We start from the raw sequence: 114,670 nt of genomic DNA on the forward strand, positions 1-114,670 counted from the left end.
CCGCCGCCTGAGCGACGGCCCCGGTCTGCGTCGGGCCGTTTCGGTTCAGGCCGCAGCCGACTGGAACGTCGTCATCGCATAAAGCATCGGGATCGACAGCAGAGTGTTAACCCGGCTGGTCAGCATCGCGGTGCGGGCCGACTTGGCCTTCGATGCATCGTCGGCGTCCACCAGCCCGAGCGCGCGTTTCTGATTGGGCCAGATGATGAACCACACGTTGAACGCCATGATCAGGCCGAGCCACATGCCAATGCCGATCAGGCGGAAGCCGGGCTGGAACGAGAAGGCTTCGTGCATATAGCCCATTGCCCAGGCCAGCAGCAGTCCGGCGAGCACGGTGAAGGCAGCGCCCCAGCGAAAGAAGAACAAAGCCTCAGGCGCGATGAACTTCGATACGCCGCCTTTCAGATCGGCGGGGATTTTGGGCATCGTCGGAATCTGCACGAAATTGAAATAATAGAGGAGGCCGATCCACACGATCCCGAAAAAGACGTGAACCCAGCGGATGATCAGCGCGAAGGTCGCCACTTCCGCATGGAAGGTCGCGCTCAGGATGATCGCGGCAAGCAGGCCGAGGCCGAGCGTGACGTAGAGATTTTCGAGCAATTTGCCCATGTGAGCCCCCTTGGCGTTGTGCGCCGTCCCCGGCGCTTCGACTGCTCGTTACGGCCTCGTCACGGCGCAAGGCAAGCTTTTGTCGGTAGGGCGACGCATCCCATGTCGGAGTTGATCGTTGACCGCGGACATTGCCCCTTCGTGACGAGGACCAGACGATGCCCTTTACCCTTCCCGAACTCCCCTATGCCAAGGACGCCCTCGTGCCGCACATGTCGGCCGAAACCTTCGATTATCATCATGGCAAGCATCACAAGGCCTATGTCGACAAGACCAACGGCATGCTGGGCGAGAAGGGGCTCGAGGGGGCGTCGCTAGTCGAAGTGATCAAGGCGGCGTCTGACAAGGGCGACAAGGGGCTGTTCAACAATTCGGCCCAGATCTGGAACCATAGTTTCTTCTGGCAATGCCTTGCGCCGGCCGCATCGACCAAGCCGTCGGGCAGGCTGGCCGAGATGATCGCCAGCGATTTCGGCGACCACGCCACGCTGCTCGAGAAATTGGCGACCGAGGCGACCAATCATTTCGCGAGCGGTTGGGGCTGGCTGGTGCTTAATAACGGCAGGCTCGAAGTGACGTCATTGCACGATGCCGACACACCCGTCGCGCATGACATGACCCCGCTGCTGACGCTCGATGTGTGGGAACATGCCTATTATATCGACTATCGCAACGAGCGTCCGCGGTTTTTGAAGACCGTGCTCGACAATATCATCAACTGGGATTTCGTCGCGCAGAACCTCGACGGGCAGGGCGCGGGCAGGGCCGACCAGAAAAGCTGACGCGCCTATTTCTTCAGGCGGAAACCGGTCCGGAAGATCCAGCTCGTCGCGATCAGGCTGAAGCCGATGATCGCGGCGAGCATGGCGATGCTCGACCAGACGGGCACGTCGGCGTGGCTGTAGAAGGTCCAGCGAAAGCCGCTGACGAGATAGACGACGGGGTTGAACAGGGTAACCGTGCGCCACGGCTCGGCCAGCGTGGTGACCGAGTAGAAGGCGCCGCCGAGAAATGTCAGCGGGGTGATGATCAGCATCGGCACGATCTGCAGCTGTTCGAAGCTTTGCGCCCATATGCCGATGAGGAAGCCCAATAGGCAGAAGGCGGTACATATGGCGACGAGGAAGCCCAGCATCGCGATCGGGTGATCGACATGGACGGGGACGAAGATCGTCGCGGTGGCAAGGGTGACGAGAGCGAGGACAAGGCTCTTGGTCGCCGCCGCGCCGACGTAGGCGAGGACGGTCTCAAGGCTGGAGATGGGAGCTGAGAGCAGTTCGTAGATCGTGCCGCTAAACTTCGGAAAATAAATGCCGAAGCTGGCATTGAAGATCGACTGCATGAACACCGACAGCAAGGTCAGGCCGGGGACGATGAAGCTGCCAAAACCGACCCCCTGCATCGCCGACATCCGCCCGCCGAGCGCCGATCCGAACACCACGAAATAAAGCGCGGTGGTGATGACCGGGGCGACAAGGCTTTGCCACAGAGTGCGCTGCGCGCGGGCCATTTCGAAGCGATAGATGGCGGCGACGCCGTGCCAATTCATGCCGTTGCTCCGGTGTTTTTGGCAGCGCTGGCGCCGTCATGGACGAGGTTCACGAAAATTTCCTCGAGGCTCGACTGATGGGTCGAGAGGTCCTTGTAGCCGATACCCAGCTCGCCCAGCCGGCGCATGAGGCCGGCAATTCCGGTTCGTTCGGCGTGGCGGTCGAACGAGTAGGCGAGGGTGCGGCCATCGTCGGCGAGGGTTGGCGACCATTCGGCGAGCTCGGCAGGGACGGCGGCGAGGGGCTCGGCGAGCGTCACCTTCAGCGTCTTCTTGCCGAGGCGGGCCATCAGCGCCGCCTTGTCCTCGACCGCGATCAGCTCACCGCGCGCGATGACACCGACACGATCGGCCATTTCCTCGGCCTCCTCGATGTAGTGCGTCGTGAGGATGATCGTAGTGCCATCGTCGCGCAGGTGGCGGACAAGGTCCCACATGTCGCGGCGAAGCTCGACGTCGACCCCGGCCGAGGGTTCGTCGAGAAACAGGATGCGGGGTTCGTGGCTCAGCGCCTTGGCGATCATTACCCGGCGTTTCATGCCGCCGGACAATTCCATCATCTTGGTGCCGCGCTTGTCCCATAAGGTCAGGCGCTTGAGCAGCGCTTCGATCTTGGCGTCATCGCGCGGCTTGCCATAGAGTCCTCGGCTGAAGCTGACCGTCGACCAGACGGTTTCAAAGGCGTCGGTGGTCAGTTCCTGGGGGACGAGGCCAATCATCGTGCGGGCGTGGCGATAGTCGCGGGCATGGTCACGGCCGTCGACCAGCACGGTGCCGCCGGTCGCGGTGACAATCCCGCAGACGATCGAGATGAGCGTGGTCTTGCCCGCGCCATTGGGGCCAAGCAGGGCGAGGATCTCGCCACGGCGAATGTCGAGGTCGACCGACTTCAGCGCCTCGGTGCCGCTGGCATAGGCTTTGCGAAGCCCGCGGATCGATAGGATCGGGTCAGCGGTCATTCGACGGGCGGCGGGGCGGGGGTTCCGGCCTCGACCTCAAGGCCGTGTTTCAGCAGCATCGGCATGTTAGCGATTCCGAACAGGAGGGAGAGACCGGTAACGCCCCACACTTTGACGGTCAGCCAGGTGTCGAAGCTCAAGTTGCGGCGGAGCAGTTCGTTGGCGATGGCGAGGGCGAGGAAATAAAGTCCCCAGTTACGCGAGAGGAGGAGCCAGCCCGGGGTCTGGAGCCCAGGAAAGGCATAGCCGAGCAAGGGGCGCAGCAGCGGCTTGCCGAGCAGGACGCCGCCGAGCAGCAGCCCGCCGAGTGCGGTGTAGATGACGGTCGGCTTGATCTGGATGAACTTGGGGTCGTGGAGGTAGAGCGTCACCGCGCCAAAGCCGAGGATGAGGATCGCCGACAGCCACAGCATTGGCGAGACGCGGCGGAAGAGAATCAGCCCGACGATGATCGCGACGACGATCGCGACCATGAAGACGGCAGTGCCGGTGAACACGCCGGCAACCTTGTAAGCGATGAAAAAGGCCAGCAGCGGTCCAAAGTCGATCGCGAAATTAGCCCAGCCGGGGGCCTTTGGCTTGGTCTGGAGCTTCACATCGGTCATTCGGATAATCCGGCAATGGCGCGCGCAACGGCGCGAGGGTCGAACGGGCGAAGATCCTCGATGCCCTCGCCGACGCCGATGGCATGGATCGGCAGCCCAAACTTTTCAGCCGCGGCGACGAGGATCCCGCCGCGCGCGGTGCCGTCAAGCTTGGTCATGACGAGCCCGGTAACCCCGGCGAGGTCGCGGAACACCTCAATCTGGTTGAGCGCATTCTGCCCGGTGGTCGCGTCGAGGACCAGGATGACGTCGTGCGGTGCCTCAGGGTTGAGGCGGCCGAGGACGCGGCGGATCTTGGACAGCTCCTCCATCAGATGGGTCTTGTTCTGGAGCCGGCCGGCGGTGTCGACGATCAGCGCGTCGATCCCCGTCGCGGTCGCCTGCTTGACCCCGTCATAGACGATGCCCGCCGCGTCGCCGCCCTCCTTGCCCAAGATGACGGGAGCGCCGATGCGGTCACCCCAGATCTTGAGCTGCTCGATCGCGGCGGCGCGGAACGTGTCCCCGGCGGCGAGCATCACGCCATAATCCTGCTCCTTGAGCAGGTGACCAAGCTTGCCGATGGTGGTGGTCTTGCCCGATCCGTTGACGCCGATAACGAGGATGACATGGGGGCGGGGGAAGCCCCACACGTCAAGCGGCTTGGCGACGGGAGCGAGGATGGCCTCGATTTCCTCGGCAAGGATTGTGCGCAGTCCGCGCTCGTCGAGCTGCTCGAAACGCCGCGCGCCGATGGCTTCGCGGATCCGCTTCGATGCGGCGGGGCCGAGGTCGGAGGCGATCAGCGCTTCTTCGATATCGTCGAGCGTCGCGGTGTCGAGCGCGGACTTCGACGCGAGGCCGGTCAGGTTTTCGCCGAGGCGATCGGCAGTTTTCTTGAAGCCGCCGGTCAGGCGGTCGAGCCAGCTCATGCAAAAATCCCGATCAGATGGTCCGGCGTCCGGCCGGTGATGTGAGCCGGCCCGGCGTCGCCGCGGGCCGATCCCGCTATATAGACAGGGGCGAACTGGTCGCTATGCCCGCGCTCGCGATTTTCGATGAGCACGGGGAGGGCGGTTCCGACGAGGCTGTCGAGCCACGCCGAGCGGCGCGTGGCGGCATGGTTGCGAAGCCGGGCGGCACGGGCCTTGATCGTCTCGCTCTCGCATTGCGGCATTCGCGCGGCCGGGGTGTCGGGGCGCGGCGAGAATGGAAAGACATGCGCGGCGATGATGTCGCAATCATCGAGCAGGCGGAGCGAATTGAGCGCCATTTCCTCGGTCTCGGTCGGAAATCCGGCGATGAGGTCGGCGCCGATCGTGGCGTCGGGGCGAGCAGTCTTGATCGCGTTGACGGTCCGGGTTGCGTCGGCGCGGCTGTGACGGCGGAGCATTCGCTTGAGGATGAGGTCGTCGCCGGCCTGGAGCGACAAGTGGAAGTGCGGCATCAATCGGGGCTCCCCAGCAATCAGCTCCATCAGCGCGCCGTCAATCTCGATGCTGTCGAGCGAGGAGAGGCGCAGGCGGGGCAGGGCGGGGAGGTCGGCGAGAAGACGCTGGCACAGGGCGCCGAAACTGGGCTCGTAACTGGTAAGGTCGACCCCGGTGAGGACGATTTCGCGGGCGCCGGCATCGAGTTCGCGGGTGACGGCGTCACGGACGGCTTCATAGGGGAGGGACCGGCTCGGGCCCCGCGCGCGCCAGATGGTGCAAAAGGTGCAGCGATGGTCGCACCCGGTCTGGACCGCGACGAAGCTGCGCACGCGGCCACGATAGCCTGCAGCGACGGTCGGCGGGGCGGTGAAGTCACGGATCTCGACCGCATCAACCTCGGGCATGGCGCGGTAGGCGTCGGGGGAAAGTTGTGCCGCGCAGCCGGTGACGACGATCCGCGCATCGGGCCGGTCGCGGCGGGCGCGGCGGATCGCCTGGCGGGTCTGGCGCTCGGCTTCGGCGGTCACGGCGCAGCTGTTGATGATGGTGACGTTTCCGGTCGTGGTTCGCTTGAGCAATTCGCTTTCGGCAAAGTTCAGGCGGCAGCCGAGCGTGATCGTCTCGACCGTCATGCCCCCGATCCGGAAAGGCTCGATCCGGAAAGGAGCGCGTCGAGGTCGATCTCGCCCGAGAAGACATGGGCCGCGGGGCCGGTCATGCGGATCTTTTCGCCCGGGGCCCAGGCGATGACGAGGTCGCCACCCTTCATGTGGACGGTGACGGGAGATCGCGCACGCCGCGCCATGATCGCCGCGACGGCGGTGGCGCAGGCGCCGGTGCCGCATGCCTCGGTCAGGCCTGCGCCGCGCTCGAAGGTGCGCAGGGCTATGCTTCCATCTGCCTGCACCACAGCAAGGTTGACGTTGATGCGCTCGGGAAAGGCCGGGTCATGCTCGATGACCGGGCCGAGGATCGCCAGCCGCTCCTCGTCGATCACGTCGACGAAGAAGACGAGGTGGGGATTGCCGATATTGACTGCGGCGGGGGAACCAAGCTCGTCCCAGCCCATCGGCAAGGCGGCAGTATCCATTGGATAAGCGAGCGGAATGTCGGCCCAGTCGGTTCTTGGTGGCTCGAGGGTCACTTCGACGCTGGTTCCATCGACCATGCCGTGAAGGATGCCGCCATCTGTCTCGATCGTCTCGGCCCCGGTCAGCGCGACGATGCAGCGCGTGGCATTGCCGCACGCCTCGGCCGGGGAACCGTCGGCGTTGGCGATCTCCAGCCGCAGGTCGGCCACGTTCGAGGCACGGAGCAGGATCAATTGGTCATAGCCGATGCCGCGGTGACGATCGGCCAGCGCGCGGGCGAGCGGCGCGGTCATGACGACCGGTTGTTCCCTCGCGTCGATGACGAGGAAATCATTGCCGAGCCCATGCATCTTGTCGAACCGGTGGAGCACAGCTTGGCGCTTAGGCACCGGGCGTGCGGCTGTCCACCGCGGGGAGATTCTGGTGCTTTACGATGTCCCTTCGCCACTGACCCACTGTGTGTCTTGGGCGCCACAGTTTCTGAAAAGCTTGGTGGGACGTCGCTTTTTGGAGAACCTTCTCGTCTCCCGTGGGTTCGGGGGGCACCAGTAGCGCAATAAAAGGAACTCACATGCGCAAATATCTTCTCGCGGCCGTAGCGGTTGCGGCTGTCGCCAGTCCGGCGATGGCTCGCGATGGCGCCGGCTATATTGGCGTCGAAGGGGGCATCCTCTTCCCGCGCCATTCGAACTACAACACCACCGCCTCGCGTTCGACGGTCGCCACGACCAGCAGTGTGACGACGCCCTACACTTTGGGCGTCGCCGGCACCCCCGGTGCGCCGGTGATCACCACCGCGACGACCACGGGTTCGACAACGTACAACTCGGGCTTCAATGCCGATTACAAGCGTGGCGTCGATCTCGATGCCATCGCCGGTTACGACTTCGGCATGTTCCGCCTCGAAGGTGAGCTTGGCTACAAGCGCACTCGCGCTCGTGACTATGCTGCCAACAGCGTTGTCCTGAGCTCGATCAACAACCCGCTCGGCCTGCCGACCTACACGTCGACGACGCCGTACACGAACGGCAGCACGCAGTTCAATTTCCGCGACCGCACCACGGTGATGTCGGGAATGGTCAACGGCCTGCTTGACTTCGGTATTGACCCGTCGGTCCGTGCCTATCTTGGCGGCGGTGTCGGCCGTGCTCGCGTCAAGACCTTTGGCGACCGTGACAGCGCCTGGGCGTGGCAGTTCATCGCCGGTCTCGCGACCGCGATCTCGCCCAACGTCGATCTCGGCCTGAAGTATCGTTACTTCCAGACCGGCAAGCTGCACTTTAACAATGGCAATGTTGGTCCGTTCACCGGTTCGACGACTCCGGTCACCACGACCACAAACAATGGCGCGAACCCGCCGGTGACGACGAGTTCGACCACGTCGAACACGACCTACAGCAGCAACTACGGCTTCAGCGACAGCGGCAAGTTCCGTTCGCATTCGCTGCTGGCGAGCCTGATCTTCAACTTCGGCGCCCCTGCGGTTGCCGAGGTTGTGGCTCCGCCGCCGCCGCCGCCGCCGCCCCCGCCGCCGCCGCCGCCCGCGACGCAGACTTGCGCCGACGGTTCGGTGATCGACGCGATGGCGTCGTGCCCGCTGCCGCCGCCCCCGCCGCCGCCGCCGGAGCCTGCTCCGTCGAAGGGTGAGCGTGGCTAAGGTTCGGGTTTCTGACCTGAGCTTTCGGTAACGACAAAGACTCCCGGGCAAGGCAACTTGTCCGGGAGTTTTTCGTCGGACGCCCGCGTTGATTGACCTGCGCGCGCCTGCCCGCTAGGGGGACAACGTCGTTTTCGACAGGATATGAGAGCAGCATCCGTGGATGCACGCTGGCCGGCGAGGTTTCGCCCGCCGGCGTTTTGCGCTTTTCGCGCATTTGACCTCGGTCCTGGCGGATTGGAGAGTTTTTTAGAATGTTCGACAGTCTCAGCGATCGCCTTGGCGGCGTGTTCGACAAGCTTCGCGGTCGCGGTGCCTTGTCGGAAGCCGACGTGCGTTCGGCGATGCGCGAGGTTCGCGTGGCGTTGCTCGAGGCTGACGTTGCACTTCCGGTAGCGCGCGACTTTGTTGATCGCGCCACCGAGAAGGCCATTGGCGCCGACGTCGTGCGCTCGGTCACCCCGGGCCAGATGGTCGTCAAGATCGTCCATGACGCGCTGATCGAAATGCTCGGGGCGGATGCCTCGGCGCTCAATCTCGACGTGTCGCCGCCCGCGGTCGTGATGATGGTCGGGCTCCAGGGCTCGGGCAAGACGACGACAACGGCCAAGCTTGCCCGGCGCCTCAAGGACCGCGAGCGCAAGAAGGTGCTGATGGCCAGCCTCGACGTCGCGCGGCCCGCGGCGCAGGAACAACTCGCAGTGCTCGGGCGCCAGGCCGGGGTCGACACGCTGCCGATCGTGGCGGGCCAGTCCCCGGTCCAGATCGCGACGCGTGCGCTGCAATCGGCCAAGCTTCAGGGCTATGACGTCCTGCTGCTCGACACCGCCGGGCGGCTGCACGTCGACGATGCGCTGATGGCCGAAATGAAGGCGGTCGCGACCGCCTCGCGTCCGGTCGAGACGCTGCTCGTGGTCGACAGCCTGACCGGGCAGGACGCGGTCAACGTCGCGCAGGGCTTTGCCGGGCAAGTCGATATTTCGGGCGTGATCCTGACCCGGATGGATGGCGATGCGCGCGGCGGCGCGGCGCTGTCGATGCGCGCGGTGACCGGCAAGCCGATCAAGTTCGCCGGAACGGGCGAGGGGCTCGACGCACTCGAGGCATTCCACCCCGACCGTGTCGCCGGGCGGATCCTGGGGATGGGCGACGTCGTGTCGCTGGTCGAGCGCGCCGCTGAAACCATCAAGCAGGAGGACGCCGAGAAGCTTGCCGCCAAGATGGAGAAGGGCAAGTTCGATCTGGATGACCTGCGCATGCAGATCCAGCAGATGCAGCGGATGGGCGGATTGGGTGCGCTGGCGGCGATGATGCCGGGGATGAAGGCGCTGGCCCCGGGCAAGGCCGACGACAAGGCGCTCGGACGGCTGGAGGCGATGATGTCGTCGATGACCGCCAAGGAGCGTTCGAAGCCCGAGATCATCAACGCCAAGCGCAAGATCCGCGTCGCCAAGGGCAGCGGGACGACGGTGCAGGACGTCAACAAGCTGCTCAAGATGCACCAGGATATGGCAACCGCGATGAAGCGGCTGCGCAAGATGGGCGGGCTGGGCAAGCTTGCCGCGATGTTCGGAAAGGGTGGGCTCGAGGGCGCGCTCGGCGGATTGGCCCCGGGTGGGCAAATGCCGGGCGGATTGCCGGGATTGCCCGGCGGCGGCGGCTTCGGCAACCTGCCCCCCGGCTTCAATAAATTTGGCAAGAAGTAATTTTAATTCTCTGATTTAACTTAAGGAAATTAACATGGCAGTTGCAATCCGTCTGGCCCGTGGTGGCTCCAAGAAGCGTCCCTATTATCGCGTCGTCGTTGCCGACAGCCGCAACGCCCGCGATGGCCGCTTCATCGAGAAAGTCGGCACCTACAATCCGCTGCTGGCAAAGGATTCGCCCGAGCGGGTGAAGCTCGACGCCGACCGCATCAACCACTGGCTGTCGGTTGGCGCCCAGCCGTCGGACCGCGTGCTTCGCTTCCTCGATGCCGCCGGGATCAAGGAGCGCCCCGCGCGCAACAATCCGAACAAGGCCAAGCCGGGCGAGAAGGCGACCGAGCGCGCCGAGGAGCGTGCAACCAAGGCAACTGCTGCTGCCGAGGCTGCTGCTGAAGCCGCCGCCGCGCCGGCGCCCGAACCTGTCGTCGAGGAAGCTGCCGTCGAGGAGGCGCCCGCCGCCGAGGCCGCTGCAGTCGAGGAGGCCACCGCAGTCGAGGAGGCGCCCGCCGCCGAGGCCGTCAACGAAGCAACCCCGGACAGTGACGCCGGCGACACGGCCGCCGACGTGACCGGCGAGAGCGCCCAGGCCCCGGCCGAAGGCGCTGTGGAAGAGGCGCCGGTCGCTGAAGCCCCCGCCGCTGAAGCCGCTCCCGAGGAAGCCGCTCCGGAAGAGGCTTCGGCCGAGACGAGCGACGCCGAAGTCGTCGCCGACGAAGCTGCTGTCGAAGACGCTTCGGCCGACAATGCTTAAGGCGAGACCATGACGTCACCCGCACCGGACGGTCAGCGCACGATCGCGCTTGCCGCCGTTGCGGGGGCGCATGGCATTACCGGGGAGCTTCGGCTCAAGCTGTTCGCCAATGACCTCGGCAGCCTGACCAAGGGCGCGACGATGCTGGTCGGAGGCGCGCCGATGAAGCTGCTCGGGATCAAGGGTACGCTGAAGGCGCCGATCGCACGGTTCGAGGGGATCCCCGACCGCACCGCCGCCGAAAAATATCGCGGCAGCCTGGTCGAGATTGAGCGCACTGCGCTGCCGGGGCTCGACGAAGGGGAATATTATCTCGCAGACCTGATCGGCCTGCCGTGCGTGGACGCTGACGGCAATGTCATCGGCAACGTGTCGGCAGTCGAGAATTTCGGCGCGAGCGACTTGCTCGAGATCGAACGCGAGGGCGGCGTCCGCAGCCTCATCCCGTTCGCCGAACCGATGGCAGTGCTGGAGGAAGGCCGCTTCATCCTCGACCCCGACTTCCTCGCTTAATCGCCCTCCTGCGCGGCTTCCTGCTGGGCGGCGTTGAGCGGTGCGCGGCGAAGCGGCGAGCGTTCGGCGAGGTCATTGCGGATCGTCACCGCCGCCTGTCCGCCTTCGCCCATTGCATGGCTGATCTGGTCGAGCCCGTGGACGACATCGCCCGCGGCATAGAGCCCCTCGACACTGGTGCGCATCTTGAGGTCGCACAGGAAGCAGCCGTCGTCGGCAATCTCGGCCCCAACCATCTTGCCAAGCCCGGTGTGCGTGTCGGAGCCGAGCGCAGGATAGACGCTGTCGAACGTCATGAGCCCGTCGGCGGTGTTGACCGTAATGCACGCTTCGGTCACGCCGATTGCTTCGGCCGGGCCGTCGACCAGAACGACCTGTGCTTGCTCTAGCTGATGGCGTTCTTCATCGCTTAGTTCCAAGGCTTTATCCGGCGCAATTAAAGTCACATCGCAAGTATAGCTGCGAAGGAAAATCGCCTCGCCGACACCGTTGGTACCCGATCCGATTACGCCGACGCGCTTGTCGGTGACCTCATAGCCGTCGCAGATCGGGCAATAGCGGATCAGTCCGCGCGCCATCGCCTCGTCGTGAAGTTCGGGATCCATCGGCGGACGGCGGTTGGTCAGCCCGGTGGCGAGCAGCACCGTCAGCGCGGCTTGGGCGCCGCAGCCCCAGTCGGCGCTGAACACTCCATTCTCGCCGCGATCGAGCCGCGTGACACGCCCGGTCTCGATCGTCGTGCCATATTTGATCGCCTGCTCGCGCATCAGGCGAAGCAGTTCCTTGCCGTTGATCCCGTCGGGGTAGCCGGCGTGATTGTGGCTGGTCGGGATCCAGCTCGCGCGGCTGTCGCCGGCGTCGATCACGGTAATGTCGAGCAGGAAGCGCGACAGATAGATTGCGGCGGTGAGGCCGGCGGGGCCGCCACCAATGATGAGGCAGTCGAGGGGCTTGTTCATGGCGGCATAATCCCCGGTCTTCGGCGTATGTTCCTTTCCTGCGCGAGTGGCGTGGGATAGGGCGCACAAATGACCTTCGTCGCGACCGTCCTTACCCTTTACCCCGAAATGTTTCCGGGGCCGCTCCGCACGTCGCTCGCCGGGCGGGCGCTGGGGCAGTTATGGTCCCTCGACACGCGCAACATCCGCGACTTTGCGACCGACAGGCATCGCTCGGTCGACGACACGCCGGCGGGAGGCGGGGCAGGGATGGTTCTAAAGGCCGACGTGCTGGCCGCCGCGCTCGACAGTGTCAGCGATGCCGATGAGCCGCGGCGTCCTATGCTGGCAATGACCCCGCGCGGCGCGCCGCTGACCCAGGCCCGGGTCCGCGACCTTGCCGCCGGGCCGGGGGCGATCATCCTGTGCGGTCGGTTCGAAGGCTTTGACGAGCGGATTTTCGAGGCGCGTGCCCTCGAGCCCGTATCGATCGGCGACTATGTCCTGTCGGGCGGCGAACTTGGCGCAATGGTCCTGCTCGACGCTTGCGTTCGGCTGCTCCCCGGGGTAATGGGCGCGGCCTCCAGCGGTGAGGAAGAGAGCTTCGATGCGGGGCTTCTCGAATATCCGCACTACACCCGACCCGTCACATGGGAAGGACGCACGATCCCCGAAGTACTGCGATCGGGGGATCATGCGCGGATCGCGGCGTGGCGACACGAAGCGTCGATCCGGGACACACGGCTACGGCGGCCCGACCTGACCTTGCGCCATGGGGGCGTGAAGCAGGCACCGCCCTCTGGTGCGCAGCGCGACGAATAGGGCTTAACATCATGAATCTTATCCAGACCCTCGAGGCCGAGCAGATCGCCAGCCTCGTTGAAATCCGCGCCATTCCTGAGTTTCGCCCTGGGGATACGCTCAAGGTCGGCGTCAAGGTCGTCGAAGGCGAACGCGCCCGCGTCCAGAATTTCGAAGGCGTGTGCATCGCGCGTTCGAACAAGGGCATCGGGTCGAATTTCACCGTCCGCAAGATCAGTTTTGGCGAGGGCGTCGAGCGCGTTTTCCCACTTTATTCGCCCTCGCTCGATTCGATCGAGGTCGTGCGTCGCGGTGCCGTGCGCCGCGCCAAGCTTTATTATCTGCGCGGTCGCCGCGGCAAGTCGGCGCGCATCGCCGAGCGCCGCGATACGCGTCCCGCGAAGGGCTCGACCGAGTCCTGAGCCACAAAAACGTGGGCTCGACCGAGTCCTGAGCCACAAAGACGTGGGCTCGACCGAGTGCTGAGCCACAAAGGCGCGGGCATCCGGAAGCCTAGATTTGGCGACTTGCACCGTGGAATTGGGCCGGTTCTCGTTCGAGAGCTGGCCCCTTTCTTGTCAGCGATTCATGCCGGTGCCCGAGGCCTTGGCATCTAGCCAACGGCCATAATATGGCTGGACGACGAAGGCGATGGCGCTAGGCTAAGCCCATGATAGAAAACATCTCGCTGCTCGCCGCCTTGCTCCTTACAACCACTCCATCAGCTAGCCAGAGCGTGGCCCCGCAACGCCTCACGCTCGAACGGATCTTTGCCAGCCCGGCGCTGACCGGCAAGGTGCCGCGCGGCGTCAAATTGTCGCCCGACGGCAAGTTGGTGACGCTGCTTCGCAACCGGCCCGACGACATTGAGCGGTATGACTTATGGGCGATCGACCCGGCGACGGGGGCGTCGCGGATGCTGGTCGACAGCAAGAAAGTCGGATCCGGCGCCGAGCTCAGCGAAGCCGAGAAGATGCAGCGCGAGCGCGCGCGATTGTCCGGACTGACAGGAATTGTCGCTTATGACTGGGCGCCCGATGGCCAGCATCTGTTGGTCCCGATCGACGGCGACCTTTATCTTGCCGACCTTGCAGGCAATGTGCGCCGGCTGACAAACAGCAAGGCATCGGAGCTCGACGGGCGCGTCAGCGAGAAGGGGCGGTTCGTCTCGTTCATTCGCGACAATCGCCTCCATGTGCTCGATCTTTCGACCAACGTCGACCGCACGGTGACGCCCGATGGCCCCGCGACGACCAGCTGGGGCGTGGCGGAGTTTATCGCGCAGGAGGAGCTTGGCCGTTTCCGCGGGGCATGGTGGGCGCCCGACGACAGCCGTATTGCTGTCACCCGGGTCGACGAAAGCGGGGTCGAGGTCGCCACCCGCGCCTCGATCGGAGCGGACAAGACGACCACGTTCGAGCAACGCTATCCCCGCGCCGGGACCGCCAATGCCAAGGTCGATCTTTACCTGATGAACCCCGACGGCAGCGGGCTGGTCAAGGCCGACCTTGGGTCGAACCCCGACGTCTATCTCGCGCGGGTCGACTGGCTGCCCGACGCCAGCGGGCTGATCGTCCAGCGCGAAAGTCGCGACCAGAAGACGCTCGACCTGATCCGCATCGACGCGCGCACCGGCGCCGCGACCCCGTTGCTGAGCGACCGCTCCGAGGCGTGGATCAACCTCAACGACGATCTTCACCCGCTGAAGGACGGCAGCTTTCTCTTCTCGTCCGAACGATCGGGCTATCGCCATCTCTACCGCTGGACCAAGGGGCGCATCACGCCGCTGACAAGCGGACCGTGGGTGGTGTCGAAGCTCGACGGCGTCGACGAGGCTGGCGGGCAGCTGTTTTTCACCGCCAATCGCGAGCGGAGCATCGACAACGGCTTTTATTGCCTCGATTATCGCCGGCGCGGCGCCAAGCCCGCGCTGCTGACCCGGCCCGAAACGACCAATTCGGCGGTGGTCGACAAGACCGGCCACTTAGCGATCGTCACCACGAGCTTTGCCGCCCAGCCGCCGCAGTCATGGCTTGCCGACGGAAGTGGCAAACGGCTCGCGTGGATCGAGGAAAATAAGGTCGACGCCGCGCACCCGTGGGCACCATATGCTGCCGCTGCCGTCACCCCGAGATTCGGGCGACTGACCGCTGCCGACGGGACGACCCAACTCGACTATAAGCTCCTTCGCCCAACGCTTGCCCCCGGCCAGCGCGCACCGGTGATCGTGCGCGTCTACGGCGGGCCCCAGGCGCAGGACGTTACCAACGGCTTTGTCTCGCCGCTCGACCAATATCTGGTCAGCCAGGGCTATGCGATTTTCGCCATCGGCAATCGTGGACAGGAGGGCAGGGGGACCGCTTTCCAGAAACCCGCTTACCATGCGCTCGGCGGGGTTGAAGTTGCCGATCAACTCGCCGGCCTGGCGTGGCTCAAGCAGCAGAAGTTCGTCGACCCGGCCAAGGTCGCCGTGTTTGGCTGGTCCTATGGCGGCTATATGACGCTCAAGCTGCTCGAGGCCGCGCCGCATGCCTTCGCTGCGGGCATCGCGGTTGCGCCGGTGGTTCGCTGGGACCTCTACGACACCCATTACAGCGAGCATTACATGGGCGACCCGCGCGCCGGCCGCGCCGACTATGACAAGGCCGATGTCCTCCACGACACATCGAAGATCGCCGACCCTCTGCTGCTGATGCACGGCATGGCCGACGACAATGTCCTGTTTCAGAATTCGACCGAGTTCATGGCCAAGATGCAAGAAGAGAAGGTCCCCTTCGAAACCATGGTCTATCCGGGCAAGACCCACGCCATTTCGGGGCCCAATGTGTCGGTGTTCCTGTACCGCACGATCGAGCGTTTCCTGGCTCGCAACGGGGTGGCTCCAACAGCGCGCTAGACATCGGCGATTGTGTCCCATATCGGCGGCGGCATATCGGAGAATATATCATGGGCTATCGCGTCGTCGTCGTCGGCGCGACCGGCAATGTCGGTCGCGAAATCCTCAACATCCTCGCTGAGCGCGAATTCCCGGCCGACGAAGTCGCGGCGGTCGCCAGCTCGCGCTCGCATGGGACGATGATCGACTTCGGCGATAGCGGCAAGGAGCTCAAGGTCCAGAGCATCGAGCATTTCGATTTCACGGGCTGGGACATGGCGTTGTTCGCCGCCGGCTCTGACGTCAGCCGAATCTATGCCCCGATCAGCGCGGCGGCGGGCTGTGTCGTCATCGACAACAGCTCGCTCTACCGGATGGATCCCGATGTTCCGCTGATCGTGCCCGAGGTCAATCCGCAGGCGATTTCGGGTTATACGCGCAAGAATATCATCGCCAACCCCAACTGCTCGACCGCGCAGATGGTCGTCGCCTTGAAGCCGCTTCACGATGCCGCCGGGATCAAGCGCGTCGTCGTGTCGACCTACCAGTCGGTCTCCGGCGCGGGCAAGCAGGGCATGGACGAGCTGTTCGAGCAATCGCGCAACATTTTCGTCGGCGACAGCAACACGCCGGTGAAATTCACCAAGCAGATCGCGTTCAACGTCATCCCGCATATCGACGACTTCCTCGACGACGGTTCGACCAAGGAAGAGTGGAAGATGGTCGTCGAGACCAAGAAAATCCTCGATCCCAAGATCAAGGTCACCGCGACCTGTGTTCGCGTGCCGGTGTTCGTCGGGCATAGCGAGAGCATCAACATCGAGTTCGAGCGCGAGATGTCGGCCGAGGAAGCGCAGAAGATCCTGCGCGAAAGCCCCGGGATCATGCTCGTCGACAAGCGCGAGGACGGTGGATACGTCACCCCGGTCGAGTGCGTCGGCGACTATGCGACCTTCGTCAGCCGGGTACGCGACGACCCGACGGTCGATTACGGAATCAACCTGTGGTGTGTCAGCGACAACCTCCGCAAGGGCGCCGCGCTCAACGCCGTCCAGATCGCCGAACTCCTCGGCCGCCGCCATTTGAAGAAGGACGTCTGACCCGCTAGCCTGCCCGCAATTCGAGCAGGAGAGTGGACATGCGGACGATGATGGGGGCGGTGATCGTAGTGGCGGTGGTGGCCGGGTGCGCCAAGGCGCCGAGCGGGCAGGCCCCGGTGACCGAGGCGCAGGCCGAACAGATTGCCGTGGCGGCCGAAGCCACCTTCACCAGCGGCGACCTTGGCAAGGTGATGGACCAATATGCCGACAACGCCGTGATGATCGACGCCGCCAAGCCCGACCCGAGCGCCGACCGCAAGGTCGCGACCGACAGCGCGCGGGGCTTCATCAGCATGAAGCCGGGCGATTATCATGTCATCGGCCGCCGCATCCAGCTGCTCGGCCCCGACGCCTTCATCAGCTCGGGGATCGAGCAGTTCACCGTTGCCGCCGGAACGGCCCGACCGACCGTCAGCGCGCGCTTCAACGACGTCTTCCAGCGGCAGAGGGACGGCAAGTGGAAGATCGTCAACGAGCATGTCTCCATGCCGCCGTCACCCGCTGCCAAACCATGACGCCTGCGTGACCTTACCCACGATCCACCATTGGACTGCGTCTGACGGCATCGACCTTGCGTGGCGCGAGCTGGGGGAGGGCGCGCCGGTGATCCTGATCCACGGACTGTTCTCCGACGCCGTGGTCAACTGGATCAAGTTCGGCCACGCCGCCAAGGTCGCGGCGACCGGCAAGCGGGTCATCATGCCCGACCTTCGCGCCCATGGCTTGTCGGGCAAGCCCCACGATCCGGCGCAATACCCGCCCGGGATCCTCGGTCGAGACCTGATCGAGTTCGTCGCCCATCTTGGGATCACTGACTATGACCTTGCCGGCTTTTCGCTCGGCGCGCGGACGACGGTGCAGGGGGTGGGACAGGGGCTGATCCCGAAGCGTGCGGTGCTCGGCGGGATGGGGCTCGAGGGCCTCGAGAAATGGACGGGGCGCAGCCAATTCTTCATCGACGCCATCGCCATGGTCGAAACCGCCAGCCGCGGCGATCCGCACTGGCTCGCGATCCAGTTCATGAAGACGATGAAGATTGATCGCGTCGCTGCCATCCCGCTCCTTGAAAGCTTCGAGCCTGCGCCTGAAGGATGGCGAGCCGCCTTCGCCATGCCGACGATGGTCCTGTGCGGGGCAGACGACCGCGACAATGGCTCGGGCCCCGATCTCGCCTCGGCGCTGCCCAACGCAACCTATGCCGAATGTCCGGGAACCCACATGAGTTCGGTCACCCAGGCGGCATTCGGGGATGCACTCGCTGCCTTCCTCGCCTGATACAAAAAGGGACGCCGAAGCGCCCCTTTCCGCTAGGTTATGAGGCCGCCGATCAATAGCTGACGGATCCGATTTTGCTCTGCTCGTCGATCATCGGGTCGACGCTCTGCTTGAGTGACAGCGCTTCCTCGGCGTACTCTTGCTGGCTCTTGGCGGCCGTCCCGGTTGCGGCGGCGTATTTTTCGCTGACTTTTTCGCCGAGCGCCGATGCCTGCTCGCTCAGCTTTTCGCCAACCGCGCTTGCTCGCTCGCCGATCTTGCCACCAAGGTCACTCGCCTTCTCGCCGAGCGCGCCAGCCTGTTCGGCGATCTGGCTGCGGTTGGCCCAGATGAGCGCGCCGGCCCCAGCGACGCCTGCGGCGATCACGGCACTGGCGATCGGGCTTTTCTTGACGGTGTCGATGAAGCTGTCCGCACTCTTGGTGACCGCATCACTCGCCTTCTCGACGGTCGATTTCGGCGCCGAACGGCTGCTCGTGTTGCTTTTGGTTGCAGCGGGGGTGCGCGGGGCGCTGGTACGCGTGGTGGCCATGACTGATACTCCTTGGCTGATGGATTGCGGGTTAAACGCCCCACCGGCCAAGGAGTTCACTCATTCCCTAGAGCTGCTCGAGCATATGCTCGGCGCTGGATGTCTCGTATGCACCCGGTGCTTCGACATTGAGTTGCTCGACGACGCCGTCATTGACGACCATCGAATAGCGCTGGCTGCGCGTGCCCATGCCGAATTTCGACCCGTCCATGGTCAGGCCGACGGCCTCGGCGAACTGGCCATTGCCGTCAGCGAGCATCTTGATGTCCTCGCTCCCCTGGGCCGAGTTCCACGCGCCCATGACGAACGCATCGTTCACCGAGGTCCCGACGATCTCGTCGATCCCCTTGGCCTTCAGATCGGCGGCCTTGTCGACATAGGACGGCAGGTGACGAGCCGAGCAGGTCGGGGTGAAGGCGCCAGGAACTGCGAACAACGCAACCTTCTTGCCCTTGAAGAACTCGTCGCTGGTGGTCGGCTGGGGACCATCGGCGGTGGCGATGGTGAGGGGAACGGAAGGAAGGCGGTCGCCGACATTGATGGCCATTGGTCATTCTCCACGAAAAGGGTGTGGAGCGGGAGATAGGCGCACGCGTGGCTCCGCTCAAGGCCACTGGTCGGGCCACTGCTCGGGGCTTGCCACCTTCCGCCGACCCGAACATTGTCCTTATCGTGATTGAACAACCGCCCTATCTCGCCGGATCGCTCCTGCTCGCAATGCCGGGAATGGCCGACCCACGTTTCGACAAGGCGGTGATCGCGCTGGCGGTCCATGACGAGCATGGCGCGGTCGGAATTGGCATCGGCCATATCCGCCCCGGCATCCGCTTTCGCGATTTGCTCAGGCAGGTTGATATCGATCCTCGCGGCGCGCCCGATGCGCCGGTGCTTCACGGCGGCCCAGTCGAGCCCGGCCGCGGGTTTGTGCTCCATTCGGACGATTGGGGCGGTCAGGACACCATCCAGGTGGTAGGCTTCGGCGCAATGACAGGCACGATCGACGTCCTCCGCGCGATCGCCGAGGGCAGGGGCCCATCGAAGTGGAAGGTGTCGCTCGGCTATGCCGGCTGGGGGCCGGGCCAGCTGGACGAGGAAATGACCCGCCACGGCTGGCTGACCGCGCCGGGATCTCCGGCGCTGCTGTTCGACAGTCCGACCGACGGCCGGTGGGAAGCCGCGTTCAAGACCGTCGGCATCGACCCGCGGCTGCTGGTCGGGGAAACTGGCGCAGCGTGACGCATGGACATCAAGAATGTGGCCAAATTAACACTCTGAAGATCAGATTCGAACCGCTCTGATCTCCCGTGTTTCTTCAGTCTTGCCTTTGGTTTACCCTGTGGAAAATACGGTAATCGAGGAGTTTGAACATGCGCCCCATTGCTTCTGTTTCATTGATTGCATTAGCGACTGGGATGACGTTCACGTCTCCGGCCCTTGGCCAAACTACGCCGGCAAGCAATTCGTCCCCGGTCGAGCCGACGTCGACTCCCTCGGCCGTTGCTAACGCGCCGCAGCCGACCGTGCTTGCGGCGGAGCCCGCTGCCAGTGGCGCCGAAATCGTCGTCACCGGGTCGCGCATCCGCCGTCCAGATTTCTCATCGCCAAATCCTGTGATCTCGATCGGGGCGCAGCAAATCGAGGAGTCGGGCACCACCAATCTGACCGATTTCCTGACCGGCTATCCCGCCCTTCAGGGTTCTTCGGGGTCAGACCAGAACAGCGGCAGCGGCGCCGGGATCGGCTACACCGGCCTTAATCTTCTGAATCTGCGAAATCTCGGGACTGATCGGACACTGGTTCTCGTTGATGGCCGCCGCCATGTCTCGGGAGTACCGGGCAGCCAAGCGGTCGACATCAACACCATCCCGACCGATCTCGTCGAGCGAGTCGACATCCTGACCGGTGGTGCGTCGGCCATCTACGGCGCCGACGGCGTGACCGGTGTGGTCAACTTCGTTCTCAAGAAGAATTTTCAGGGCCTGACTGCCCGCGCCCAAGCGGGCATTAGCCAATATGGTGATGCCGGGCAGCGCCTGTTCTCAGTTACGGCAGGTCATAATTTTGCGGGCAATCGCGGCAATATCGCAATCGCGTTCGAGCATGGCGAAGAGGACCGTTTAGACTCGCGGTCACGCAAGCGGCTGAGCGGGACCGAGCGCGTCGGCTTCTATCTCAACCCTGACGATCCCGAGAATCAACCGGGCTATACCGGCCCGGCGAACAACGGCATTCCCGACTATGTGCCGCTCAACAATGTCCGCTATTTCGACACCAATCGCGAAGGCGGAATTGATACGGACTTCGACGGCTTTCCCAACTTCTTCGTGGGAAATGGCGGGCAGCTGGTGCCATTCGATTCTGGCCGCTTCGTTCCCGACTTCTACCAGCAGGGCGGCAACGCCACGCTCGTGTCCGACTATTCAAATGACCTTCTTCCCAAGATCCGCCGCAATGTCGTCAACGTCATCACCCACTTCGACGTATCGCCAGCGCTGACGCTGTTCGCCGAGGGCAAATATGCCCGTAACAAGTCCTTCTCGCTTGGGCAGCCGACGTTTGACTATTATCTATTGATCCCGGGCGACAATGCCTATCTCCCGACGGCGCTTGCGGGCAATGACGTCCTCGTCAATCGCGACAATTTCGATTTCGGCCAGCGCGGCGAAAGCATCAAGCGCGAGACGATGCGCGGCGTGATCGGTGCCCGCGGCGACCTTGGTGCCCACGCCAACTACGAAGTCAGCTACGTCTATGGCCAGACCAAGGTCACCAATCATTACGTGAACGACGTGCTGACCGACCGCTACTACGCTGCGATCGACGCGGTTACCGGGCCCAATGGCCAGATCACCTGCCGCATCAATCTGGACCCGACGGCAACACCCTATCAGCCTTACAACTATACGCGCGGCGGAGGGGTCGAGGGGAAATTCGCACCCGTGACTTTTACCCCGGGCAGCTGCGTGCCGCTCAACCTGTTCGGCGAGGGCGCTCCAAGCGCTGCGGCGCTGGACTTCGTCACCGCTGATACGACTGACCGGTCGAAAATCACCCAGCAGGTGCTGTCAGGCAGCCTTGCTGGAGACTTCGGCCAATATTTCAGCTTTCCCGGCGGGGGTAAGCTAGGCTTCGCGCTCGGCGCCGAATATCGCAAGGAAAAGAGCAGCTTCGTGCCTGACCCGCTGGCTGCGAAGGGCTACACCTTTGGCAATGCGCTTTCAGCCGACGGCGGCAAGTTCGACGTCAAGGAGGCTTTTGCAGAGCTTCGCGCCCCGCTCCTCAAGGACCTGCCGTTCGCGCATAATCTTGAATTCGGCGCCGCTCTTCGGCTGTCTGATTATTCGACAATCGGACACACCAAGGCCTACAAGTTCGATGGCAGCTGGTCACCCGTGCGTGATATCACCTTCAATGGAACATATTCGACCGCGGTTCGCGCGCCCAACATCGGCGAGCTGTTTTCGGGTCTGTCGCAAACCTTCAACTTCATAACCGATCCGTGCAATCTCAACCAGTTGCAGAACGGCACTTCCTATCGCGCCGCCAACTGCACGGCCTTGCTCAACTCGCTTGGAGCGACCCCGGCGACTTATCGCGATCCGCGATCGACGAACTTGCCCGGCTTTGTCGGCGGCAATCCCGGTCTCAAGGCCGAGACCGCCAAGACCTGGACTGCCGGCATCGTGCTTCAGCCGCGCTTCTTTTCGGGCTTCACGGCACGCGTCGATTATTACGACATCCGCCTGAAGCAGGCGATCAACACCGTCTCGGCCCAGCAGGTTGCCGACCTGTGCGTCGACCAGCCAACGCTGAACAATGCGTTCTGCAATGCTATTGTCCGTCAAAGCGGCACGACGGGAACTGCCGATCCCGGCAATATTGTCAGTTTCACCGTTGCGCCGCAAAATGTTGCCCAGTTCCGGACCGCGGGCGTCGATCTCAACCTCAACTATCGCCTGCGCACGGCGCGGGCGGGGACCTTCTCGCTCAACATGATCGGCAACTACCTCAAGCGGCTCGAATTCGTCGGTACCCCCGGGGCCGACGCAACGAACACCCGCGGCGAGGCTTATGCACCGAAGTACACCCTGAACTCCGACCTCACCTGGAATATTGGCCGCTTCACATTCAACTACGGACTGTTGTATTTCTCGAAAACGTCGCGCTTCTCGAACCAGACCACAGCCGCCAACCCGGACGTCGTCGCGCCCGAATATCTATTTTACAAGGAGCATTGGCAACACGACCTCTATGCCAAAGTCGATGTAGCCAAGAAGTTCGAATTTTATGGTGGTGTGAACAATGTGCTGAACCAAAAGCCCGACATCGGCACCAGTACCTATCCGGTCAATTCGCTAGGCCGGTTCTTCTACACCGGTGTGCGCCTCAAGCTTGGCGGCAAAAGCTAGGCGCGTCGAAGAGATTGGCAGAAATTCGGGCGGGGGCTTTGGCTTCCGCCCTTTTGCTTTGGCCGGGGCCGCCCTATGACTCGGCCATGAAGCGTGGGGCCACCGCCAGATGAACGATTCCGGGGGCACCACCACAATCCTCGTCCTGATGTCGTTCGCGTGGCTGGCGATTGCGATCGCGCTGACCCTGTTTGCCGGTCGCCGCATTGCCCGCGCCAATGCCGTCATCGCCGCTGCGCGGACCAGTTCGGCGCTGCTGGCCCGTACCCCGGCGCGGCCGTTGCTGGTCCATGCCGACCGGCGCATCGAGCTGGATCCCCAGCTGATGCGCGACTTTGGCTTCGACCGCGAGCCGGCCCGGTTCGACGATCTGGGTGGCGATGCGTCGGGCATCCACCCCGCCGATCTCGCCGAACTCGACCAGTCATTGCGAAGCAGCGGGCTCGCCGCCCAGCCGCTCCACGCCCGCGTTCGCGCCGCCGGGTCGGACCGCGTGTTCGACGTTCGCGGCGGGCCGGCACCGGCGCCGCTGCCTCCTGGCGCCACCCTGCTGTGGCTGAGTGACGCCACTGCCGATTTCACCCAGCGCGCCGGGCTTGCTCGCCGCCTCGCGCAGACCGAAAGCGCGCTCGATGCGTTAACCCACCTCATCGAAAGCGCACCCTTTCCGATGTGGTATCGCGGCCCCGACCATCGCCTCGGCTTGGTCAACACCGCCTATGTCCACGCGGTCGAGGGCCAGGACGCCGCCGACGTCATTGCCCGGGGGACCGAGCTGATTGAACCCGCTGCCGCAGTCGAGGGTGCGAAACTCGCCGTCAGCGAGGGCAAGCCCTCGTCGCGCAACATGCCCGCGATTATCGGCGGCGAGCGGCGCATGCTCCGCCTCGTCGACGTGCCGCTCGCTACGGGCGCGGTGGCGGGGTTCGCGGTCGACATTCAGGAGCTTGAGGACGCGCAGTTCGAACTTGCCCGCAACATCCAGTCACAGCGCGACCTCGCCGACCGGATGACCGCCGGGACCGCTCAGTTCGATGCCGACCGCCATTTGAGTTTCTTCAACCAGCCCTTCTCGATCATGACCCAGATCGACGCCGACTGGCTTGGCGACGCCCCCGAATTCGACCGCCTGCTCGAACGGATGCGCGAGAAGAACCGCACCCCAGAAGTGCGCGACTTCCCGCAGTGGAAGGAGGAGCGCCGCGGCTGGTTCACCTCGCCCGACGAGATGATCGAGGAGGACTGGATCCTCACCAACGGTGACCATTTACGCGTCGTCGGACAGCCCTTGCCCGACGGCGGGCTGCGCCTGATCCTGGAAGATCGCACAGAACAGGTCCGCCTCGCTTCAGCCCGCGACACGCTGCTGCGCGTCCGCTCGGCGACGTTCGACAATCTGTTCGAGGCGATCAGCGTCTTCGCCGGTGATGGCCGCCTTTACCTGTGGAACCGCCGCTTTTGCTCGTTGTGGGAACTCGACGAGACTTGGCTCGGCGAGCATCCCCGAGTCGACGATCTCGTCCCCGCGCTGGCCAAGAAGCTGACCAACCCGACGCTTGCCGCGACCATCCGCGAACTGGTCCGCGCGGCGACATCGGGGCGGCGGCAGGGCGGCGGGCGGGTGTCGCTGACCGACGGCCGCCACTTCGAAATGGCCGCCGTCCCGCTGCCCGACGGCAATGCCCTCTTCACCATGGTCGACGTCACCGATTCGACCCGCATCGAGGAAGCTTTGCGCGAACGCACCACTGCGCTCGAGGAGGCCGACCGGGTGAAGACCGATTTCGTCGCCAACATGAGCTATGAACTGCGCACCCCGCTGACCTCGATCGGTGGGTTCGCCGAAATGCTGGCGGCGGGTTATGCTGGCAAGCTCGCGCCGGCCGCATCGGATTATGTCGCCGCCATCCTCCAGTCGGTCGAGCGATTGTCGAAACTCATCAACGACGTTCTCGACCTGACCCAGGGCGACACCAGCGGAGTCGCGATCGAGACCGAGCGGGTCGACCTTGCCGGGCTGTGCCGCGCCGCGATCGAAACGATCCAGTCGCGCGTCGCCGACAATGGCCAGACCATCGACGTCTCGATCGAGCCCTCGACCGGAATCGTCGTCGGCGATGCACGGCGACTTCGCGAAAGCCTGGAGCATGTCCTGCGCAACGCCGTCGTCTATACCGAGCGCGGCGGCCACATCAGCTTCCGCGCTGGTGGCAATGAGCATGACGCGATCGTCACCATCGCCGACAATGGCCCGGGGATCGATGCGGAGGACCAGGCGCGGGTCTTCTCGCGCTTCCACCGCATCGGCGGGGGCGCGCGGGGCGAGGCGGCGCTCGGGCTCGGCCTGCCGCTGACCCGCCAGTTCATCGAGGCGCATGGCGGATCGGTCGAGCTAGTCTCCGAACCGGGGCAGGGGACCGCGGTCACCCTGACCATCCCGCGCAAGCCTCAGCCGCGTGAGGCCGCCCCCGGCCCCGCTAAATGATGCCCGCCAAATGATCCTGCCCGATGAAGCCGCGACCCAGTCATTCGGCGCCGCGCTCGCCGCCGCGCTTCGTCCGGGTGACGTCGTGACGCTGACCGGCCCGCTCGGCGCCGGCAAGACCACGCTGGCCCGCGCCCTGCTGCTCGCGCTCGGGGAAAGCCGTGACGTGCCGAGCCCCAGTTTCGCGCTGGTCGTGCCCTACGACGACCTGTCGCTGCCGGTGTGGCACGCCGATCTTTATCGCATCGAAGATCCGTCCGAACTCCCCGAACTCGGCCTAGACGAAATCCTCGACCATGGCGCGCTGCTGGTCGAATGGCCCGAGCGCGCGCCCGGCGCATGGCCCCACGCGCTCGGCCTGTCGCTTGAACCGATCGATAACGCCGCGCGGCGCTTGACAGCCAAGGTCCCGCCGTCATGGGAAGGGCGATGGCCGCTGCCCCAGTCTCACCCATGATTCCGCCCCCGGGTGCCCCTGCTTTCCTCGCCGCAAACGGCTGGGGCGGGGCGCGCATCCTGCCGCTCGCCGGGGACGCCTCGTTCCGCCGTTACTTCCGCATCGTCGACGAAGGCCGCACCGCGGTGCTGATGGACGCGCCCCCGCCGCATGAGGATCCGCGCCCGTTCGCGGCAGTTGCCGACTGGCTGGGCGAGGCCGGGCTGACCCCTCCGCCGATCCTCGCCCGCGACCTCGACGCCGGACTCCTCCTGCTCGGCGATTTCGGGGACTCCAGGCTGCGCGAGACGCTCGACGCGGCGCCCCATCGCGAGGGCGCACTCTATGCCCTCGCGACCGACGTCCTCGTTCATCTGCATGACCGTGCGCCAATGCCCGGCCTCAAGCCCCACGGGCTCGACCAGTGGCTCGACGAGCTCATGCTGTTCCCCGACTGGTACGCCCTTGCAACCGGCCTCAACATCGATCGCGAGGAGTTCCGCCAGCTGTGGCACGACGCGCTCGCCCCCATCGCCGCGGACGGCCTCGGCCCCGTCACCGTGCTTCGCGATTACCATGCCGAGAACATCATGCTGCTCGATGGGCGCGAAGGCATCGCCCATTTCGGCCTGCTCGATTTCCAGGACGCGCTGGCCGGTCACCCTGCCTATGACCTGTGCTCGGTACTCGAAGACGCCCGCCGCGACGTTTCGCCCCAAATCGAGCGCCAGATGATCGACCGCTATACCGCCGCTACTGGCGCCGATGATCGGTTCGAAGCCGCCTACTGGGCGCTCGCCGCACAGCGAAACACCCGTATCATCGGGGTCTTCACCCGCCTGTGGAAGCGCGACGGAAAGCCGCATTACATGGAGTTTCAGACACGCATGTGGGGCCTGCTCGAACGCGACCTGTCGCACCCCGGCCTTGCCGCCTTGCGCGCCTGGTTCGACACGAACGTTCCGCCCGAGAAGCGTCGTCCCGAGGCGTGGGCATGACTCGCGCACTCTCGGTCCGCGCAAAGATCGCGACCGACGTTCCGCGCACCGCAATGGTCATGGCCGCTGGCCTGGGCAAGCGAATGCGCCCGCTGACCGCGACCCGGCCCAAGCCTCTGGTCGAAGTCGCCGGCAAGCCATTGCTCGACCATGTCCTTGACCGCCTCCGCGCGGCCGGGGTTGAGCGCGCCGTCGTCAACGTCCACTATCTGCCCGACGCGCTCGAAGCCCATCTGCGCGGCCGCACCGATCTCGACATCGCGATTTCCGACGAGCGCGCGCAACTGCTCGAGACCGGCGGCGGGCTGGTCAAGGCGGCGCCGCTGATCGACTGCGATCCCTTTTTCGCGGTCAACAGCGACAATTTGTGGGTCGACGGCCCGGCCGACACGCTGCGCCTGCTCGCCTCGCAGTGGGATGCGAGCAAGATGGACGCGCTGCTGCTGCTCGTGCCCCACGCCCGCGCCGGCAATCATGGCGGGCTGGGCGATTTCCACATGGACCCAGCGGGCCGCCTTCGCCGCCGCGGCAAGGCGCGCATCGCCCCGTTTGTCTTTACCGGCATCCAGATCATGGCGAAATGCCTGCTCGAAGGCGCGCCAGAGGGGCCCTTTTCGACCAACATCCTGTGGGATCGCGCCATCGCCGCAGGTCGCCTTTATGGTGCCGTCCACCAGGGCCTGTGGTTCGACGTCGGTTCGCCGCCCGCCATTCGCGCGACCGAGGATGCGCTTGCCCAAGTCTGAAACCCGGCTCGAGGCCTGGCCCGAACGCAGGGTTCCGGGGGATCCGCTGGTCTTTACCATCCCGGCGCATCGCAGCTTTGCCGATGCGCTCGCCGCCGGGCTGATTGCGCGGTTCGGCGACGAGCCGCTGGCGCTCGCGCGTGGCCGCATCCTGCTCCCCACCAACCGCGCCGTCCGTACCGTGACCGAGGCGTTCGTTCGCGCCAGCGGCAACGGCCTCGTCTTGCCCCGCCTGATCCCGATCGGCGATCCCGAGCTGGCCGATCGTATCGGCGCCGCGCTCGACCCGCTCGAGACGTCGCTTCCGCCCGCCGTCGACCCACTCGACAGGCTGCTGACCTTGGCAAATCTCGTCCGCGAGCTCGGCGAGAGCGCTGCAGAAAGCCTCCGCCTCGCCGCCGACCTCGCCCGAACCCTCGATCAGCTGATCATCGCCGAGGTCGAACCGGCGCGTCTTGTCGAAGCAGCCAATGACGCCCCCGAACTGGCCAACCACTGGCAGGACTCGCTGAGCCGCCTTCGCGCGATCCTCGACCGCTGGCCTGCCATCCTCGCGGCACGCGGCGCAATCGACCTCGCCACGCGCCGCAACTTGATGCTTCGCGCGACTGCCGACCGCTGGAGCGTCTCGCCACCGCCCGGCTTCACCATCGCCGCCGGAATCGCCACCACCGCCCCCGCCGTCGCGGCGCTGCTCGCCCGGGTCGCACGCCTACCCGAGGGCGCCCTGGTCCTGCCCGCACTCGCGCTCGCCGACGCCATGCCCGACGAGGAATGGGATGCGCTCGGCCCGCACGACGACCGCGCCGGTGACGTCACTCACCCGCAATATCATCTCAAAGCGCTGCTCGATCTCGTCGGGGTCGCGCGATCCGAAGTCCAGCGCTGGCGCAGCGCCGGTCGCGCCGCATCCTCTGCCGTTCGGAGCCGTGCGGTGATGCATGCCATGACCGCGGCTGATTTCTCCGAAAAATGGTCGGCCTTACCCCCGCGCGAGCGGCGCCTGACCGGGATCCGCGCCGCCGAACTCGCCGACCCCGCCAGCGAGGCGATGACCATTGCCGTCGCCCTCCGCGAGGCGCTCGAGATCCCCGGCCAGACGGCTGCTCTCGTCACCCCTGACCGCGCGCTGGCCTCGCGCGTCTCGTCGATCCTGCTTCGCTGGGGCATCGCCGCCGACGACAGCGCAGGCACGCCCTTGTCGCAGGCTGCACCCGGCACGCTGCTCCTTGGCCTCACCGCCGCCGCCGCCGAGCAGCTCGCCCCGGTCGCCTTGCTTGCCTTGCTCAAACACCCATTGGTCGGCGGGGAGGGGGCAGAGCGCGCCGCTTGGCTCGACCAGGTCCGCACCCTCGACCTCGCGCTTCGCGGGCCCCGTCCCGCCGCTGGCCTACCCGGACTCGACGATCATCTCGCTCAACCGCGCAAGACCCCGCCAATCGCTCAGGTCGAGGCGGCATGGAGCGCGCTTCGCCCGCGCGTCGCTCCGCTCACCGCCCTGTTCGACGGCGCCACGACCCTCGCAATCCTCGCCGCGCGGCTTCGTGAGTGCGCGTCGTCGCTCGCCGGCGATGCCGCGTGGCGTGGCCCCGCTGGCCGCCTCGCCGCCGAACTCCTTGCCGAGATCGAGGCCGCTCCCGGCGCCGCCTTCACCCCGATCACGCCTTCCGACGCCGTCCCGCTGCTTCGCCAGCTGCTCGACGATCGCCCCGTCCGACCACCCTTCGGCGGTCATCCCCGGATCCAGATCCTCGGCCTGCTCGAAGCCCGGCTCCAGCAGTCCGACCTGATGATCCTTGCCGGGCTTAACGAGGGCAGCTGGCCCGCCGATTCCAGCCCCGACCCGTGGCTCGCCCCACGCATCCGCGCCAATCTCGGGCTGCCGACGCTCGACGTCGTCACCGGGCTTGCCGCGCATGACTTCGCCAGCGCGCTCGGCGCCCCGCGCGTGCTGATCACCCGCGCCCGCCGCGATGGCCGTTCGCCGACGGTCCCGTCACGGCTGTGGCTCAGGCTCCAGGCGATGACCGGGGGCATCGCCCGCGATCACCGGCTGGAGCGGCTCGCCGCCGCGATCGATCGCCCCACGGGCCCGCCGACCCCGGTCGACCAGCCAGCGCCGCGTCCGCCGCTCGCTGCGCGCCCGACGCGGATCGCGGTGACCGATCTCGACCGGCTCCAGGCCGATCCCTTCGCCTTCTACGCCAAGGCGATCCTCCGCCTCCGCCCGCTCGACCCACTCGACGCCGACCATAGCGCGGCGTGGAAGGGGACGGCGGTCCACAACATCCTCGAGGAGTGGCAGAAGCAAGATGACTGCAACCCCTCGACCCTCCTCGCCAGGGCGCAGGCGCTGGTCGAGGGCGACGCGATCCACCCGATGCTGCGCGCGCTGTGGCAACCCCGGCTGATCGAGGCGATCAAATGGATTGCGGAGGAGGAGGAGAAGCTCCAGGCCGCCGGCCGCCGCCCCAAAGCCGCCGAGATCTGGGGCGAGACCGACATCGCCGGGGTCAGATTGTTCGGCAAGGTCGACCGCATCGACCTGCTCCCTGACGGCGGGCTGGCGATCATCGACTACAAGACCGGCAAGGCACCACCGCGCAAGGCCGTCGATGCAGGCTTCGCGCTGCAACTCGGCCTGCTCGGCCTGATTGCCCGCGCAGGGGGCTTCGACAAGATCGCCGGTGAACCCCGCGCCCATGAATATTGGTCGCTCGCCAAGAATAAGGACACATTCGGCCGGCGCAGCACGCCCGATGACAAGCTTGGTGCCGAAGCCTTCCTCGAACGCGCCGAACGCCAGTTCACTATTGCTGCTGCACGATGGCTGACCGGTAACGAGCCCTTCACCGCCAAGCTCAACCCCGCCTATGCGCCGTACGAGGATTACGACCAGCTGATGCGGCTCGAGGAATGGTACGGCCGCAACTAGCCGCTCAATCGGTCGGCGGCGGCGATCCCTTGGCCTTCTTCGCTTTTTTGGCGCGTGTGACATAGAGCAGCGCTGCAGCAATCGCCGCCGACCCGATCCCGGCGGCAAATCCCGCCTTCAACAGGGTCGAATTGCGCTCGCTCTCATTGTCGTCCTTGACGGCCATAACTGCTCCTGAAACGATTTTGCGATACTCTAAGGCTATCCGCCGGGCAGGGGAAGTTGCTAGTCTCATTCCCATGCCGCGTCGTTTTACCCCTTTTCCGCGCCTTGAGGGCGATCAGGCGGCGGCGGCCGACCCCGTCGCCCATGCCGCGCTGTCGGCCTCGGCCGGAACCGGCAAGACCCAGGTCCTCACCGCGCGCGTGCTTCGCCTGCTGCTCCAGGGCGTCGGCCCGGGAGCGATCCTGTGCCTGACCTTCACCAAGGCCGGCGCAGCCGAGATGGCCAACCGCATCGGTGACCGGCTCGCCGCGTGGGTCCGGCTACCCGACAATCGACTGAGCCATGAATTGTTCGCGCTGGGCGAGGCCAACGATCCGCCCGCCTTGCAGCGCGCTCGCCGCCTGTTCGCGCGCGTCCTCGAAACGCCGGGCGGGCTGCGAATCCAAACCATCCACGCCTTCGCCCAGACCCTGCTCGCCAGCTTCCCTGCCGAGGCCGGGATCAGCCCCGGCTTCCAGCCAATCGAGGGTCGCGCGGAAAGTGAGCTTGCCACCCGCACGCTGGCCGATCTCCTGACCGCTGCCGAACACGATCCGACGAGCACGCTGGGCGCCGACATCGCCCGGCTGTCGATGCGCCTGGGCGAAGAAGATACCGTCAAATATCTGATGCGCTGCGCCCACGCCCCGGCGATCACGGCGCGCGATCCTGCGGCGGCCGAGCCCATGCTTCGCGCTGCCGTCGGCTTGCCCGAAGGGGATATCGAGCAGCTAATCGTCGAGCGTTGTGGCGATGACTTCATCGACACCGGCCTGTTCGACCGGCTGATCGCCGCGAACCGCGCTTGGGGTCTCGCCAAAGCCAATGAGATTGTCGCTAATCTCACCAACTGGCTCGCAAGCGAGATGAATGATAGGGCACAAACACTTGACAAGCTGAACAAAAATATCGTTACTCAAAAGGGTGAGCCGTGCAAGGTCTCGCCCAAGCAGATTGCTGCCGAACCCGACTACGAGACTCTCGTCGTTGAATTTCACGAGTGGCACAGCGAACTGCTCGGCTTCCGCCGCGCTGCCGAACTTGTCGCGGTCCAGGCCGCCGGTCTTCGTGCCGGGGCCGCCTTCGCCACCGCCTACACCGCCGCCAAGCGCGCTGCCGGGGTCGCCGATTTCGATGACCTCATCCGCTGGACCCGCACCCTGTTCGAACGCGAAGGGATGGGCGAATGGGTGCGCTACAAGCTTGATCGCCGGACCGACCATATTCTCGTCGACGAAGCGCAGGATTCCAATCGGGACCAGTGGCAGATCGTCGATGCGTTGGCGGGTGAGTTTTTTTCCGGCGCCAGCGAGGCCGAACAGCGCTGGCGGACCTTGTTCATGGTCGGCGATTTCAAGCAGGCCATCTATGGTTTCCAGGGCACCGACCCCGCCGAATTCGGCCGAATGCGCGACAGCGTCCGGTACCGCGCATCGCTGCTGATCGAGGCGGAAGATCAGGCTGACAGCGGCGGCCCGCGCTTGGCGCGCGAATTTCGCGACCTGTCGATCGACGCCAGCTTCCGTTCGGCCCCCGCGATCCTCGAACTGGTCGATGCCGTCATCCGTGAAGTGGGCCACGACCAGATGGGGCTCGACGACCGGCCCAACCTCCATCGCGCGGCCCACGACCGCTGGCCGGGCCAGGTCGACCATTGGCCGGCCTTCGAAGTCGGCGAGTCCGATGACGATGCCGACGGCGAGGAAGGCTGGATCAGCGATGCGGACCGGGCCTATGCCACCCACCTTGCCGGGGAAGTGAAGGCGCTGCTCGACGAGGCGCCGCTAATGTCGTCGACCAAGCGGCCATTGTGCGCCGGCGACATTATGATCCTCGTCCGCAGCCGCAAGGATTTGACGTCATTGCTGGTCGCCCGGCTGTTCAGCGCCGGCGTGCCGGTGGCGGGGATCGATCGGCTTCACCTCCACAAGCCGCTGGCTGTGCAGGATCTCGTTGCCGCAGTGCGCTTCGCGGTCCAGCCGCTCGACGACCTCAACCTTGCCGGGCTGCTCGTGTCGCCGCTGATGGGGTGGGACCAGCAGAGGCTGTATGACCTCGCCCAGCCGCGTGGCGAGCGCCAGTCCCTGTGGAGCGCGTTGCAGGACGCAGGGCGCGACGACCCAACCGCCGCCACGACCGTGGCCGCGCTTGCCGATCTCCTCCGAATGGCCGATTTCGTCACCCCGGCGCGCTATCTTGAGACGATCCTGTCGGGGCCGCTCGATGGCCGCCGGTCCTTGCTGGCACGGCTCGGCGAAGCGGCGCGTGACCCGATCGACGAGCTGGTCGCCGCCGCGCTCGAATTTGAACGGACCGAAATCGCTTCGCTCGACCGCTTCCTCGCCTGGTTCGAAGCGGGCGACATCGAGGTCAAGCGCGACGCCTCGGCGCCAACCAACGCCGTTCGCGTCATGACCGTCCACGGCGCCAAGGGGCTTGAGGCACCGGTGGTGATCCTGGCCGACGCGACCGCCGACCCCGCCAACATGGGCCGCTCTCGATTCATCGACCTGCCCCTTGATGACGGCGCGGTTCCGGTTGTCCGCCCCACCGCCGCCGAAATGCTCGATCCCTTCACGGCGATCGCCGCAGAGTCGAAGGCGCGAGACCTTCAGGAGCATTGGCGCCTGCTCTACGTCGCGCTGACCCGCGCTGCGGAGCGGCTGATCATTTCCGGCGCGATGCCAAGGAAACTTGCCGACGACAGCTGGCACGTCCGCGTCGGTCGCGCCCTGATCGGGCTGGGGGTCGAACCCGACGATCGCGGCCGGCTGATCCACCGCACCAATCGCGCGATCGGGCTAGCGAGCAAGTCGCGATCCGCCCCAGTCATCCCACCGGTTCCCGAGCCTGACTGGCTCCGCGCCGAAGCCCCCCCCGAACCGCGTCCGGTCCGTCCGCTCGCGCCGTCGTCGCTGGGCGAGGACCGCGACGTCGCCCCGCCGCCAAGCCCGGCCCAGATTGCCGCTGCTCGCCGTGGCACTCTGCTCCACGGCCTGTTCGAACGTCTGCCCCAAACCCCCTCGGCCGACCGCCGAACGGCCGCGCTAGCCTGGCTCACCCGCTCAGGAATCGATGACAGTTTAGCGCGCGAAGAAATGGTACATTCTGCGCTCGAAATCATCGACGATCCGCGCTTCGAAAACCTGTTCGGCCCGACCTCGCTCGCCGAAGCCCCGATCGCCGCAACCCTCTCTGATGGCAGGGTAATTTCCGGAACCGTCGATCGCTTGCTGGTTTCCGAAGGCCTCGTCCGAGTGATTGATTTCAAGACCGGGGCACCGTCTCCAAGCGCGTCGCTTCAACTCGCCGCCTACCGCGATGCACTGGCCGTCATTTTCCCCAACCACCGCATCGAAGCCGCCCTGCTCTACACCGCGATCCCTAGCCTCGTGCCGCTTGCCGGTTGAGTGGCGGGGCAATGATCCCCATATGCGGGCCCAACCCCAGATTTGGAGTGTATTAGCCATGGCTACCAAAGCCGTCACCGACCAGAGCTTCGCGACCGACGTGCTTCAATCATCGACCCCCGTGCTGGTCGACTTCTGGGCCGAATGGTGCGGCCCGTGCAAAATGATCGCTCCTGCACTCGAGGAAATTTCGAGTGCGCTCGGTGACAAGCTGCAGATCGTCAAGGTCAACATCGACGAGAACCCCGAGACCCCGGGCAAATATGGCGTCCGCGGAATTCCCACGATGCTGCTGTTCAAGAATGGCGAGCCGGTCGCGACCAAGGTCGGCGCAGCGCCGCGCAGCCAGATCCAGCAGTGGATCGAAGCCCAACTTTAAGCCACGGCGGCCCCCGCCCGAATTGACTAAGGCGGGGGCCAACCCTACATCCCCGGCTCTTGCGTTTCGCCTTGATTGGGCGAGCGATTTGTCACGCCCGACCGCGACCGAGCACCCGCGTCTCCCAGAGGAAGTCTATGTTTTCCGCCCTTGCCAAGAATATCTTTGGATCGTCGAACGACCGCTACGTCCGCGGGATGGGCAAGACCGTCGACGCGATCAACGGCTTCGAGCCGACGATATCGGCGATGAGCGACGAGCAGTTGCGGAACCAGACGCTGCGCTTTCGCGAACGGCTGGCCAATGGCGAGACGCTCGACGACCTCCTGGCCGAAGCCTTTGCCACGGTGCGGGAGGCCGCCAAGCGCGCGCTCGGCCAGCGCCACTATGACGTGCAGATGATTGGCGGCATCACGCTTCACCGCGGCGAGATCGCCGAAATGCGCACCGGCGAAGGCAAGACGCTCGTCGCGACGCTCGCATCCTACTTGAACGCGCTCCCCGGCAAAGGCTCCCATGTCGTTACGGTCAACGACTATCTCGCCAAGCGCGATTCAGAATGGATGGGCCAGGTCCATCGCTTCCTTGGCCTGACCGTGGGCGTGATCATCCCCAACCTGTCGGATGAAGAGCGCAAGGCCGCTTACGACAGCGACATCACCTATGGCACCAACAACGAACTTGGCTTCGATTACCTGCGCGACAATATGAAATATAGCCGCGAGCAGATGGTCCAGCGGCCGTTCAATTTCGCGATCGTCGACGAGGTCGATTCAATCCTGATCGACGAAGCCCGCACCCCGCTGATCATTTCCGGACCGACCGACGACAAGTCCGAGCTCTACATGAGCACTGATGCAATCGTGAAGACTTTCGTCGAGGCCGATTACGAACTCGACGAGAAGCAAAAGTCGATCGTGCTGACCGAGGAAGGCACCGAAAAGGCCGAGCGGATGCTTGAGGGAGGCGGGCACATCGAGGGGCAGAACCTCTATGATGTGATGAACACGCAGGTGGTCCATCACCTTAACCAGGCGCTCAAGGCCAACAAGATGTTCAAGCGCGACATCGACTATATCGTCAAGGACGAGAAGGTCATCATCATCGACGAGTTCACTGGCCGAATGATGGACGGACGACGCTGGTCGGACGGGCTTCACCAGGCGGTCGAGGCCAAGGAAGGCGTGGCGATCGAGCCCGAGAACCAGACGCTCGCATCGATCACCTTCCAGAATTTCTTCCGCATGTATCCCAAGCTGTCGGGGATGACCGGAACCGCGCTGACCGAAGCACCCGAATTTTTCGATATCTACAAGATGAACGTCGTGTCCATTCCGACCAATGTCGATGTCCAGCGGGTCGACGAGGACGACGAATTCTACAAGAATATCACCGACAAGTTCGCCGCCATCGCCGACGAGATCGCCAAGCGCAAGGAAAAGGGACAACCCGTCCTGGTCGGCACCGTGTCGATCGAGAAGTCGGAAATGCTGTCTGAATTTTTGAATGAACGCGGTATACAGCATGAAGTGCTCAACGCCCGCTTCCACGAGAGCGAGGCGCATATTGTGGCGCAGGCCGGATCGATGGGCGCGGTGACCATCGCGACCAACATGGCCGGACGCGGGACCGACATCCAGCTTGGCGGCAATGTCGAATTCCGCACCGAAGACGAGCTCAAGGAGATGGCCGAAGGCCCCGAGCGCGACGCCGCGATCACCCGCATCAAGGCCGAAGTTGCCGAGCAGAAGGCGCGCGTACTGGCGGTCGGTGGACTGTTCGTGCTCGGCACCGAGCGCCACGAGAGCCGCCGCATCGATAACCAGCTCCGCGGTCGTTCGGGGCGCCAAGGCGATCCCGGCCTGTCGCGCTTTTACCTCAGCCTCGATGACGACCTTTTGCGCATCTTCGGCCCGCAGACGATGTTCGCACGGCTGATGAACAAAAATCTCGAGGACGGCGAGGCAATCGTTTCGCCGTGGATTTCCAAGGCCATCGAAACTGCGCAGAAAAAGGTCGAGGCGCGCAATTACGACATCCGTAAGCAGGTCGTCGAATTCGATGACGTCATGAATGATCAGCGCAAGGTGATCTACGAGCAGCGCGCCGACATCATGGATTCGGATCACGTCAGCGACGTTGTCACCGACATGCGCGCCGAGACAATATCGTCGATCGTCGCCGCCCATTGCCCGCCGGGAAGTTATCCCGAGCAATGGGACCTTGGCGGCCTCAAGGATAGTGTCGAGGCAGTTCTTGGTCTCACCCCGCCGATCGACGCCTGGCTCCAGGAAGAATCAGTCGAGCCCGACATGATCGCCGAGCGGATTCAGGCCGGTGCCGACCAGATCATGGAGACCAAGGTCGGCGCGGTCGAGAGCGACCACTGGATTCAGGTCGAAAAGAGCATCCTGATCCAGACGCTCGATCATTTCTGGAAGGAGCATTTGGCGACGCTCGATGCGCTTCGCCAGGTCATCCACCTGCGCAGCTATGCCCAGAAGAAGCCGATCGACGAATATAAGCAGGAGGCGTTCCTGTTGTTCGAACGGCTGCTGATTGCGATCCGCGAGGACGTCACCCGCGTCCTGATGCGCGCCCAGATCAATGTCGAGCCCGCGCCGATGGAGCTGCCCGACTTCATCACCAGTCATATCGACCCCTTGTCGGGCGACGATAACAGCTATGACATCGATGCCGGGACGGGGACGCTTATGTCGAGCCTGCCGCCACTCCAATCACCGTTGCCGACGATGCCAGACGGGCCGCTCAACGCGGATGGAGCCTCGGCGCCCTTTGCCGAGCCGGAAAGTCGCAATTCGCCCTGCCCGTGCGGGTCGGGGCGCAAGTATAAGCATTGCCACGGCGCGCTCGTCTAGGCGGGCGCCGATGATCGATCGAAGCAAAATTCGGGCAGCGTATCGGCCTGACGAAGAACGGCTGATCGCCGAGCGGATCGAGCAGGCGCGATTGCCCGTCTCGGCCGCGCCCGTGGCGACCGCGATTGCACGGACGCTGGTCGAGCGGGTGCGGGCGCACAAGCCGGCCGGGCTGGATGCCTTTATGCATGCCTATGACCTGGGCAGCGACGAGGGGGTGGCGCTGATGTGCCTCGCCGAGGCGCTGCTGAGGATCCCCGACGCCGGCACTGCCGACGACCTGATTCACGACAAATTGTCTGGGCCGGACTGGGCGGAGAAGCTAGGCGGGACCCGTTCGACCTTCGTCAACGCCGCGACGATTTCATTGCTACTGACGGGCAAGGTGCTCGACGGCGCGAATGACCGCAGCGAGGGGTGGCGTGCGTCGCTGGGACGCGCAGTCGGGCGGCTGGGCGAACCGGTCATTCGCACGGCGGTGGCGCAGGGCATGAAGATCCTTGGCGGCCAATTTGTGTTCGGGCGCACGATCGACGAGGCGCTAGCCAATGCCCGGCCCGAGCAGGTCAGAGGGATCAGCCACAGCTTCGACATGCTCGGCGAGGCGGCGCGGACGCACGAGGATGCCGCGCGCTACGCCCAGTCTTATCGCGGTGCGCTGGCCCGGATCGCGGCGGCCGCGGAGGGCGAATTTCGCAAGTCGCCCGGGATTTCTGTCAAGCTGTCGGCGCTCCACCCGCGTTATGAGTATACCCATGCCGAGGACGCCAAGGCAGCAATCCTGCCGGTTCTCCGCGAACTTGCCGCAGTTGCCAGCGCTGCCGATGTGCACCTCACGATCGATGCCGAGGAGGCCGATCGGCTCGAGCTGTCGCTTGACCTGATCGAGGCGATTGCGGCCGATGACGCGCTGTTCACCAATGGCTGGGGCGGGTTCGGGCTCGCACTTCAAGCCTATAGCAAACGCGCCGTTCCGCTGGTCGACTGGGTTGCCGAACTCGGCCGCAAGCATCGCCGGCGTCTTATGGTCCGCCTCGTCAAGGGCGCCTATTGGGACAGCGAGATCAAGGCGGCGCAGGTTGCGGGCTTCAGCGATTATCCGGTGTTCACGCGCAAGGTCGCGACCGATGTGTCCTACCTCGCCTGCGCCAAGGCGATGCTTGCGGCGGATGACGTAATCTATTCGGCCTTCGCGACCCACAACGCCAATACGATCGGCGCGGTAAAGGCGCTGGCCGAAGGAACGCCGATCGAGTTCCAGCGGCTCCATGGCATGGGCGAGGGGCTGTACGAGGAACTCGCCCGGCTCGAGCGCGAGCGTGGCGAGCCACAGACCCCGGTGCGCATCTATGCGCCGGTCGGGAGCCACAAGGAGCTGCTCGCCTATCTCGTCCGACGGCTGCTCGAGAACGGCGCCAATTCCAGCTTCGTCAATCGTATCGCCGACGAGCAGGTGCCGCTCGACGCGCTGGTCCGTGACCCGGTGGCCGAGCTGTCGGCGCTGGCGATCCGGCGCAACCCGGCGATCCCCTTGCCCGACGCCATCTTCGGGCCCGGACGGCGCAATAGTGCCGGCTGCGACCTGTCGGATCCGCTGGTCATGGCAACACGCTCGGACACGGTCAATTTCCTCGGCAAACGGCACTGGTCCGGTGCACCGACGGTGGGGCAGGGGACAGCACCCCGCACGGTCGTTGCGCCGTTCGATCCAAGGCATGTCGTGGGTGAGATCAGGGACGCCACATTGGCCGATGTCGATGCTGCTGCCAAGGCCGCTCACGGGGCGCAGCGGCGGTGGGATGCGCTTGGCGGACCGGCCCGGGCGCGGTTGCTCGATCGCGCGGCCGACCAGTTCGAGGAGCATCGCGAAGAGCTGTTCTCGCTGTGCACCCGAGAGGCCGGCAAGACCTTGCCAGATGCTATCCTGGAAGTGCGGGAAGCGGTTGATTTTCTGCGCTTTTATGCCGCAGAAGCGCGCAGTAAATTTGGCCAGGCGACGGTGCTTCCCGGGCCGACGGGGGAGCTTAACGAGCTCCGGCTTCATGGTCGCGGGGTATTCGCCTGCATCAGTCCGTGGAATTTCCCGCTGGCGATCTTCATCGGCCCGGTCGCCGCAGCACTCGCCGCGGGCAATGCCGCGCTGGCCAAGCCGGCCGAGCAGACCCCGCTGATCGGGGCGCTGGCGATCGAACTGATGCACAAGGCGGGGATTCCGCAAGATATCGTCCAACTGGTCCCGGGGGACGGCAGCATCGGGGCGGCGCTGACCAGCCATCCGCTGGTCGCTGGGGTCGCCTTTACCGGATCGACCGACACGGCGCGCGCGATCAATCGCGGGCTGTCCGAGCGGCCCGGGGCGATCATTCCGCTGATTGCCGAGACCGGTGGCCAGAATGTCATGATCGTCGATTCGTCTGCGCTTCCCGAGCAGGTTACGCGTGACGTCATTGCGTCATCGTTCCAGAGTGCTGGCCAGCGCTGTTCGGCGTTGCGCGTGCTGTTCGTGCAGGAGGATGTCGCCGACACGATGCTGGCGATGATTGCCGGGGCGATGCGGGCGCTCACCATCGGCGATCCGCGCGACCTCAAGACCGATGTCGGGCCGGTGATCGATGCCGAGGCCAAGGCGGCGCTCGAGGCCCATGCTACCGAGCTCGACGCCAAGGCCAAGCTGCTGGCGAAGTTGGCGCTGCCCGACCTGCCGGGCTACTTCGTTGCCCCGGCAATGTACGAGATCGACAGCCTCGCCGATCTCGATCGGGAGCATTTCGGGCCGATCCTTCACGTTATCCGGTGGAAGTCGGGCGAACTCGACAAGGTGGTCGAGGCGATCAATGCCACCGGCTTTGGCCTGACGCTGGGGTTGCAGAGCCGGATCGACACGACCCGCGCCTATGTCGAGGCCAATGCCAGGGTCGGCAATTTCTACGTCAACCGCAACCAGATCGGCGCGGTGGTCGAAAGCCAGCCGTTCGGCGGCGAGGGATTGTCGGGAACCGGGCCCAAGGCTGGGGGCCCACATTATGTGGCGCGCTTCGCGACCGAGCGGGTGACCTGCATCGACACGACGGCGGCGGGCGGCAATGCCAGCCTGATGGCGGCGACGGGGGATTGAAAGCGGGGCGCCGTCACGGAGTAAATCCGTGACGTCGATCCGGTCGCTCCGCGCCGGTCGGCCGGCACGCGCCATCTCTCAAGCAGGAACGCTCCCCCGGATTAGGTCCGGGGTCCGCTTTTCCTGCTTTCGGTGGCTTGTGAAAAAAATGGCTCCCCGAGTTGGATTCGAACCAACGACCAAGTGATTAACAGTCACCTACTCTACCGCTGAGCTATCGGGGAACGATGCTTGCGAAGTAACCCCCCCTTAGCGTCGGTAGTTTCCAGCGCAACCCTCAATGCGCAAACTGCTCCATCGCGATGCGCTCGTCGAGGGCGTGTTCGGGATCGAACAACAAGGTCAGCTTGGGGCCTTTCGACAGGCACACGTCGACCGTCGCGACGTCGCGCACTTCAAACTGGTCGGCGACGGCAGACACCGGGCGATTGACCGGATCGAGCACGCGGAAGCGGATCATGACATCATCCTGGAGGATGGCGCCGGCCCAGCGGCGCGGGCGAAACGGGCTGATCGGGGTGAGCGCGAGCAGTTTTGCCGCGAGCGGCAGGATTGGGCCATGAGCGGAGAGGTTATAGGCGGTGGACCCCGCAGGCGTCGCCACCAGGACGCCATCGCAGACCAGTTCGGGAAGCACGACGCGGCCATTGACCGAGACTTCGATCTTCGCGGTCTGGCGGGTTTCGCGAAGCAGGGAGACTTCGTTGATTGCGGGGCGGGCGATGATCTTGCCGTTGGTGGTCGTCGCGGTCATCGTCAGCGGGGTGACCTCGATTGCCTTGGCGAGCGCGATCCGCTGCGCGAGCCGGTCGAGCCGCCACTCGTTCATCAGGAAACCGACCGTGCCGCGGTTCATTCCGAACACCGGGCGCGGGGTGCCGGCCTCAAGCATGGCGTGGAGCGTGTGGAGCATGAAGCCGTCCCCGCCCAGCGCAACGAGCGTGGCGGCCTCATCGGCGTCGCCCCAGCGATAACGCGCGCGGAGCAGTTCGGCGGCGGCCTGCGCGGCCTCGGTCGGGGACGCGAGCAGGCCGATCCCGGCGAGCAGGCGGGGTGGACGGGACGGCGGACTGGTCTCGCGGTTCATCTGGCCTCGCGCTGCATAGGACGCCAGCATAGGGCAAAGTTTCGTTGGCGCCACTGCCCGACGCACTGTCCCGCCTTGGGTCGGTGGCGAACGCTGCCTATCGCGCGAACTTCGCTCGGCGCATGGGGGAGCCATGAATGTCGAAGCCCTGTCCCCGCCCGCCAATCGCGCGTCCGATCACCGCCTCGCCCCGCGGGTGGTGCAGGGGCGCGATGAGGAGCTGGAGCGGGCCATTGCGCGTGACGAGCTGACGGTGCTGTTCCAGCCGCAGATCGAGCCGCTGACGGGCAGGGTCGTCGGGATTGAGGCGCTGGCCCGCTGGATCGGCGAGCCCGATACCGAGGCATTGTTCGCCCGCGCTTGCCGTCATGGCCTCGCCGAGCGATTGTCGCGGGTGGTCCAGCGCAAGGCATTGCGGCTGGCCGGAGCGTGGCGCGGCGAGCGGGCGCGGCTGCGGCTGTCGATCAACGTCATTGCCGCTGACCTGATGCGCGATGGTTATACCGGCTGGCTGCTCGACGAAGCGGCCGAGGTCGGGTTCAATCCGCGCCGCTTGACCGTTGAAATTACTGAATCGAGCCTGATCGCCGACCAGAAGCTGGCGGCCGAGCGGCTTGGCCGATTGCGCGACGTCGGGGTGCAGGTTGCGATCGACGACTTCGGGACGGGCTATTCGAGCCTGGCCTACCTGGCGTCACTGCCGCTCGATGCGATCAAGATCGACCGGGCGATGATCGCCGACCTTGTCGGGGGATCGCGCGACCGTATCGTGGTCCAGGCGATGATCCGCCTGGCGCGCGAACTTGGTCTCAAGGTGATCGTCGAAGGGGTTGAATCGCGGGCGCAATTGGCGCTGGTCGCCGAGTGGGGCTGCGATCTGTACCAGGGGTTTTTGAGTGCCGGGGCACTCGATGAGGAAGAGCTCGACCGGTTTGTTGCGGCGACTCTGGCGGTTGCGGCCTAAACCGTTTCGAGTGACTTTTTCGCGTCAGATTTGCCCGCTGCAAGGACGTTGGCGAGGCCGCGCGAGAGTTGGACCGCGGCGCTGAGGCGTTTGCTGTCGCTGTCGAGATCGCGTGAGAGAACCAGCTTGCTGTCGGGGCGGAGGCGGGCTGCGCCCTTCAGTCGTTCGACATAGGCGAACAGCCCGGCGAGGTCGGGGAAGCCCTCGGGAACGAAGGTCACGACGGCGCCCTTGGCACCAATATCGAGCTTTGCGATGCACGCCTTGCGGCAATTGATCTTGGTTTCGACGATCTGCAGCAAATTGGCGGTTTCCTGGGGCAGCGTGCCGAAGCGGTCGATCATTTCGGCGGCGAAGGCCTCGACCTCCTGGCGGTCGTCGAGGTCGGCGAGGCGGCGGTACAGGCCCATCCGCAGGTCGAGGTCGAGGACGTAAGTTTCGGGAATAAGGATGGGGGCCTCGACGCTGATTTGCGGAGCATATTCCTCGCGCCGCTCGCCCCCACCAGCCTTCATCTCGAGGATCGCTTCCTCGAGCATCGACTGGTAAAGTTCGAAGCCGACCTCCTTGATATGGCCCGACTGCTCGTCGCCGAGCAGATTGCCCGCGCCGCGAATGTCGAGGTCGTGGCTGGCAAGCTGGAAACCGGCGCCAAGACTGTCGAGATTGGCGAGCACTTGCAGGCGCTTGTCGGCGCCTTCGCTGATCGAGCGGTCGGGGGTGGTGGTGAGATAGGCGTAGGCGCGGGTCTTCGATCGGCCGACGCGCCCGCGCAGCTGGTAGAGCTGGGCAAGGCCGAAGCGATCGGCGCGGTGGACGATGAGGGTATTGGCCGAGGGAATGTCGAGCCCGCTTTCGACGATCGTGGTCGACAGCAGCACGTCATATTTGCGGTCGTAGAAGGCGCTCATCCGCTCCTCGACCTCGGTCGGGGACATCTGGCCATGGGCGGTGATGGCGCGGACCTCGGGGACTTCCTCGCGCAGCCATTCCTCGATGTCTGCAAGATCGGCAATGCGGGGCACGACGTAGAAACTCTGCCCGCCGCGATAATGTTCGCGCAGCAGCGCCTCGCGGATCACGATCGGGTCGCGCGGGGTGACATAGGTGCGGATCGCGAGGCGGTCGACCGGGGGGGTTTGGATGACCGACAGTTCGCGCAGGCCCGACATCGCCATCTGCAAGGTGCGCGGGATCGGGGTGGCGGTCAAGGTGAGGACGTGGACATCCGCGCGGAGCGACTTCAGCCGTTCCTTGTGGGTTACCCCGAAATGCTGCTCCTCGTCGACAATGACGAGCCCCAACTTCTTGAACTTGATGGTTTTCGAAAGGAGGGCGTGCGTGCCGATGACGATGTCGACCGTGCCCTTCTCAAGGCCCTCGCGGGTCTTTTTCGCCTCGGCTGCCGGGACGAGCCGCGAGAGGCGGCCGATCTCGATCGGGAAGCCTTTGAAGCGCTCGGAGAAATTATTGAAATGCTGGCGGGCGAGGAGGGTTGTCGGTCCGATGAGTGCAACCTGGTAACCGGCCATGGCGGCGGTAAAGGCGGCGCGGAGGGCGACCTCGGTCTTGCCGAAACCGACGTCGCCGCAGATCAGCCGGTCCATCGGCGACCCCTTGGCAAGGTCGTCGAGGACGTCACCGATCGCGCGGTCCTGGTCCTCGGTCTCCTCATAGGGGAAGCGATCGACGAAGGAGGCGTAGGCGCCGTCAATTTCGATCAGTGCGCCGGGGCGGGTGGCACGGACCGCGGCGGTCTTGATGAGGTCGCCGGCAATTTCGCGGATGCGATCCTTCATCCGGCTCTTGCGACGCTGCCACGCCTCGCCGCCCAATCGGTCGAGCGGGGCCTTTTCGCTGTCGGAGCTGCCGTAGCGGGTGAGGACGTCGATATTCTCGACCGGCACGTAGAGCTTGTCGCCTCCGGCATATTCGAGCGCGACGCAGTCATGGGGCGCCTTGCCGACCTTGATCGAGGTCAGTCCTTCGTAGCGGGCGACGCCATGATCGGCATGGACGACAAGGTCGCCGGGGCTGAGGGTGGCGAGTTCGGAGAGGAAGGCATCGGCCGACTTGCGGCGTTTCTTGCGGCGAACAAGGCGGTCGCCGAGCATGTCCTGCTCGGTCAGGACGGCGACGTCGGGAGTGGTGAAGCCATGGTCGAGGGGGAGCACCAGCAGCGCCGCCTCAGCCTTGGTGCCGAGCGCCTCCTGCCACGTGTCGACCTGCTTGAGCCGGTCGAGGCCATGGTCGGCGAGGAGGCCGGCGAGCCGTTCGCGAGCGCCGCGCGAGTAGCTGGCAAGGATCAGTTTATGTTTTGACTTGCGTAGTTTGGTGGCGTGATCGACGACGGCTTCGTAGACGTTGATATTCTGCGCCCGCTCGGGGGCAAAGTCGCGTGCGCCCTCTACCGCAAAGTCGAGGACAATGTCGCTGGCCGGTTCGGGGAAGATTGAGGCGCGGTGGATCGGGCGCCCTTCGACTGCGCCGCGCCACTCCTTTTCGTTGAGGTACAGCGCGGCAGGCGGGAGTGGGCGGTAGCTGCCGGGTTCGGCGACCATCGCCCGCTCGCGGTTGAGGAAATAATCCTGGATCGCCTCGCTGCGCTGTTCGTGCGAGCCGTCGGCACCGGGATCGCGAAGGATGACGTCGTCGTCGCCAAGATGATCGAACAGCGTGCCGAGCTTGTCCTCGAACAGCGGCAGCCAATGCTCCATGCCGGCGAGGCGGCGGCCGTCCGAGATAGCCTGATAAAGCGGATCGCCGGTGGCATTGGCGCCGAACGTCTCGCGGTAACGCGCGCGGAACCGCTTGATGCTCTCCTCGTCGAGCAAAGCTTCGGAGGCGGGCATCAGGGTGAAGGTCCCAGCCGGTCCGGTGGTGCGCTGGTCGGCGGGGTCGAAGCGGCGCATCGTCTCGATCTCGTCACCGAAGAAATCGAGCCGGATCGCGCTGCTTTCCCCCGCCGGGTAGAGGTCGACGAGCGAGCCACGCACCGCGAAATCGCCCGCATCATGGACTGCGTCGGTGCGCTGATAGCCATTGGCGCTGAGCAGGGTGACGAGCGCGTCGCGGTCGATCCGTTCGCCCTCGGCCAGGCGCCGGGTCAGCTGGCGGATGCGGAACGGGGTCAGCATCCGCTGGGCGGCGGCATTAGCTGTCGTCACAAGCAGTTGCGGGCCGTTCCGCTTGACCTGGAGCAACTGCAGTGTCGCCAGCCGTTCAGCCATGACGCGCAAGGCGGGCGAGGCACGGTCGTAGGGGAGGCAATCCCACGCCGGGAGGGTCAGTACCTCGACCTCGGGCGCGAACACCGGGACGGTGTCGGCGAGCGCACGCATGGCGGCCTCGTCGGCGGCAAGGATGACCGCGCGGCCGCCCTTGGACGAACCATCGGCGGCGCGCGCAAGGTCGGCAGCGAGCCACGGCAAATAGCCCGTCGGCACCGCTGCCAGCGTCAGCGGTTCGCCTGCTCGCAAGATCCGGGACAGCGCGTCGCTCACTTGTAGACCTTGATGAAGTCGAGGCGCGTGAGGGCGTCCATCATTGGCCCCTGAAACCGATCGGGCACGGGCAGGGTGCCAATGCCCCACGCCATGATGTCGACATCCTGTTCGTTGAGCAGCTCGTCGAACAGGGCACGTTCCTCGGCGGTCCAGGTCGCGTGGTGAGCCTCAAAGAAACCGCCGATCATCATGTCGGCCTCGCGCGTGCCGCGGTGGGTCGCGCGCCAGCGGAGCGCCTTGATTTCATCGTCAGGGGACATGAGGTCGCATCTAGGGAGGAAAGCCGGCGATTGCGAGGGGGCGCGCGAGGCGCGATAGAGCGATAATGCGCCCCGAGATCCTCAACCCGCTGTTTGCCGAAGTCGAAGCGCTAAAGGGCGTCGGGCCGGGTGTTGCCAAGACACTGGCGCGATTGGGCCTGACCCGCGCAGTCGACCTTGCCTATCATTTGCCGACGGGGACGATCGAGCGGCTGCGCGTTCCGGCGGCGAGCGCAGCGATGATCGGGCGGATCATCATTGTCGACGTGACGCCGTTTGACAGCCGGTCGAGCGCGGGAAGAGGCCCGACGCGGATCTTTGCCGCAGACTCGGATGGCAACACCATCACACTGACCTTTTTCAACAATCCCGGTTGGGCGAAGAAGCAGTTGCCGCAGGGCGAGGCGCGGACGGTGTCGGGCAAGCTGGAAGCCTATGGCGACGAGTGGCAGATTATTCACCCCGAAGTCCTGGAAGGGGGTGCCGAGCCGCCGCTGAGCGAGGCGGTCTATCCGCTGACCGAGGGGCTGACCAATCGGCGGATGCGCGAGCTAGCGCTGGTCGCGATCGAGCGCGCGCCTGAGCTGGCGGAATGGGTCGAGCCCTCTTTGCTGGGACGCGAAGGATGGCGCGGATGGCGGTCGGCGCTGACCGAGGCGCATTCGGACCCGCTGGCAAGTGACGCCCGCAAGAGACTGGCTTATGACGAGATTTTCGCCAACCAGCTGGCCCTGCTCCTGATCCGCCAGCACGCGCGGCGGCGCAAGGGCGTGCCGCTGGCGGGGGACGGTCGACTGACGGGGAGACTCGACCTGCCCTATTCGCTGACCGGGGCGCAGGACCGGGTGATCCGCGAGATCCAGGGCGACATGGCACAGGCCGCGCCGATGCTGCGGCTGCTTCAGGGCGATGTTGGGTCGGGCAAGACGCTGGTGGCGCTGTTCGCGATGCTCGAGGCGGTCGAGGCGGGGGCGCAGGCGGCGTTCCTTGCCCCGACCGAAATCCTCGCCCGGCAGCATGTCGCCACCCTGCAGCGCCAGTTCGACGCCATCGGGGTGCGGGTTGCGATCCTGACCGGGCGCGACAAGGGGAGGGCGAGAGAGGCGGTGCTGATGGGCTTGGCCGACGGGTCGATCGACATCCTCGTCGGCACCCATGCGATTTTCCAGGAGAAGGTGTCGTACAAGAGACTTGGGTTGGTGGTGATCGACGAGCAGCATCGCTTTGGCGTGTCGCAGCGCCTGCTGCTGACCGAGAAGGCGGCGCATCCGCCGCATTTGCTGGTGATGACCGCGACTCCGATCCCGCGAACGCTGACGCTGACGCAGTTTGGCGAAATGGATGTCAGCCGGCTCGACGAAATGCCTCCGGGCCGCACCCCGGTCGAGACGCGGGTGATCAGTGACGAGAAATTGCCCGACGTGGTTGACGGGCTGGGGCGGCACATTGCGGCGGGGGGCCAAGCCTATTGGGTGTGCCCGCTGGTCGAAGAGAGCGAGAAGAGCGACAGCGCGGCGGCCGAGCAGCGGGCGCAGGTGCTGCGGCTGCGCTTCGGGCCGGAGCGGGTCGGGCTGGTCCATGGGCGGATGAAGGGCGCCGAAAAGGACGACGTCATGGCGGCGTTTGCGTCGGGGGCGCTGTCGCTGCTGATCGCGACGACGGTGATCGAGGTCGGGGTCGACGTGCCCAATTCGACGCTGATGATCATCGAGGGCGCCGAGCGGTTCGGGCTGGCGCAACTGCACCAGCTGCGCGGCCGGGTCGGGCGGGGAACGGCGGCGTCGACCTGCCTGCTGATCCGTGGCCAGCAAATGAGCGAGAGCGGACGGGCGCGGCTCGGCCTGATGCGCGAGACCAACGACGGATTCCGCATCGCCGAGGAGGATTTGCGATTGCGCGGGCCGGGCGAGATTTTGGGGACGCGGCAGTCGGGTGAGCAGACCTTCCGGGTGGCGACGCCCGAGATGGTCAGCGAGCTGGTGCCTATGGCGACCGACGACGCGCGGCTGCTGCTCGACCGCGACGGCGGGTTGGCGAGCGAGCGCGGACAGGCGGCACGGGTCGCGCTGTATCTGTTCGAGCGGGATCAGGCGGTGGATTTGATCAGGAGCGGTTAGGTCCGACGGTCGTCACCCCGGGCCTGACCCGGGGCCTGTCTTCTTTGGACCGATCATGCAGGAAGGCAGGCAGGTCCCGGGTCAAGCCCGGGATGACGATCAGCGCGTAAGGAGGCCGTGTTTTTTCTTGCCGAGGCTCAGTTTTACCGGTTCGTCATCGATAATGATGACCAGCGCGGGATCGCTCACCGCTTCGCCATCGAGCTTGACTGCGCCTTCGCCGATTTTGCGGCGGGCTTCGCCGTTCGACGCCGCGAAACCCAGGGAAGTGAGGGCAGCGACGATGGTGATTTCGCCGCCGGTGGCGAAGCTGGGGAGGTTTTCGTCCGAGGCGCCTTCGGCAAAAGTGCGGTGGGCGGTTTCCTCGGCGGCGCGGGCGGCGTCATCGCCATGGAGCAGTGCAGTGGCGGCGGTGGCGAGGGCGATCTTGGCGTGGTTGATATCGGCGCCTTCGAGTGCAGCCAGCTTCGCGATTTCGGCGAGCGGCAGGTCGGTGAACAGTTTGAGGAACCGCAGCACATCGCCGTCCTGCGTGTTGCGCCAGAATTGCCAGTAATCATAAGGGCTGACGCGATCGGCATTGAGCCACACCGCGCCTGCGGCGGTCTTGCCCATCTTGCCGCCGTCGGCGGTGGTGATGAGCGGGGTGGTCAGGCCGTAAAGCTCGGCGCCATCCATGCGGCGGGCAAGCTCGATGCCGTTGATGATATTGCCCCACTGGTCCGATCCACCCATTTGCAGCCGGACGGCGGAGCGACGGGCGAGTTCGGCAAAGTCATAGGCTTGCAGGATCATGTAGTTGAATTCGAGGAACGTCAGCGGCTGTTCGCGGTCGAGCCGAAGCTTGACGCTGTCGAAGGTCAGCATGCGGTTGATGGTGAAGTGGCGGCCGACATCGCGCAGGAAATCGACATAGTTGAGCTTGTCGAGCCAGTCGGCATTGTCGACGATCACGGCATCGGTCGGGCCGTCACCGAAGGTCAGATAGCGTTCGAAAACGCCTTTGATCCCGGCGATATTGGCGGCGATGTCGTCACTCGTCAGCAGCTTGCGGCTTTCATCCTTGCCCGACGGATCGCCGACCCTGGTGGTGCCGCCACCCATCAGTACGACCGGCTTGTGCCCCGCCTGCTGGAGCCGACGGAGCATCATGATCTGAACCAGGCTGCCGACGTGAAGCGAGGGGGCGGTGGCGTCGAACCCGATGTAGGCCGGGATGACCGCGGTCTGCGCAAGCGCATCGAGCGCGGTGGCGTCGGTCATCTGATGAATGAAGCCGCGCTCGTCGAGGCTGCGGAGAAGGGCCGATTGATAGGTCATGACATGGCTGCTTAATCACAGATGCTGATTTCGTCATCCCCGCGATCGCGATAGAAGGAGTGCATGGACCGACTCTACCTCACCCCGCACCCCGACCATTTGCCATCTGGGCCGATGTTCGAACTGTGGGTCAACATCGATCATGCGGCGTCCTTTGGGGCGAGTGCGACGACCAATTTCTTCTTTTGCGTGGGCGCACCGGCAAGCCGATTCGTGATTGCGCCGGAGGGTGAAGGCGAGCCTGAGCGGACCGATGAGCTGTGGAAAACGACCTGTTTCGAAGCCTTTCTCCGGCCGGAAGGCGAGGCCGGTTATACCGAGTATAATTTCGCGCCGTCGGGGGCGTGGGCGGCCTATGACTTCAGCGGGCATCGCGCGGGGATGGCCGAGGCCGAGGTGGGATCGCCGCCCTATATCCGGGTCGAGGACAATTTGACCTGGTGGGGGCTTGGCGCGACGATTGCGGTGCCGGTGCAGCATTATGCATTGGGACTGTCGGCGGTGCTGGAGGAGCAGGACGGGACCATAAGCTATTGGGCGCTGGCGCATCCCGAAGGCGCGGCGGATTTCCATCATGGCGATTGCTTCACGGCGCGGCTTGGCTAAGCAGCGGCATGACTATTTCCGGTATCGATCGGCTGCTCGCCGACCCCGCGCTTCTGGCGCAATTGAAGGGCAAGCGCGTGGCGCTGGTCGCGCATCCCGCCAGCCTGACGCGGGACCTCGTCCACAGCCTGGATGCCTTGATCGCGGCTGGGGTAACGATCACCGCCGCCTTCGGCCCGCAGCACGGGATCAAGGGCGACAAGCAGGATAATATGGTCGAGACCCCGAATGAGGTCGACGCAAAGCTCGGGATCCCGCTGTTCAGCCTGTACGGCGAAGTGCGTCGTCCGACCCCGGCGATGATGGCCACGTTCGACGTCGTGCTGATCGACCTGCAAGACCTTGGCTGCCGCATCTACACCTTCATCACGACCCTGCTTTACATGCTCGAGGCGGCGTCGGCGGCGGGCAAGTCGGTGTGGGTGCTCGATCGGCCCAATCCGGCGGGGCGGCCGGTCGAGGGAACGACGCTGCTCGCGGGGTGGGAGAGCTTCGTCGGGGCGGGGCCGATGCCGATGCGGCACGGGCTGACGCTGGGCGAGCTTGGCCACTGGTTCATCGATCATTTCAGGATCGACGTCGATTATCGCGTGGTCTCGATGGAGGGGTGGCAGCCCGATGCCGGACCGGGCTTCGGCTGGCCGCCCGAGTGGCTGTGGATCAACCCCAGCCCCAACGCCGCCAACCTCAACATGGCGCGCTGCTATGCGGGCACGGTGATGCTGGAAGGCGCGACGCTGAGCGAGGGCCGGGGGACGACGCGTCCGCTCGAGCTGTTCGGCGCGCCCGACATCGATGCGAAGGCGGTGATCGCGGAGATGGAGCGGTTCGCGCCGCAGTGGTTGCAAGGCTGCAAGCTGCGCGAGATCTGGTTTGAGCCGACCTTCCACAAGCATGTCGGCACGCTGTGCAACGGGGTGCATATCCACGCCGAGGGCGGCTTCTACGACCATGCCCGCTTCGCACCGTGGCGGGTCCAGGCGCTGGGCTTCAAGGCGATCCGCCGGCTGATGCCCGACTATGAGCTGTGGCGCGACTTCCCCTACGAATATGCCTTCGGGAAGCTGCCGATCGACGTCATCAATGGCGGGCCAGCGCTCCGCGAGTGGGTCGATGATGCGGGCAGCGAGGCGGGCGACCTCGACGCGATTGCCACCCCGGACGAGCAGCAATGGGCCGAGGCGACCAGGCGTTTCCGTCTATACTAGGGCCGGGGTCAGCCTGACCCCGCTTTCGCGTCGTTTGATCGGCGCCGTTTCGGGCATCGCCCACATGGCCAGGCAGCCGATCAGCGAGATGCCGAACAAATACCAGGCGATCGACATCGAGCTGCCGGTGACGTGGAGCAGCCAGGTGATGACCAGCTGGGTCGTGCCGCCGAAGACCGCCACGGGGACCGAATAGACAAGCGCGAACACCCGCGCTCGCAGGCGGCGCGGGATGCTTTCGAGGATAGCTGTATAGGCCGCGCCATATTGTGCGTTCGACAGCAGCGAGAGGAGGATGTTCGAAAGCAGGAAGGCGGTCCCGGTGCCCGATCTGGTCAGCCACAGGAAACAGGGGATGATGCTGAGCGCGAACAGCAGTTGCGGCCAGATCATCACCGGTCGTCGCCCGATGCGATCGCACCAATAACCACCGATCAAAATCGACACCAGACCGGCAAATTCATTGCCGAACTGCGCAATCATCGAGACGGTAGTCGACAGGTGAAGCTCGGTCTGGCCGTAGGTCGCCATATATTTGAAGATGTAGGTCGTGATCGTACCCTGGGCGATAATCAGGAAGCCGAGCGCGATGACCCTGCGATACGCACGATAGGCGTTGGGATCGCGCTCGACCGGGTCGTCATGGTGGAGCGTTTCGGGCAGCGAGCGGCGGACCATCAGGCCAAAGGGCACAATGATCACCCCGAGCAGCAGCGCGATCCGCCAGCCGAATTCGTCGATCTGTGCGGGCAGGAGAAAGGTGGCCAGCGCAATGCCGACCAGCGCGCCGACGCTACCGGCGATATTCTGGGTCGCGCCCTGCCAGCTGATCATGAAGCCGCGGTTTGCCGGGGTCGCCGCCTCCATCATGTAGCTGGTCGCCGAGCCGACCTCTCCGCCGAGCGCGAAGCCCTGTGCAAGCCGCGCGCCAATGGCGATAATCGGAGCGGCGATGCCGATGGTGGCATAGCCGGGAGTCAGCGCGAGGACGGCAATGGCGACCCCCATCAGCGTCATCGAGAACAGCATGGCCGGCTTGCGCCCGACGCGATCGGCATAGCCGCCAAGGACATAGGCGCCGATCGGGCGGGTGATGAAGCCAGCACCAAAGGTAGCGAGCGCGCCCATCAGGCTGAGGAAAGCGCTCCCGCCCGGAAAGAAGGTGCGGCCGATCTGAAGCGCGAAGAAGGCGAAGGTGACGAAATCGTAGAATTCCAGCGCGTTGCCGACCGAGGCGGCGGTAATCGCCTTGCGCGTTGCGGCCGGGCTTAGCGCCGACGGGGTCGCGGTTGCGGACTGGTCGACGGCGTCCTCAAAGTCGCTCATGCAGGCCCTCCAGCCAACCCACCATGAACACGCGGCGTCGATGGCTTAACCCAAGCCCCGACTGATGCAAATCAATAGTTCAGCGCTTGCGGCTGAGCGCCTTGGTCGCGGCGTCGAGGCCTTCGAGGGTCAGGGGATACATGCGGTCGTCCATCAGCGTCTTGACGAGGGCAGTCGATGCAGAATGGCCCCAATAGGCTTCGGGGGTCGGGTTGAGCCACGCGGCGGCGGCATAGGCGCTGGTCAGGCGGCGAAGCCATGTTGCGCCGGCTTCCTCGTTCATATGCTCAATCGACCCGCCGGGATGACTAATCTCATAGGGGCTCATCGACGCGTCGCCGACAATGACGAGCTTATGGTCGGCGCCATATTTGTGAATGATGTCGAGCGTGTTCGTCCGCTCGACATGGCGGCGGCGATTATCCTTCCACACGCCTTCGTAAATGCAGTTGTGGAAATAATAATGTTCGAGATGTTTGAACTCGGTGCGGGCGGCCGAGAACAGCTCCTCACACAGTCGGACATGGCCATCCATTGACCCGCCAATGTCGAGGAACAGCAGCAGCTTGACCGCATTGTGCCGCTCGGGACGCATGCGGACGTCAAGCCAGCCTTGGCGCGCGGTGCCGTCGATCGTGCCGTCGAGGTCGAGCTCGTCGGCGGCGCCTTCGCGGGCGAAGCGGCGCAGGCGACGCAGCGCCACCTTGATGTTGCGGGTGCCGAGCTGGCGATCGCCGTCGAGGTCCTTGAACTCGCGCTTCTCCCACACCTTGATCGCGCGGCCCTGCCCGCCGGGCCCGCCGATGCGGACCCCTTCGGGATTGAAACCTCCGTGACCAAACGGCGAGGTGCCCCCGGTCCCGATCCACTTCGAGCCGCCCTGGTGGCGTTCTTTCTGTTCCTCGAGCCGCTGTTTAAGCGTCTCCATAATCTCGTCCCATGACCCCAATGCCTTGATTTCGGCCATTTGCTCAGGAGTGAGGTAGAGCTCGGCGATCTTCTTGAGCCACTCCTCGGGGATCTCGGCGCCGGGCTCGGCAGGGGCGAGGAGGCCCTTGAACACCGCGCCGAAGACCTGGTCGAAGCGGTCGATCTGACGCTCGTCGTGGACGAACACCGAGCGCGCGAGATAGTAGAATTCCTCGGGCTCCCACGCGATGACGTCAGCATCGAGCGCCTCGAGCAGCAGCAGGTGCTCCTTGAGGCTGGCGGGGATGCCGCCGGTGCGCAGCGCTTCGACGAACGAGATGAACATGGTGGGTGGGTTAGCCGCACTGCGCCGACCCCGCCAGTATGAACGAGCGGTATAGTTAACGAAGTGGTCACGCTTTGGCCGTACATCCAGTCCGGACATATCAGGAAAGCGTACCGCATGGCGACGTTGGGCATCGAGGAAGTTACCGAGAACGCGATCCGCGTGGTGGCACGCGATTGCGGATCGCTGTCGATCGAATGCAGCGACGTCGCGGGCTATGTCGAGGGGGTTTCGGCACGGATTACCGGCCATTTCAAGACATTGGATGCGCTTGAGGAAATCACCACTCGGCTGCTCGCCGACCAGGCACGGGTCAGCGATTCAACCGACGAGGCGCGATTGCTGTCCGAGCAAGCCAAGGCCAAGCTGGAGGCCGGACGCGCAGCGATCGAGGACACCATCGGCGGGTTCAAGGGGCTGACCGAACTGGTCGTGCAACTGGGCGAACGGATGGCGGGCTTTGCGATTGCGATGAATCAAGTCCAGCTGGTGTCGTCGACGATCGAGGCGATCGCGCGCAAGACCAACATGCTGGCGCTCAATGCCACGATCGAGGCAGCGCGAGCCGGGGATGCCGGGCGCAGCTTTGCGGTGGTTGCGGCCGAAGTGAAGAAACTGGCGCACGATACGCGGTCGGCGACGAGCCAGATCGCGCTGACGATCGGCGAACTGACCCGCGAGGCAGGGGCGGTGACGTCGGAAATCAAGACCGGGGTCGAACGCAGCCGGGCGGCACAGGCAGGCTTTGGCCAGATCAGCGAGACGGTTCGCGAAGTGAGCGAAATCGTCGGCATGGTCGATCGCCAGACCGAGGGCATCGCCCATTCAACCAGCCTGATCCAGACCAGCGTCGACCGGGTCAAGGCCGGGCTGACAAGCTTTGCCGGCGACGCGCGCGCCAATGGCGGCGAGTTGGTGAAAGCCCAGCAGCGGCTGTCACACCTTGAGATGATGTCCAACTCGATGCTCGACATGCTGGCGAATTCAGGCGCCGAGATCGACGACACGCCGATGATCAGCATGGCGCAGGAAGCCGCTCGTGCAATCACCGAGATTGTCGAACGCGGCATTCGCGAAGGCGCTATCGACGAATCGGCGGTGTTCGATCGCCGCTACGTGCCAATTACCGGCACCAATCCGGTGCAGTATAACAATGGCTTCGCCGACTTCGCCGACGCCCAGGTCCGCCCGATCCTCGACCGGTTCAAGACGCGCGACCAGCGGATCCTGGGATCGGCCTGCACCGACGTCAACGGCTATCTGCCGACCCATTTGAGCGAGCGTTGCCTCACCCCGGGGCCCGACCCGGTATGGAACGACGCCCATTGCCGCAACCGACGGATTTTCATGGACGAACAGACCAGGCTGGCGATCGAAAGCGACCGCCCGGCGATGCTGATGACCTATCGGATGGAGCTTGGCGACGTCTATGTGCCGGTCAAGAACGTGTTCGTGCCGCTGTGGTTCGGCGGCCGTCGATGGGGCAATTTCGAGCTGGCCTACAAGGAGGCCTGACCGCCAAAGGTGTGATCGCCCGGGGCCTAGCCCTTACGCCGGGCCATGAAGGCGAGGCGCTCGAACAGCATGACATCCTGCTCGTTCTTGAGCAACGCGCCATGGAGCGGCGGAATGGCCTTGGTCGGGTCGCGGTTTTGCAGCACTTCCAGCGGCATGTCCTCGTGGAGGAGCAATTTCAGCCAGTCGAGCAATTCACTGGTCGACGGCTTTTTCTTGATCCCCGGCACATCGCGGACGTCGTAGAACAGGTCCATCGCGCGGCTGACCAATATCTGCTGGATGCCCGGGAAATGGACCTCGACGATGCGCCGCATCGTGTCGCGGTCGGGGAATGAAATATAGTGGAAGAAGCAGCGGCGCAGGAAGGCGTCGGGTAGCTCCTTCTCGTTGTTCGAGGTGATCACAACGACAGGACGCTCGGCGGCTTTCACTGTCTCGCCGGTTTCGTAGACATGGAATTCCATCCGATCGAGCTCCTGGAGCAGATCGTTGGGGAATTCGATGTCGGCCTTGTCGATCTCGTCGATCAGCAGGACGGGGAGGACGGGCGAGGTGAACGCCTCCCACAGCTTGCCCTTGCGAATATAGTTGGAAATGTCGTTGACGCGCGGGTCGCCGAGCTGGCCGTCGCGAAGCCGGGCAACGGCGTCATATTCATAAAGGCCCTGGACTGCACGGGTGGTCGACTTGACGTGCCATTCGATCAGCGGCGCGCCAAGCGCAGCGGCGATCTCGTGAGCAAGGACAGTCTTGCCGGTACCCGGTTCGCCCTTGACGAGCAGAGGACGCCGAAGCGTGACGGCGGCGTTGACCGCGACCTTGAGGTCGTCGGTGGCGACATAGTCGGCGGTACCCTGAAAGCGCATGGCCTCGCCCTAAGTGGCGCGGCGCTCGGGTGCAAGTTTGTTGCTGCGCACCGACGGTGCGGCGCGCAGTCAGTCGATGCGGGCGCCGGCGCGGGCTTCGAGCAGGTCGAACAGGGCGCGATGCTGGAGCAGCAGCTGGTCAGACCCAAAGGCGAGCCCGCGCTCGCCGCCGACATCGCCGACCGCGGCGCTGATCGCGCGTCCGATCGAGGCTTCGCCCGGAAGCGTCGACAGCGGGGCTTCGACCCCGGCGCGCGCCGCGGCCCGGTCGAGCAAGGGGCGGATCGCGCTCCAGTCGGCGATCAAGGCGGTCGCCGCGCCAAGCGCACAGCCGCGGCGTTCGGAGCGTGCAAGGGTCTCTACCGCATGGCGCTGCGCCTGAAGTGCATTCTCGGTCTGCGCCGCGCCGGGCGTACTGGGCAGCGGGCCGACCGCGCTGGCCAGGCGGACGAGATAGAGGCGCTCGCGCTCAAACTCGTTCGATGCCTCGGTCAGCCAGTCGCGCGCCGGGCCGGCGGGGCAGGCGGCCAGCGCGACATCGACCAACGCTGGATGGCGGCCATAGAGGTGACACAGCAGATGGACCGCGTCGGCGAGGTCGCGGGCCGCATTGGGCCCGCTGGCGCCGAGCAGCGCGGCAAGATGGGGATGACGCGCCAGTCCGCCGTCGGCGACGCGCGCAAACTGCCGATCAGCGAGGCTGGATTGCAGTGTTGCGACTGCGCTGGACTTCATGCCGATCTCCTCACCCCGGGTCATCCCAAGGGTCTAATCCACCGGGTCTAACCCGTTGGCGTAAAGACGAGGTTTATCCGTTGGTAAGGAAGCGGTCATGTTGATGAAGATCCGTGCCGAACAGGGACGCTTTTGGTGAGAACGGTGCCGGCCCGCACCCCCACCCGGCCAACCCACACGGTAAGCTGATTGGGTTGGCCGGGTGGGGGTGCGGGCCGGCACAGCTCTTCACAACTAACGAATCACTCTTTCCCGTTTATATAATCGATGCGGATCTTGACCCATGTCCCGGTGAGTTCGCGCCCGTTGACGCGCGGGGGGCGAACGAGAAATTGCCAGGCGGCCTGGCGGACGGCGCTGGCGAGGTGGCTTCCTGGGGGCGAATTGCCCAACTCCACACAGTCTTCCACGTGATAACGGGCGATCGTTTTGCACGCGACCAACCCCGCCCCGCCGCCATCAGGCATGCGCGCCGGCAGGTAGGTCGACAATTCGCGGTTGGTCGGCTCGCGAACCCACTCGGCGGCATACATGGGCTCGCCATTGGGGGCAGTTCCGACGCGCGCGGTGTCGTCGGCGCTGGCGATACCCTCGCCGCTGCTGTTACTCGGCACGCCCTTGCTGCCGAGATTGCGGATGTCGGCGGCGGCGAAGGTTTCCTTGCTGACGATCAGCATCGGCAGGTCGACCTTGCGCGGGGGCAGCTTGACCCTGGGCGGGGGCAGGGCATTAGCCACCGGGCGATCGGGCTCGGGAGTGGGTTCGGCCTTGGCCGGGCTTGCCGCGGCCTTGGGCGCCGCCGGTTTCTCGCCGGGCAGGAAGAACACCGTAGTCCGCACGCCGCCATCTTCGCGCCCGGGCCGATCGACCCCGAGGGTCAGCAACGCGACCACGACGAGCAGTTCGACGAGGATCGCGAGTGCAAGCCCCATTGCCTTTCGACGGCGGGAGGGTTCGACCGAGGCGCGGTACCTGGAGCTTGCAGACAAATTGGCCAACACCGCTCCAGCGACACGCCCTGTTTGGATCAGCCCCCCGATCCGCCCCTAAGCAGAAGTTCGGCTATTGGTCGAGGAAGCTGCGCATCTTGCGGCTGCGCGACGGGTGCTTGAGCTTGCGCAGCGCCTTCGCCTCGATCTGGCGGATGCGTTCGCGGGTGACCGAAAACTGCTGGCCGACTTCCTCCAGCGTGTGGTCGGTGTTCATGCCGATGCCAAAGCGCATGCGCAGCACGCGCTCCTCGCGCGGGGTAAGGCTGGCCAGCACGCGGGTTACGGTTTCCTTGAGGTTGGCCTGGATCGCCGCGTCGACCGGAATGACGGCATTCTTGTCCTCGATGAAGTCGCCCAGATGCGAATCTTCCTCGTCGCCGATCGGGGTTTCGAGGCTGATCGGCTCCTTGGCGATTTTCATCACCTTGCGAACCTTCTCGAGCGGCATCGAAAGACGCTCGGCGAGTTCCTCCGGAGTCGCTTCGCGGCCGGTTTCGTGGAGGAACTGGCGGCCGGTGCGGACCAGCTTGTTGATCGTCTCGATCATGTGGACCGGGATGCGGATGGTGCGGGCCTGGTCGGCGATCGAGCGGGTGATCGCCTGGCGGATCCACCAGGTGGCGTAGGTGCTGAACTTATAGCCGCGACGATATTCGAACTTGTCGACCGCCTTCATCAGGCCGATGTTGCCCTCCTGGATCAGATCCAGGAACTGCAGCCCGCGGTTGGTGTATTTCTTGGCGATCGAGATGACGAGCCGCAGGTTCGCCTCGACCATTTCCTTCTTGGCGATGCGGGCTTCGCGTTCGCCTTTCTGGACCTGGTTGACGATCCGGCGGAACTCGGGGAGCGCCATTCCGGTCTGCTGGGCAATGTCGGCGATCTCGCCGCGGACGCGCTCGACGCTTTCTTCCTCGGCGACAGCGAAGGCAGCGAATTTCTTGTCGATTTTGGCAGCGCGGGCGAGCCAGCTGTCGTCGAGCTCTGCGCCCATGTAGCTGTCGAGGAACGCCTTGCGCGGTACCTTGTGGCGTTCGGCAAGGCGAAGCATCTGGCCGCCGAGCGTCGTCAACCGACGGTTGAAGCTGTACAGCTGGTCGACGAGATATTCGATCTTGGCAGCGTGGAACTGGACGCTTTCGACTTCGGCGGTCAGTTCTTCCGACAACTTTAGATATTTCTTTTCCTCGGCGGGCGGATAGCCGGCGCCCGAGCTCATCGCTTCGAGCCGTGCCTGCTGCAGCTTGGAGAAGCGTTTGAACAACGCGGTGATCGACGCAAATTTCTCCAACGCGATCGGCTTTAGCTGCTCTTCCATCTGGGCGAGGCTGAGGGTGTTGTCCTCATCATCGTCCTCGACTGCCGCCGGGGTGCGGCGATCGACCATGTCCTCGTCGTCGGGATCAGCATCGGCCGGGGCCGATTCGGGCTCGGCCTCTTCCTTGAAGCTGGGGCCGGCAACCTTGGCGCTTATTTCGTCGCTGTCGTCGCTTTCGGACTCGTTGACCTGTTCGGGGGTCGGGCCCTTCGACAGCATCGCCTCGAGATCGAGGATCTCGCGCAGCTGCATCGTGCCTTCGTTGAGCGCGTTCGACCATTCGATGATCGCATTGAAGGTGATCGGGCTTTCGCACAGCCCCCAGATCATGGTGTCGCGCCCGGCCTCGATCCGCTTGGCGATGGCAATTTCGCCCTCGCGGCTGAGCAGTTCGACCGCGCCCATTTCGCGCAGGTACATGCGGACCGGATCGTCGGTGCGATCGACGGTTTCCTTCTTGACCGCGACCGGCTTCGGACCGCTGTCGTCGAGCGGATCGACTTCCTCTTCCTGCGCGGGCTCGTCGTCATCCTCTTCGGCGCCGTCCTCATGCGCTTCGACGATGTTGATGCCCATTTCGGACAGCGCCGAGGTGATGTCCTCGATCTGGTCCGAATCCATCTGGCCCGAGGGAAGTGCCTCGTTGAGCTCGTCGTAAGTGATCACCCCGCGCTTCTTGGCGCGGGCGATCAACTTCTTGATCGATGCGTCGTTGAGGTCGATGAGCGGGGCGTCGCCGCCATCGTCAATGCCGTCGGTGCTGTCGTTTTTTGCCATATCGGTGTGCCGCTTACTCATTGCCGGCCAGCAGCGCCAGCCGTTCCTTGATTTCATCGCGCAGGCGGTGCAGCCGCTGCTGCTCCGCGAACGCCTCGTCGTCTCCTGCGGCCAGCGCCTTGGTCGCTTGTCCGAGCGCCTGCTCGACCTCGGCCGACGCCACCAGCGCGTCGATCGCCGCCGCCAAGTCGGTCTTGGCTTGAACCGGGTCGGTCTCTGGCCGGGTAAAGGAAAAGCCGATACCGCCGCGCCGCTGTGAACGGTCGCCGCTCCCCACCAATATGGGGGCAAGAGCCGCACGATCAAGCACTTCGCCCGACATTGCGGCTTCGACCAACTGGTCGCGCCTAGCCGCGGCGGCACGGTCGCCGATGGGCAGGTGGGCAAGCGCCTCAAGCCGGGAACCGAGCGCATCGGGGAATAGGGCAAAGCCGGTCAGCAGCGCGCTGGCCATCGAGCCATCGATCCCGCCCGATCCGATCGCGCGCATCTCGGGCCCGGTCGGTCCTTCGGGGGGCGTGAAGCGGCGGGTCTTGGGATCATATTTGCCTTGCCTGACGAACGGGCGCTGGCCGCCCTGCGCGCCACGTTGAGGGCGAACGAGTAAGTCGAACCGAGTGAGCCATTCATCGCGATAGAGCGAAGAAAGATTCTTCTCCCCAATCGCTTGTGCGTGATCAATAAGACGCTGTCGTAAGCCTGCGCGGGCTTCGGGGGTAGTCAGCGGGGCGGCATCGCGCTCGTGGATCCACAGCCGCTCGACCAGCGGCTGGGGCTCGGCGAACAGCGCATCAAGCGCGGCGCGTCCGCCCGATCGCGACAGGTCATCAGGGTCTTGCCCGGGGGGAAGGGCGACAAAACGCAGCGTGCGTTCAGGTCCGAGGAAGGGCAGGGCACGCATTGCCGCCCGAATTGCGGCCTTCTGCCCCGCGCTGTCGCCGTCAAAGCACAGGATCGGCGCCGGATCGAGCCGCCACATTCGCTCGAGCTGGGCCTCGGTCACGGCCGTGCCATTGGGGGCGACAACCTCCGAAATCCCGGCGCGGTCGAGCGCGATGACGTCCATATAGCCTTCGACGACGATCAGCCGTTTCGCGGTGCGGCTGGCGGGGGCGGCGCGGTCGATATTGTAGAGGGTGCGGCCCTTGTCGAACAGGACGGTCTCGGGCGAGTTGAGATACTTCGGCTCGCCGTCGCCCAATATCCGCCCGCCGAACGCGATCACCCGCCCGCGCGGATCGCGAATCGGGATCATGAGGCGACCACGAAAGCGGTCATAGCTCTCATCGCGGTCTTCGGGCTTGATCAGCATCCCCGTGTCGACCAGCGCCTGCTCGCCAAAGCTGTTCAATGCGACCTTCAGTCGATTGCGCGCATTGGGGGCAAGGCCAAGACCGAAGCGCAGCGTCAGCGCGGGGTCGATGTTGCGCGCTTTCAGATAGGCCCGCGCCGAATCGCCATCGGACCCGGCGAGCTGCTCGGCAAACCAGCGCTGCGCCGCCGCCATGACGTCAGTCAGCCCGGTCGCGCGCTCGGCCTTTTCCTGCGCGCGCGGATCGGCGGCGGGGACCTCCATGCCGGCCTTGCCCGCCAATTCCTTGACCGCGTCGATGAACGGCATGCCCTGCGCCTCGGTCAGGAAGCGGATCGCATCGCCATGCGCGCCGCAGCCGAAGCAATGGTAAAAGCCCTTGTCGTCGTTGATCGTGAAGGACGGAGTCTTTTCCTGGTGGAACGGGCAACACGCCTTCCACTCGCGCCCGGCGCGCAACAGTTTGACCGACGGCGCAATGACCGAGCTCAGCAGCGTCCGCGCACGCAGTTCGTCGAGGAATTGGGGGGAGAGGGACATGCGCTGACTAAGCCCCCCCACTTCGCTCGGGATGAGCGAGGTCGTGAATTTCCCTCTCCTCCATTCCGCTCATCCCGAGCGAAGTCGAGGGACGCTCTTTGGGCGGTCGGGCGAAATGTGAAACGCTTGCCCAGTCTCCGCGCATCAACGCTTCCTTCTTGGCGCGCGACCAGCCTTTGACCTGCCGTTCCGCTTCGAACGCTTCCAAACGGGTCGGAAAATATTCCGACCACAGGCATTCGACCGGCCTGCGCCTTGATGTGAAGGCGCAAGTTCCGCCAGCATGATGCTGGGCAATGCGGCGCTCAATGTCATCGGTGTGACCGGTATAGTAGAGGCCGTCGGCGCACTTCAGGATGTAGACCCAGAAGGCCAATGAAAATTCCTTGCCGTGACGTCCCTCGACTTCGCTCGGGATGAGCGGAATTTGTGAAGTGAATTTTTTTTTCAGTCTACCCCAGCAACCCCCGCACCAGCGCGCTTGCGCGGGCTGGCTCGATGCTGCTGGCGTGGCGTTCCTTCACCAGTGCCATGACTTTGCCCATATCCTTCATACTGGCCGCACCGACCTCGGCGATGACCGCGCCGATTGCGGCTTTCGCTTCGGCATCGTCCATCTGCTGGGGCAAGAAGCGTTCGATCGTGGCGATTTCACCTTCCTCGATCGCGGCCAGTTCCTCGCGGTTGCCCTTGCGGTAGAGCTCGACCGATTCGCGGCGCTGCTTGATCATTTTCTGCAAGACTTCGGTGACGAGCAGATCGTCATCCTCGGGCGCCTTTCCCGTCCGCGCCTCGATATCGCGGTTCTTGATGGTCGAGCTGACCATGCGAAGCGTGCCCGTCGTCGCCTTGTCGCCGCCCTTCATGGCGGTCACCAGCGCGGCCTTGATGTCGTCGCGAATCATGTTCGGGTCCGTGCGAATAAGCGGAAACCTGTAGTGTAGCGTCGATTTTTGGACCCGCACAGCCGTTGACCTGAGCGCCATCCGGCTCTAGCTGCTGCGGCTTAGCGACATTGCTGCCAACCTGACACCGAAAGGCCCATCCGCCGATGGCCGACGCACGCACTACGTCCAACGATCAGCCCAAGGGTGCGACCGGCGCGCTGGTCTTCGCCGATGGGCGTGTGGCGTGGGGGCAAGGGTTTGGCGCGGAAGGATCGGCGGTCGGCGAGCTGTGCTTTCACACGGCCATGACCGGCTATCAGGAAGTGATGACCGATCCGAGCTTTGCGAAGCAAGTCGTGGCGTTCACTTTCCCGCATATCGGCAATGTCGGGGCGAATGACGACGATAACGAGGCAGGCGACCCGCATGCGCTTGGCTGCATCGTCCGCGAGGTCGTCACCGCGGCGAGCAATTACCGGTCGACGAGTGATTTCTCGGACTGGATGGCGGCGGGCGGGCGGATCGGGCTGTCGGGGCTCGATACGCGCGCGCTGACCCAGCTCGTCCGCCGCGAAGGCCCGCCGACGGTGGTGATCGCCCATTCGGCGAGTGGCGAGTTCGACCTTGAGGCGCTGCGGGCGCAGGCGATGGCGTGGCCCGGGCTGGAGGGCATGGACCTGGCGAAAGAGGTGTCGCGCGAGGCTGTCGAGAATTGGTCGGGGGGCAAATATTCGCTCGACCTGGTTGGCGCGAGTGACGGGAAGGGCGGACCCCACGTCGTCGCAATCGACTATGGCGCGAAACGCAATATCTTCCGCAACCTCGTCGAGGCTGGCGCCCGGGTCACCATCCTCCCCGCGACTGCCACCTATGACGAGATCATGGCCCAGTCCCCTGACGGCATCTTCCTCTCCAACGGCCCCGGTGACCCCGCTGCGACCGGCGAATATGCCGTGCCGGTCATCCAGAAGCTGCTCGAGACGAAGCTCCCGCTGTTCGGCATCTGCCTCGGTCACCAATTGCTCGCGCTCGCGGTCGGGGGGCGGACGGCGAAGATGTTCCAGGGCCATCGCGGGGCCAACCATCCGGTCAAGCGCATCGCCGACGGCTGCGTCGAGATCACCTCGATGAACCACGGCTTCGCGGTCGAGCGCGAGGGAATGCCAGCGAACGTCCGCGAGACTCACTTCAGCCTGTTCGACGGCTCCAACTGCGGCCTCGAACTAACCGACTGCCCCGCCTTCTCGGTCCAATACCACCCCGAAGCGAGCCCCGGCCCGATGGATAGTTTCTATCTGTTCGAGAAGTTCGTGGGGATGATGCGATGACATCAAACGAAATTCTCACGCTGGCAGCTGTATTTACCGCCCCGATAGTCGCAGTTGTCATTTCACTGTGGGCAGAAGGGCGTCGGAGGAAAAAAGAACAACAAACTCAAACAATGAGAATGTTGGTTTCCACACGACACCTGCCCGGCGACGCGGCCTACACAGTGGCTATCAACATGATACCTGTGGATTTCAACTCTTGTCGTGACATCATGGCTGCATGGCATGAGTACATTGATGCTATTCAGCCGGGCAGTAACGACGGCCTAGAAGATCGCATGAAGCGCGCATCGTTCAAGCAAACGCACCTGATTTTTCTCATCATGAAGAAACTTGGCTACGATCTTTCGGAGGTCGATATTCAATCCACGCCCTACGCTGCTGGCGGCTTCATAGAACGCGATTCTTTGTTTCTGCGCGGCTGGGAAGCGTGGCCACGAATTGCGCAAGCGCTCGAAGCGCAAAATCAACACCTGATCCCTGAGGATACGACGAAATAATGCCCCGCCGCACAGACATCTCGTCCATCCTCATCATCGGCGCTGGCCCGATCGTCATCGGCCAGGCGGCGGAGTTTGATTACTCTGGCTCGCAAGCGGTCAAGGCGCTCAAGGCCGAGGGCTATCGCGTCATCGTCGTGAACAGCAACCCGGCGACCATCATGACCGATCCCGAGCTCGCCGACGCGACCTATATCGAGCCGATCACCCCCGAGGTCGTCGCCAAGATCATCGAGGCCGAGCGCCCCGACGCGCTGCTCCCGACGATGGGCGGGCAGACCGCGCTCAACACCGCGCTCGCGCTGTTCAAGAGCGGCACGCTCGACCGGCTCGGGGTGCAGCTGATCGGCGCCAATGCCGAGGCGATCGAGAAGGCCGAGGACCGGCAGAAATTCCGCGACGCGATGGACCGCATCGGGCTCGAAAGCCCGCGCTCGGCGATCGTCCACAGCTGGGATGAAGCCGCAGGTGCACTCGCCGAGATCGGGCTTCCGGCCGTCATCCGGCCGAGCTTCACACTGGGCGGGACCGGCGGGGGCATTGCCTACAACCGCGAAGAGTATGAGCATTTCGTCCGCTCGGGCCTCGAAGCCTCGCCGACCACCGAGGTGCTGATCGACGAGAGCGTCGTCGGGTGGAAGGAATATGAGATGGAAGTCGTGCGCGACCGCGCCGACAATTGCATCATTGTCTGCTCGATCGAGAATATCGACCCGATGGGGGTCCACACCGGGGATTCGATCACGGTCGCCCCGGCGCTGACGCTGACCGACAAGGAATATCAGCGGATGCGCTCGGCATCGATCGCGGTGCTGCGCGAAATAGGTGTCGAAACAGGCGGTTCCAACGTCCAGTTCGCAGTCGATCCGAAGACCGGACGGATGCTGGTGATCGAAATGAACCCGCGCGTGTCGCGTTCCTCCGCGCTGGCGTCGAAAGCCACCGGCTTCCCGATCGCCAAGGTCGCGGCGCGGCTGGCGGTGGGGTATACGCTCGACGAGATCATGAACGACATCACCGGCGGGGCGACCCCGGCGTCGTTCGAGCCGACGATCGACTATGTCGTGACCAAGATCCCGCGCTTCGCGTTCGAGAAGTTCAAGGGCGCTGAGCCTTTGCTGTCGACCGCGATGAAGTCGGTCGGCGAAGTGATGGCGATCGGGCGCTCGTTCGCCGAAAGCCTGCAAAAGGCGTTACGCGGGCTCGAGACCGGGCTGTGCGGGCTTGACCGCGTGCGCGAGCTCGAGTTTGCCAGTGACGACGAGATTGCCAATGCGCTCGCCCGCCCGACCCCAGACCGCCTGCTGGTCGCGGGCGAGGCGCTGCGTCACGGCTTCTCGGTCGAGCGGATCCACACCATTTCGGGCTTCGACCCATGGTTTATCGAGCGGCTCGCCGAAATCGTCGCCGCCGAAGTGGAAGTCCGCGACCAGGGACTGCCGCAGGACGCCGTCGGGCTCCGGCGCCTCAAGGCAATGGGCTTTTCCGACGCCCGCCTGGCACAGCTCGCGCTACGCTCGGCGGGGGCACCGCGCGCCAATAGCGAGAAGGCCGCTGCCGGATCGGGCATCGTCCATGACGCGTTGAAGGCACTGACCGGCGGGATTACTGCCGCCGAAGTCCGCGCGGCGCGCGTCAGGCTCGGCGTGCTGCCGGTATTCAAGCGGATCGACAGCTGCGCCGCCGAGTTCGACGCCTCTACCCCCTACCTCTACTCGACTTACGAGACGCCCTTGTTCGGCGGCGCAGAGGACGAGGCCAATGTCTCTGACCGCAGGAAGATCATGATCCTTGGCGGCGGACCCAACCGCATCGGGCAGGGGATCGAATTTGATTATTGCTGCTGCCACGCCGCCTTCGCGCTGCGCGACCTCGGGCTTGAGACGATCATGGTCAACTGCAACCCCGAGACGGTGTCGACCGACCCCGAAACCTCCGACCGCCTCTATTTCGAGCCGCTGACCGAAGAAGACGTCCTCTCGATCATCGACCGTGAGCGCGAGAAGGGCGAATTGCTCGGGGTGATCGTCCAGCTTGGCGGGCAGACCCCGCTCAAGCTGGCGGCGGGGCTCCAGGCGGCGGGCGTGCCCATCCTCGGCACGTCGCCCGACAGCATCGACCTTGCCGAAGACCGCGAGCGGTTCGCCGCGCTGGTCGACAGGCTCGGCCTGCTCCAGCCCGCCAACGGCCTTGCTCGCACCCGCGACGAAGCGATCGCGATCGCCGAGCGGATCGGCTACCCAGTGCTGCTGCGCCCTTCCTATGTGCTTGGCGGACGCGGCATGGAAGTCGTCGACGGCCCCGACCAGCTCGATCACTATATCGCGACCGCGGTGCAGGTGTCGGGCTCGTCGCCGGTGCTGATCGACCGCTATCTGCGCGACGCGATCGAGGTCGATGTCGACGCGATCTGCGACGGGACCGATGTCGCAGTGACCGGGATCCTCGAGCATATCGAGGAAGCCGGGGTCCATTCGGGTGACAGCGCCTGTTCGATCCCGCCTTACAGCCTGTCCGCCGACATCCTCGCCGAGATCGAACGCCAGACCCGCGAACTTGCGCTGGCGCTCGACGTGAAAGGGCTGATGAACGTCCAATATGCGGTCAAGGACGCCAAGGTCTATCTGATCGAGGTCAACCCGCGCGCGTCGCGCACCGTGCCGTTCGTGGCCAAGGCGATCGGACGCCCGATTGCCAAGATTGCGGCATCCGTGATGGCCGGCGAGCCGCTCGCGCCGAACCTGCCGATCAACCGCGACATCGGCCATATCGCGATCAAGGAGTCGGTGTTCCCCTTCGCGCGCTTCCCCGGGACCGATCCCGTCCTCGGACCGGAAATGAAGAGCACCGGTGAAGTCATGGGTATCTCGGACAATTTTGATATTGCCTTCGCTAAGTCACAGCTTGGGGGAGGGGTCGTCCTACCCGACAGCGGGACGGTGTTCATCTCGGTCAAGGATGCCGACAAGGCCAATATCATCCCCGCCGCCGTGAAGATGGCCGAGCTCGGCTTCAAACTGATCGCCACCAACGGCACTGCCGACGTGCTTCGTGCTCAGGGTATCCCGGTCGAGACGGTCAACAAGGTCGCGCAGGGCCGTCCGCATATCGTCGACCGGCTGACCGACGGCGATGTCCAGGTGGTCTTCAATACCACCGAGGGCTGGCAGTCGATGAAGGACAGCCAGGCGATCCGCTCGACTGCGCTTCATCGCAAGGTTCCCTACTTCACCACCGCCGCCGCCAGCCTGGCCGTTGCCCATGCCATCGGGGCGATGCGCGGGCATGCGCTTGAAGTTCGCTCGCTTCAGTCCTATTATTCAGCGCTGAAACGCTGATATTTTCTGAATTCCCGGTTCGCAGGAGCGCTGCCTTCAAGGGCGGCGGCGGACCGGTTTTCGCCGAAGGGGACATGATGATGGCGAGCGACAAGGTGCCGATGCTGGCCGAGGGCCACCGCAAGCTCGAGACCGAGGTGCGCCAGCTCAAGATGTTCGAGCGCCCCGCAGTGATCGAGGCGATCGAGATTGCGCGCGCCCATGGCGACCTGTCGGAAAACGCCGAATATCATGCCGCCAAGGAACGGCAGGGCCAGATCGAGGCGATGATCCTCGACATGGAGGATCAGCTCAGCCGCGCAATGGTGATCGACCCGACGACGCTGTCGGGCGACAAGGTCGTGTTCGGAGCGACGGTCACGTTGCTCGACGAGGACGAAAAGCAGGTCAAATATCAGCTCGTAGGCCAAGTCGAAGCCAACGCCACGCAGGGCCGCATCTCCTACGCTTCGCCACTGGGCAAGGCACTGATCGGTCGCCTTGTTGGTGAGGAAGTCGAAGTGACCACCCCGTCGGGCGAAAAATATTACGAGATCCAGAAGCTCGACTTCGTCTGATCGGGGCAGCGTGCGCCTTCCCCTGCAGCTGAAGTCCGTTACCGGGGCGATTGCGGTTGTCACGACGATCGTCTCGCTGTTGATTCTGCTGATTGACCGCGACGGCGTTACGTCGCTGCTGATGGGTTTTATCCCGGCGCGCTTCGGGGGGACGCTGGTGCTGTCGCCGGCCGTGCCCGCCATCCTCACCCCGCTGTCGGCGACCCTGGTTCATGCCAGCCTGCTTCACCTTGGCGGCAATCTGCTGATGCTGATATGGTGCGGGCTTGCGGTCGAGCGCGTGCTTGGCGGGCGATCGGTCGTGCTGCTCTATCTCGTCGGCGCTTTCGCTGCCGCCGCCGCGCAATATCTTGTCGCTCCGACCAGCGCCAATCCGGTGGTCGGCGCCAGCGGCGCAATCAGCGCGCTCATTGGCGCCTATGCGCTGTGCTATGGCCAACATCGCCAGATCGTGACGTCGCGCCTGATCAATCGCTGGCTCAACGTCGCCTGGCTTCTCGTCGCCTGGGTGCTGATCCAGTTCGGCTTTGGCTATGTCATGGGCCAGCAGGGGATGCTGCTGGCGACCCCGGCGCACATTGGCGGGTTTATTGCTGGTGTGGCGATGCAGCGCCCGCTGCTCCTTTGGCGCTACCGCAAGGCTTGAACGGCGGGGTCAGACGGCAGGAGAGGCCGGGCCTTCGGGCTCGAGCAGGCGGTGGAGGTGGACCACCACATAGCGCATTTCGGCATCGTCGACCGTCCGCTGCGCCGACCCGCGCCACGCCTCCTCGGCATCGGCATAATTGTCGAACAGCCCGACAAAATCGATCTTTGACAGGTCGGTGAAGTCAAGCGAGCGCGGATCCTTGACCCGGCCGCCGAAAACGAGATGAAGCTTGCTCATGGCGAGCCGCTAGCACGGCAGGGCGACGGGCGAAACCGCCCTGCCATGCAAATGATTGATGGGGGTATCCCTACCTAATCGTCCTTGGCCACGCCTCCGCCATGCCCGAAGAATTCGCGCAACTTGTCGCCGGCCAGTTCATCGACCTTGGCCTTGCCCGCTTCGCGTACCTTGTCGATTCCGGCGCGCCCGGCGTCGTTGACCTTGGTCCCGACCGGCTGGAGCAAATCGGTCTCGCGCTCGGTCTGCGGAAGCACCGCGGCGATCAGCGCGCCAAGCGCAATCCCACCGGCCAGCGCGATCAGCGGGCTGTTGCCAATCTGGGCGGTGGTCGTGTCGCCCAACTCGCCCAACGCCGCCGATGCCCGGTCGGCAAAGCTGCCGCCGCTGGTGGGAAGGTCGTGTTCGATCTTAAGCTGCTTTGCCATGAGGTTACTCCTTGTTCTTGGGACCGGCTTTGCGGTCATTGTCGGTGAACAGCCCGGCCAGCAGGCTGAAGATTGGCTTGCGTGCGATGATCAGCGCCGCCCCCGCCGCGACTCCGGCGGCAAGCACCGGGCGCTGGATGACACTGTCGACCGCGCCGCTGGCCACCGAGACGCCTTTCTCCTTCGCGCCTTCCCATGCATCGCTGGCAAGCGTGCCCGGGGCGAGCCGGTCCTTAATCTCCTCGACCGTCCCGAGCAGCGCGTCGCGCGCGGCGTCAGCTTGTCCGCGCTTTTCGGCGATGCGGATGTCGGCGGCGCTCATCGCGGCCCCGCCTTGATCTTCGCCAGCGCGACCTTGACCAGCACCGCGGCGATCCCGCCAAGCAGGATGACACTCACCAGCCCCGCCAGCGCCGGGTTCATCACCTGCGCCAGCGCTATGACCAGTGTCGCCACCATGACCAGCAGCGCCGCATGGCCAAGGAACAACGCCGCGCCGAGCAGGCCGAGCGGGACTTGCCACGCTTTGGCCTTCTCGGTCGCGATTGTCCGGTAGAGTGCCACTTCAGCACTCGCCCAAGCGCGCGCTTCCTCCTTTGCACGCCCCACCAGACCACTAAGGCTGTCAGGGTCGACCGAAGGCGGATCGCTTCGCTTGAGCATGGAGCGGGCCTAATTCTTGCGCTTGCGATCAGAGTCGCCCGCGCTACCAAGCCCCGACTTCACGACGCGAACTAGCGCAAAGCCGAGGATTGCAGCCCCCGCCAACGCGATACCCGGGGACTTGCGGATCATCGATCGGGCGTCATCGACCAGCTCATCGGGCTCCTTGTTGGCCAAATTCCCCGCAGCGCGTTCAATCGCCGAAGCAGCCGATCGCGCATAGTCGCCATATTGACTGCCCAGTCGCTCGTCGATGCTGGAAGCGGTATCGCCGATCAGCGCCGAGACATTGCTCAGCGCGCCTGACGACCGCTCGATCCCTTGCGTGACGAAGCCCATCGCGCGGTCGCTGGCCGACGAGCGCAGCTTGTCGGTGCCGCCCTTCAGTGCCTCGCGAACACCGTTCTGACGACTGGTAATCTCGGTCGAATCGGCGATCGGAGTCGCGACGACATCGGTAACGATGCTGTCGGTGCCCTCGGGCAGGTTGGTGTCGGCCATGGTACGCATCTCCGCTAAATCAGGAAAACTTACGCCGCTACAAACACGTGAGCCCGAAGGCCCGTTCCCGCCCAAGCCCAAAACTTGTCGCGGGCGTCCATCGTAGATAGGGGCAGCCTACGCTATTTTCCACGAGGTGCCAGTGACCGCGATCGTCGACATCCACGCCCGAACCATTCTCGACAGCCGGGGCAACCCCACGGTCGAGGTCGATGTCCTGCTCGAAGACGGCAGCCTGGGCCGCGCGGCAATCCCCTCGGGGGCTTCGACCGGCGCCCATGAAGCGGTCGAAAAACGCGACGGTGACAAGTCACGCTGGGGCGGCAAGGGCGTCGACAGCGCGGTCGATGCGGTCAATGGCGAGATTGCCGAGGCCGTGGTCGGCTATGAAGCCGAGGACCAGGCCGAGATCGACCATCTGATGATCGACCTCGACGGCACTCCCAACAAGCACCGGCTCGGCGCCAACGCCATCCTCGGGGTCAGCCTGGCCGCCGCCCGCGCCGCCGCCGATGCCCGCGGGCTTCCGCTTTACCGCTATGTCGGCGGGGTCGGGGCCACCTTGCTCCCGGTGCCGATGATGAACATCCTTAACGGCGGCGCGCATGCCGACAACCCGATCGATTTCCAGGAATTCATGGTGATGCCCGTTGGCGCGCCGTCGTTCGCCGAGGCGCTGCGCTGCGGAACCGAAATTTTTCATGCGCTCAAGGCGGAGCTTCATGCCAAGGGCCTTGCCACCGCGGTCGGCGACGAGGGCGGCTTTGCCCCCAACATCGCCTCTGCCCGCGCTGCGCTCGACCTGATCGGCGAGGCGGTCGGCAAGGCCGGCTATCATCTCGGCAAGGACGTCTTGCTCGCACTCGACTGCGCGTCGAGCGAATTCTTCAAGGGCGGCGCCTATGCCATGACGGGTGAGGGGCGCACGCTGTCGCCCGAAGACATGGCCGCTTATCTCGCCGAACTCGCCGCCGCTTACCCGATCGCCTCGATCGAAGACGGCATGGGCGAGGACGATATGGCCGGATGGAAATCGCTGACCGACAAGATCGGTCACCGCGTCCAGCTGGTCGGCGACGATCTGTTCGTGACCAACGAGGAACGCCTTGCGCAAGGCATCACCGACGGCATCGCCAACTCGATCCTGATCAAGGTCAACCAGATCGGGACGCTAACCGAGACCATTGCCGCGGTCCGTCTGGCGCAGACCTCGGGCTATACTGCAGTCATGTCGCACCGCTCGGGCGAGACCGAGGACACGACCATTGCCGACCTCGCCGTCGCGCTGGGCTGCGGCCAGATCAAGACCGGCAGTCTTGCCCGGTCGGACCGCACTGCAAAGTATAACCAGCTGCTTCGGATCGAGGAAGAATTGGGTTCGGCGGCGCGTTATCCGGGGGTTTCGGCGCTTCGTGCCTACCATCCGGCGTAACCGAACGAAAAATTCGTGTGAATCCCTCGCTTTGCGCTTGCATGGGCGGCCGCTTTCTGATTCTTAAGGGTCATGAGTGGGGGATCGAAAACAATCCGGATGATGCGGCGCGCGGCCTTGCCTGCGCTGGCCGTCATCATCATCGGAAATTTCGCCGGCTATGCGGTTGCCGGGGCCAATGGCCTGCTCGCCTGGGGCGGCTATCACCGCGACTATCTCGACCGCAAGAAAGAGCTGGTCGTGCTCGAACAGCAGCGCGCCGAGCTCAAGCATCGCTCGGCGCTGCTCGATCCGCGCAAGGCTGATCCTGACATGGCCGATGAACTGGTCCGCCGCGATCTCGGGCTGGTCCGCCCCGACGAAGTTGTTGTTCCGCTCAACTAGCGCACAACCGGACGTTTTTGACCGACGGGCACACATGATTTCGTCATGAAGTGACGCTGCGGCATTGCCACTTTGCGCAGCGCCCTCCTATAGCGAGCCGGACTAGATAGATCGACGAAAGGCCCTGTTTTGGCGCGAACCGCAAAGACGTCGTCCCCGGCAACGACCGCTGCTCCCCCGGCTCCTCCCGCCGACAATCGCGAGCGTCCCGCCGAACCCACCCGCTTTGCCGCGTCGAAGGAGCAATTGCTCGATTTCTACAAGCAGATGCTGCTCATCCGCCGCTTCGAGGAGCGCGCCGGCCAGCTTTATGGCCTCGGCCTGATCGGCGGCTTCTGCCATCTCTACATCGGCCAGGAAGCCGTCGCGGTCGGGCTCCAGTCGGCGATGACTGTTGGCACGGACAGCGTGATTACCGGCTATCGCGACCATGGCCACATGCTGGCCTATGGCATCGACCCCAAGATCATCATGGCCGAACTGACCGGCCGCGCTGCCGGCATCTCCCACGGCAAGGGCGGGTCGATGCACATGTTCTCGGTCGAGCATGGCTTTTACGGCGGCCATGGCATCGTCGCGGCCCAGGTTGGGCTGGGCACCGGGCTGGCCTTCAAGCATCAGTATAGCGGCGACGGCGGGGTGTGCCTGACCTATTTCGGCGACGGGGCTGCCAACCAGGGCCAGGTCTATGAAAGCTTCAACATGGCCGAGCTGTGGAAGCTGCCGGTCATCTACGCGATCGAGAATAACGGTTACGCCATGGGTACCTCGACCGCGCGGTCGGCGTCGGAGGACCAATTCTACAAGCGCGGCGAAAGCTTCCGCATTCCCGGCATCCAGGTCGACGGCATGGATGTGCTCGCGGTGCGTGGCGCGGCCGAGGAAGCACTCGCCTGGACCCGCGCCGGCAAGGGCCCGATCATCCTTGAGCTCAAGACCTACCGCTATCGCGGCCATTCGATGAGCGACCCCGCCAAGTATCGCACGCGCGAAGAAGTCCAGAGCTACCGCGAGGGTCGCGACCCGATCGATCAGGCCGGCAAGGAACTTGTCGCGATGGGCATGGGCGAGGATGAATTGAAATCAATCGACAATGAAATCAAGGCGATCGTTGTCGCTGCTGCGAAATATGCTGAAGAAGCGCCCGAGCCCGAGCCCGGCGAACTTTATACCGACGTGCTGGTGGAGTCCTACTGATGGGCATTGAACTGAAGATGCCCGCCTTGTCGCCGACGATGGAGGAAGGCACGCTCGCCAAATGGCTGGTCAAGGAAGGCGACAGCGTCAAGTCGGGCGACATCCTTGCCGAGATCGAGACCGACAAGGCGACGATGGAGTTCGAAGCCGTCGACGAAGGCACGATCACCAAGATCCTCGTCCCCGAAGGCACAGACGGGGTGAAGGTCGGGGCCCCGATCGCACTGATGGGCGGGGAAGGGGAGGCCGCCGACGCCGCTCCGACACCGTCTCCAAGCGAGTCGCCAAGTCCCGCGCAACCGCTTGAATCCATCGAACAACCCGCCTCGCAAAAGACCGAGGCAACGCCCACGCCCAAGCAGATGGAGTCAGGCGCGCGCGACCTCGTCGCCGACGTCGCCAAAACGCATGATGCGCCCGAAGCTCCCGAGGGCACCGCGCTCAAGTCGACCACCGTCCGCGAGGCGTTGCGCGACGCGATGGCCGAGGAAATGCGCCGCGACGACCGGGTCTTCGTGATGGGCGAGGAAGTCGCCCAGTATCAGGGCGCCTACAAGGTCACCCAAGGGTTACTCGACGAGTTCGGCGCCAAGCGCGTGATCGATACGCCGATCACCGAATATGGCTTTGCCGGGCTCGGCACCGGCGCGGCGATGGGCGGGCTTCGGCCAGTGGTCGAGTTCATGACCTTCAACTTTGCGATGCAGGCAATCGACCACATCATCAATTCCGCCGCCAAGACCAATTACATGTCGGGCGGACAGATGCGCTGTCCTATGGTCTTTCGCGGACCCAATGGTGCAGCCGCCCGCGTCGGCGCCCAGCACAGCCAGAATTACGCACCATGGTATGCCAGTGTCCCCGGCCTGATCGTCATCGCGCCCTATAGCGCCGCAGACGCCAAGGGGCTGCTCAAGGCCGCGATCCGCACCGATGATCCGGTCGTCTTCCTTGAGAATGAACTACTCTACGGCCAGCATTTCGACGTGCCAGTGTTAGAGGATTATGTTCTGCCGATCGGCAAGGCGCGGATCGTCCGCCCCGGCAAGGACGTCACGCTAGTCAGTTACTCGATCGGGGTCGCGGTCGCGCTCGAAGCGGCCGAAGAGCTCAAGGCAGACGGGATCGACGCCGAAGTCATCGACCTGCGCACGCTGCGTCCGCTCGACAAGGCGACCGTCCTCGCCAGCCTCAGGAAGACCAACCGCATGATTGTCGTCGAGGAAGGCTGGCCGACCTGCTCGATCGCGTCGGAAATCATCTCGATCGCCATGACCGAGGGATTTGACGACCTCGATGCCCCGGTCCTTCGCGTGACCAACGAAGACGTGCCGATGCCCTATGCCGCCAATCTCGAGAAGCTGGCGCTGGTCAACGCCGCCGCGGTGGTCAAGGCGGCCCGGAGCGTCTGCTATCGCTGACGATGCCGCGTTCGGCCCCGACCGGACGTTGACACTGCTCCACTTCCCGCGTGCCGTGCAGTCGGCAGTGGCTGCGCTGTGGGCAATCGACGAAGCGATGGGCGCCGCGATCGCCGGGGCCAGCCAGCCGGCGCTGGCCGGGATCAAGCTGGCATGGTGGCGCGAGGCACTGGCCCGGCTCGATACCGATCCCGCCCCGCCCGAGCCACGGCTGCGCGCTGTCGCCGACACCCTCCTTCCGCTCGGCATCAGCGGTCATGACGTCGCCGCGATCGAGCAGGGCTGGGCGGCACTGATCCAGGAGCGCCAGGACCCGGAGCTCGTCGCCCGGCGCGGCCAGTCCTTGTTCGCGATCGAAGCGCGCCTCGTCGGATCGACCATCGACCTGCCCGATGCGGCCGGCGCGCTGTTCGCCCTGAGCGATGCGATGCGCCGCGGGATCGCCGATTTCAGCGCCGCGCGGGACGCCGCACTGGCCTCTCTCCGCCGCTATCGCACCCCGGTTCGCCTCCGCCCGGTGACGCTCGCCGCGCGCCTTGCCGCGCGCGATCTGGCCGAGCCCGAAGGCACTCCCGGCCGGGCACTGGCGCTGCTCGCCCATCGGCTGACCGGCAAGATCAACGCGGCCTGACCAGCAAAATTACTGTGGTCCGTTGACTGGCGCGCTGGTCGGCGTAGGTTCGCACGTGCCGGATCTGTCATAACGACGGAGGGTCCCATGACTCGAATCATGGCCGGCGGCGCAATCACCCTGCTCCTTGTCACCGGCGCATTTCTTTTCTGGCAAGGTCATGCCGAAAGCCGATCGGCGACTCCCGCCGCCCCGCCAGTCGAGGCCGCGTCGCCCAAGAGCGGACAACTCGCATTCCTCAATCCCAGTTTGCCCGCGCTGCCCGAAGCAACGCTCAAGACCCGTGAGGAAAAACGCTTCGGTCGCGCCGATAAGGACAAGGACGGCAAGATCACCGAGGCCGAACTGCTCGCCCCGCGCCACAAGGCGTTCGCCAAGCTCGACCTCGACCACAACGGCCAGCTTGCATTTAATGAATGGGCGGCCAAGACAATCAACAAGTTCGAAGGCGCCGACGACGATCGCTCGGGTACGCTAACCGCCACCGAATATGCCGAGACAGCACCCAAGCCGCGGGTGCATCCGGCTCGGTGCAGTTGTTAATGTACGGATAATTGGTCCATGTTATTCGACTGGCCATGCGTATGAAACTACTGACCTACTCCAGCTTTGCGTCCCCTGGGATCCAGCCCGGAGAAGTTGAACAGATCCTTGCCAAGTCGCGCGCGAATAATGCGCGCGACGCGGTGACGGGTCTGTTGATGTTTAACGGCGCGGCCTTCGTCCAGGCCATCGAGGGGCCGGTGGCTGCAGTCGACCATCTCTATATGCGTCTTGTCAACGATCCCCGGCATTGCCAGATCAGCCGCCACGACGACTTGGCGCTCGAACGAAGGATTTTCGACGAGTGGACGATGGGCTATGTGCAGATCAACGGGGGCTGGCTTGAGGGGCAATATGACGTTGCCGATGCGCTGGCTCGCGAGATGCCTGACTCGGTCCGCAAACTGCTGATGTCGATGGCGAACACCCTGCCGTTCGAATGACCCCAAGCGCTTCGTCGATTCAAGTAGGGCTCTAAGGCACGTCGGCCGCAAACTCGAGGGCCTGGAGCGTGATCGACGGCGCGGGCGCACGCTGGACGCGGCCGACTACCCGGCCGCGCTCGCAGATCCAGCGAAACTTGCCTTCCATCGCCGAAACCGGCGTGACTGGCTCGGTCGCGGCACAGTTGCCGACGTCGGCCTTGACCTCGTCGACCAGCTTGCGCCAGCCTGCCGCATCGTGATCCATCAGCATATTATTGGCGAGGGGGGCCGAGGCGATGTCACCCGACCGCCAAACTGCCCGTGCCGCATCATAGGCCGAGGCGAGACCGGCATCGGTCGGCAGCAAACGATCGGCAAGCGCCCCGTTTTTGGCAAGCGACAGCGCCGCGCGCAAATTGGGCAGCGAAGCCCCTCCGTACGTTTTGCTGCTGAAGGCAAACATCCCGACTCCCTTGTTCGGCAGAAGCAGGACGTTTGAGCCATAGCCGGGGTAGCCGCCACTGTGGCTGACGATGGTGCCGAGGTCGCAATCGTCGGTGACCGACCATCCCATCGCATAGGTGCGCGCCTGGCGGCACGGGGTGCCCCCCGCTGCGGGATTGCGCATGGCGGCTACCACGAAGTTTGATCCCGTCACGATCTGCCGAACGGTGCCGCGAGGGACTGGTCCTTGATCCGGTCCGTCGCGCGCCGGCCACGCCGAGAGCAGGAAAGCGACCCAGCGGGCATAGTCATTGGCGCTGGTCTCTACTCCGCCCATCGCCCCGAAGGCGCCGTCCTTCATGTCGGGCTCGCGCTGCCAGCCATTGTCCTGCCAGCGATAGCCGATCGCGCGTCGTGCCCTTGGGGATGCGAAGACGTCATAGCCGGTCGACGTCATCCCCAGCGGGCGCATCAGGTTGCGGACGACATAGTCCTGGTAGCGAACCCTCGACACGTTCGAGATGACCCGCCCGAGCGTGGCATAGCCGAGGTTGGAATATTCCATCGTTAGTCCCGGCGCTCGGGCAACCGGAACCCCTGCCTTGAGAAGTGCGCTGAATTCGGGCTCGGTCAGCACCTGCTGGCGGTCGCCCCACGGATTATCCTCGACGAACCCAGCGCTGTGGGTCAGCAGGTTGCGGACGGTGATGCGGGGGCTGTCACTGGTCGGACCCTTCCACCCTCGCAATTCGGGAACATAAAGTTCAGCGGGCGCATCGAGCGACACTTTGCCTTCGTCACGCAGCTTTAGGATGGCGAGCGCGGTGAACGCCTTCGACATCGAGGCAATGCGGAACAGTGTGTCGGGCGTGACGGGTAACCGGGTTTCGACATCCTGCACGCCAAGTCCGCGGACATGGACCAGCCGCCCGTCCACGACAATGCCATAGACCAGCCCGGGAACATGGGCGGCGAGTTGCCACTCGGCGAAGATCTTGTCGACCTCGGCCAGTGCGGCCGGGGAAGGGACTGCAGCGTGGACCGGCGGGCTGGCCGCAAGCAAGGCGACCGCAGCGGCTCGGCTTACGATCATGTGGTGCTCCCCTTCGTCGGGCAGGCTATACCGCATTCACCATGCTGTCACCGGTGACCGGAGTATCCGACGCCAGCCACTGACCAAGGGCGGCGCGCGCGCGATCGGTGTAAAGCTGCTTGCGATCGGCCTTTTTCGACTTGGGGCCGGACAGCGGCGGCATCAGTCCGAAATTGACGTTCATCGGCTGATAGGTTTCGGCCACCGCACCCCCCGTCAAATGCCCCAGCAGCGCGCCCAGCGCGGTCTGCGACGGGGGCGGGGAGAGCAGCCCCCCGCGCGCGTCGGCAATCGCAAAGCGCGCCGCCATCAGCCCGATCGCGGCACTTTCGACATAGCCTTCACAGCCCGTGATCTGCCCCGCGAAACGAATATTCGGCTTCGATTTCAACCGCAACGTCTCGTCAAGCAATTCGGGCGAGCGGATGAAGCTGTTGCGATGTATTCCGCCGAGCCGCGCAAATTCGGCATTCTCCAGCCCCGGGATCGTCCGGAAGATCCGCACCTGATCGGCGTGTTTCAATTTGGTCTGGAAACCGACGATATTCCACAAAGTGCCCAGTGCATTGTCCTGGCGCAACTGGACCACCGCATGCGGCCAGCGCCCATCCGGGTATTCGGGAGAAGAATCGCGTGGATTGTCGAGGCCAACGGGCTTCATCGGCCCGAACCGCAACGTTTCGGGCCCGCGCTCGGCCATTACCTCGATCGGCATGCACCCTTCGAAATAGGGGGTGTCGCGCTCCCATTCCTTGAACTCGGTCTTCTCCCCGGCATTAAGCGCGGCGATGAACGCTGCATATTGGTCGCGGTCCATCGGGCAGTTGATGTAATCCTTTCCGCCCTTGTCCCAACGCGCGGCCATCCAACAGATGTCCATGTCGATGCTTTCATGATGGACGATCGGCGCGATAGCATCGAAAAATGCCAGCGCCCCCGCGCCGGTCGCCTCGGCGATCGATTCGGCGAGGGCAGGGGCGGTCAGCGGGCCGGTGGCGATGATCGTCGGTCCCTCAGGCAAGACATCGATCCGCTCGCGGACTAGCTCGATCTTGGGATGCGCTTCGATGATCCGCGTTATTTCGGCGGCAAACAGTTCGCGATCGACCGCCAGCGCCGATCCAGCCGGAACCCGGTGCAGGTCCGCTGCGCGCATCACCAGGCTGCCGAGCGTGCGCATTTCCTGGTGGAGCAAGCCCACCGCATTCTTGTCCCCATCGTCCGAACGAAAACTGTTCGAGCAGACCATTTCGGCCAGCCGGTCGGACTCATGCGCTGGCGTGGTATCGCCGCTTCCCCGCATTTCGGACAGGCGCACGCGAAGCCCTGCCTCGGCCAGCTGAAACGCCGCTTCGGATCCTGCGAGCCCGCCGCCGATGATGTGAATGTCGTGGGTCATTGCTCCCCCTATCCGCTCGGCCCGATCCAAGTCGAGCGACGTCTTCACGCCGGGCATGGCGCCGCACCAGATAATCGCTAGAGCGCGACAATGCTTGACGCGCTCGCCGCCCTCACCCTGTTCGCCTTTGTCGCCTCGATCACCCCGGGGCCGAACAATCTGATGCTGCTGTCGTCGGGCACGCGCTTCGGCTTCCGCCGGTCGATCCCGCATATGCTCGGGGTGATGCTCGGCTTCCCGCTGATGATCATGGTCATCGGCCTTGGCCTGGCGCGGCTGTTCACCGAATTTCCGATCGTCCAGACGGTGCTCAAGGTCGCGAGTATCGCCTACCTGCTCTACCTCGCCTTCAAGATCGCGACCGCGCCGACTCCGACCGTCGACGACGGTGAAAGCAGCGCACGTCCACTCACTTTCCTCCAGGCGGCGGCCTTCCAGTGGGTCAATCCCAAGGGCTGGACAATGGCGCTGACCGTGCTGTCGGCCTACATGCCCCCGACCGATCCATGGCGCGGGCTCGCCATTATCGCGGCGCTGGTCATTCTGATCAACGTGCCCGTGGTGACGCTGTGGACGGCGATGGGAATCCAGCTGCGCCGCTTCCTCGGCCAGCCGAAGAAATTGCGCGCTTTCAACCTCATCGCCGCCGGGCTGCTCGTCGCGTCACTCTACCCCGTCATCCGCGGGCACTGAGCAACCACGCGCTCAAACGTCGGCCAATTCCGCCCGCGCGGTGTGCGCCACCAGCAGTGCCTCGATGTCGGCGATGGGCCGCCCAGTCATTTCCTTGTCGATCTCGCACACCACTTTCGAAGCCGCCGCCTTGTGCAGGCATTTGCGAAGCTCGCCCAGCGTGCGTGGCGGGGCAATGATCGCCAGCGCATCAAAGTCGTTCCGCAGCGCCCGCGCATTGACCCGTTCGGCTGCCTGCTTGGCCCAGCGATCCTCCTCCAGCTGGTGAAAGTCGGTTTCCTCATAGGCAGTACGACCATAGCCACCGGACTGTTGGTTGGTTCCCGGCGCGTCGGTCGTCATCTCGCCATTCTTCTGGTCCGACCGCTCGTCGTGGCGCTCGACACGAAGGTCGATCTGCGCCGCGTCGCCATGGTTGCGAAGCAGCAGCAGCTTGCGACCATCGGTAACCAGAACGAGGGCATTGTTGGGAAGTGGCATCACATTCTCCTTGGCGACCCGAAGCAAGGGGTACTCCAAGCCAACGCGGTGCCGATCGCCCTCGTTCCTCTACTCGTCGCTGCCTGCCGCCAGGTCCTCTCCGACCACCGCATCGTCGGTCGGCGCCAGCTCGTCGAGCCCCTCGACCTCGACGTCCTCGCTCTCGTCAATCTTGGCGACCGACACGACATGCTCGCCTTTGCCGACGCGAAGGATCATCACCCCGGACGTATTGCGCCCGGCGATGCGGATATCGCCGACGGTGGTGCGGATGACCTTGGCTTGGTCGGTGACCAGCATCAGCTGCTCGCCCGGCTTGACCGGGAAGGATGCGACCACCCCGCCATTGCGTTCCGACGTGACGATGTTGGTGATGCCCTGGCCACCGCGATTAGTGCGGCGATATTCATAGGTAGAGCTGCGCTTGCCAAAGCCGTTCTCGGTCACCGTCAGCAGGAACTGCTCCTTGTCGGCGAGCTCGGCATAACGTTCCTCCGACAATCCCTCGGCTCCGTCATTGTCGCGCCACTTGGGCGATCGGAGATAGGCCTCGCGCTCCTCGGACGTCGTTCCCGCGCGGCGCAGGATCGACATTGAAATCACCTTGTCGTCACCCAGCAGCCGCACCCCGCGGACTCCGGTCGACGAGCGTGACTGGAACTCGCGCACATCGGTCGACAGGAAACGGATCGCCTTGCCGTTACGGGTCGCCAGCAGAACGTCGTCTTCCTCGGTCAGCAGGTCGACCGCAATCAGCCGGTCGCTCGGATCGCCCTCTTCGCCTTCCTCTTCGGAAACCCCGAATTTCATCGCGATCTTGCCGGCGGTCGGGATGTTGGTGAACGCCGTCATGGGATTGCGCCGGACCGTTCCCTTGGCGGTGCAGAACATGATGTGCAGCGCGGCCCATTCGTCCTCATCCTCGGGCAACGGCAGCACCGTCGTGATCGTCTCGCCCTCGTTGAGCGGCAGCAGATTAATCATCGGCCGTCCGCGCGCCGCCGGATTTCCCTCGGGCAGGCGCCATACCTTCATCCGGTAAACCCGGCCAAGGTTGGAAAAGAACAGCACCGGGTTATGGGTCGAGGTCACGAACAGTTCGGTGACGACATCCTCTTCCTTCGTGTTCATCCCCGACCGGCCCTTGCCGCCACGCTTCTGCTCGCGGAACAGCGCCAGCGGGGTGCGCTTGATATAGCCAGACATCGTCACCGTCACGACCATGTCCTCGCGCTCGATCAGGTCCTCGTCGTCGAGCCCGTCAAACGCGGCGGCTAGCTCGGACTTGCGCGGGGTCGAGAATTCGGAGTCGACCGCGTTCAGTTCCTCCAGCATCACCGCGTAGAGCTTTGCCCGGTCACCAAGGATATCAAGCAGTTCAGTAATGATCTTGGCAAGTCCTGCGAGCTCGTTACCAATCTCGTCACGGCCCAGTGCGGTCAGGCGATGGAGGCGAAGCTCGAGGATCGCCCGGACCTGGATCTCGGATAGGCGATAGGTCGATCCGGCGGCTTGCGGCTCGACTGCCTCGACCAGCTTGATGTACGGCCGGATTTGTTCGCTGTCCCACTCACGCGAAATCAACGCCTCACGCGCTGCTGCCGGGCTCGACGATCCGCGAATGATCCGCACCACTTCATCGAGGTTGGTAACCGCAACCACCAGCCCGAGCAGGATATGTGCCCGCTCGCGCGCTTTCAGCAATTCATGCTTCGACCGCCGCGTGATCACTTCCTCGCGGAACTTGATGAACGCCTCGATGATGTCGCGCAGCGCCAGCGTCTCGGGCCGCCCGCCACGGATTGCCAGCATGTTGGCCGAGAAGCTCGATTGCGCCGGTGTATGCCGCCACAACTGGTTGAGCACGACCTCGGGAGTCGCGTCGCGCTTCAGCTCGATGACGATCCTGACCCCAAGCCGGTTGGACTCGTCGCGAATGTCCGAAACACCCTCGATCCGCTTGTCCTTGGCGGCTTCGGCGATCTTCTCGACTAGCCCGTTCTTCCCGACCTGATAGGGGATCTCGGTGAGCACGATCGAGCGCCGGTCATTGCGCCCTTCCTCGACATGGTGGCGCGAGCGCTGCAGGATCGACCCGCGTCCGGTCGTATAGGCCGATCGGATTCCGCTCTGGCCAAGAATGATCGACCCGGTCGGGAAATCGGGTCCCTTGACGTGCTCCATCAGCGCTTCGGACGTCACTGCCGGGTCGGCGATATAGGCACGGCACGCGGCGATCACTTCGCCCAGATTATGTGGCGGAATATTGGTCGCCATGCCGACCGCGATTCCGCCCGCGCCGTTGACCAGCAGATTGGGGAAGCGCGCTGGCAACACCTGCGGCTCGCGCTCGCTGGCGTCATAGTTGGGCGTGAAGTCGACCGTGTCCTTGTCGATATCGCCGAGCAGGAAGTTTGCGACCTTGGCCAGCCGCGCTTCGGTATAGCGCATCGCGGCGGGGGGATCGGGATCCATCGACCCGAAATTGCCCTGGCCGTCGATCAGCGGCAGCCGCATCGACCAGTCCTGCGTCATCCGCGCGAGCGCGTCATAGATCGCGCTGTCGCCATGCGGGTGATATTTACCCATGACGTCACCGACGATGCGGCTCGACTTGCGATAGGGGCGCCCGGCAACATAGCCCGCTTCCTGGCAGGCATAGAGGATCCGGCGATGGACCGGCTTCAACCCGTCGCGCACATCGGGCAGCGCGCGGCTGACGATGACGCTCATCGCATAGTCGAGGTAGCTGGTCTTCATCTCCTCGACGATGGAGATGGGAGCAATGTCGCTAAGCTCTGCAACCGGCGGCGTAGTGGCCAAAATCGGGTCCTGTCGGGTCGTTTGAACAAGCAGAATCGGCAGTCGCCAATCCTCCTCCTTTCCCTAGGAGATTGGGGGCCTGAACACCACCCCGCAGCCGCTTGGGCGCACCCTTATCCGGCGCGGATGAACAGCGGCTTTGCTGGGCTCGATCCGTCGGCGTCGAAGCGCCACCCGTCACGGTCGAAACCCTCCAGCCCAGCGGGATCGGCGATCCGCTCGTCGCACACGAACCGGGCCATCGCGCCGCGCGCGACCTTGGCGGTAAAGCTCTGGAATGTCAGGCCCTTGGCGGTGCGGACCCGAAAGTCGGGGGCGATCACCCGGACTTTTTTGAGCAGCTTGGGCCCCACAACTTCATAATATTCGCGGCTCGCCAGATTTAGGATCGTGCCCGATCCTTCCTCCTTCAACTCAGCCAACAGCGCTTTGGCGACCTTGTTGCCCCAATGATCGACCAGTCGGTCCGCTTTGGGCGCCCACCTCGTCCCCATTTCCAGCCGATAAGGCCGCATCGCGTCCAGTGGCCGCAATATCCCGTACAAGCCTGACAGGATCCGCACATGATCTTGCGCAAAGGCCATGCTGTCGTCATCCGCCGACGCCGCATCAAAGCCGCGGTAGACGTCGCCTGCGAACATGCGGATCGCCGGCCGTTCCTGCGCTTTCGCAAACCCCTTGAACCGCTTCGCATTGAGCTCGGCAAGGGCAGGGGAGATGTGCATCAGCTCGGCCAGCTTCAGCGGTCCCAGCTTTGCCGCCGCCCGCGCCAGCCGCCCGGCGTCGGCGGCAAAGCGCGGACTCGTCGGCGCATCGGCGAAAGGCGTATCGAGATCGAGCGTCTTGGCGGGGGAGAGGAGGATGAGCATGGGCCGCGCGCTAGCGGGTCCGTCGATTGCGGTCAAAGCGTCACACCCAACGCACTGGTTCAATTGGCATTCAGCCCGACGCTGCGATTCGCGACTTTGCTATGGCCATATTGGCGACTATGCCAGCCGCCGCTTGATTGCCGCGCCGACGGCAAGACCAGAGGAGAGATACATGAAGTTGCTGCACCCCGCATTTGCCAGCTCGATCGCGCTGGCGCTTGCCGCCACTACCATTCCCGCCGCTGCCCAAGCCCCGGCTGCCGCGGCTCCCGCCCAGCGCCAGCTCAAGCTCAGCACGGCAGCAAGCAAGTCGATCATGGAATTGCAGACGGCGGTCAAGGCCAAGAGCAGCGCGACCATCCCGGGCCTTCTCGCGACCGCGCAGGCCGCAGCCAAGACCGACGATGACCGCGCCGCGATCGCCAGTCTCCAACTTCAGGTTGCGATCGACAGCAATGACCCAGCCGCCCTCGTCGCCGCCGCCGACGCCAACCGCGCTGTGGGCAGCAATACGTCGCTGATACCGAAGGTCTATCTTCAGGCCGCGCGCTCATACGGCGCAGCAAATCAATATGCTCAAGCCAATGTCACGCTCGACAAGGCGCTCGCGCTCGATCCGAACGATGTCGACTCGCTACTGTTCAAAAGCGACATCGCGATGAAGCTGCAGCAACCGGCGGCAAGCGTCGCTGCGATCAACCAAGCAATCGCGCGCCAGAAGGCGATGGGCAAGATCGTGCCCGAGGCATGGTATGGTGCCGCCGTCGGTCGCGCCTATGACGCCAAACTGCCCACCGCCTTCGAAGCCTCGCGCCAATGGGTGGCGGCCTACCCGACCCAGTCGCACTGGCACGATGCCATCGCCATCTACCGCAACATGAGTGGATTAGATCGGGCCAGTCTGATCGACATGTACCGCCTTGGGCGGGCCACCAAGACTCTCGCCGGCGAATCCGACTATCTCGAAGCGTCGCAGACGTTCAGTGCCCGCGGTTATCCCGGCGAAGCCGTCGCGTTGCTCGACGAGGGTGCAGCCGCCAAGTCGATCAGCCTGCAATCGATGACCTTCGTTCGTCCTTATGCCCTCGCCAAGGGCAAGTCGCTCGGCGATCGCGCCATCGCCATGGCCGGCGCCAAGACCGGGCTCACCGCGCCGACCGCAGCCGTCACGGTTGCGGCCGCCGATCGCCTGCTTGGATATGGCGAATTCGCCCAGGCGGCAACGCTTTACCGCGCTGCACTGACCAAGCCTGGGGCCGATGCCAATGTCATTAACCTGCGGCTCGGCGAGGCGCTTGGCCAGTCGGGCGACAAGGCGGGGGCGATGGCGGCACTGCAGCTGGTCGGGGGCACTCAGTCCGAAATTGCCAAATATTGGCTCGCCTGGGTTTCAACCCGCTAGGCCCCGACTCTAGGCACGAAAAAGGGGCGCTAGCGAAGGCTGGCGCCCCCCCCCGATCAGGGCGCTGGCGTAGGCCGGCGCCCTTTTTCGTTCTGGTTTCAACGCGTAAGGATACTGTCCTGAAACGGGATGGTTAACGCACGCCCCCTGTCAAGCGCACTTCATCCCGCCCAAGCCTGACGCGCCCATCGCCGACGAAAAGGCCGACAGCGAAGCCACGTGAAGTTCGACGACCGCCTTGCCACGATCCTCGCCGTCCGGCCCGGCGGAGAGCATGACCGCGCCGTTCGCTGGCGCCAGCTGGTCGACCTCGTCGCGCGTGCCGGCCCCGACGCCGACGGACCCGTCATCGATCAGGCGCTCGACCAGATTCGCGAAGGCCAGCGCGAGGTCGCCACTCCGCTCCGCGCTGCTGCTGCCCGCGCCATTGCCGGTCGTCCGCTACTGCCCGCGCTCCTGCGCACTTTCGCCGCCGACAGCCTCGACGTTGCCGCCCCGCTGCTGACCGCAATCCAGCCTGATGACGGCCTCCTTGCCGCCGCTTCGCCCGATGTCCTGCGCTTCCTCGAAGCGATGCACCCCGCGCTCGCAAACCGCGCCAGTGCCACCGAGCCGCCGTCCCCGACCGTCCCCGCCAGCACCGACATGCCCTCGATCAGCCAGCTGCTCGACCGGCTCGAAAAGCTCAGCGCCCAGCGTGCGGAGCCCGCGCCCGTTGCCGAACTGGTCACCGCCCCTTCCGCACCGCGTCCCTCCACGCCCGCGCCCAGCCCGCTCGAAACCACGTCGCTGTTCCGCTGGGAATGTGGCCCCGGGGGCAATATCGGCTGGGTCGACGGCGCCCCCCGCGGCGCGCTCGTCGGCCGCTCGATCGCCCGCGCCATGCCTGACGAAGGGGTCGACCGCGATGTCGAGCGCGCCTTTGCCCGGCGCGCCCCGTTTCGTGACGCGTCGCTCGCGCTGCCCGATATCGGGGTCGTCGCCGGCCGCTGGCTGATCAGTGGCGTTCCCGCCTTTGCACAGGGCGACGGGCGTTTCGTCGGCTATCGCGGCATCGCCCGCCGCGCCGAGGCGCTCGCCGCTCCGGTGGTTGCCGCCCGGCCAGGCCCGCTCGATCCCGCCGCGCTGCGCGAGCTGGTCCATGAGATCAAGACCCCGCTCAACGCGATCATCGGTTTTGCCGAGATCATCGACGGCCAATATCTCGGCCCCGCGCAAAGCGGCTATCGCGCCCGCGCTGCCGAGATTGTCGTCCAGGCGCGGATCCTGCTCGCCGGAGTCGACGACCTTGATTTCGCTGCGCGCCTTCGCGGCCGCGACCCCGGTGACAGTCCGACCAGCGACTTCGCCGAATTTTTCGCTCCCTTTGCAGAGAAATTGCGTGTCACTGCCGACGCGCTCGGCGTGACTCTTGCGGTCGACGCCCCGCCGCACGAGGGCCTTTGCTCGCTCGATCGCGAGCTTGCCGAGCGGCTGCTCGACCGGTTTACCGGCGCCGTCCTCGCCGCCGCCAGCGCGGGCGAGACGCTGCGCCTCGCTGTCCGTCGCGAAGACGGCTTTTGCGCGCTGCGCCTGTCGCGCCCCCGCGCGCTCGAGGGCCTGAGCGAAGCGGCCGTGCTTGGCGGGACCGACGGCGGTGCCAATTTTTCGCTGCGCATGGTCGTCGGCCTCGCCCACATCGTGGGTGGAAAACTCGCCGCCGACGGCAGCGACCTCGTGCTCAGGATGCCGATGGCAGCGTGAGCGGCGAGGGGGGTAGGCTGGTGCCGTTCCTCACACCAAAAGAACCATTACGTGGCAAAGGCGACGGTGGTGGGCCCGGAGGGATTCGAACCCCCAACCTAGCCGTTATGAGCGGCCGGCTCTACCGTTGAGCTACAGGCCCTCCCCGGTGGTGGCTGTGCGTTAGCGGGCTGACGAAGCCGCGCAAAGGGGGAAGGGCAGCAAAGAGGGCTCAGCACACCGCTGGCGTCGCGACGAATGGTCGGGGAGACAGGATTCGAACCTGCGACCCTCTGCTCCCAAAGCAGATGCGCTACCAGGCTGCGCCACTCCCCGAAATCATGCTCGAACTCATGCTGGTCGCGCGCCTTTACCGGTCCTGCCGGCGAAACGCTACTTCTTCGTGGCGGTATTCGTCGTCACCGTTTTCTCGGTGGTCACTTCGACCCGATGCTTGCCATCGACAGCATTGCCAAGGCTGTCGGCGGCATGATCTACCGATGCGCCGAGCTTGCCCGCCGACGCTGCCAAATTCGACAAGCCGGTGCGCACGTTGCTCGTATTGTTGCTGACGTCGTTGATCTTGTTGCTCGCGCTGTCGATGGCGTTCGATGCTCCGTCAAGCGCCGAGGCGGTGCCATTCTTGGCCGAATCGCCCGAAATCGTCACCGTCGACGTGTTGTTGTTCGGATTCTCCGTCACCTGGCAGGCGCCGAGCAGGGCCACCGCCGGAAGAATGATGATCGCGCGCATGTCGTTCTCCTGTTTCCTGTCCGCTTAACGCCACCGTGATGGCTTCGGCTCCGCAATCCCGCCAGAAAGCACCGCGAGCATCGCCGTCCACGTCGCGACATTCTGACGCAGCTGGCCCTTGTCGATCTTGTCGATCGTATCATCGGGCGTGTGGTGCCAGTCGAAATAGCGGGTTCCGTCCTGGCGCAGCGCGATTACCGGCTGCCCCGCCTCGACCAGTTCGTCGAGATCGCTTCCCCCGGCCTTGTTGGTCACGCCCTTTAGCACGCCGAGCGGCGCGACCGCGGCGAACAGCGCATCCTCCACGGCCTTTCGTCCCTCACCTAGCCTTGTGTCGATCTTCCAGATCCGGTCCGCGCCAAAGTCGCTTTCGGCCATCGCCGCAAAGCGATCGCCGCCGTGCGCCTTGGCGAAGGCCGCCGCACCGAAGGTGCCCGGCTCTTCGGCACCGAACCACACCACGCGGATCGTGCGCAGTGGCCGACCGGCATCCATGATCCGCTTGGCCGCAGCGGTCGCAATCGCCACCCCCGACGCATCGTCGATCGCCCCGGTGCCAAGGTCCCAGCTGTCGAGGTGACCGCCGATTAGCAGCATCGGCAGCGACGGATCGCCCCCGACCAGGTCGGCGACGACATTGCCCGACTGGCCCGGCGCGACGAAGTGCGGGGTCAGTGTCAGGTGAATTGTCACCGGTCGTCCGCGTGCCAGGATCCGCGCCAGCTGCTCGGCATCGGGCACGCTCAGCGCCGCCGCCGGGATCGGCCGCGCGCCGTCGGCAAAGCTCTGCACCCCGGTATGGGGATTGCGGTGATGGTCGGTGCCAATCGAGCGGACGACGATGGCGATCGCGCCCTTTTTCGACGCGATCGTCGGGCCTTGGCGCCGCGGTGCGCCGAACTGGCCATAGCCCGACCCGTCCTGCGTCGGCATCATGCGATGATCGATGAACACGATCCTGCCGCGTACCATCGCGTCGGGGGCGGCGATCAGCGCCTCGACGCTGTCGAACGCGACGATCTCGCCCGTCAGCCCCTCGGCCGGGGTCGCCCCGCTATTGCCCAGCGCGGTCAGCACCAGCTTCTGGGGGAAGGGCGCCACGATCTCGGCGGTCTCGGCCCCGCGCACCCACACCGGCATGGTGAAGGGTTCGACGTGGACATTGGCAAAGCCCATCGCGGTCAGCCGTCGCACCGCCCAGTCGCGTGCCCGCGCCTCGGCCTCGGTCCCCGCCAGCCGCTGGCCGACTTCGGTGGTCAGCCCCTCGGTGATGTCCCACGCGATATGGTCATTGGCCAGCGCATCGTCGCGCAGCGCGGCGATCAGGGCCGGGGGCGGAATGACGGGGGCAGGGGCGGGAAGCGGCGCGGCGGCCATGATCAGCGGAAGTGCCGTGACGGCAAGGATAAGCTTGTACATGCTCGGCGGACTAATCACGGGCGCGGCGTAAGTCACTGCCCGTTCGTCGAATAGTCACAACAGCCGCAACTGGTCGCCCGCGGGCGGCTCGAACAGGTCGGTACGCAGGTTGAAGCGTGCCTGCGCCAGCCCGAATCGCTTGGCCGCCTTGTCGAATCGCGTCGCCAGCAGGTCTGCCCACACCCCTTGCCCTCGCATCCGGCTGAAGAAGGCGGGGTCATTGTCACGCCCTCCGCGAAGCGATCGGATCGTCGCCATGACCTTGGCCGCGCGATCGGGATAATGTTCGTCGAGCCAGGCGCGAAACAGCGGCGCGACCTCGTGGGGCAGTCGCACCGGCAGATAGAAGCCACCCCGCGCGCCATGCGCTACCGCCGCTTCGATGATGGATTCCAGTTCATGGTCGGTGATCATCGGTACCACCGGGGCAATCGCCACGATCGCCGGTACCCCCGCATCGGTCAGTGCCCTGATCGCCGCCAGCCTTTTCTTCGCTGCCGGTGCCCTCGGCTCCAGTGTCCGATGCACCTTCGGGTCGAGCGAAGTCACCGAGATCGCCACCGCTGCCAGCCCCAGCTTGGCCGCCGCCGATATGATGTCGAGATCACGAAGCACTCGGTCGGACTTCGTCGTGATCGTGAATGGGTGCCGCGTCTCCAGCAGCAGCTCCAGGATCGACCGCGTGATCCGAAACCGCTCTTCGATCGGCTGATAGGGGTCGGTGTTGGTCCCCAGCGCAATGCTCTTCGCCTCATAGCCCGGACGCGACAGCGCCGCGTGGAGCAGTTTCGCCGCCTCGGGCTTGGCGAACAGCCGGCTTTCGAAATCGACCCCCGGAGAAAGGTCATGAAACGCATGGCTTGGCCGCGCAAAGCAATAGATGCAGCCATGCTCACACCCTCGATAAGGGTTGATCGAGCGGTCGAAACCGATGTCGGGCGACGAATTGCGCGTCAGGATCGACTTGGGCCGCTCGATCGTCACGGTTGTCCGGCGCGGTGTCACCCCATCGAGCGCTTCAACGCTGTCGAGCCAGTCGCCGTCGACCGTTCGCTCCGCGAGGTTGAAGCGCGTCGGGCTTGAATTGCGAGTCGCCCCGCGACCATGATGTGTTTCGACCGCCATCCCCGAAACATGCCAGAACGAAACAGGAACATCAATTGCTTATCGCGCCGGGAAAGCCGGCCATTTATGTTGCGCCAGCGCGATCAGGCTTGGCTGGTCGGCCCCGGCAAGTCCCTGGTAAACCCACATGTTGCGCATCACTGCGGGCACGTAAAAGCGCGTCTCCCAATAGGGGATGCTCTCGATCCACAGCAGGGGATCGCCCTTGTCGGGTATTGCGCTCCATCGCTCGACCGGTACTGGCCCGGCATTATAGGCCGCGATCACGCGCGGCAGCTGCCCGCGCGTGGCGCTGTTGGTCCGCAGCAGTTCGATGAACGCCTGGCCATAGTCGAGGTTGATCGCCGGATCGGTAAGGCTCGTCGGGTCGAACACCACACCGCGTGCCCGTGCCTTGTCCCCGGCCGTACCCGGACGAACCTGCATCAGCCCGGTCGCCCCCGCCGCACTGACCGCGCCGGTTCTGAAATTCGATTCCTGGATGACATGGCCATAGGCCAGCGCCGGGTCGACCCGCCACCCGTTCTGCGGCACCCAGCGCGGCCTGGGGTATCGCGCCGCGGCTTCGACCGAGGCCCCCGGCTGGCCATTGGTCGCCAGCCAATATTGCGTACCGACCAATTCCAGTCGTCCGGCCACCGCGATCAGTGCACGCTGGTCCTGCGCCCGCCCGATCCGCGACTGGTGACGGAGCGCCTCGTCGGCCAGCCCGCGTTCGCCGATCGCGACCAGCTCCGTCGCCCGCCGCACATTGGGTAGGTCGTCGATGGTGCCGGTGTCGGCGGCGCTGGCCGCGACCATCCGCGTCTCCATCCCCAGCGTCTGGCGCGCGACCAGCCCGTAGAAGCTCTCGGTCGACCGCGCCGCTGCCTTGAGCAAGGGCGCCACCGCGCCTGGCTGGCGACATGCCTGCGCCGCCCGCGCCGCCCAGTAGGAAGCCGCGGCGACTAACTCGGTCTCGCGCGCGCTCGCGAGAACCTCGCGGAACCGCTGGCCCGCCGCCCCGCAATCATTCTGACGCCATGACGCCAGCCCCGATACCCACGCCGCCGCGACCCACCAGTCGCCGCTTGCCCCGGCGCGCCCAGCCTCGGCGACGCGCACTGCGTCGGCGTCACGGCCAAGCGTGTAAAAGCTCCATGCCACTCGCTGCGCCGCTTCAGCGCGGCCTTCGGGAGTCATCAGCGGCGCCGACTGGATCATCAACGCTTCGGCCGCATCGGCGCCATCGGCCTTCAACAGTGGGTCGAGGGCTGCGCGTAGCTGGTCGGCGACCGCATCGCCGACCACCGGCCGCGTCTTGCCCCGCCGCGTCGCCGAGCTCAGCCCGATTACCGGTCGCTCAGGAATCGCCATCATCTGGACCGATCCGCGACTTGCCGCGAGCCGCTCAAGCTGTTCGGCCTGCGGCAGTTCGGGCGCTTCGCCGATCAGGGCCTGCAATTCGTCGACCGAAACCGTCGGCGATCCCCTCGCGGTATAAAGCTCGGCCTTGGCCACGACGCTCAGCGGTCCTTTCGGCAAGCCGGCGATCCCCGCCGCCGCCCCGGCCCAGTCCCCCTTGCGGATCGCCGCAAACTCCCCCCGCCAGTCGCTTGGCACAACGACCGGGGCGGGGAGGGCAGAGGGCAGGGGAGCGGGCAACGCCGGAAACATCGTGGAGGGCGCAGGATTCATGACCACTGGCTTGGCAATCACCGGAGTCGCGATCACGGGCATTATCGGCAACGGCGCCAGCGGGTCGGCCTGGACGATCAACAATACGAGCAACAGAATCACAGCTCGTCCATCAGCAACAGCAGGTCGCGCCATGCCAGCGCCTTGTCCCCCGGCCGCTGAAGCAGCCAGCGCGGGTGGAAGGTCGCAACCGTACGAATCCCCTCGACCTTGTGGGCATGTCCCCGCGCCCGGGCGAGCGGCTCGCCCAACATCGCCCGCGCCGGCGCTTCGCCCAAGAGCAGCAGTCGCTCGGGCTTGACCAGCGCGACATGCTGCCGCGCCATATCGCCGCACCGCACCATCTCGGCCTCGCTTATCTTGCCGCCGGGCACATGAAAGCATGCCAGCGACGCGCTATAGGCATCGTCGGGCGCCATCCCGATCGCCGCCAGCATCCTGACCGCAAGCAGCCACGCCTCGCCGCCGATCGGCTGCCCGTCCGCGGCATCCTCACGCGCCGGCATTTCGCTGACCAGCATGATTTTCGCTCCCGCCAGTCCGTGGGGCAGCACCCGCCGCGCCCCGTCGCGATCGAGCGGCAAGCCCGTCGCCTGCTCCAGATGCGCCCGGAACGCCTCATAATCCGCTGGAAGCTCAGCCGGGCTTGGCGGTGCAATCTCGCGTGCAATCGGCACTTGCGCCCCCGCCACCTGCGCCCGCAAGGGCTTCAGCCAGTGACGCGGTTCCTCGCCAACGGGCGAGTCGACCCCCGCCTCGATCCACCAGCCAAGCAGCCGCCGGGCCTCGTCCATCGTATATTGTTCGGCATCAACGCTCATCCTCGTCCTTGTCTGACCCATTGACGATGCGGTCAAGGAATTGGCAGGGCAGGGCGCAGGGTTTTGGAGTGGCGGCACGTGAGCGAACGCGAATCGATGGAATATGATGTCGTCATCGTCGGTGGCGGCCCCGCTGGGCTGGCCTCGGCGATCCGCCTTAAACAGCTTGCCGTTGAACAATCGAAGGAAATCTCGGTCTGCATCCTTGAAAAAGGGAGCGAGATCGGCGCCCATATTCTCTCGGGTGCGGTGGTCGATCCGATCGCGCTCGACGAGCTTATCCCCGACTGGAAGGACAAGGGCTCGCCGCTGACCGTCCCCGTCACGGAAAATCTCCACTGGGTGCTGACGAAGAAGGGCAAGTATAATCTGCCCCACCTGCTGATGCCGGGCTTCCTCGACAACAAGGGTACCTATACCGTCAGCCTCGGCAACTTCTGCCGCTGGCTGGCGGGGCAGGCAGAAGAGCTCGGGGTCGAAATCTTCCCCGGCTTCGCGGCCGCCGAAATCCTGTTCAACGACGATGGCTCGGTCAAGGGCGTCGCGACCGGCGACATGGGCATTGCCCGCGATGGCACGCGCAAGGCCGACTGGCAGCCCGGCATGGAAATCCACGCGCGCTACACCTTCATGGCCGAGGGCGCGCGGGGTCACCTGACCAAGGAATTGACGCGCATTTTCGACCTGCGCAAGGATAGTGGCCCGCAAGTCTATGGGCTTGGAATCAAGGAGTTGTGGGACGTTCCTGCCGACCAGCATCATCCTGGACGAGTCATTCACACGCAAGGTTGGCCGCTTGACGACGCGTGGGGCGGGGGCTTCCTCTACCATCAGGACAACAACCAAGTCGCGTTGGGCTTCGTCGTCGCGCTCGATTACCAAAACCCGACGCTGTCCCCGTTCGAGGAATTCCAGCAGTGGAAGACGCATCCCGCGATTGCCCCCGAAATCGCCGGGGGCAAGCGCGTTTCCTACGGCGCCCGCGCAATCAACGAGGGCGGCTGGCAAGCCGTCCCCACCCTCGCCTTCCCCGGGGGCGTGCTGGTCGGTTGCTCGGCTGGGTTCGTCAACGTGCCGCGCATCAAGGGCAGTCACACCGCGATGAAGTCGGGCATGCTCGCCGCCGAGGCCGCCTTTGCCGCGGTCATCGCCGATCACCGACATGACGAACTAGCGGACTATGAGCCTGCGCTCCGGGCAAGCTGGATCGCCAAGGAACTCAAGCTGGTTCGCAACGCCCAGCCCGCGGTTACCAAGTTCGGCGCCACTGTCGGCACGCTCTATGCCGGGCTCGACCTGTGGCTCAACCATCTCAAGATCGGCGTGCCATGGACCTTCAAGCATCATGCTGACCACACGACACTTCGCCGCACCGACCATGTCCATGCGAAACGCTACCCCAAGCCCGACGGCAAGCTGACCTTCGATCGCCTTTCGTCGGTGTTCCTGTCGAACACCAATCATGAAGAGGACCAGCCGGTTCACTTGACGCTCAAGGACGCCGCAGTCCCGATCACGATAAATCTCGCGCTCTACGACAGTCCCGAGAGCCGATATTGCCCGGCGGGCGTTTACGAGATTGTGGACCAGGACAAGGGCGATCCCAGGCTTCAGATCAACGCCCAGAATTGCGTCCACTGCAAGACGTGCGACATCAAGGACCCGACCCAGAATATCAACTGGGTCGTGCCCGAGGGCGGCGGAGGTCCCAATTACCCGAACATGTAGCCTGTTGGCCGGCCTCGCCTTGGTTGCCCTCTCCTCGTTTGTGGCAATCACTCCCGGCCTTGCCGCGCCCAGCGCGCGTCCCGCCCCCGACGACTTGCTGCGCACCTATGTCCAGGCGCGCGGGGCCGAAGTCGTTGGTGACCAGTCCCGCGCCGCCACCCTCTTCGCCGGCCTCGCCGCCAGCGACCCGGCCGACCCGACCATCGCCCAGCGCGCGATCGAGGGCGCCATTGCTGCGGGCGATTTCCCGCTCGCGCTGCGCCTCGTGCGCGTGCTCCCGGCGAAGGAGCTTTCGCTTTCCGAGCGGCTTCTGATCGTCGCCGACGACCTTCGCGGCAATCGCCTGACTCCGGCGCTGGCCGTGCTCGAGAGCCCGGGTCAGTCGCCCGACCTCACGTTCATGGGCCCGCTCGTCCGCGCCTGGGATCAGGCGCAGCGGCGGGACCCGGCCGCCATCGCCACCATTGGCCAGATCCCGACCAGCGGACCGCTTGGCGCCTTCGTCCCCGAACAGCGCGCGCTGATCCTCGCCGCGCTTCGGCGGACCGAGGAGGCCGACCCCTTCGCCCGCCGTGCCATCGCCGGTGCTGGCGGGCGCGAAACGCGCGTTCGGCTCGAACTGGCCGAAGCGTTCCGCGCCGCCGGTGATCCCGCCCGCGCCCTCGCCCTGCTGGATGCTCCTGGTCGCGGCCTCGCCGTCGCCCGCGCCCGCATCGCCGCGCGCCAGTCGCTCGGCCAGCGGATCGAAACCCCTGCCGGGGCCGTCGCCGAAATACTCCTCGGCCTCGCCATCAGTCTCAATCGCGCGGATGATCAGGACTTGCCCATCGCGCTCGCCCAGATCTCGCGACTCGCCGCTCCGGGCAACAGCGAAAGCGCGATCGTGCTTGGTCTGCTGCTCGACCAGTCGGGCCGCAATGCCGATGCGCTCGCCGCCTTCGCCAGCGTCTCGCCCGACGATTTCCTCGGCGGCCAGGCCCGCGACGCCCGCGCCCGCAGCTTGCTCAAGGTCAAGCGCAATGACGAAGCGCTCGCGCTCGCCCGCGCCGCCGCCGCCGACCGGGATGCCGACAACAGCGACTTTACCCGGCTCGGCGATGTCTATGACGCGCTCGATCGTGATAGCGATGCTGCCGATGCCTATCTGCGCGCCGTCTCGATGATGCCGCGCTCGGGCACTGGTGCCGCCGACGCCTGGACCGGCTACCTCCTCGCCGGAAGCGCGCTCGAACAGGCCGGCCGCTGGCCAGAGGCACGCCGCGCGATCGAGCAGGGACTGGCGCTTGCCCCGGAAAACCCGTTGCTGCTGAATTTCCTCGGCTATGCCGAGCTGACCCATGGCGAAAATGCCGACGCCGCCGAGGCGATGATCCGCAAGGCCTCGACCCTTCGCCCCAACGATGCCTCGATCACCGACTCGCTCGGCTGGGCGCTCTACAAGCGTGGCAAGACCAACGAGGCGATCAATACGCTCGAAAAAGCAGCCGTCGGCGACCCCGCGCAAAGCGAGATTGGCGAGCATCTCGGCGACGCACTTTACACCGCCGGGCGCCGTTTCGAAGCGCGCTTCGCGTGGCGCGCCGCGCTCGCCACTGCCGACGTCAAGGCCAGCACGCGCCTTGCCGCCAAGATCGACCAGGGGCTCGGGCCGACGACCGCAGCGCCGTGAGCGATCCCGTTCCCGAGCTTTTGTCCGAACCCGCTCCGGCAAAGCTCAATCTCGCCCTCCACGTCCGCCGCCGCCGCGACGACGGTCGCCACGATATCGAGACAATCTTCGCCTTCTGCACCGACGGCGACGGGCTTCAGGCCGGCATAGGGCGGGGGCTTGCCCTGACCATCGCCGGCTCTTTTGCCGAGGGTCTGTCGGCGGGTGATGATAATCTGGTGATCCGTGCCGCTCGGGCACTGGCCGAAGCCGCCGATATCGAAGCGAATGCTACGCTCCACTTGACCAAAAACCTGCCCGTCGCGTCGGGCATTGGCGGCGGTTCGGCCGATGCGGCCGCCGCACTCCGCCTGCTCACCCGCCTGTGGGGAATCGACCCCGTCCATGCCTCGGCGGTCGCGCCCACACTGGGCAGCGACGTCCCGGCCTGCCTGCTCAGCATGACTGCGCGGGGTAGTGGGGCAGGGGACAATCTCGCCCTTGAAGATGCCGACGTCGCCGCCGCGCCCGTGCTCCTTGTCAACCCGCGCGAGCCGCTCTCAACTGGCGCCGTCTTCGCCGATTGGGACGGCATAGACCGTGGCCCACTCGATCATTGGCGCGACGGTCGTAACGACCTCGAGCCTGCCGCGTGTGCGCTCGTCCCCGCGATCGGCTCGGTCCTCGACTGGCTCGGCAAGCAACCCGGCGTCTCCACCGCCCGCATGTCGGGCTCGGGCGCGACTTGCTTTGCGCTGTTCGATGATGAAGCCGCGCGCGACGGAGCCGCCGCCGCTGTCCCGCCCGACTGGTGGCATTTGCCAAGCTTCATTCGCTGAGGCTTAGCGTCTAAGGGGCCCCATGCGCCCGATCCTCACCGCCGCCGCCATGCGCGCCGCCGAACAATCCGCCATATCCGCCGGCACGCCGGAAACCGAACTGATGGAACGCGCCGGCGCCGCACTGGCCGAGGCAGCGTGGCAGGTCGCCGGGGCCATGCCCGCGCTGATCCTGTGCGGACCCGGCAATAATGGTGGCGATGGCTATGTCGCCGCGCGGATCCTCGCCGAGCGTGGAGTCGAGGTGCGGATCGCCTGCGTGGGGGAACCGCGGACCGTTGCGGCGCGGGGGGCGAGGCAACACGCTCGGACACGGTATGAACTGCTCGACAGCGAAACTCCGGCAAGTCCGCTGCTGATCGACTGTCTGTTCGGAACAGGACTGAAGAAACCACTGGAAGATGCTGTTATCAGTCAGCTTCAACGGTTGTCCTTTGCTGCGCGCTTGCGGATCGCGTGCGATGTGCCGAGTGGGGTGGAAGCCGATAGCGGGGCGCTGCTTTCGGACCATCCCGGTACCGATTTTTGCGTGACGTTCGGGGCCCTCAAGCCGGCGCATCGACTTGCCCCGGGGATGCGCCGCTGCGGGCAGATCATCCTTGCCGACCTCGGCATTCCGATTGTCTCCGACTGGTTCGAGATTGGCGAGCCCGAGCTTCCGCCACTCGACCCCGACGGCCACAAGTTCAAGCGCGGACTGGTCCACCTCCTCGCCGGCAAAATGCCCGGCGCGATCGGGCTTTCAGCCCGCGCGGCGGCGCGCTCGGGGGCGGGCTATGTCCGGGTCAGCACGTCGCGCGCGATCGACAATTTGCCCTCTTCGATCGTCCAGACCGACACCGCCGAAGTCAACGACCCGCGTATCGGCTGCCTCGTCGTCGGACCCGGACTCGGTGACATTCCACAAGTGCTGACCCTCGCCTTGACCGCCGGGCGCCCGGTGGTGATCGACGCCGACGCCATCGGCCATGTCGGTGAGCCCGACCGCCTGCGCGGCCACGACGCCATCCTGACGCCCCATGCCGGGGAGTTCAGCGAGCTGTTCGGGACGCTGCCCGGAACCAAGGCCGAACAGGCGCTCGCTGCGGCCAAGGCAAGCGGCGCGGTCGTTGTTTTCAAGGGACCCGATACGCTGGTCGCGAGCCCCGACGGACGCTTGGGCTTTGCACCGCCTGCTCCGGCATGGCTGGCGACCGCCGGAACGGGGGACGTCCTCGCCGGGATCATCGCCGCGATGCGCGCCCGCGGCATGCCGTCGTTCGAGGCGGCCTGCGCAGGGGTCTGGCTCCACGGCCGCGCGGCAGAACGGGCCGGCTCGCACATGATCGCCGACGATCTGGTTGAAGCGCTTCGATGAGTGAACCCATCGTTCGCATCGCCGCGCGCGGGGACGGGGTCACCGCCAGTGGCCGCCACGCCGCGCTCGCCGCGCCCGGTGACCTGCTTCACGAAGATGGCACGATCGAGCCCGGTCCAGGCCGGCAAGAGCCACCGTGCCGCCACTTCCCGGTTTGCGGTGGATGCCAGCTTCAGCATCTCACCGACGCCGCGTACGCCGCTTATTGCGAGCAACGCATTGCCGGTGCGCTGGCCCAGCATGGGATTGAGACGAAGATCAGGCCCGCCCTGCTGTCCCCGCCCAAAACCCGCCGCCGCGCCAGCCTTCACGCACTTCGCCTCGGCGGGGGGGTCGCTATCGGCTTCCACGAGGGCCAGTCGAAGCGCATCGTCGACATGCGTGAATGCCATGTTCTCGCGCCCGAACTGTTTGCGTTGGTCGATCCCTTGCGCAAGCTGATCGGCCCGATGTTGCGCCCCAAGCGCGCCGCGACGATCCAGCTCACGCTGGCCGACCAGGGGGTCGATGTGGCTCTTGCCGGGGTCGAGGCCGAGGGACTGGCCGCCGCCGAGGGGCTGACCCGCTTCGGCGAGCGCTTCAACCTGGCCCGGCTGAGCCTCGACGAGGGCTATGGCGCCGAAGTCCGTTATGAGCCCGTTCCCGCGACCGTCACCCTGTCGGGCATCCCCGTCGCGCTTCCCGTCGGCGCCTTCCTTCAGGCAACCCGCGATGGCGAAGCGGCGCTGGTCGCGGGGGTCCGCGAGGCCACCGCCGGGGCCGCGCACATCGCCGACTTCTTTTCCGGCCTCGGTACTTTCGCGCTCGCGCTCGACGGTGACGTCACCGCTGCCGAGGCCTCGCGCGAGGCGATCCTGTGCCTCAAGGCCGCTGCGACGCGGGCAGGGCGCCCGGTCACCGCCGACCACCGCGATCTCTACCGCAACCCCTACCAGCCCGCCGAACTGACGGACTTCGATGCGGTCGTGCTCGACCCGCCGCGAGCGGGCGCGCATGAGCAAGTGTCGGCGCTGGCCGCGTCGGGTGTCGCCCGGATCGCCTATGTCAGCTGCAACCCCGCAACCTTCGCTCGCGATGCCGAGACGCTCGCCAAAGGCGGCTATCGGCTGATGTGGGTCCAGCCCGTCGGCCAGTTCCGCTGGTCGACCCACATCGAACTGGTCTCCGCCTTCAGCCGTGCATGATCCCGATCGCGGCGTGAAGCGTCAGCCCGATCAGGCACAGGCTCGACAGCGCGAAAAGGATGAACCGGACGAGGATCCGGTTCCACGTCGCCTGGACGATGCTGTGCGCGATGCGAAGCCCGACATAGCCCCATGCCAGCATGGTGTTGAACGGCAATTCCTGCCCCATCAGGATAAGCGCGAAGACGATCGCGTAGAACAGCGTCGGCTGCTCCATCAGGTGGATATAATTATGCGCCTTCCATTGGGCCTTGTCGTCGACAACGCCGTCGAGCGCACCGGGCTTGCTGCCGACGCGTGTGTTCAGGTCGATCCCGACTTTCTTCATCGCGGGCAGACGGCTGATGACCATCCACAGCAGCATGACCAGCGACCAGGCAACGAGCGCGACGACCGGGCCGAGCAGTGGATTATGAGTCATGATTAGCAGTCCCCCCTGTTAGACGCAGGAGAGTGGGGGAGATTGCTTAGAGTGACAAGAGTGATCGGCCTTGCGAGCGCAAGCGAAGCAATCCACTGGTCAGTGCGGGGTTGCTTCGCTTCGCTCGCAATGACGGGCTAAGCAAACATGTTGTGCTCGGCTAGTCGAACATCTTGGCGAATGAGCGTTTGGCGCGGGTCTTCCACGCGCCGCGATGCCATGCGTCGCTGGCGAGCAGGGGCAGGACCGAGGTCGCCTCGGCGAACACCATCTGCTCCATCGCCGTCGACACCTTGCCCCAGCTGGCCGCTTCCTGAAGCGTCGAGGAGGAACAGGCACCATCACGAACGTCCGCGACGGTGATCTGGACGGCATATTTGTGAACCTCGACATCGTGGTGGCCGAGGATTTCGGCGCACACGACCGTGTCCTGGGTGAAGTTCTTGGGCACGCCGCCACCGATCATCAGCAGGCCGGTGGTGCCGGCCTTGATCTTGATGTCGGTCAATTCGCGGAAGTCGGCGATGGCGTCGAGCACCATGTAGGGCTTGCCTTCCTTCATCCGGTCGACCTGGTGCTTGACCAGGCCGAACCCCGCCGATGAATCGACGAACGCCGGGCAGAAGATCGGCACGTCATGCTCATAGGCGAGCTTGACCAGACTGTTGTCCTTCTTGCCATGCTCCATCAGCCACTTGCCCATCTCGCGGATGAAGGCACGCGAGGAATAGGGCTTGGGATCGAGGCTGTCGGCGATCTTGCCGATGGTGAAGTCGCAATCCTGAAGCTGCGTCTCGTCGATATAGGTGTCGTAGATGCGGTCGATGTAGAGCGAGCGCAGCGTGTCATCGTCAGGAATTTCAAGCGCCTGGTAATGTTTGTGGCCAAGTGCTTCGAAGAAATCCATGTCGACGATGGTGGCGCCGGTGGCGACGATGGCGTCGACCATGTTCGACCGTACGAGCTCGGCATAAAGATCCATGCACCCGCCCGCCGAGGTCGATCCGGCAATGACCAGGATGATCGAACAGCTGCCGTCTTCCAGCATCATGTTGTAAAGCCCGGTGGCGCGGGCGAGGTCGCGGCTGGTGAAGCTCATCTTGCCCATCGCCTCGACGATCGGGCGGGCATCGAAGCTGGTGATGTCGATATGCTCGACGGCCGACGAGAGCAGCTCCGCCTTGCGGGTATCGTTGATCGGGGTGTTCATCGCAGGGTCTCCAGACACGAATCCGCCGTCGTCAGGGGGACGGTGGAGACCCACGATCATATGGCCCGTTTCACGGGACCACTGATTCTAGCCCTTTAAGGCGTTCGTATCGGGGAGGGCAACTGAGCCGCCGTACAAACTCGCCATCGGTTCGTCGTCGACGATCACCCGCTCGACCGTGCCGAAGCCGTTGAACGCGGTGCGCATGGCACAGCCATAGGCGCCGAGCATCCCGACTTCGATATAGTCGCCGGGGCCAACGTCGCCGGGCAGTTCGAACGGCCCGACCATATAGTCGAGGTCGTCGCAGGTCGGGCCATAGAAGCTGAAGTTCATCGGGCGAACGTCGCTCGTCGGCTCGCGGACCAGCGCGACCGGGTAGCGCCAGCCGATGTGCGCGGCGTCGAACAGCGCGCCATAGGCCCCGTCATTGATGTACAACTCGTCGCCGCGGCGCTTCTCGACGCGGACCAGCACGCTGGCATATTCTGCGCACAACGCGCGACCCGGCTCGCACCACAGCTCTGCAGAATAGCTGATCGGCAGCGCCTCGAACGTCTCGTGGATGGTCGCAAAATAAGCCTCGAGCGGGGGCGGTTCCATCCCCGGATAGGAGGACGGAAAGCCGCCGCCGACATCGACGATGTCGACCGTCACGGCGGCCGACACGATCGCATCGCGGACCTGCGCCATTGCGTCGCGATAGGCCTGCGGGCTCATCGCCTGGCTGCCGACATGAAAGCAGATGCCGAGTGCGTCGGCCGCCTGGCGGGCGGCGAACAGCAGCGGCTTCACGTCATGCGGCTCCGTCCCGAACTTGGTCGCGAGGCTGAGCTTGGCATGCTCCGAGGAAACCCGCAGGCGAACCAGCAGGTTGAGGTCGGATGCCTGATCGTCACCCGTCGCGGTGGCGCGCATGATCTTGGCGAGTTCGTCGAGCGTGTCGAGGCTGAAGGTGCGCACGCCATGGACGTGATAGGCCTCGGCGATCGCTTCCTCGGCCTTCACCGGGTGCATGAAGCACAGCGTCGCGTCCGGCAGCGTTTCGGCCACCAGCTTGACCTCGCCAAGCGAGGCCACATCATAATGGGTGACGCCTTCGGCCCACAGCAGTTCGAGCAGCGCCGGGGAGGGGTTCGCCTTGACCGCATAGAGCGACCGCCCCGGAAACTTCTGGGTGAAGAATCGGGCAGCCCTGCGGGCAGCATGCGGACGAAGCAACGTCACCGGCTGGACCGGGCGAAGCTTTGCGATCTCGGCGGCATTTGCAATGCCGACGGACGGGGCTTTTGCTAGCCCCAGCGCGCGATGATGGTTGTGCAACTCAAGGGACCTCCAACAGTCGTTCACGAAAGCTGCCTTGCGGTTGGAAGTCCCATGGGGCAGCGAGGGGGGCGATATATGGGGGGGGGACCTCCTATGCAACCATTTTTGAAAAGTTGGCGGCCGTGGGAGGAACAGACTGGCGACGCCAGCTGTCGTTTCGTCGAAAAACTCGGAGATCTACCTATTTGTCGTGGCGCAGTTGGCGGCGGTCAGGCGACGTGCTGGAGCGCCGCCATGTCGCGCATCGCCGGGCCCGAACGCTCGACCGCATGGGTGAGGCCATCGAGTTCGGCGGCAAGCGTGCGCAATTCGGCGGCAAGCGCCTTGGGATCGGTATCGCCAACCCCAGCCGCTGCATCGAGCAGCGAATCGAGGACCATCGTCAGGCACGGCAGGATCGTCGCTTCGATCCGCTCAAACGCCTCGTCGAGGGTCGGCTGGCACGGACTGTTCATTTGTCGCGGCTAGCCAAACGGGGTTAAGATATGATTGCGAAGGAGAAGAAGTTGAGTGGCATCGGCGAAGCGGCCCTCGGCCTGGCAATGATTGCGGCGATCCTGCTGGCGATCTTCGGCGTGCGCCTGGCGCTCCGCCCCGAAGACCGCCAGCGCGGCCTGCTGATGATCGGTGCGGCGATTGTCTTGGTCGCGAATGTTATAATCTGGACGGTCTAGGCCGCCGACCTACCGCTTCAGATCCTTGTCGAGCCGCATGTCGAGATAGTCGTCGACGCTGCCCATCAGCTGGGGGAGCTCGTTGGCGAAGAAGTGGTTGGCGCCGGGGATCACGTCGTGGTGGATGGTGATGTGGCGCTGGGTACGCAGCTTGTCGACCAGCTTCTGGACCGCGATCGGGGTGACGACCTCGTCGGCCTCGCCCTGGATCATGATGCCCGACGACGGGCAGGGCGCAAGGAAGCTGAAGTCATACATGTTGGCTGGCGGGGCGATCGAGATGAAGCCCTTGATCTCGGGCCGACGCATCAACAGCTGCATCCCGATCCACGCGCCGAAGCTGACGCCCGCGACCCAGGTGGTTTGCGCCTCGGGATGGATCGACTGGACCCAGTCGAGCGCCGAGGCGGCATCGCTGAGTTCGCCGACGCCGTTGTCGAACAGGCCCTGGCTCTTGCCGACCCCGCGAAAATTGAAGCGCAGAGTCGCGAAGCCGCGCCGGACGAAGGTTTGGTACAGCAGCTGCACGATCTTGTTGTTCATCGTGCCCCCGGCCTGGGGGTGCGAGTGCAGGATCACGGCAACCGGCGCGCGCGGACGCGGCCCGGGATTGAAACGGCCTTCGAGACGGCCTTCGGGACCGGGGAAAATAACTTCGGGCATGGGGCTCGATACGCTAGAGGGCGGAGACGCCTTGGCTATATAGGCCTCAAGCCCCCGAGCGCAATCTTGAGTTCACGATCCGACATGAGCCGCCGCATCTACCTTGACCATGCCGCGACCACGCCGGTGATCGATGGAGCGCGCTCGGCGGTGGCGCAGGCGATGGCGCACTGGGCCAACCCCAGCTCGCCGCATGCCGACGGGCGCGCGGCACGAGCCGCGCTCGAGGAAGCGCGGCGGACGATCGGTGAGGCGCTCGGCTGGCGGCATGACGTCATCCTGACGTCTGGTGCGAGCGAGGCGATCGCGATTGCCGCCGCAAGGGCGAGGCCCGAACGGCGCATCGTCGGGCCGACCGAACATGAAATGGTGACCCATGCAATGGGCGCGGAGGCGATCGTGCTTCGCGTGGATTGCAACGGGCTGGTCGATCTCGACGAGCTCGATGCCGCGATGGCCGAAGGTCCTGCGCTGGTCGCGATCCAGCTGGTCAATAACGAGACGGGGGTGATCCAGCCCGCTGCGGAGATTGGCGCCCGGATCCGCGCAGCGGGGTCGCTGTGGCTGTGTGACGCGGCGCAGGGGGCAGGCAAGATCGACCTGCCCGATGCCGATTTCATCGCCGTGTCGGGACACAAGCTGGGCGGGCCGCCGGGGGTCGGCGTGCTGCTGGTCCGCGACCTTGCCAAGCTCGCTCCGTCGGGCGGGCAGGAAAAGGGCTATCGGCGGGGGACGTCGGATGTGCCGGGGGCGGCAGGGCTGGCCGCGGCGCTGGCTGGTGGTGCCGTACGCGACGCCATGCCGCGGCTTGCCGGTCTTCGAGCGCGACTTGAGGAAGCCATTCGCTCCGAGGGCGGGGTCATCATCGCCGAGTGCGCCGCGCGTCTTGCCACGATCGGCGGGGTCGCGATGCCCGGCGTCAGTTCGGCGAGCCAGCTGGTCCAGCTCGACCTCGCCGGCATTTCGGTCAGCGCGGGGAGCGCCTGCTCGTCGGGATCGATGAAACCGAGCCATGTACTTGCCGCCATGGGGATCGCCCCCGAGGTCGCGGCCTCGACCATCAGGGTGAGCTTCGGGGCTAGTACGACCGAAGCCGATGTCGATGCTTTCCTGACAGAATGGCGGCGGATCGCAACGAAGCGGCAGGTCGGGCAGGGGCGTGCGGTATGACTTATCTTGACTATCAGGCGAGCACCCCGCTCGCGCCCGAGGTCAAGGCGGCGATGACCCCGTGGCTCGATCGCTTCGCCAACCCGCACAGTCCTTCGACCGAGGGGCGGCGAGCGGCGGCGGCGATCGAGGTGGCGCGGGATCAGGTTGCGCGGCTGTTGCCCGAGGGCGGCGCCCTGGCATTCACCTCGGGCGCGACTGAGGCGCTGAACTGGGCGATCAAGGGGGTGAGTGAGCTTGGGCCCCGGCGCAAGCTTGTGACCATCGCCACCGAACATGCCGCCGTGCTCGACACCGCCGAATGGCTTGGCGCGCGCGGGGTCGAAGTGGTCCGGCTCGGCGTCGGTCCTGAAGGGCTGGTCGACCTCGACGAGGCGGCCGTGGCGATCGACGATTCCACTGCGCTGGTCGCAGCGATGCTGGTCAATAACGAGATTGGCGTGATCCAGCCGATCGTTGCGCTGTCGCAGCTTGCGCGCCGTGCGGGCGCGCTGATGCTGTGTGACGCGGTCCAGGGCTATGGTCGGATGCCGCTGCCCGAGGGCCCCGACATGATCGCGCTGTCGGCGCACAAGATCCACGGCCCCAAGGGGATCGGCGCCTTGTGGGTCGGGGAGGGCGTGAGGCTCGATCCGCTGCTCCACGGCGGCGCGCAGGAGATGCTTGGCCGATCGGGAACGCTGTCGCCGATGCTGTGCGCGGGCTTCGGCGAGGCTGCGCGGTTGATGACGCAAAACATGTCTGATGACCGCGCCCATGTCGATCGCCTGTGGACCGCTGCTCGCACGGCGCTGGGCCCCGACTGGACCCTCAACGGCAGCGCGACCGACCGCTACCACGGCAACCTCAACCTGCGCCGCGAGGGGCTCGACGCCGCGCGCCTGTTGACCGATTGCCGCGACATCGCCTTCTCGCTCGGATCGGCCTGTGCCAGCGGGTCGGGCCGACCGAGCCACGTCCTGCGCGCGCTGAGGCTCACCGACCGTCAGGCCCGCTCGTCGATCCGGCTTGGCTTTGGCCGCTACACCGCAGAGGATGAATTGGTGAGCGCGTGCCAACGGCTTGACCAAGCCGCGCGGTCGCAGAGGGTGGTTGGATGACATTTGTCCGTTTTCTCAAGGCCGACGGTGCGCTTGACTGCGAAGTGACCACCGCCATCGGCAGCAATCTGCTTGATCTTGCCCAGGCCCAGGGCCAGCCGCTTGAGGGTGCGTGCGAGGGGCAGATGGCCTGCTCGACATGCCACGTGATCATCGCGCCCGAAGATTTCCAGAAGCTGCCCCGCGCGACCGAGGATGAGGACGACCTCCTCGATCTGGCAGTCGGGGTCACGCGGACTTCGCGCCTCTCGTGCCAGATCCTGGTGCCTGCCGAAGGTCTGACAGTGCGCATGCCCCCTTCCAGCCTCGACTGGCGGCGGGGATAGGAACGCAGGCGTCACATTGCGGGTTATGCTCGCGGGCCGCGTATCGGCTCAGGGAGAGATGCCATGAAAATGATCATAATGCTTGCCGTCGGCCTGCTGTCGACCGGCGCAATTGCCCAGACGTCGACGATGCAGACCACCACAACCACGACCAAGCCCGCACCGGCGCCGACGACCATAAACCACAGCACGACCACCAGCACGCGCCACAGCGAATCGCACATGCGCGCCAGCGATAATCACAAGATGCGCCATCACATGCGCCGCAAATGCTATAACCAGATGCGCCACGGCCATAAGGTCCGCGTCTGCCGCTCGCGCTATTAGGATGAGGCAAGCGGCGCGCCCGGCTTGATCGTTCGCGCCGCTTCGCCCATAGGCCCGCCCCGAGAGTCGGGCGGACGGTGCAGTCCCCAACCTGGTCAGATCCGGAAGGAAGCAGCCACAAGGATATCGTGCCGGGTCGTCCGGCTCTCACCCGCCTCGCCAACATCGGCTTGAGGCTTTAGACCCAACCCTAATGACCGACGACGAATCACCGGGGCTCGGCCTCGAACTTCCCGACATCGCCCCGCCGGCGGTGGCCAATGGCGCCTATCGCGTGCTGGCGCGCAAATATCGGCCCCAGTCGTTCGGCGAGCTGATCGGCCAGGACGCGATGGTCACGACGCTTGGCAACGCCATCGCGCGGGGCCGGATCGCGCATGCCTTCCTGCTGACCGGGGTGCGCGGGGTCGGCAAGACCTCGACCGCGCGGCTGGTGGCGAAAGCGCTCAACTGCATCGGCCCTGATGGCAATGGCGGGCCGACGATCGACCCATGCGGGGTGTGCGAGCCATGCCGCGCGATTACCAAAGGCCGCTTCATCGACGTGATCGAGATCGACGCCGCCTCGCACAATGGCGTCGACGACGTCCGCGAGATGATCGAGGCGGTGCGTTATTCGGCGGTCTCAGGTCGCTACAAAATCTACATCATCGACGAAGTCCACATGATGTCGAAACCGGCGTTCAACGCGCTGCTCAAGACGCTCGAGGAGCCGCCGGCGCACGTCAAATTCCTGCTCGCGACGACCGAAGTCGCCAAGGTGCCGGTGACGATCCTGTCGCGCTGCCAGCGGTTCGACCTCAAGCGTATCCCCGCCGAAACCCTTGCCGCACACTTCGCCAAAGTGTCGGCGGCGGAGAATGTCGAGGTCGAGCCCGAGGCGCTAGCGGTGATCGCCCAGGCCGCCGAGGGCAGCGCGCGCGACGGGCTGTCGATCCTCGACCAGGCGATTGCCCATGGCGAGGGGAGGGTGACCGCGACCGACGTCCGCGACATGCTCGGCCTCGCCGATCGCGGGCGGGTGCGACGGTTGTTCGCTTCGTTGATCGCGGGTGACGCGGCGGCGACGCTGAGCCAGCTCGATGAAGCCCATCTTTTCGGGCTCGACCCTGCTTCGCTGATGCGCGGACTGATGGAGACGGTCCACTCGGTCACTCGGGTCAAGGCCGGCGCTCCGCTCGACGTGCTGCAGTCGGCCGAGGAACGCGACGCGGCGGCACAGTGGTCGGCGCAGCTTGGCTGGGCAGTCCTTCACCGGCTGTGGCAATTGCTGCTCAAGGGCCTGCAGGACGTCACCATCGCGCCCGATCCCAACGAAGCTGCGGCGATGGCGCTGCTTCGCCTGGTCCACGCCGCCGACCTGCCCGATCCCGCCGCGCTGATCGCCCGGCTGGGGCAGGGTGAGGGGTCCGCCACGGCACCCGCTCGTTTCCCCGCGACGCGGCCGGGACCGAGCGCGCAAGCGTCGTCGTCCGCACCGGTTGCCGACAGCTTCCCGGCGTTCGTCGATCTTATCGAAAACACCGGCAAGATGCGGCTCGGGATCGCCCTTCGCGATCATGTCGGGCTGGTCAGCTTTGCCCCCGGCACGATCGTCCTTCGCCCGATCCGACCCCTCGGCGCAGATTTCGTTCGCGACCTGACCAGTGCGGCCAAGGAAGCGACCGGCGCGGCGTGGAGCGTGACGCTGGCCGAAAGCGGCGGCGATCCCTCGCTCCTCGACCAGGCAAAAATGGCCGATGAGCGCGATCGCGCGGCGATCATGGAAGAACCGGTCATGGCCGCGCTGATGGCCGCCTTCCCCGACGCCACCCTCGAATCGATCATCACCAAGGACCCGATCCATGCCCAATCTCGATGACATCATGAAAATGGCGCAGGACGCCCAAGCCGAACTCCAGCGCGCGCAGGACAAGCTCGACACGGTCGAGGTCGAGGGCGCATCGGGCGGTGGGCTGGTCAAGATCCGCGCGACCGCGAAAGGCCGCATCCTCGGCGTCGAGATCGACGACAGCCTGATGGTCGCCTCCGAAAAGTCGATGCTCGAGGATCTCGTCGCCGCCGCGCTCAACGATGCGCGGGCCAAGGCCGACATCGCCTCGGGGATCGAGATGCAGAAGGTGACCGCAGCGCTGCCAATGCCGCCGGGTTTCAAGATGCCCTTCTAAAAGCCTGCGATTGCGCGCTTGCGCCCGTACGTCGGCTAGGCGACAAGTCGCTTGCTCGGTTTGCACAGGCGTTAGGGGAAGCTTTGGTGACATCGCTCGGAGCAATGCAGCATTGGCCGCTGCGCGTGATGCGGCTTGTGGATCACGCGGCACGTGAACATGGCGAGCGGGAGATCGTCACCGCGTGGGCCGGCGGACGCGTCACAAGGAGCAACTGGCGCGACGTCGCCCATGATGCACGGCGTATGGCGCAAGCGCTCGAGGCGCTGGGGATCAAGCCAGGCGACCGTGTCGCGACGCTGGCGATGAACCATTCGTCGCACCTCACCGCCTGGTATGGCGCGATCGGCATGGGCGGGGTCCTCCACACGATCAATCCGCGGCTGTTCGACGACCAGATATTGTTCATCGCCAATCATGCCGAAGACCGGGTGCTGCTCTACGATCACGCCTTCGCCGAGACTGTCGAGCGGCTGAAATCTCGACTCGAAACCATCGAGACTTTCATCTGCTTCGATCCGCCGGTCGAGGATGAGGACAGCTTTGTCGGATGGCTCGCGCCCCACGACGGCGACTATGCCTGGCACGAGGGCGACGAACTCGACCCGTGCAGCCTGTGCTACACCAGCGGGACGACCGGCAATCCCAAGGGCGTGCTCTACTCGCACCGCTCGACGATGCTTCACGCCATGGCCGAAGTCGCCCCCGACAGCTTCAACCTGTCGGCTGACGCCTGCGTCATGCCGATCGTGCCGATGTTCCACGCCAATGCCTGGGGGATCCCGTGGGCGGCGCCGCTGACCGGGTGCAAGCTTGTACTGTCGGCCGACTATCGTCCGGCCCAATTATGCGACCTTTATCGCGACGAGAACGTGACCCATTCGGCCGGGGTGCCGACGGTGTGGCTGGGAATGATCGAACATATCGAGCGCACCGGGGCGGACCTTTCGGCGCTTCGCTATGTCACCATCGGCGGATCGGCCGCACCGCGCGCGATGATCGAGTGGTTCCGCGAGAAGGGCGTCCACGTCATGCACGCCTGGGGCATGACCGAGACCTCGCCGATCGGCTCGATCGGAGGGAAGCCCCCGGGATGGGGCGAAATGACCGACGAGCAGCAGATCGCCTACACCATGCACCAGGGACGGACTCCATTCGGGATCGAGCTTCGCATCCTTGGCGAGGACGGGTCAGTCCTGCCACGCGACGGGTTGCACAGCGGCGACCTCCAGGTGCGTGGGCCATGGGTCATCCGCCGCTATTTCAAGGAAGTTGCCGATGCCGCCGCTGATGACGGCTGGTTCGGCACGGGCGATGTCGCCGCGCTCCATCCCGACGGGACGATGCAGATCACCGACCGATCGAAGGACGTCATCAAGTCGGGCGGCGAATGGATCAGTTCGATCGAGCTTGAAAATGCTGCGGTCGGAGTGCCCGGCGTGGCCGAGGCGGCGGCCATCGGGATCGTCCACCCCAAGTGGGACGAGCGCCCGCTGCTGGTAGTCGTGCGTGCGCCGGGCAGCGACGTCACGTCCGAGACCATCTGTGCGCACTTGGAAACCCAGGTCGCGCGGTGGTGGCTGCCCGACGCGGTCGAGTTCGTCGATGAACTTCCCCACACCGCGACGGGCAAGTTGAGCAAGAAGACCCTGCGCGAGCAGTTCGCCGACTATCGCTTCGCCAATGCGGCGGAGATGGTCGGGCGATAGGTCTGTTGTCGAGCCGCGCAGGGTGGAACTTTGGGACGGCATCGCCTAAATGCGCCTCGAAACCCCGCCCGATTCAAAGGATCAGCGACCCGATGGCCGCCCAATTTAGCTATGTGATGAAAGGTCTGAGCAAGACCTTTCCCGGTGCACCCAAGCCGGTGCTCAGCAACATCAGCCTGCAATTCTACTCCGACGCCAAGATCGGCATCGTCGGCCCCAACGGCACCGGCAAGTCGACCCTGATGAAGATCATGGCCGGTCGCGACAAGGAATTCACCGGCGAAGCGTGGCCGGGCGAGCATGTCACCGTCGGGTATCTTGAGCAGGAGCCCCAGCTCGACCCGACCAAGACCGTCATGGAAAACGTCCGCGAAGGCGTGAAGGACGTTGCGGCGATGATGGACCGCTTCAACGAAATCAGCATGTTGATGGGCGATCCTCCCGCCGATGCTGACTTTGACGCGCTGCTGGCCGAAATGGGCGAACTCCAGGAAAAGATCGACGCGGTCGATGGCTGGACGCTCGACAACCAGCTCGAGATTGCGATGGACGCGCTGCGTTGCCCGCCGGGCGATGCTGAGGTGACCAACCTGTCCGGCGGCGAGAAGCGCCGGGTCGCGCTGACCAAGCTGCTCCTCCAGAAGCCCGGCATCCTCCTGCTCGACGAGCCGACCAACCACCTCGACGCCGAAAGCGTCCAATGGCTCGAAAAGCATCTCGTCGACTATCCGGGCAACGTCATCCTCGTCACCCATGACCGCTATTTCCTGGACAATGTGGTCAACTGGATCCTCGAACTCGATCGCGGAAAATACTTCATCTACGAGGGCAATTATTCGACCTACCTCGACAAGAAGGCCAAGCGGCTCGATCAGGAGGGCCGCGAGGACGAGGGTCGCCAGAAGGCGATCAGCCAGGAACTCGAGTGGATCCGGCAGAGCCCGAAGGCTCGCCAGACCAAGTCAAAGGCGCGCATCAAGGCGTTCGACGCGCTGGTCGAGGCGAGCGAAAAGCGGGTCATCGGCAAGGCCCAGATCGTCATCCAGACGCCGACCCGATTGGGCGGCAACGTCATCGACGCGGTCAATCTGACCAAGGCCTATGGCGACAAATTGCTGTTCGACGACCTGTCCTTCACGCTTCCGCCGGGCGGGATCGTCGGGGTCATCGGCGCCAACGGCGCGGGCAAGTCGACCCTGTTCAAGCTGATCACCGGCCAGGAAACCCCCGACGACGGCGCGGTCAAGATCGGCGAGACCGTCCGCCTTGGCTTCGTCGACCAGAGCCGCGACGATCTCGACCCCAACAAGAATGTCTGGGAAGAAATCTCGGGCGGGGCCGAGCTGATGACGATCGGCAAGCAGGAGCTCCAGACCCGAGCCTATGTCGGCGCGTTCAACTTCAAGGGCGTCGACCAGCAGAAGAAGGTCGGCCAGCTGTCAGGCGGCGAGCGCAACCGCGTTCACCTGGCCAAGATGCTAAAGGAGGGTGGCAACGTCCTCCTGCTCGACGAGCCGACCAACGACCTCGACGTCGAGACGCTGCGCGCGCTCGAGGAAGCACTCGAGAATTTCGCCGGCTGTGCCGTGGTCATTAGCCATGACCGCTTCTTCCTCGACCGCCTCGCGACCCACATCCTGGCGTTCGAGGGCGACAGTCATGTCGAATGGTTCGAAGGCAATTTCGAGGCCTATGAGGAGGACAAGCGCCGCCGCATGGGCCCCGAGGCTGACCGCCCGCATCGGATGAGCTACAAGAAGCTGACCCGTTAGATTGGCGTCATGGGCAACTCCTGTCGATCGCGATATGCTTGCGGCCGACAGGGGGGACGACCATGGCGCGATCGATCTTACGGATAGGTGCGTTGTTCGCACTGGTTTCATCGAGCTCTTTGGCGGCGCGTGACTTTCGCGATTGTCGCGACTGCCCGACGATGGTTCCGATCTCCGGCGGTACGTTCGTCATGGGTACCGACCCGGCCGATCCGCTTCACGACGCCCTCGAAGGTCCCACTCGCTCGGTTGCGGTCCATCGCTTTGCTGCCGGACGGCTGGATGTCACGAAGTCGGAGTGGACGGCGTTCGTTCGGACGACGCGTCGCCCGATAGCCAAGGGCTGCCAATGGACCGGCAAGCAAGGTCCCGATGCCGACAAGAATGCTTCATGGGACGACCTCGGGTTCGAGCAGTCCGCCAGCGATCCCGTCGTCTGCGTCAGCTGGAACGATGCTCGCGACTACACCCGCTGGCTCAGCCGGCGAACCGGCAAGCGCTATCGACTGTTGAGCGAAGCCGAGTGGGAATATGCCGCCCGCGCTGGCACGACGACGGCCTATTATTGGGGCAATGGCGCTTCACACGACTATGCCAATCACGGCACCGAGAAGTGTTGCGGCGGGGCGGCGCAGGGACGCGATCGGTGGATTTGGACATCACCTGGAGGCGCCTTTCCGGCCAATCGTTTCGGTCTCCAGGATATGAGCGGCAACGTACTTCAGTGGGTCGAAGACTGCTTTTCGCCGACTTACGCTGGTTCGCCGGTGGATGGATCCGCCTTCACCACCCCGCGTCCAATCATTGCCAGCGGCGATCTGGCCGACCTCTCTGGCACGTCGACGTGCAGCTATCGTGTCGTTCGCGGCGGCGATTGGGGCGATCAGTCACGCTGGATACGCACCGCATCGCGCAGTTTCGCCCCACCGCCGGGCCCAGGACCGGGGATCGAAGCCTACCGCAGTGGTGGGTCGGCTTTCGCGTCGCACGAGACCTCGACTAACCCCGCGACCCGCTGTTGAAGTGTGTCGGTCGAACATCCACCGGTCGAAAGCCGCACACCGCGCCGTGACGCGAACAGCTTCGACGTGCCACGCGCGATAAACGGCAAGAAAGGCACGATCG

101 protein-coding genes, 3 tRNA genes, 1 other RNA gene and 1 pseudogene (1 of these 106 running past the window's edge) are annotated in these 114,670 nt (G+C 65.0%); 59 read left to right on the forward strand and 47 right to left on the reverse strand.

Annotation, left to right across the window (positions count from 1 at the left end; all coding sequences use genetic code 11):
- A protein-coding gene (pspF, locus tag U1700_RS07295) for a phage shock protein operon transcriptional activator (RefSeq protein ID WP_332751531.1) crosses the window boundary here: on the forward strand, positions 1-11 show its 3' end. The gene continues 1,051 nt to the left of window position 1, outside the view; only the last 11 of its 1,062 coding nucleotides appear in the window; the start codon falls outside the window, past its left edge; the stop codon is at positions 9-11.
- 34 nt (positions 12-45) lie between these two features.
- Here the strand turns inward: pspF and U1700_RS07300 are convergent, their stop codons facing one another.
- The gene (locus tag U1700_RS07300; RefSeq protein ID WP_332751532.1) at positions 46-615 is read right to left on the reverse strand and encodes a urate hydroxylase PuuD; all 570 of its coding nucleotides are present in this window, start codon (positions 613-615) and stop codon (positions 46-48) included.
- A gap of 158 nt (positions 616-773) precedes the next feature.
- Here U1700_RS07300 and U1700_RS07305 point away from each other — a divergent pair, with 158 nt between their 5' ends.
- Entirely contained in the window at positions 774-1,397 is a 624-nt protein-coding gene (locus U1700_RS07305) for a superoxide dismutase (RefSeq protein ID WP_332751534.1), read from the forward strand.
- A 5-nt stretch (positions 1,398-1,402) separates the two neighbouring features.
- On the opposite strand, the gene U1700_RS07310 is transcribed toward U1700_RS07305, so the two are convergent.
- From U1700_RS07310 to dapF, 6 genes are read right to left on the reverse strand one after another with little or no spacing between them, the layout of a single operon-like run.
- Positions 1,403-2,164 carry an ABC transporter permease gene (locus U1700_RS07310; protein ID WP_332751536.1) on the reverse strand — a complete coding sequence of 254 codons (762 nt, stop codon included), beginning with the start codon at positions 2,162-2,164 and terminating at the stop codon, positions 1,403-1,405.
- Positions 2,161-3,123: an ABC transporter ATP-binding protein gene (locus U1700_RS07315; RefSeq protein ID WP_332751538.1), complete on the reverse strand. Its 963-nt coding sequence runs from the start codon at positions 3,121-3,123 to the stop codon at positions 2,161-2,163. The genes U1700_RS07310 and U1700_RS07315 overlap by 4 nt, the downstream gene beginning before the upstream one ends.
- A complete protein-coding gene (locus U1700_RS07320; RefSeq protein WP_332751539.1) occupies positions 3,120-3,728 on the reverse strand; it encodes an inner membrane-spanning protein YciB in 609 nt (202 codons plus the stop codon). The genes U1700_RS07315 and U1700_RS07320 overlap by 4 nt, the downstream gene beginning before the upstream one ends.
- Positions 3,725-4,639, reverse strand: a complete 915-nt coding sequence (ftsY, locus tag U1700_RS07325; protein ID WP_332751540.1) for a signal recognition particle-docking protein FtsY — start codon at positions 4,637-4,639, stop codon at positions 3,725-3,727. The genes U1700_RS07320 and ftsY overlap by 4 nt, the downstream gene beginning before the upstream one ends.
- Positions 4,636-5,772, reverse strand: coding sequence for a MiaB/RimO family radical SAM methylthiotransferase (locus U1700_RS07330; RefSeq protein ID WP_332751542.1), 1,137 nt, complete (start codon positions 5,770-5,772; stop codon positions 4,636-4,638). Before U1700_RS07330 ends, ftsY begins: the two co-directional genes overlap by 4 nt.
- Positions 5,769-6,581, reverse strand: coding sequence for a diaminopimelate epimerase (gene dapF, locus U1700_RS07335; protein ID WP_443025919.1), 813 nt, complete (start codon positions 6,579-6,581; stop codon positions 5,769-5,771). Before dapF ends, U1700_RS07330 begins: the two co-directional genes overlap by 4 nt.
- Before the next feature lie 221 nt (positions 6,582-6,802).
- On the opposite strand from dapF, the gene U1700_RS07340 reads away from it, so the two are divergent.
- The 4 genes and pseudogenes from U1700_RS07340 (at position 6,803) to rimM (ending at position 10,858) form a co-directional block, all read left to right on the forward strand.
- Complete coding sequence (locus U1700_RS07340) at positions 6,803-7,888, forward strand: outer membrane protein (protein ID WP_332751544.1); 1,086 nt, start codon at positions 6,803-6,805, stop codon at positions 7,886-7,888.
- Between the two features lie 254 nt (positions 7,889-8,142).
- On the forward strand, positions 8,143-9,594 hold the full coding sequence (ffh, locus tag U1700_RS07345; protein ID WP_332751546.1) for a signal recognition particle protein: 1,452 nt from the start codon (positions 8,143-8,145) through the stop codon (positions 9,592-9,594).
- A gap of 34 nt (positions 9,595-9,628) precedes the next feature.
- Positions 9,629-10,084: pseudogene (gene rpsP, locus U1700_RS07350) on the forward strand (30S ribosomal protein S16); the annotation flags it as partial.
- 270 nt (positions 10,085-10,354) lie between these two features.
- Positions 10,355-10,858, forward strand: coding sequence for a ribosome maturation factor RimM (gene rimM, locus U1700_RS07355; protein WP_332751547.1), 504 nt, complete (start codon positions 10,355-10,357; stop codon positions 10,856-10,858).
- On the opposite strand, the gene U1700_RS07360 is transcribed toward rimM, so the two are convergent.
- On the reverse strand, positions 10,855-11,817 hold the full coding sequence (locus tag U1700_RS07360; RefSeq protein WP_332751548.1) for an NAD(P)/FAD-dependent oxidoreductase: 963 nt from the start codon (positions 11,815-11,817) through the stop codon (positions 10,855-10,857). The two genes, rimM and U1700_RS07360, sit on opposite strands and share 4 nt — an antisense overlap.
- A gap of 69 nt (positions 11,818-11,886) precedes the next feature.
- Here U1700_RS07360 and trmD point away from each other — a divergent pair, with 69 nt between their 5' ends.
- From trmD to U1700_RS07390, 6 genes are all read left to right on the forward strand, one after another.
- Positions 11,887-12,618, forward strand: coding sequence for a tRNA (guanosine(37)-N1)-methyltransferase TrmD (gene trmD, locus U1700_RS07365; protein ID WP_332751549.1), 732 nt, complete (start codon positions 11,887-11,889; stop codon positions 12,616-12,618).
- Between the two features lie 11 nt (positions 12,619-12,629).
- A complete protein-coding gene (rplS, locus tag U1700_RS07370; protein ID WP_332751550.1) occupies positions 12,630-13,019 on the forward strand; it encodes a 50S ribosomal protein L19 in 390 nt (129 codons plus the stop codon).
- 314 nt (positions 13,020-13,333) lie between these two features.
- On the forward strand, positions 13,334-15,493 hold the full coding sequence (locus U1700_RS07375; protein ID WP_332751552.1) for a S9 family peptidase: 2,160 nt from the start codon (positions 13,334-13,336) through the stop codon (positions 15,491-15,493).
- Positions 15,494-15,543: 50 nt separating this feature from the next.
- The gene (locus U1700_RS07380; protein ID WP_332751554.1) at positions 15,544-16,572 is read left to right on the forward strand and encodes an aspartate-semialdehyde dehydrogenase; all 1,029 of its coding nucleotides are present in this window, start codon (positions 15,544-15,546) and stop codon (positions 16,570-16,572) included.
- 38 nt (positions 16,573-16,610) lie between these two features.
- The gene (locus tag U1700_RS07385; RefSeq protein WP_332751556.1) at positions 16,611-17,087 is read left to right on the forward strand and encodes a DUF4440 domain-containing protein; all 477 of its coding nucleotides are present in this window, start codon (positions 16,611-16,613) and stop codon (positions 17,085-17,087) included.
- A 7-nt stretch (positions 17,088-17,094) separates the two neighbouring features.
- On the forward strand, positions 17,095-17,847 hold the full coding sequence (locus U1700_RS07390) for an alpha/beta fold hydrolase (protein WP_332751558.1): 753 nt from the start codon (positions 17,095-17,097) through the stop codon (positions 17,845-17,847).
- 52 nt (positions 17,848-17,899) lie between these two features.
- Here U1700_RS07390 and U1700_RS07395 read toward each other — a convergent pair whose 3' ends face one another.
- Both U1700_RS07395 and U1700_RS07400 read right to left on the reverse strand, forming a co-directional pair.
- Complete coding sequence (locus tag U1700_RS07395; RefSeq protein ID WP_332751560.1) at positions 17,900-18,379, reverse strand: hypothetical protein; 480 nt, start codon at positions 18,377-18,379, stop codon at positions 17,900-17,902.
- Positions 18,380-18,446: 67 nt separating this feature from the next.
- Positions 18,447-18,926 carry a peroxiredoxin gene (locus U1700_RS07400; RefSeq protein WP_332751561.1) on the reverse strand — a complete coding sequence of 160 codons (480 nt, stop codon included), beginning with the start codon at positions 18,924-18,926 and terminating at the stop codon, positions 18,447-18,449.
- A 128-nt stretch (positions 18,927-19,054) separates the two neighbouring features.
- On the opposite strand from U1700_RS07400, the gene U1700_RS07405 reads away from it, so the two are divergent.
- The 7 genes from U1700_RS07405 to addB all read left to right on the forward strand — a co-directional run bounded on the left by U1700_RS07405 (position 19,055) and on the right by addB (position 30,388).
- Positions 19,055-19,615: a YqgE/AlgH family protein gene (locus U1700_RS07405; RefSeq protein WP_332752261.1), complete on the forward strand. Its 561-nt coding sequence runs from the start codon at positions 19,055-19,057 to the stop codon at positions 19,613-19,615.
- 176 nt (positions 19,616-19,791) lie between these two features.
- Entirely contained in the window at positions 19,792-22,788 is a 2,997-nt protein-coding gene (locus U1700_RS07410; protein ID WP_332751563.1) for a TonB-dependent receptor plug domain-containing protein, read from the forward strand.
- A gap of 109 nt (positions 22,789-22,897) precedes the next feature.
- A complete protein-coding gene (locus U1700_RS07415; RefSeq protein WP_332751564.1) occupies positions 22,898-25,273 on the forward strand; it encodes a sensor histidine kinase in 2,376 nt (791 codons plus the stop codon).
- Between the two features lie 10 nt (positions 25,274-25,283).
- Positions 25,284-25,730 (forward strand): tRNA (adenosine(37)-N6)-threonylcarbamoyltransferase complex ATPase subunit type 1 TsaE, encoded by a 447-nt coding sequence (gene tsaE / locus U1700_RS07420; protein ID WP_332751566.1) that lies wholly within the window; start codon positions 25,284-25,286, stop codon positions 25,728-25,730.
- Entirely contained in the window at positions 25,727-26,707 is a 981-nt protein-coding gene (locus U1700_RS07425; RefSeq protein WP_332751569.1) for an aminoglycoside phosphotransferase family protein, read from the forward strand. Before tsaE ends, U1700_RS07425 begins: the two co-directional genes overlap by 4 nt.
- A complete protein-coding gene (locus U1700_RS07430) occupies positions 26,704-27,453 on the forward strand; it encodes a nucleotidyltransferase family protein (protein WP_332751571.1) in 750 nt (249 codons plus the stop codon). Before U1700_RS07425 ends, U1700_RS07430 begins: the two co-directional genes overlap by 4 nt.
- Positions 27,440-30,388 carry a double-strand break repair protein AddB gene (addB, locus tag U1700_RS07435; protein WP_332751573.1) on the forward strand — a complete coding sequence of 983 codons (2,949 nt, stop codon included), beginning with the start codon at positions 27,440-27,442 and terminating at the stop codon, positions 30,386-30,388. Before U1700_RS07430 ends, addB begins: the two co-directional genes overlap by 14 nt.
- Before the next feature lie 4 nt (positions 30,389-30,392).
- On the opposite strand, the gene U1700_RS07440 is transcribed toward addB, so the two are convergent.
- Positions 30,393-30,554, reverse strand: a complete 162-nt coding sequence (locus U1700_RS07440; protein WP_332751574.1) for a hypothetical protein — start codon at positions 30,552-30,554, stop codon at positions 30,393-30,395.
- A 73-nt stretch (positions 30,555-30,627) separates the two neighbouring features.
- Between U1700_RS07440 and addA the strand changes: the two genes are divergently transcribed.
- The 4 genes from addA (at position 30,628) to putA (ending at position 40,375) form a co-directional block, all read left to right on the forward strand.
- On the forward strand, positions 30,628-34,002 hold the full coding sequence (gene addA / locus U1700_RS07445; RefSeq protein ID WP_332751575.1) for a double-strand break repair helicase AddA: 3,375 nt from the start codon (positions 30,628-30,630) through the stop codon (positions 34,000-34,002).
- Between the two features lie 58 nt (positions 34,003-34,060).
- Positions 34,061-34,381, forward strand: a complete 321-nt coding sequence (gene trxA / locus U1700_RS07450) for a thioredoxin TrxA (RefSeq protein ID WP_332751576.1) — start codon at positions 34,061-34,063, stop codon at positions 34,379-34,381.
- A gap of 137 nt (positions 34,382-34,518) precedes the next feature.
- Positions 34,519-37,260: a preprotein translocase subunit SecA gene (gene secA / locus U1700_RS07455; protein ID WP_332751578.1), complete on the forward strand. Its 2,742-nt coding sequence runs from the start codon at positions 34,519-34,521 to the stop codon at positions 37,258-37,260.
- Positions 37,261-37,270: 10 nt separating this feature from the next.
- On the forward strand, positions 37,271-40,375 hold the full coding sequence (gene putA, locus U1700_RS07460) for a bifunctional proline dehydrogenase/L-glutamate gamma-semialdehyde dehydrogenase PutA (protein ID WP_332751579.1): 3,105 nt from the start codon (positions 37,271-37,273) through the stop codon (positions 40,373-40,375).
- A 149-nt stretch (positions 40,376-40,524) separates the two neighbouring features.
- Here the strand turns inward: putA and U1700_RS07465 are convergent.
- Positions 40,525-40,599, reverse strand: a tRNA-Asn gene (locus U1700_RS07465).
- Positions 40,600-40,652: 53 nt separating this feature from the next.
- Positions 40,653-41,462: an NAD kinase gene (locus tag U1700_RS07470; protein WP_332751581.1), complete on the reverse strand. Its 810-nt coding sequence runs from the start codon at positions 41,460-41,462 to the stop codon at positions 40,653-40,655.
- Between the two features lie 133 nt (positions 41,463-41,595).
- Between U1700_RS07470 and U1700_RS07475 the strand changes: the two genes are divergently transcribed.
- A complete protein-coding gene (locus tag U1700_RS07475; protein ID WP_332751583.1) occupies positions 41,596-42,426 on the forward strand; it encodes an EAL domain-containing protein in 831 nt (276 codons plus the stop codon).
- Here the strand turns inward: U1700_RS07475 and mfd are convergent.
- Both mfd and U1700_RS07485 read right to left on the reverse strand, forming a co-directional pair.
- Complete coding sequence (gene mfd / locus U1700_RS07480) at positions 42,423-45,929, reverse strand: transcription-repair coupling factor (RefSeq protein ID WP_332751584.1); 3,507 nt, start codon at positions 45,927-45,929, stop codon at positions 42,423-42,425. The two genes, U1700_RS07475 and mfd, sit on opposite strands and share 4 nt — an antisense overlap.
- Entirely contained in the window at positions 45,926-46,192 is a 267-nt protein-coding gene (locus U1700_RS07485) for an FAD assembly factor SdhE (RefSeq protein WP_332751585.1), read from the reverse strand. Before U1700_RS07485 ends, mfd begins: the two co-directional genes overlap by 4 nt.
- Positions 46,193-46,257: 65 nt before the next feature.
- Here U1700_RS07485 and recG point away from each other — a divergent pair, with 65 nt between their 5' ends.
- Complete coding sequence (gene recG / locus U1700_RS07490; RefSeq protein ID WP_332751586.1) at positions 46,258-48,309, forward strand: ATP-dependent DNA helicase RecG; 2,052 nt, start codon at positions 46,258-46,260, stop codon at positions 48,307-48,309.
- A gap of 99 nt (positions 48,310-48,408) precedes the next feature.
- On the opposite strand, the gene tyrS is transcribed toward recG, so the two are convergent.
- On the reverse strand, positions 48,409-49,629 hold the full coding sequence (gene tyrS, locus U1700_RS07495) for a tyrosine--tRNA ligase (protein WP_332751587.1): 1,221 nt from the start codon (positions 49,627-49,629) through the stop codon (positions 48,409-48,411).
- 63 nt (positions 49,630-49,692) lie between these two features.
- On the opposite strand from tyrS, the gene U1700_RS07500 reads away from it, so the two are divergent.
- The gene (locus tag U1700_RS07500) at positions 49,693-50,235 is read left to right on the forward strand and encodes a DOMON-like domain-containing protein (protein ID WP_332751589.1); all 543 of its coding nucleotides are present in this window, start codon (positions 49,693-49,695) and stop codon (positions 50,233-50,235) included.
- A gap of 8 nt (positions 50,236-50,243) precedes the next feature.
- Entirely contained in the window at positions 50,244-51,443 is a 1,200-nt protein-coding gene (locus U1700_RS07505; RefSeq protein ID WP_332751592.1) for an exo-beta-N-acetylmuramidase NamZ family protein, read from the forward strand.
- On the opposite strand, the gene U1700_RS07510 is transcribed toward U1700_RS07505, so the two are convergent.
- Positions 51,435-52,769: an MFS transporter gene (locus U1700_RS07510; RefSeq protein ID WP_332751593.1), complete on the reverse strand. Its 1,335-nt coding sequence runs from the start codon at positions 52,767-52,769 to the stop codon at positions 51,435-51,437. The genes U1700_RS07505 and U1700_RS07510 overlap by 9 nt on opposite strands.
- A gap of 79 nt (positions 52,770-52,848) precedes the next feature.
- Positions 52,849-54,024: a vWA domain-containing protein gene (locus tag U1700_RS07515; RefSeq protein WP_332751595.1), complete on the reverse strand. Its 1,176-nt coding sequence runs from the start codon at positions 54,022-54,024 to the stop codon at positions 52,849-52,851.
- A gap of 117 nt (positions 54,025-54,141) precedes the next feature.
- On the opposite strand from U1700_RS07515, the gene U1700_RS07520 reads away from it, so the two are divergent.
- Positions 54,142-55,539 carry a methyl-accepting chemotaxis protein gene (locus U1700_RS07520; RefSeq protein ID WP_332751596.1) on the forward strand — a complete coding sequence of 466 codons (1,398 nt, stop codon included), beginning with the start codon at positions 54,142-54,144 and terminating at the stop codon, positions 55,537-55,539.
- A 26-nt stretch (positions 55,540-55,565) separates the two neighbouring features.
- On the opposite strand, the gene U1700_RS07525 is transcribed toward U1700_RS07520, so the two are convergent.
- The 7 genes from U1700_RS07525 to U1700_RS07555 all read right to left on the reverse strand — a co-directional run bounded on the left by U1700_RS07525 (position 55,566) and on the right by U1700_RS07555 (position 62,987).
- Complete coding sequence (locus tag U1700_RS07525; RefSeq protein ID WP_332751598.1) at positions 55,566-56,408, reverse strand: AAA family ATPase; 843 nt, start codon at positions 56,406-56,408, stop codon at positions 55,566-55,568.
- A 69-nt stretch (positions 56,409-56,477) separates the two neighbouring features.
- Positions 56,478-57,143, reverse strand: coding sequence for a DUF6975 family protein (locus U1700_RS07530; RefSeq protein WP_332751600.1), 666 nt, complete (start codon positions 57,141-57,143; stop codon positions 56,478-56,480).
- Between the two features lie 242 nt (positions 57,144-57,385).
- Complete coding sequence (locus tag U1700_RS07535) at positions 57,386-58,075, reverse strand: hypothetical protein (RefSeq protein ID WP_332751602.1); 690 nt, start codon at positions 58,073-58,075, stop codon at positions 57,386-57,388.
- 130 nt (positions 58,076-58,205) lie between these two features.
- Complete coding sequence (gene rpoD, locus U1700_RS07540) at positions 58,206-60,230, reverse strand: RNA polymerase sigma factor RpoD (RefSeq protein ID WP_332752263.1); 2,025 nt, start codon at positions 60,228-60,230, stop codon at positions 58,206-58,208.
- Between the two features lie 13 nt (positions 60,231-60,243).
- Complete coding sequence (dnaG, locus tag U1700_RS07545; protein ID WP_332751603.1) at positions 60,244-62,082, reverse strand: DNA primase; 1,839 nt, start codon at positions 62,080-62,082, stop codon at positions 60,244-60,246.
- Between the two features lie 7 nt (positions 62,083-62,089).
- Positions 62,090-62,458: a GIY-YIG nuclease family protein gene (locus U1700_RS07550; protein WP_332751604.1), complete on the reverse strand. Its 369-nt coding sequence runs from the start codon at positions 62,456-62,458 to the stop codon at positions 62,090-62,092.
- A gap of 76 nt (positions 62,459-62,534) precedes the next feature.
- A complete protein-coding gene (locus tag U1700_RS07555) occupies positions 62,535-62,987 on the reverse strand; it encodes a GatB/YqeY domain-containing protein (protein WP_332751606.1) in 453 nt (150 codons plus the stop codon).
- 146 nt (positions 62,988-63,133) lie between these two features.
- Here U1700_RS07555 and carA point away from each other — a divergent pair, with 146 nt between their 5' ends.
- From carA to U1700_RS07580, 5 genes are all read left to right on the forward strand, one after another.
- On the forward strand, positions 63,134-64,297 hold the full coding sequence (carA, locus tag U1700_RS07560) for a glutamine-hydrolyzing carbamoyl-phosphate synthase small subunit (RefSeq protein ID WP_332751607.1): 1,164 nt from the start codon (positions 63,134-63,136) through the stop codon (positions 64,295-64,297).
- Positions 64,294-64,797, forward strand: coding sequence for a DUF6680 family protein (locus U1700_RS07565; RefSeq protein WP_332751608.1), 504 nt, complete (start codon positions 64,294-64,296; stop codon positions 64,795-64,797). The genes carA and U1700_RS07565 overlap by 4 nt, the downstream gene beginning before the upstream one ends.
- A complete protein-coding gene (carB, locus tag U1700_RS07570; protein WP_332751609.1) occupies positions 64,797-68,135 on the forward strand; it encodes a carbamoyl-phosphate synthase large subunit in 3,339 nt (1,112 codons plus the stop codon). Before U1700_RS07565 ends, carB begins: the two co-directional genes overlap by 1 nt.
- 77 nt (positions 68,136-68,212) lie before the next feature.
- Positions 68,213-68,692, forward strand: coding sequence for a transcription elongation factor GreA (gene greA, locus U1700_RS07575; protein WP_332752264.1), 480 nt, complete (start codon positions 68,213-68,215; stop codon positions 68,690-68,692).
- 10 nt (positions 68,693-68,702) lie between these two features.
- On the forward strand, positions 68,703-69,338 hold the full coding sequence (locus U1700_RS07580; protein WP_332751611.1) for a rhomboid family intramembrane serine protease: 636 nt from the start codon (positions 68,703-68,705) through the stop codon (positions 69,336-69,338).
- Between the two features lie 9 nt (positions 69,339-69,347).
- On the opposite strand, the gene U1700_RS07585 is transcribed toward U1700_RS07580, so the two are convergent.
- The 5 genes from U1700_RS07585 to U1700_RS07605 form a co-directional block, all read right to left on the reverse strand.
- A complete protein-coding gene (locus U1700_RS07585) occupies positions 69,348-69,578 on the reverse strand; it encodes a DUF4170 domain-containing protein (protein WP_332751613.1) in 231 nt (76 codons plus the stop codon).
- Positions 69,579-69,652: 74 nt separating this feature from the next.
- Positions 69,653-70,006, reverse strand: coding sequence for a hypothetical protein (locus U1700_RS07590; RefSeq protein ID WP_332751615.1), 354 nt, complete (start codon positions 70,004-70,006; stop codon positions 69,653-69,655).
- A gap of 4 nt (positions 70,007-70,010) precedes the next feature.
- Positions 70,011-70,328 (reverse strand): DUF3618 domain-containing protein, encoded by a 318-nt coding sequence (locus tag U1700_RS07595; RefSeq protein WP_332751616.1) that lies wholly within the window; start codon positions 70,326-70,328, stop codon positions 70,011-70,013.
- Positions 70,325-70,669: a phage holin family protein gene (locus U1700_RS07600; protein WP_332751617.1), complete on the reverse strand. Its 345-nt coding sequence runs from the start codon at positions 70,667-70,669 to the stop codon at positions 70,325-70,327. Before U1700_RS07600 ends, U1700_RS07595 begins: the two co-directional genes overlap by 4 nt.
- Positions 70,670-70,678: 9 nt before the next feature.
- Positions 70,679-71,170, reverse strand: a complete 492-nt coding sequence (locus U1700_RS07605) for a hypothetical protein (protein WP_332751619.1) — start codon at positions 71,168-71,170, stop codon at positions 70,679-70,681.
- A gap of 142 nt (positions 71,171-71,312) precedes the next feature.
- Here U1700_RS07605 and eno point away from each other — a divergent pair, with 142 nt between their 5' ends.
- The 7 genes from eno to U1700_RS07640 all read left to right on the forward strand — a co-directional run bounded on the left by eno (position 71,313) and on the right by U1700_RS07640 (position 77,221).
- On the forward strand, positions 71,313-72,602 hold the full coding sequence (eno, locus tag U1700_RS07610; RefSeq protein WP_332751621.1) for a phosphopyruvate hydratase: 1,290 nt from the start codon (positions 71,313-71,315) through the stop codon (positions 72,600-72,602).
- Between the two features lie 72 nt (positions 72,603-72,674).
- Positions 72,675-72,986 carry an FtsB family cell division protein gene (locus U1700_RS07615; RefSeq protein ID WP_332751623.1) on the forward strand — a complete coding sequence of 104 codons (312 nt, stop codon included), beginning with the start codon at positions 72,675-72,677 and terminating at the stop codon, positions 72,984-72,986.
- Between the two features lie 129 nt (positions 72,987-73,115).
- Complete coding sequence (pdhA, locus tag U1700_RS07620; RefSeq protein WP_332751625.1) at positions 73,116-74,183, forward strand: pyruvate dehydrogenase (acetyl-transferring) E1 component subunit alpha; 1,068 nt, start codon at positions 73,116-73,118, stop codon at positions 74,181-74,183.
- Positions 74,183-75,604 (forward strand): pyruvate dehydrogenase complex E1 component subunit beta, encoded by a 1,422-nt coding sequence (locus U1700_RS07625; protein WP_332751628.1) that lies wholly within the window; start codon positions 74,183-74,185, stop codon positions 75,602-75,604. The genes pdhA and U1700_RS07625 overlap by 1 nt, the downstream gene beginning before the upstream one ends.
- 28 nt (positions 75,605-75,632) lie before the next feature.
- Positions 75,633-76,235 (forward strand): hypothetical protein, encoded by a 603-nt coding sequence (locus U1700_RS07630; RefSeq protein WP_332751630.1) that lies wholly within the window; start codon positions 75,633-75,635, stop codon positions 76,233-76,235.
- An 87-nt stretch (positions 76,236-76,322) separates the two neighbouring features.
- The gene (locus U1700_RS07635; RefSeq protein WP_332751632.1) at positions 76,323-76,778 is read left to right on the forward strand and encodes a histidine kinase; all 456 of its coding nucleotides are present in this window, start codon (positions 76,323-76,325) and stop codon (positions 76,776-76,778) included.
- A gap of 35 nt (positions 76,779-76,813) precedes the next feature.
- Entirely contained in the window at positions 76,814-77,221 is a 408-nt protein-coding gene (locus U1700_RS07640; RefSeq protein ID WP_332751634.1) for a BLUF domain-containing protein, read from the forward strand.
- 31 nt (positions 77,222-77,252) lie between these two features.
- Here the strand turns inward: U1700_RS07640 and U1700_RS07645 are convergent, their stop codons facing one another.
- A complete protein-coding gene (locus U1700_RS07645) occupies positions 77,253-78,740 on the reverse strand; it encodes a serine hydrolase domain-containing protein (RefSeq protein ID WP_332751636.1) in 1,488 nt (495 codons plus the stop codon).
- A gap of 25 nt (positions 78,741-78,765) precedes the next feature.
- Positions 78,766-80,139: a methylenetetrahydrofolate--tRNA-(uracil(54)-C(5))-methyltransferase (FADH(2)-oxidizing) TrmFO gene (trmFO, locus tag U1700_RS07650; protein WP_332751638.1), complete on the reverse strand. Its 1,374-nt coding sequence runs from the start codon at positions 80,137-80,139 to the stop codon at positions 78,766-78,768.
- A 90-nt stretch (positions 80,140-80,229) separates the two neighbouring features.
- On the opposite strand from trmFO, the gene U1700_RS07655 reads away from it, so the two are divergent.
- Positions 80,230-80,832 carry a LysE family translocator gene (locus tag U1700_RS07655; RefSeq protein WP_332751640.1) on the forward strand — a complete coding sequence of 201 codons (603 nt, stop codon included), beginning with the start codon at positions 80,230-80,232 and terminating at the stop codon, positions 80,830-80,832.
- 12 nt (positions 80,833-80,844) lie between these two features.
- Here U1700_RS07655 and U1700_RS07660 read toward each other — a convergent pair whose 3' ends face one another.
- The 3 genes from U1700_RS07660 to U1700_RS07670 all read right to left on the reverse strand — a co-directional run bounded on the left by U1700_RS07660 (position 80,845) and on the right by U1700_RS07670 (position 85,004).
- Positions 80,845-81,312, reverse strand: a complete 468-nt coding sequence (locus U1700_RS07660) for a host attachment family protein (protein WP_332751642.1) — start codon at positions 81,310-81,312, stop codon at positions 80,845-80,847.
- Positions 81,313-81,381: 69 nt separating this feature from the next.
- Entirely contained in the window at positions 81,382-84,135 is a 2,754-nt protein-coding gene (gene gyrA / locus U1700_RS07665; RefSeq protein WP_332751644.1) for a DNA gyrase subunit A, read from the reverse strand.
- A 113-nt stretch (positions 84,136-84,248) separates the two neighbouring features.
- Positions 84,249-85,004: a YaaA family protein gene (locus tag U1700_RS07670; RefSeq protein WP_332751646.1), complete on the reverse strand. Its 756-nt coding sequence runs from the start codon at positions 85,002-85,004 to the stop codon at positions 84,249-84,251.
- 172 nt (positions 85,005-85,176) lie between these two features.
- Here U1700_RS07670 and U1700_RS07675 point away from each other — a divergent pair, with 172 nt between their 5' ends.
- Entirely contained in the window at positions 85,177-86,406 is a 1,230-nt protein-coding gene (locus U1700_RS07675; RefSeq protein ID WP_332751647.1) for a hypothetical protein, read from the forward strand.
- A 219-nt stretch (positions 86,407-86,625) separates the two neighbouring features.
- Complete coding sequence (locus U1700_RS07680) at positions 86,626-88,149, forward strand: sensor histidine kinase (RefSeq protein WP_332751649.1); 1,524 nt, start codon at positions 86,626-86,628, stop codon at positions 88,147-88,149.
- A 67-nt stretch (positions 88,150-88,216) separates the two neighbouring features.
- On the opposite strand, the gene U1700_RS07685 is transcribed toward U1700_RS07680, so the two are convergent.
- The 7 genes from U1700_RS07685 to U1700_RS07715 form a co-directional block, all read right to left on the reverse strand.
- A tRNA-Ile gene (locus tag U1700_RS07685) sits at positions 88,217-88,291 on the reverse strand.
- A 96-nt stretch (positions 88,292-88,387) separates the two neighbouring features.
- Positions 88,388-88,464: transfer RNA gene (locus U1700_RS07690), tRNA-Pro, on the reverse strand.
- A 57-nt stretch (positions 88,465-88,521) separates the two neighbouring features.
- On the reverse strand, positions 88,522-88,881 hold the full coding sequence (locus U1700_RS07695; RefSeq protein WP_332751650.1) for a hypothetical protein: 360 nt from the start codon (positions 88,879-88,881) through the stop codon (positions 88,522-88,524).
- 24 nt (positions 88,882-88,905) lie between these two features.
- Complete coding sequence (locus U1700_RS07700) at positions 88,906-90,300, reverse strand: M20/M25/M40 family metallo-hydrolase (protein WP_443025907.1); 1,395 nt, start codon at positions 90,298-90,300, stop codon at positions 88,906-88,908.
- A gap of 54 nt (positions 90,301-90,354) precedes the next feature.
- Positions 90,355-91,425, reverse strand: a complete 1,071-nt coding sequence (locus U1700_RS07705) for a PA0069 family radical SAM protein (protein WP_332751652.1) — start codon at positions 91,423-91,425, stop codon at positions 90,355-90,357.
- Positions 91,426-91,464: 39 nt separating this feature from the next.
- A complete protein-coding gene (locus U1700_RS07710) occupies positions 91,465-93,204 on the reverse strand; it encodes a lytic transglycosylase domain-containing protein (protein ID WP_332751654.1) in 1,740 nt (579 codons plus the stop codon).
- Positions 93,201-93,923, reverse strand: coding sequence for a uracil-DNA glycosylase (locus U1700_RS07715; protein WP_332751656.1), 723 nt, complete (start codon positions 93,921-93,923; stop codon positions 93,201-93,203). Before U1700_RS07715 ends, U1700_RS07710 begins: the two co-directional genes overlap by 4 nt.
- A 78-nt stretch (positions 93,924-94,001) precedes the next feature.
- Here U1700_RS07715 and U1700_RS07720 point away from each other — a divergent pair, with 78 nt between their 5' ends.
- From U1700_RS07720 to U1700_RS07740, 5 genes are read left to right on the forward strand one after another with little or no spacing between them, the layout of a single operon-like run.
- Positions 94,002-95,651 (forward strand): electron transfer flavoprotein-ubiquinone oxidoreductase, encoded by a 1,650-nt coding sequence (locus tag U1700_RS07720; RefSeq protein WP_332751658.1) that lies wholly within the window; start codon positions 94,002-94,004, stop codon positions 95,649-95,651.
- Positions 95,652-95,691: 40 nt separating this feature from the next.
- A complete protein-coding gene (locus tag U1700_RS07725; protein WP_332751660.1) occupies positions 95,692-97,320 on the forward strand; it encodes a tetratricopeptide repeat protein in 1,629 nt (542 codons plus the stop codon).
- Positions 97,317-98,138 carry a 4-(cytidine 5'-diphospho)-2-C-methyl-D-erythritol kinase gene (locus U1700_RS07730; RefSeq protein WP_332751662.1) on the forward strand — a complete coding sequence of 274 codons (822 nt, stop codon included), beginning with the start codon at positions 97,317-97,319 and terminating at the stop codon, positions 98,136-98,138. The genes U1700_RS07725 and U1700_RS07730 overlap by 4 nt, the downstream gene beginning before the upstream one ends.
- 22 nt (positions 98,139-98,160) lie before the next feature.
- Positions 98,161-99,495 (forward strand): NAD(P)H-hydrate dehydratase, encoded by a 1,335-nt coding sequence (locus U1700_RS07735; RefSeq protein WP_332751664.1) that lies wholly within the window; start codon positions 98,161-98,163, stop codon positions 99,493-99,495.
- Entirely contained in the window at positions 99,492-100,679 is a 1,188-nt protein-coding gene (locus U1700_RS07740) for a class I SAM-dependent RNA methyltransferase (RefSeq protein ID WP_332751666.1), read from the forward strand. Before U1700_RS07735 ends, U1700_RS07740 begins: the two co-directional genes overlap by 4 nt.
- On the opposite strand, the gene U1700_RS07745 is transcribed toward U1700_RS07740, so the two are convergent.
- The 4 genes from U1700_RS07745 to U1700_RS07760 form a co-directional block, all read right to left on the reverse strand.
- Positions 100,666-101,100 carry an MAPEG family protein gene (locus tag U1700_RS07745; protein ID WP_332751668.1) on the reverse strand — a complete coding sequence of 145 codons (435 nt, stop codon included), beginning with the start codon at positions 101,098-101,100 and terminating at the stop codon, positions 100,666-100,668. The genes U1700_RS07740 and U1700_RS07745 overlap by 14 nt on opposite strands.
- Positions 101,101-101,260: 160 nt before the next feature.
- Entirely contained in the window at positions 101,261-102,310 is a 1,050-nt protein-coding gene (locus U1700_RS07750; RefSeq protein WP_332751669.1) for a 1,9-bis(guanidino)-5-aza-nonane synthase, read from the reverse strand.
- Positions 102,311-102,397: 87 nt separating this feature from the next.
- Positions 102,398-103,633: a type III PLP-dependent enzyme gene (locus U1700_RS07755; RefSeq protein ID WP_332751670.1), complete on the reverse strand. Its 1,236-nt coding sequence runs from the start codon at positions 103,631-103,633 to the stop codon at positions 102,398-102,400.
- 212 nt (positions 103,634-103,845) lie between these two features.
- On the reverse strand, positions 103,846-104,091 hold the full coding sequence (locus U1700_RS07760; protein WP_332751671.1) for a hypothetical protein: 246 nt from the start codon (positions 104,089-104,091) through the stop codon (positions 103,846-103,848).
- Positions 104,092-104,142: 51 nt separating this feature from the next.
- On the opposite strand from U1700_RS07760, the gene U1700_RS07765 reads away from it, so the two are divergent.
- Positions 104,143-104,310, forward strand: coding sequence for a hypothetical protein (locus tag U1700_RS07765; protein WP_332751672.1), 168 nt, complete (start codon positions 104,143-104,145; stop codon positions 104,308-104,310).
- Between the two features lie 9 nt (positions 104,311-104,319).
- Here the strand turns inward: U1700_RS07765 and U1700_RS07770 are convergent, their stop codons facing one another.
- Entirely contained in the window at positions 104,320-104,973 is a 654-nt protein-coding gene (locus tag U1700_RS07770; protein ID WP_332751674.1) for an alpha/beta hydrolase, read from the reverse strand.
- An 84-nt stretch (positions 104,974-105,057) separates the two neighbouring features.
- On the opposite strand from U1700_RS07770, the gene U1700_RS07775 reads away from it, so the two are divergent.
- The 10 genes from U1700_RS07775 (at position 105,058) to U1700_RS07820 (ending at position 114,567) form a co-directional block, all read left to right on the forward strand.
- Positions 105,058-106,143 carry a cysteine desulfurase family protein gene (locus U1700_RS07775; RefSeq protein ID WP_332752266.1) on the forward strand — a complete coding sequence of 362 codons (1,086 nt, stop codon included), beginning with the start codon at positions 105,058-105,060 and terminating at the stop codon, positions 106,141-106,143.
- Positions 106,140-107,243, forward strand: coding sequence for a cysteine desulfurase family protein (locus U1700_RS07780; protein WP_332751676.1), 1,104 nt, complete (start codon positions 106,140-106,142; stop codon positions 107,241-107,243). Before U1700_RS07775 ends, U1700_RS07780 begins: the two co-directional genes overlap by 4 nt.
- Entirely contained in the window at positions 107,240-107,569 is a 330-nt protein-coding gene (locus U1700_RS07785) for a 2Fe-2S iron-sulfur cluster-binding protein (protein ID WP_332751677.1), read from the forward strand. The genes U1700_RS07780 and U1700_RS07785 overlap by 4 nt, the downstream gene beginning before the upstream one ends.
- A gap of 63 nt (positions 107,570-107,632) precedes the next feature.
- Positions 107,633-107,896, forward strand: a complete 264-nt coding sequence (locus U1700_RS07790) for a hypothetical protein (protein WP_332751679.1) — start codon at positions 107,633-107,635, stop codon at positions 107,894-107,896.
- A gap of 60 nt (positions 107,897-107,956) precedes the next feature.
- An RNA gene (ffs, locus tag U1700_RS07795) (signal recognition particle sRNA small type) lies at positions 107,957-108,049 on the forward strand.
- Positions 108,050-108,089: 40 nt separating this feature from the next.
- Positions 108,090-109,757 (forward strand): DNA polymerase III subunit gamma/tau, encoded by a 1,668-nt coding sequence (locus U1700_RS07800; protein WP_332751681.1) that lies wholly within the window; start codon positions 108,090-108,092, stop codon positions 109,755-109,757.
- Complete coding sequence (locus U1700_RS07805; protein ID WP_332751683.1) at positions 109,741-110,064, forward strand: YbaB/EbfC family nucleoid-associated protein; 324 nt, start codon at positions 109,741-109,743, stop codon at positions 110,062-110,064. The genes U1700_RS07800 and U1700_RS07805 overlap by 17 nt, the downstream gene beginning before the upstream one ends.
- A 104-nt stretch (positions 110,065-110,168) precedes the next feature.
- Positions 110,169-111,773 carry a long-chain fatty acid--CoA ligase gene (locus U1700_RS07810; RefSeq protein WP_332752268.1) on the forward strand — a complete coding sequence of 535 codons (1,605 nt, stop codon included), beginning with the start codon at positions 110,169-110,171 and terminating at the stop codon, positions 111,771-111,773.
- 92 nt (positions 111,774-111,865) lie between these two features.
- Positions 111,866-113,545, forward strand: coding sequence for an energy-dependent translational throttle protein EttA (gene ettA / locus U1700_RS07815; protein WP_332751685.1), 1,680 nt, complete (start codon positions 111,866-111,868; stop codon positions 113,543-113,545).
- Positions 113,546-113,706: 161 nt separating this feature from the next.
- Positions 113,707-114,567, forward strand: a complete 861-nt coding sequence (locus U1700_RS07820) for a formylglycine-generating enzyme family protein (RefSeq protein ID WP_332751687.1) — start codon at positions 113,707-113,709, stop codon at positions 114,565-114,567.
- Positions 114,568-114,670: the final 103 nt, after the last annotated feature.

The organism is Sphingomonas sp. RB1R13, assembly GCF_036663775.1.
Lineage (GTDB): Bacteria > Pseudomonadota > Alphaproteobacteria > Sphingomonadales > Sphingomonadaceae > Sphingomicrobium.

Excerpts from the sequence above, each read along its gene's own strand:
- U1700_RS07595 (WP_332751616.1), bottom strand. The coding sequence starts at position 70,328 with ATGAGCGCCGCCGACATCCGCATCGCCGAAAAGCGCGGACAAGCTGAC.
- trmFO (WP_332751638.1), bottom strand. The coding sequence starts at position 80,139 with ATGACCCACGACATTCACATCATCGGCGGCGGGCTCGCAGGATCCGAA.
- U1700_RS07585 (WP_332751613.1), bottom strand. The coding sequence starts at position 69,578 with ATGAGCAAGCTTCATCTCGTTTTCGGCGGCCGGGTCAAGGATCCGCGC.
- U1700_RS07305 (WP_332751534.1), top strand. The coding sequence starts at position 774 with ATGCCCTTTACCCTTCCCGAACTCCCCTATGCCAAGGACGCCCTCGTG.
- secA (WP_332751578.1), top strand. The coding sequence starts at position 34,519 with ATGTTTTCCGCCCTTGCCAAGAATATCTTTGGATCGTCGAACGACCGC.
- U1700_RS07735 (WP_332751664.1), top strand. The coding sequence starts at position 98,161 with ATGCGCCCGATCCTCACCGCCGCCGCCATGCGCGCCGCCGAACAATCC.
- U1700_RS07425 (WP_332751569.1), top strand. The coding sequence starts at position 25,727 with ATGATTCCGCCCCCGGGTGCCCCTGCTTTCCTCGCCGCAAACGGCTGG.
- U1700_RS07565 (WP_332751608.1), top strand. The coding sequence starts at position 64,294 with ATGACATCAAACGAAATTCTCACGCTGGCAGCTGTATTTACCGCCCCG.
- U1700_RS07320 (WP_332751539.1), bottom strand. The coding sequence starts at position 3,728 with ATGACCGATGTGAAGCTCCAGACCAAGCCAAAGGCCCCCGGCTGGGCT.
- U1700_RS07360 (WP_332751548.1), bottom strand. The coding sequence starts at position 11,817 with ATGAACAAGCCCCTCGACTGCCTCATCATTGGTGGCGGCCCCGCCGGC.
- U1700_RS07810 (WP_332752268.1), top strand. The coding sequence starts at position 110,169 with ATGCAGCATTGGCCGCTGCGCGTGATGCGGCTTGTGGATCACGCGGCA.
- U1700_RS07675 (WP_332751647.1), top strand. The coding sequence starts at position 85,177 with ATGAAGTTGCTGCACCCCGCATTTGCCAGCTCGATCGCGCTGGCGCTT.
- U1700_RS07500 (WP_332751589.1), top strand. The coding sequence starts at position 49,693 with ATGGACCGACTCTACCTCACCCCGCACCCCGACCATTTGCCATCTGGG.
- U1700_RS07615 (WP_332751623.1), top strand. The coding sequence starts at position 72,675 with ATGAGTGGGGGATCGAAAACAATCCGGATGATGCGGCGCGCGGCCTTG.
- rimM (WP_332751547.1), top strand. The coding sequence starts at position 10,355 with ATGACGTCACCCGCACCGGACGGTCAGCGCACGATCGCGCTTGCCGCC.
- U1700_RS07430 (WP_332751571.1), top strand. The coding sequence starts at position 26,704 with ATGACTCGCGCACTCTCGGTCCGCGCAAAGATCGCGACCGACGTTCCG.
- U1700_RS07605 (WP_332751619.1), bottom strand. The coding sequence starts at position 71,170 with ATGGCCGACACCAACCTGCCCGAGGGCACCGACAGCATCGTTACCGAT.
- U1700_RS07820 (WP_332751687.1), top strand. The coding sequence starts at position 113,707 with ATGGTTCCGATCTCCGGCGGTACGTTCGTCATGGGTACCGACCCGGCC.
- U1700_RS07740 (WP_332751666.1), top strand. The coding sequence starts at position 99,492 with ATGAGTGAACCCATCGTTCGCATCGCCGCGCGCGGGGACGGGGTCACC.
- U1700_RS07645 (WP_332751636.1), bottom strand. The coding sequence starts at position 78,740 with ATGATCGTAAGCCGAGCCGCTGCGGTCGCCTTGCTTGCGGCCAGCCCG.
- U1700_RS07775 (WP_332752266.1), top strand. The coding sequence starts at position 105,058 with ATGAGCCGCCGCATCTACCTTGACCATGCCGCGACCACGCCGGTGATC.
- U1700_RS07785 (WP_332751677.1), top strand. The coding sequence starts at position 107,240 with ATGACATTTGTCCGTTTTCTCAAGGCCGACGGTGCGCTTGACTGCGAA.
- U1700_RS07660 (WP_332751642.1), bottom strand. The coding sequence starts at position 81,312 with ATGCCACTTCCCAACAATGCCCTCGTTCTGGTTACCGATGGTCGCAAG.
- U1700_RS07515 (WP_332751595.1), bottom strand. The coding sequence starts at position 54,024 with ATGTTCATCTCGTTCGTCGAAGCGCTGCGCACCGGCGGCATCCCCGCC.
- U1700_RS07790 (WP_332751679.1), top strand. The coding sequence starts at position 107,633 with ATGAAAATGATCATAATGCTTGCCGTCGGCCTGCTGTCGACCGGCGCA.
- U1700_RS07780 (WP_332751676.1), top strand. The coding sequence starts at position 106,140 with ATGACTTATCTTGACTATCAGGCGAGCACCCCGCTCGCGCCCGAGGTC.
- ffh (WP_332751546.1), top strand. The coding sequence starts at position 8,143 with ATGTTCGACAGTCTCAGCGATCGCCTTGGCGGCGTGTTCGACAAGCTT.
- U1700_RS07530 (WP_332751600.1), bottom strand. The coding sequence starts at position 57,143 with ATGAAGTCCAGCGCAGTCGCAACACTGCAATCCAGCCTCGCTGATCGG.
- ftsY (WP_332751540.1), bottom strand. The coding sequence starts at position 4,639 with ATGAGCTGGCTCGACCGCCTGACCGGCGGCTTCAAGAAAACTGCCGAT.
- U1700_RS07330 (WP_332751542.1), bottom strand. The coding sequence starts at position 5,772 with ATGACGGTCGAGACGATCACGCTCGGCTGCCGCCTGAACTTTGCCGAA.
- U1700_RS07715 (WP_332751656.1), bottom strand. The coding sequence starts at position 93,923 with ATGAGCGTTGATGCCGAACAATATACGATGGACGAGGCCCGGCGGCTG.
- dnaG (WP_332751603.1), bottom strand. The coding sequence starts at position 62,082 with ATGTCCCTCTCCCCCCAATTCCTCGACGAACTGCGTGCGCGGACGCTG.
- U1700_RS07600 (WP_332751617.1), bottom strand. The coding sequence starts at position 70,669 with ATGCTCAAGCGAAGCGATCCGCCTTCGGTCGACCCTGACAGCCTTAGT.
- recG (WP_332751586.1), top strand. The coding sequence starts at position 46,258 with ATGCGCCCCGAGATCCTCAACCCGCTGTTTGCCGAAGTCGAAGCGCTA.
- U1700_RS07525 (WP_332751598.1), bottom strand. The coding sequence starts at position 56,408 with ATGCGCTTTCAGGGTACCGCCGACTATGTCGCCACCGACGACCTCAAG.
- addA (WP_332751575.1), top strand. The coding sequence starts at position 30,628 with ATGCCGCGTCGTTTTACCCCTTTTCCGCGCCTTGAGGGCGATCAGGCG.
- U1700_RS07695 (WP_332751650.1), bottom strand. The coding sequence starts at position 88,881 with ATGCGCGCGATCATCATTCTTCCGGCGGTGGCCCTGCTCGGCGCCTGC.
- putA (WP_332751579.1), top strand. The coding sequence starts at position 37,271 with ATGATCGATCGAAGCAAAATTCGGGCAGCGTATCGGCCTGACGAAGAA.
- U1700_RS07520 (WP_332751596.1), top strand. The coding sequence starts at position 54,142 with ATGGCGACGTTGGGCATCGAGGAAGTTACCGAGAACGCGATCCGCGTG.
- greA (WP_332752264.1), top strand. The coding sequence starts at position 68,213 with ATGATGGCGAGCGACAAGGTGCCGATGCTGGCCGAGGGCCACCGCAAG.
- U1700_RS07510 (WP_332751593.1), bottom strand. The coding sequence starts at position 52,769 with ATGAGCGACTTTGAGGACGCCGTCGACCAGTCCGCAACCGCGACCCCG.
- U1700_RS07470 (WP_332751581.1), bottom strand. The coding sequence starts at position 41,462 with ATGAACCGCGAGACCAGTCCGCCGTCCCGTCCACCCCGCCTGCTCGCC.
- U1700_RS07625 (WP_332751628.1), top strand. The coding sequence starts at position 74,183 with ATGGGCATTGAACTGAAGATGCCCGCCTTGTCGCCGACGATGGAGGAA.
- U1700_RS07635 (WP_332751632.1), top strand. The coding sequence starts at position 76,323 with ATGACTCGAATCATGGCCGGCGGCGCAATCACCCTGCTCCTTGTCACC.
- ettA (WP_332751685.1), top strand. The coding sequence starts at position 111,866 with ATGGCCGCCCAATTTAGCTATGTGATGAAAGGTCTGAGCAAGACCTTT.
- tsaE (WP_332751566.1), top strand. The coding sequence starts at position 25,284 with ATGATCCTGCCCGATGAAGCCGCGACCCAGTCATTCGGCGCCGCGCTC.
- U1700_RS07485 (WP_332751585.1), bottom strand. The coding sequence starts at position 46,192 with ATGTCCCCTGACGATGAAATCAAGGCGCTCCGCTGGCGCGCGACCCAC.
- U1700_RS07385 (WP_332751556.1), top strand. The coding sequence starts at position 16,611 with ATGCGGACGATGATGGGGGCGGTGATCGTAGTGGCGGTGGTGGCCGGG.
- U1700_RS07410 (WP_332751563.1), top strand. The coding sequence starts at position 19,792 with ATGACGTTCACGTCTCCGGCCCTTGGCCAAACTACGCCGGCAAGCAAT.
- U1700_RS07640 (WP_332751634.1), top strand. The coding sequence starts at position 76,814 with ATGCGTATGAAACTACTGACCTACTCCAGCTTTGCGTCCCCTGGGATC.
- U1700_RS07760 (WP_332751671.1), bottom strand. The coding sequence starts at position 104,091 with ATGAACAGTCCGTGCCAGCCGACCCTCGACGAGGCGTTTGAGCGGATC.
- U1700_RS07340 (WP_332751544.1), top strand. The coding sequence starts at position 6,803 with ATGCGCAAATATCTTCTCGCGGCCGTAGCGGTTGCGGCTGTCGCCAGT.
- U1700_RS07805 (WP_332751683.1), top strand. The coding sequence starts at position 109,741 with ATGCCCAATCTCGATGACATCATGAAAATGGCGCAGGACGCCCAAGCC.
- U1700_RS07655 (WP_332751640.1), top strand. The coding sequence starts at position 80,230 with ATGCTTGACGCGCTCGCCGCCCTCACCCTGTTCGCCTTTGTCGCCTCG.
- U1700_RS07535 (WP_332751602.1), bottom strand. The coding sequence starts at position 58,075 with ATGGGGCTTGCACTCGCGATCCTCGTCGAACTGCTCGTCGTGGTCGCG.
- U1700_RS07300 (WP_332751532.1), bottom strand. The coding sequence starts at position 615 with ATGGGCAAATTGCTCGAAAATCTCTACGTCACGCTCGGCCTCGGCCTG.
- U1700_RS07400 (WP_332751561.1), bottom strand. The coding sequence starts at position 18,926 with ATGGCCATCAATGTCGGCGACCGCCTTCCTTCCGTTCCCCTCACCATC.
- carA (WP_332751607.1), top strand. The coding sequence starts at position 63,134 with ATGGCCGACGCACGCACTACGTCCAACGATCAGCCCAAGGGTGCGACC.
- rpoD (WP_332752263.1), bottom strand. The coding sequence starts at position 60,230 with ATGGCAAAAAACGACAGCACCGACGGCATTGACGATGGCGGCGACGCC.
- rplS (WP_332751550.1), top strand. The coding sequence starts at position 12,630 with ATGAATCTTATCCAGACCCTCGAGGCCGAGCAGATCGCCAGCCTCGTT.
- U1700_RS07555 (WP_332751606.1), bottom strand. The coding sequence starts at position 62,987 with ATGATTCGCGACGACATCAAGGCCGCGCTGGTGACCGCCATGAAGGGC.
- U1700_RS07315 (WP_332751538.1), bottom strand. The coding sequence starts at position 3,123 with ATGACCGCTGACCCGATCCTATCGATCCGCGGGCTTCGCAAAGCCTAT.
- tyrS (WP_332751587.1), bottom strand. The coding sequence starts at position 49,629 with ATGACCTATCAATCGGCCCTTCTCCGCAGCCTCGACGAGCGCGGCTTC.
- U1700_RS07770 (WP_332751674.1), bottom strand. The coding sequence starts at position 104,973 with ATGCCCGAAGTTATTTTCCCCGGTCCCGAAGGCCGTCTCGAAGGCCGT.
- U1700_RS07590 (WP_332751615.1), bottom strand. The coding sequence starts at position 70,006 with ATGGCAAAGCAGCTTAAGATCGAACACGACCTTCCCACCAGCGGCGGC.
- U1700_RS07415 (WP_332751564.1), top strand. The coding sequence starts at position 22,898 with ATGAACGATTCCGGGGGCACCACCACAATCCTCGTCCTGATGTCGTTC.
- trxA (WP_332751576.1), top strand. The coding sequence starts at position 34,061 with ATGGCTACCAAAGCCGTCACCGACCAGAGCTTCGCGACCGACGTGCTT.
- U1700_RS07705 (WP_332751652.1), bottom strand. The coding sequence starts at position 91,425 with ATGGCGGTCGAAACACATCATGGTCGCGGGGCGACTCGCAATTCAAGC.
- U1700_RS07380 (WP_332751554.1), top strand. The coding sequence starts at position 15,544 with ATGGGCTATCGCGTCGTCGTCGTCGGCGCGACCGGCAATGTCGGTCGC.
- U1700_RS07800 (WP_332751681.1), top strand. The coding sequence starts at position 108,090 with ATGACCGACGACGAATCACCGGGGCTCGGCCTCGAACTTCCCGACATC.
- dapF (WP_443025919.1), bottom strand. The coding sequence starts at position 6,581 with ATGCATGGGCTCGGCAATGATTTCCTCGTCATCGACGCGAGGGAACAA.
- U1700_RS07670 (WP_332751646.1), bottom strand. The coding sequence starts at position 85,004 with ATGCTCATCCTCCTCTCCCCCGCCAAGACGCTCGATCTCGATACGCCT.
- U1700_RS07440 (WP_332751574.1), bottom strand. The coding sequence starts at position 30,554 with ATGGCCGTCAAGGACGACAATGAGAGCGAGCGCAATTCGACCCTGTTG.
- carB (WP_332751609.1), top strand. The coding sequence starts at position 64,797 with ATGCCCCGCCGCACAGACATCTCGTCCATCCTCATCATCGGCGCTGGC.
- U1700_RS07700 (WP_443025907.1), bottom strand. The coding sequence starts at position 90,300 with ATGTACAAGCTTATCCTTGCCGTCACGGCACTTCCGCTGATCATGGCC.
- U1700_RS07750 (WP_332751669.1), bottom strand. The coding sequence starts at position 102,310 with ATGAACACCCCGATCAACGATACCCGCAAGGCGGAGCTGCTCTCGTCG.
- U1700_RS07475 (WP_332751583.1), top strand. The coding sequence starts at position 41,596 with ATGAATGTCGAAGCCCTGTCCCCGCCCGCCAATCGCGCGTCCGATCAC.
- U1700_RS07505 (WP_332751592.1), top strand. The coding sequence starts at position 50,244 with ATGACTATTTCCGGTATCGATCGGCTGCTCGCCGACCCCGCGCTTCTG.
- U1700_RS07745 (WP_332751668.1), bottom strand. The coding sequence starts at position 101,100 with ATGACTCATAATCCACTGCTCGGCCCGGTCGTCGCGCTCGTTGCCTGG.
- U1700_RS07395 (WP_332751560.1), bottom strand. The coding sequence starts at position 18,379 with ATGGCCACCACGCGTACCAGCGCCCCGCGCACCCCCGCTGCAACCAAA.
- trmD (WP_332751549.1), top strand. The coding sequence starts at position 11,887 with ATGACCTTCGTCGCGACCGTCCTTACCCTTTACCCCGAAATGTTTCCG.
- U1700_RS07310 (WP_332751536.1), bottom strand. The coding sequence starts at position 2,164 with ATGAATTGGCACGGCGTCGCCGCCATCTATCGCTTCGAAATGGCCCGC.